Source organism: Kosakonia sp. CFBP8986 (assembly GCF_034044935.1).
Classification (GTDB): domain Bacteria; phylum Pseudomonadota; class Gammaproteobacteria; order Enterobacterales; family Enterobacteriaceae; genus Kosakonia; species Kosakonia cowanii.
Genome location: NZ_JAXCXB010000001.1, coordinates 286,366 through 401,708 on the forward strand (window position 1 = coordinate 286,366; position 115,343 = coordinate 401,708).

Sequence of the window (115,343 nt, forward strand, 5' to 3'; positions counted from 1 at the left end):
CATCTCGGTTTCATTGAACTGCGCGCCCTGAAAGCCGGTGCCTTTACACTGCGCCAGCGCCAGGCTGGCCTTGTCGAGGCAGCAGTCGCGCAATGAGGCATTTTGTAAATCGGCGCGCGCCAGCACCGCCTGAGTAAAGTTCGCGCCATCAAGCTTACAATCGCTTAAATTCGCGCACTCCAGCAGGGTGTGAGTAAAGTTTGCGCCGCTCAGATCGATGCCGGAGAAGTCGGCACCGGTTAAATCAAGCCCGCTAAAGTCGCCGCCCTGCGCCATAGTGCGTTCGGCGCGCTGGCGAATAATGAGCGCGATATCGCCGGTCAGTTTTATTGCCGGCGGCTGTTGCGCAGCAGACATTAGGTACATCTGATGCAGCGCTTCACGGCTTTGCGCCAGCTTCTTCTCGCTCATCTGCGAGGCGTTGCGCTCGAGCATATCATTCATACGGTGCATCGATTCCGGGCCACGCGGGCGATTTTCATCGCTTGCGGCATCAGGATATTTTGCTTCCATCTCCGCTTTACGTGCCTCGGCCTGCTGCTGCATTTCCGCCGCTTTACGCTCCATCGCTTCGATAAACTCAGGCAGCTCATCAAGTTTGGGCAATTCGGGCTCTTCAAACGCTTTCATCAGGTCGCTGACATCGCTACCCTGCGCTTCCAGCCGCGCCCGGTGCTGCTCACGCAGCTGTGTAGCACGCGCATTCTGGTTCTCGCGCATCGGGCTGTGATTTTGCTGTACCTCATTGTCGATCCACGGGCCGATGGCCTCTTCCGGCACCAAATCTTTTTCGCGGAAGGCAAACAGTGCCCCCTTCTCTTTATCGAGACGCTGAGTGAGAACTTTGCGGTAGTGATTAACGGAGCGTGTCGCTCCCGTTTTTTCCAGCGCCGGCATCAGGTGCAGCACATCGGCGGCATCATCTTCATTGATACGCTGGTTACCGTGCCAAATCAGTACCATCTGCTCAAGGTGGGGGAAGAACCAGACGGTGGTGGCACGCAGCGCGATCTCCTCAAACAGGATCTCCTCCCCGCGCTGGCGCTGAATAAAGCAGCGCGCCTGCCACGGCGGTAAAGTGCCTTCCTGCACCGGCTTTTGCGGATGCATGTTCCAGATGCGCCAGGCGGCCTGCGGCGGTAGAGAGTCGCGCTCCTCCCACCACTGATCGGGGCTGGCGGCATTGAACACCCGCCAGTCGATATCCGGGGCGAAACCGGGGAAATCATTCTGCAGCCAGCGGGCATCATAGTTTTTGCCCATGCGGCGGAAACGGCGCGGCCAGGTGAGATCCAGCGGCCCAAAGCTTGCCGGCTCGGGTTTCATGCGCGGCGAAACTACGCGTTGTTGCAGGGCTTCGATATTTGGCAGGCGACGGAACTGCGTGCCGTTATGGTTTTCCACCACCGCGCCGATGCCGTGCGGGTTCTCTTCATACCCTTCACCACCAAACGCGCGGCTCCAGTCGAGGCGCATCTGTTCAAACGGCTTAGGTGCGGTCGGCCTTGAGCCTGCCCAGTAACGATCGCCGGTAACGGCGAGGGTTTTGGTCAGCGTGTCGACTTCAATGCGAACCGCGCAGGCTGTTTTATCCTGATGATGCTGCGTATATGCGTAACCGGTAGCAAGAAACTCAGCGCGCGCTTTCGGCATTGCCATATCCAGCACGCCGCCGCTGGTTTGCAGCTCGCTGGCCGCCAGTTGCCAGAGTTCAACTTCAGGACGAAGCTTTGGCGCAGCACTCATATCAGCCAGCGCCATCACAGCAACGCCCAGATGGTTCTGGCCCTGCAAACGGAACGGACGGTTTAACACGCTTAGCCGCAGCGGTTTGATAATCTTCATATAACTTCCTTTGGAAGATTAAGAGTGGTGTTGGCGTCTGAGAAAAAGGGTTATTTCAGTACGCTCGGAAGAGTATGTTTATTTTGTGTGGGATCGCTGCGCAAATAAACGATCGGCACCGTTGCGCCAACATTGTATTGCGTCATTTCCATAGTTTTAACGACAGTTACAGTATTCTTCTTTCTGTATCGATTTTCTGATCCGTCTTCAAACTCATAATCCAGAGTCACGTTGACAATGCCATTGGGGGCCGGCGTACCAGGCACCGCTTTAGTGATTAATGCATCGGTATAAACGGGATCGCGGGCAATCCTTTTTTTATTCTCGCGTTTTTGAATGCCGGAACCTCAGAAAGAACATATACAACCTTCAGATCTTTTTATTTTGACATCTCGCTTAATGCTAAAATTATTTCTCAAATAAAAACATATAATTCTCGTCATCTTTGTACATTACTTTTATTTTTTTACCTGGTTGAAGTTGAGGTGCATAAAATGTGTCAATCTTTTCGCTTCCCTTCAAAAGATGGCCTTCAATATCTAATACGTACACAATTGTTGTGTTCCCAGAATCATCTGTACTTACTGGCCTGATATTGACAATTGTTGCAATAACAGGACGCCCTTCTTGCATCAACTTATCCCTCTTATTTGTCACATAAAAACCGTAAGCAATAATAAGAAAAATAATAAATAACCCAATAATTAATTCAAGCATAAATTTATCTCTCGTCTTCATGGGATAATCGTTAACACAGCAGGTAAATTACGTAGGGTGGCATAACTATTCTTTATAGCTGTAATAAACTCATAAAACCCTTCTTTTTTTGAAATATCAAATGCTGTTTGATTACACTGTAATCCTTTGATCGCTACAGAAGCATCCGTTACAGTTACATCTACCATTTTGAAAGTTGCGGATAATAACTTCGTACTACATATATCACTCCAAAAACTTTTCTCTTCTTTATGCGTATATTCGACAGAGGGAGAATCAAAAACGATGCTGGGCGCCTTGATAACAATTTTTCTTGATACTAATTTTGTATATTCCCCTTCAACATTAATCGACACATTGCCTTTTATATTTTCTACACTTCCGTCACTAGTGATGTTGAGCATCGCACCTTTGGCAATTGTCGTATGAAGACCGCTATCGAATTTCTCTGTTACCAATTGAGTTACATGGTGCAACTCAGTCCCTTCAACATCAGTACTACGATCGCCTTTTATCGTAACAATATCACCACCGCTGGTGATATTCAGCGTACGCCCATTCTTAATGGTTTCCGTCTGGCTGTTATTAAAGGTCGTAGTTTCTTCTTGATCGACCGTGGTCGTGCGCTTTGCCCGGTAATAAAACGACGCATCTCCGGTAACATCGTCCTTCTGCTCTTTCAGGATGGTGGTGGTACGATTGCCATCGACGTTAACTGTCTTGTCATTTTCGACAGAGACTTTCATGTCTTTCTCAGAGTGCAGTTCGACGGCTTCGCTGCCGGGGCGATCCTCGAAGAAGAGATAGCTGGCGTTGTCTTTGTTGCCATCCTTACTGCGCGTCATAAAGCCCATGCGCGTTGAATCATCGGGCAGTGACCATGGCGGCATGCTCGCTTCGTTGTAGACCCGCCCTGTCACAATCGGGCGGTCCGGGTCGCCGTTGATGAAGTCAATCACCACCTCATCACCCACGCGCGGAATTTGCACCCCGCCGAAGCCCTGGCCTGCCCACGCGCTCGACACGCGCACCCAGCAGGAGCTGGTGTCATCCCCTTTCGCCTGCCGGTCCCAGTGGAACTTCACCTTTATGCGGCCATATTTATCCGTCCAGATACTCTCGCCCTGCGGGCCGACCACCTTCGCCGTCTGCGGGCCGTGGGTTTTCGGCCACGCCGTCACCGGCGCCGGGCGGAACACCACCGAGGAGGGAATCACGGTGAAGTCGGTGCGGTGCACCGTCTCGCCGTCTGACCCGCTGGCGTAGCGGTTCTCCTCGAGGAAGTAGTTTGCCTCGGTGGTCAGGTACTCGCCGTTATCGCTGAAGAACGGCGCGTTATAGAGCGCAAAGGTGTGACCCGGCGCGATACCCATTGCCGTGGCGGTGGCCTGAATCTGCTGGTGCTCCACCTGCCAGCGCTCCTGGCGGATGCGGGCGTAATATTCGCCGTGACCGTGCTCGACAAAGCGGCCCGGCCAGTCATAGACGTCAATGCTCCCCGGCTGCGGCGAGGCCGGGTTCTGCCGGGCCTGGAACAGCCACGCGTTCGGTTTGCGGAAGTCGTAGTCATCAAGGCTGTAGATACCCGGCGTCACGCTGTCCTCCAGCGCCCACTGGCTGATGCCCTCTTCGCTGGTGCTGCCGCCGGACGGCGTCGGGTGGTAGGGAATGGTTTCGTACCCGCTGAAGGGCTGATGTTCGGTGGCGGCGTCCGTCAGCACCATCACGTGCCGGTCGGCTTCGTGACTGAAGTGGTAGGCAATGCCCTCAAGCTCCATCAGGCGGCTGATGAAGTCAAAACTGCTCTCCTGGTACTGCACGCAGTAGCCCCAGCTCCGGTAGCTGCCGGTCAGACGGTCCTCAAGGTTCACCTGGTATTCGCCAAGCAGCGTTTTCACAATCTGCGGCACCGTCTGCTCCTGGAAGATACGCAGGTTGCGGTCGCGCTTCATCGGCCACACGTCCGGCTCCACCGTCAGGCGGTAGACCGCATACCGCGTCCCGGACATCTCCGTGGCGCTCACCGCCACGCGGGTGATTTTGCCGTTGAAGTGGCGTGTGCCGCCGGCAATCCCCTGCGTCGGCACATTCACCGTCACCGGCTGGCCGAGCAGCTGGCTGCGGTCGATACGCGCGTCGGTGCCCAGCACCGTCAGGGAGAAGGCAAACGCTTCAGACAGCGCCTCGCGACCGGTGAGTTTCCAGAAAAGCAGGCCGTCTACCGGCAGCTTGACCGTGATCCTGTCTTGCATGGTGAAGTCCTCTGTGACATCTGATTTTAATGTAGGGTGAGCTGGCAGTGCAGCATTAGCGAGCGCGATGGAATTTCAGGCTTTGAATAATTTCCTGATATTGCTGTTGATAAGACTCACTGAATTCACCCGGGCAGGTACCCACATAGCTGACCATTTTCTGACCCGCTGCAGGATCCGCCAGCAAAATGATGGTTTGCCGCTGATAAATGATCCGGTTGTCATTGCTGAACTGATAAAACAACTCAACGGCAGGATTGCCATCAACGTCTAACATTTGGGTGGATTCGAGGTGAAAATCGGTGAGCGTCATCTCCAGCTCGCGGATCTTTCTGGCGGCGACGGTATGAACCTTATCATCGGCTTTGGCGCTGGCACGAGAGACAACAAACGTAAATTCACTGCCACCGTTATTACTGTGTGTTAATAAATTCATAGTTCTGTCTTTTTTATAGGTCGGACGAGACTAAGGTCGTGATGAAAAGAAGAAGCCGTTGCTCCCTGCAGCAAGGTGAAATGATACGCGCGGGATGATGCTCCCGCGCGTGACCGGGTCAGGGTGCCCGGGTAAACAACGATTACCGCGGCTGCGGATTGATAAGCCAGGTGCCCGGGTTAGCAATATCGACAGTCTGGCTACGAGTCTGGCCATTGCCTTCCAGCACCAGCTCGTAACGGCCCGGTTTAACTTTCAGAGAAGCAAAACCGTTGGTGGCCGGTGAAACAGACTGGCTTTCGCCGTTGAGCGTCAGCTTCTCTCCCTCGTTCATACGAACAAAGAGTTGTGCTATCGGTGCCTGCGAGGTCACCGGTGCGGCGCTCGGCGTTTCACTCTGGCTCTGTGCTGGCTGAGTCGTCGGCTGTGCAACTGGCTCGCTCTGGCGCGGCGGCTCGACAGGCGCGCTGTTCTGCTGCGGCTGCGAGTTATTCACTGTCTCCGTTGCGCCCTTTTCTGGCTCTGAGCTGCTGCTGAACAGCAGCGCGCCAGCGACAACACCGACAATTACACCTGCCGCGACCAGCGCAGGCAGTTTGTAGCGCTGCCAGCCAGCAACCTCAACTTTTTCCGGCGTCTCTTCAACCGGTACCAGCATGGTGCCAGGCTGCTTCACGTTCAGCACATCGTCGATCCCGGCGACCGGCATCTCAATCAGCGCGGCAAACTCATCTATCGACTGCGGACGATCTTCCATCTTCAGCGCCAGCGCGCGATCAACAGCCTGCAACAGTGCATGAGAGTAGCCCGGCAGCCCGCGCTGGGTCAGCGGGACATAGGTGTCCTGGATGCTGCGCACTACGCTGACCGGCGGCGGTGAGCCGATGATCATGGTATGCAGCACGGCACCCAGGGCGTAGATATCGGTCCACGGCCCCTGCTCGCTCTCGTTATCGTCGGTGTATTGCTCGATCGGCGCATAGCCCGGGCGCAGCATGGTTTCGGTTTCATCAGAAATCGAACCGATACTGCGGCGCGCGGAGCCGAAATCAAGCAACACCGGTAAGCCGTTTTCCTGAATCTGGATATTATCCAGTGAGATATCACGATGGAGATAACCCTCATCGTGAATGGTCTTGATTGCCCCCAGCAGCATCGGCAGCATGCGGCGGATCCAGGCTTCATTGATCAGTGCCGGATTCTTCTCACGCAGGCGCGACAGCGTCGTGCCGCTGTAGAACACCGTCCCCATGTAGGCGGTGTCGTTCTGCACCCAGAAACGCAGCACATGCAGCAGGTTCGGGTGGTTAAAACGGGCCAGTAAACGGGCTTCCTGGATAAAACTGTTCAAACCGGCGGTAAACGCTTTACTGAAGCGCTCGCTGCGCAGCACCAGCGTCATGTCGTCGTTACGCACTGCCAGCGAAGAGGGCATAAACTCTTTTATCGCGATGGTTCGCTCAAGCTGGTGATCCCAGGCGCGATAGACGATGCCGAACCCTCCACCACCGATCACTTCTTTAATTTCAAACTCATTGAAGCGATATCCCGGTGGCAACGCGTTCGGTACACTCCGGTTGTTATCGTGATCCGTCATATTGGAAAACTCTCTTGATAATGGCGTTACGCCGCAAACTGACAGTGAAACTCACCCTGCTCAAACGTGACACGTAAACGCTTATAATGCTCGTCTCGCGCGCTGGCGTCGAGTAATAGCTGGCTCATAAGCGGCAGCAAAGTGTTGGTAAGGATGGAGTCAACCATACGTCCGCCCGATTCCACTTCCGTACAGCGGGCGACGATCTGTTCAACCACGCTCTCATCCACTTCGGAAACGATGCCATGGTTCTCTTCGAGACGACGCTGAATACGCTTAAGCTGCAGACGCACGATCATCGCCAGCATCTCATCGCTCAACGGATAGTACGGCACCACCAGCAGACGGCCTAACAGCGCAGGCGGGAAGACCTGCAGCAGCGGCGCGCGCAGCGCGTCACGCAGCGCGTCCGGTTCCGGCATCAGCTCCGGGTCGGCGCACATACCGGTGATCAGATCGGTACCGACGTTGGAGGTGAGGATGATAATGGTGTTACGGAAATCGATATGGCGACCTTCGCCATCTTCCATCCACCCTTTATCGAACACCTGGAAGAAGATCTCATGCACATCGGGATGCGCTTTTTCAATCTCATCCAGCAGCACCACGCTGTAGGGACGACGGCGCACGGCTTCCGTTAACACGCCGCCTTCACCATAACCGACGTAGCCCGGAGGCGCGCCTTTCAGGGTGGAGACCGTATGCGCTTCCTGGAACTCGCTCATATTGATGGTGATGATGTTCTGCTCGCCGCCGTAGAGCGACTCTGCCAGCGCCAGCGCGGTTTCGGTTTTACCGACACCAGAGGGGCCGCAGAGCATAAACACGCCGACCGGCTTGTTCGGATCGTCAAGGCGCGCGCGCGATGTGCGAACACGTTTGGCAATCAGCTCCAGACCGTGACGCTGACCAATAACGCGTTCATTTAAGGTATCGGCCAGTTTCAGTACTGCATCGATCTCATCTTTCACCATCCGGCCCAGCGGAATGCCGGTCCAGTCAGAGACCACGGCGGCAACCACGTTGGCATCCACGGAGGTAAAGAGCAGCGGCTCGTCACCCTGCAACGCACGCAGCGCATTTTGCTGCTCAGTAAGGGTGGCGCGTAACTCAGCCAGCGTCTCTTCCGGCGCGGTATGCAGCTGCGCACGCTGGGCAATAATGCTGTCCACCAGCGCCTGCTCCTGCTCCCAACGCTGCGTGAGCTCCTCGCGCTGCGCGGCCAGTTTCTCCAGATCGGCCTGCAATTTCACCACGCGCTCGCTGTCGCCAACAGCGACTTTGGCTTCACGATTGGCGATCTCGATCTCCACGTCCAGCGCGTCGATGCGGTGCTGGCAATCTTCCAGTTGCGGCGGCGGTGAACTCTGGCTGACGGCAACGCGCGCACAGGCAGTATCAAGCAGGGCAACCGCTTTGTCCGGCAGCTGTCGCGCCGGAATATAACGATGCGACAGCTTCACGGCGGCAACTACGGCTTCATCCAGCAGCAGTACGCGGTGATGTTTCTCCAGCGCCGACACGGTGCTACGCAGCATCAGTACCGCTTTCTCTTCGTCTGGCTCGGCGACCTGTACGGTCTGGAAACGACGGGTCAGCGCCGGATCCTTCTCAATGTATTTTTTATACTCAGCCCAGGTCGTGGCACCGATGGTGCGCAGCTGTCCACGTGCCAGCGCCGGTTTCAGCAGGTTGGCGGCATCGCCAGTGCCCTGCTGGCCGCCTGCGCCAATCAGCGTGTGGATCTCATCGATAAAGAGAATGATCGGCGTCGGGCTGGACTGCACTTCGTTAATCAGCGCCTGCAGACGCGCTTCAAACTCCCCTTTCATCCCTGCGCCCGCTTGCAGCATGCCGATATCAAGCAGCCACAGCTGAACGTCAACCAGCGGCTCAGGCACGTCGCCACTGGCGATACGCAGCGCCAAGCCTTCGACCACGGCGGTTTTACCCACCCCGGCTTCACCGGTCAGCAACGGGTTATTCTGGCGACGGCGCATCAGGATATCGACCATCTGGCGGATCTCTTCGTCGCGCCCGACAACCGGATCGATCTTGCCATCACGCGCACGCGCGGTGAGATCCTGGCCATACTGAGCAAGCGTCCCCTGCTGAGTGGGTGCAGCAACACCGCTTTCATCATTCAGGGCGACCGTTGCCTGCTGCGTCTCTTTGCTGTTGGCACAAATGGTGTCGAAATTATCCAGCAGCGCATCGGCGCTGACGCGATCAAACTGTGGGGAGATGCCTTTCAGTACGTTGGCGAGGCTCCAGGTTTTCAGGATCCCCGCGAGCAGGTGACCGCCGCGAATGCGGGTGACGCCAAATTTCAGCGAACCGTAGACCCATGCGCGCTCAACCGCTGTATCAATATGCTCTGACAGGTCGGAAACGGAACTTGCGCCACGCGGCAGTTTATCCAGCGCCGCGACGATATCGCGCGTTAGCGCCTGCTCATCAAGTGAAAAGTGGCGGATAACCTGCTGCAGATCGCCATCCGACTGCTGCATCAACTGATGCAGCCAGTGAACCAGCTCCACATAAGGGTTACCCCGCAGTTTACAAAACGCAGTGGCGCTCTCCAGCGAGGTGAATAAGAGTGTGTCGAGTTTGCCGAATAAGACGGCGCGGCTGATTTCTGACATGGGTTCTTCCATTATTCATAATTAATTAGCACTTCATCCTTCGTGCTGTCTCGTCGATGGCGGCCCCATCTCCTTTGTCGCTTACGGGTGTAAGCGTCCGGGATACGCCGGCTTACCGTGCAACGCAACGCGAATGATTATGTGCAGACGTCAGACAGGGATGCAAAATCGAAGGATTACCCCTCCGGGCTAAATACCAAATCTCCACGCGCTTCTGGTCTCGGTTGCATACCAAGCCAGGCGCTATACCCCAGACGGCTGTCGCCGCCCAGCGCGGCGCCGACAACATCTTCGCTGCGCAGGATAATTTTCACCGCCCACTGATACTCAATGCCCAGATACTGGCGCACCCAGTCACGAAGCGCAGCGACATACTTCTCTCCCGGCAGAAAGCGCCGGTAGGTTTCAGCCGGTAGCGGGCCGATCTCAATGCGAAATTTATGGCACACATCGCGCACCGCCTCGCCAAGAAAGGTGGATTGCCCCAGACGCGGCGCGTGTCGCCCACCCTGCAGGCGTGCGCGTTCGCGCGGGCTGAGCGGCATCCACTGCGGAACGTTCTCCACAATGTTGACCGGCACATTGAAATAGCCGCGCAGGATCTTCGCCAGACCTTCAGGATCGCGACCGTTACGGGTTAAGTGCCCCGCCAGCGCGAAGCGGGAATGGGGGCTGAGCGTCCCCTTCTCCAGCTGTCCCGGCTGCCCCATGCCGATCAGCGATGCGATATAGTGCTCGAAGCGATTATTGTCTTTGCGATCGAGAGAGACCGTCGGTTGCGCATCCGCCCACGCACGATAAAAGAGCAGCGTCAGCCGATGATGGAACAGATCGGCAAAGGCGCTCATGCTCTCATCCTGATGGTGGTCGATACGCTCGCGCGCATACTCCGTCAAATGGATGGGCAGCGGGCCGTTAGGGCCAAAAAGACCAAAGCTGTAGATCGACACATCATAGAGCGGCGATGCTTCGCGCTTTTTCACCCCGGCGAGCGTTGCCGGCGCGAAACTGAGCGATGGCGTCTGCCCGACGCGCAGCGACTCAAAGCGCGGCAGCGGCGCGCGCCCCAGCGGGTAACGCTCACCGCCGCGCGCATCCACGCGACGCAGCAGAGTAAAGAGATCGTAACGCCACGGCGTTGCCATCACGTTCTGCCAGAAGGCATCCGGCAAGCTGTTCAGGCGGACGATCGCAGGCTTGAGCGCGGGCGTGTCGGTCATATCAGCGCCCTCTTGCCCATACGCGGCGGCCAGTAGCCTACTTCGCCGCGCTGCTGGCTCTTGAGGGTAAACTCCGTAAAGCTGTTCATGCCGACCAGTCGGGCAAAGACGCGCTCCAGCACGCTGCCGAAAAGCCACGGGCTGAAGCCGGAGAAGGCCTGCTCATCAACGGTAAGCGTAATGCCAACGCCACGGGCAAAGACAATCGGCCCCGGCTCCGGCACCCGGCGATGTACTGGCTCCAGCACACAGTGGCGCACGCCCTCAATCTGGCGTGCCACCGGCGCTTCCGCCAGCCGGGTATAGAGCCCGAGCAGCTGGCGCAGCGCCGCAGCGCCTTCTCCGTTTTCGCCATCCATCAGGCTGAGGTAGTTCATCTGCAGCTGGCTGATTAAACGCCAGGTACTGAGCCCTTCCGCCAGCGCCGGACGCGGCGGCGTCGGCCCTTTGCGCAGCTTGAGTGATTTCACCGGCAGCGAATCGGGCAGCACAAACTGCCCCATATCCTGCTGCAGCATCAACGGCAGATCGCGGCTGGTGCACAGCACTTCTGCGGTGATGTAACGTAAATCTTCTCGCCACGGCGCATGCTGCTCATCCACCAGCGAGGCGAAGACCTCAGAGCCGATATAGCCGGTGCGGGTGCCGTAGCGCTGGGCATGCTCAGAGAGCGCGCGCTGCTCGCGGCGCACCGAGAAGTAGGCACCGTAATTGCCTTCATCCTGGCTCCAGCTGCTCCAGAACGGCCGGAAGGTCTGCTCATCGCGCTGACCGTCGACGCTGGCGTGGATTTTGCCAACAGAGTAAATCTCATAATCCAGCGGACGAATGTTATCGACCACCAGATGGTATTCGTGCAGGCTTTCGCTCAGCTTCTGCCGCTCGGCGATCTTGGGAAACAGGTTGATGACCGGCGTGCAGTGCAGCGCCAGATGGCTCTTATCCACCACCCGCTCCAGCTGACCGTCCGCTTTATCAAGCAGAATAATGATATCGAAGGATTTGGCTTCGCCGCTGCTTTCCAGCATAGTGCGCAGCCCTTGCAGGCTGATAAAGAGAAAACGCGACGGGAAAGCAAAATACTCTTGTAGCAGCCGGTAACCGTCGAAATTTCGCAGGTCGTCAGGCAGCAGAGACTGGTTAGCCTCAAAGCCTTCCTGGCGCAGCGCATCATCCGCCAGCACATGGAGTGCCGCCTGCGGCGCGTTTGCCTGGCAGACCATGCCTACCTGATGCTCCATCAGCAGTTCGAGTAGTTGCAGCGCCTGCATGTCAGGCCCGCTCAGGAAGAGTTCCAGACGGTCAAAGTCGAGATGGCTGAGATTGACCGGGCCATCGCAGCTCAGGCGAATACGCAACGCGCTCTGCGCGCCGCGCTGGCTTAAACCGACCTGCGCGAGCGGTAAATCGGCAGGCACGCCGCCAAGTTCAACCTGGCTGATTTTCAGCGGCAGCAGCGTGACGTCGTGGGCGGTGGTGTAGCTACAGGTGACGCCATTCTTCTTCATCACCTGGCTATCCATCATGGTGCCGCGCGGCACCACAAACCCGTTGCTCAGATCGCCTTTGGCGCTGTCCGGCTGCAGTTCTGCAATCGCCATTGAGGGCGTCGGTGCCAGGTAGTTCGGCGCGACCATCTCCAGCAGACGCTGGGAGAAGCGCGGAAACTCGGCGTCCATTTTTAACTGTACGCGGGAGGTGAGAAAGGCAAAGCCTTCCATCAGGCGCTCGACATAGGGGTCGGACACATCCATCCCCCGCATGCCCAGACGTCCGGCCACTTTTGGGTAGCGTCCGGCAAACTCCTGGCCCATCTCACGCAGCCAGGCGAGTTCGCGGTTGTAGTACTCCAGTAATTTGCTTTCCATGAATTACCCCGCGTCTTTCAACTCGAAATGCCCGTTTTCAAGATCCACATCGGTGCGAAAAAGGAACTCCAGCGGATAAGGAACACACCACAAACGACCTTTGATCTCAATCGACAGAATATTGTGCAGATCCAGCGATTTGGTATCGGAGATGCAGCGCACCTGCAGGCCCTGCGGCAGGATGCGCGGCTCAAAGTGCAGGATCGCATCGGTGAGCTTGCGTTGAATATCATTCCATTCAATATCGGACATCCGCTGGCCCGCCAGCGGCGAAATACCGAAGTTGACCACCGAGCGGCGCACCTCATCGAAGCCGGAGAGATCCTGCTGCGCTTCGTTATTGATGGTATTAAACAGCCACTGCAGATCGCGCAGCACGTTGCGGCGCAGCGCCGAGTGGGTGATCAGATTGTTATTCGCCGGCTCCTGCGCTTTGTCCGGTGCGTCATCGGTCAGGCGATCGAGCAGCGAGGGCTGCATTTTGTCGCGCGCGCCGACGCTATCTTTGCCGCGACGCGAGCGCCAACCGCTGCGCAGCAGATCGCCCTCGTCATGTTGTGCGGAGTTACTCATTCGTCGCGTCCGCAGCGAAGGTCACTGTGGCGAGATCGAGCAGCGAATATTCGGCACCGTCATTGAGCCACACTTTTTGCCCCATCCCGAGGTAGTGCGCCGACTCGCCCGGCAGCTGCTGCCATTCGGTGACGCGACAGAGTTTGAAGCGATCTTCTGCGTTAGCATCCAGCGGATAGCGCGCCGGGATCTGGCACACCTGTTCGCTGCCATCGCGCAGGCGCACCAGCGTGTGGCGCCAGACTAAATCGGTGACGCTGGCGGGCGGCTGAAACTGCATCGCGGAGATGGCGCTAAATGGCAGCCAGAAGTAGCGACCATTCACAATCGCTTCGCATACCGGCCCAAAGCGGCTGTCGCCATCCATCAGCCAGTCGAACGCTACCGTCTGCCCATCCTGTGTGGCGAGCTGACCAGGGTTGGCGTCGGCCTTCTCCAGCGCCGCGTCACGCAGCGCGTCGGCATCACTGCCCTGCGGATCCAGTGCGCTAACCATCTCTGCGAGCCATGGATACTGCTCGACCGGCGCAACCGGACGCGCGCGCCCGGCCATCACTTCGGCACGCTGACGCTCGCCCTCGATCGCCTGCTCCAGCAGGGTGACGGTTGGCTGCGCCTGCGGCTTGAGCCCCTGCCAGCTTTTTAACTGCGCCTGCGCCCGTGTCCAGTTGCCATCCAGGCAGAGCAGCTGCGCGAACGCGGCGCGTAAATCGGCGTCGCCGGGCTGGCTGCGGATACGGCTCTCAAGCTGCGCGAGGCTATCCTGCAGGGATTCGCCCGCCAGTTGTTGAAATAGGGTGTTCATAGCTGCTCCTTAGTTGACGGTTTTGTAGGTCCCGACTGCGGGATCGCGCAACTGCGGATGCAGGGAATCAATCAGCAGAATATTGAGGCGGGTGCCCGGCTCGAACCACGGCGTCCAGACTTTACGCACTTCATCAAGCCGCGCTTTTAGGCGCGTGGCATCGCTGGCAACTTCGCGTGAAATCTCGACGGCGACGGTGCCGTTGGCCTGCCAGCCGTTGAGGCTGTTGACGTAAGGCAGGATCATCCAGCTTTGCGCCAGGCTGCCTTCGCTCACCACCATACGTTCGTTATTCACAGTGGTGATCAGCAGACGGTCGGCGTCCACTTTGTCGCTCAGGCCGCTCACCGGGAAACCGTGAACGAAGGTCATGGTAATTTTCTTTTCAGCGCCGTTGCTGACCTGCGTAACATCGCTGCGACCGTTCAGCCAGCCGCCCTTCTCGCATTTCCCATCCTCTTTAGCGGGGATGAAGAGTGCTGCCGCGCTGGCATCGCCCTGCCAGAAGGTGCGCAGATGGCAACCATCCTGCAGGGTGAACTCCTGCCACGGCGCGCGGTTGGCGGGTGGTGAGAGATCTTCAGGGCGGCCAACCGGCTGCTGAAGCGCAGTGGTCTGCGCTGGCGCTGCGCCGTTTGAGGTGACGACCGGCTGCCACTCTTTGGCTTTATCTGCGGTACCTTCGGCCAGCGTCGCGCCCTGCGCGTCGGTCAGTTTCCAGTGTACCTGGGTCAGCGCGCCGCACTGGTTTTCCAGCAGCGCGCCAAGACGGGGTAAGAAGTTGTTCAGCACGGAAGGCTTTTTCTCGCCGCCGGTGACAATGCGCAGCGGCAGCGTCTTGCCGCACCAGCTTTTGGGAGTGTTATCCTCAACATTGTCGATCCAGACATCCAGTTTTTGCGAAGGCGATTGCACGATGCGGTAGTTTTCTGCCTGCGCGCTGCCACATGCCGCAAGCAGGGCCAAACCCGGTAGCCAAAGTTTCATAAAAGTCCTTGTAAGCTGTATCAATCACGAAGAGGGAAAAACTGAGCGGCTTCAGAGATCGTATGCAAAAGCGTGGTCTCCTGAGGCGTACCCATCCACACCGCCACGGCGCTGTAGTTATCCTGCTGGGTTTGTGACCCGGCACCGTTTTTCAGCAGGATTTGATTCATTAATGTCAGCCACTCGTCGGGCGTATTGACCATATGCAGCGACTGCTGCATCTGCTCTTCGGTGACGCCGTGCCAGAAACCATCCGTACACAATAAGAAAGCGTCACCATCTTCAATCGGCACCACATCACTGTAGCTCGGCTCGCGCTCATCTTCGCCGAGGCCAAGCGCGAAATAGAGCAGGTTGCCGTTAATGCCTTCAACCTGATGTCCGGCGTCTTTCATCTGCTGGACCAGGCTGTGATCGGTGGTCACATGATAGAGCCAGCCGCGGCGGAAGAGATAGAGGCGGCTGTCTCCGGCGTGGGCCCAGTAAGCCAGTTCGTAATCGCGATCGATAAACAGGCTGACCATGGTGGTGCCCATGCGGTTGTAATCCCGTACCGCTTGCTGCTCTTTGCGGATTGCACGGTTCGCGCCGTTGATGTAGTTGCGAATGTACTGGGCATTGAGGTGCTCATCGCCGTCAAACTCGGTGATGATGGCATTGCGCGCCAGTTCGGCCGCCTTGTCACCGCCGGGCAAACCGGCGATGCCATCGCAGACGACAAAACAGGCGGCACGCTCGCCGATAGTTTCTCCGGTCTGATCCTGATTACTGGCACGCTCGCCTTGTCGTGATATTGAGGCGGTGCTGATATTCATTCTTCCGATCCGCTTTGTGAGTCTTTGTACTGGTTAACCTCCATGTCGTAAGCGTGGAGGAACGCTTCACCGAACAGGGTGTGGAAGTCATCGTCAATCTCACCGGCGGTTTGCGCATAGGTGCGCACAAAGTAGTCCCACATCGCGGCCTTGCGGTTGGAGAGCACGCCAAGACGTGAGGTCGCGCCGTCACGTTTTGCATCTTCTTCCAGCTGCTCAGGATTAAAGGATTGCAGCATCGCCGCGATAATCGCGCGGATACCGGAGATCATCCCCAACTGGTGCGCCTGCAGGTCGATCAGCGCATCGCGCACCGATTTTTTCGGCGGCATAAAGCCTGGCATGCGGTTACCGAACATCTGCATCAATACGGTTTTGCCCGATGGCAGCAGTTTGAACGGGTTGTTTGCATCGTCCAGCACCATCGTCATATCTGCTTTCACGCCGCGCTTTAAGATTGAACGCGAGGAGAGCAGCGCCACGGTGCCCTGCGAGAACATACTTAACATCTGGCCAAACTGGCGCATGTTCTCTTTATCAAACTGCGGAACGGGCTGCATATCGCCAAGCCCCATCCCTTCGAGCAGCGCTTCGAGCAGTTCGCCCTGTAGCACATCGCCGCTGTCGCCGGAGGTGCTGGCAGGTGCTGATTTCGCGCCGGGGCTCTGCACCGGATCGATACGCAGGCGCCCTTTCGGGGTCTGCGCCGCGCTGCGCTGTACCGCCTGCGGCGTCGGCAGCGTGATGCCGGCATAATCCTGTGGCTCCTGCACGCCTTCCTGCAGCGGCATCGGCTCCTCTTCGGCGAAGAGCGGCGTGCCGCTCAAATCGTCAGCGTGCAGATCGGTAATAATCGGTTGCGGCTCTGCCGGCGGTTCGCTGGCCTGCAGATCGGTAATGATCGGCGAAGAGGGCTCCTGCGGTTTTGCCGGGGCAATCTCATCAGCATGCGTCAGCGGCACGGCGCCGCTCAGCAGTCCAAGCGGGTCGTCGCTGCGTGCCTGTGGAGCACTGCCACTGCCACCAAACAGCGCCAGCGGATCGAGTTCGTCGCTCTCAGGTGCACTCTCTTTTGGTGCCTGTACCGGTTCAACCGGCGGGACTAAGGTCGATGGCGTGGCGTCATTAAAGATGCTGTCGTTTTTAAACAGCTGTTCGTCATTGAACAGATTGTCTGAATCGAGCGATTTTGGCGCGACCAGCGGTTCGTGGTTGCCCAATAATGAGAGCGGGTCTTCCGGGTTGCGCTCCGGCTCTTTCGGTTCAGCAAAAGGATTGAAGTTTTGCGGCTCGGCGGGTTTGGCACGGCTGCTGGAGATGCTGTCGGAGATTGAGAACTCCTGCATCAGGCTGTCCCAAATTTCCGTCGGCACGGAGGCTGGCGCGCCCTCTGCTGCGTTTTTCGGCGCAGCAGTCGGCGCAGGTGCAGGCTTCGCCGTCGGTGCAGGCGTTGGCTTCGGATACATCTCCTCGGCCATGCGGCTTACCGGCTGCGTGTCCTGAATAAGATCGCTCACTTCGATGCGGTATTCATCGATACCAAGAATGTCCCCATCCTGAAGCTCGACCTGACGGCCGCGCTCAAGGGGGATGTCGTTGAGCACAACGCGCGTAACGTTGCCGCGGTTGGTAACACGGCATTCACCCGTACCAGAGATATGAACAATGGCCTGCAGACGGGAAATAGAGCGGTCGTTATCCGGCAGCACCAGATTATTGTCGGTGCCGCGGCCAATGGTGCCGCCCGGAGGATAAAAGTCGCAGCGGCTTTGCGGCGGCTGATGACCGGGTTTATTGGTGATAATAGTGAATCGCATCGCGTATTCCTGCTGGAGTTATGTGCACTCAAACGGCGCCGTTTTGGGTAAAGCGGCTGCGTTTGAATACGGGCACCTGGAGGCGTTTATTCAGCCCACTGCGGGGAAGGCAGTTCGCCCTCCCCGCTATTGTGAAATGACTCAGACGCCGTCCAGGCTATGTGCCAGGGTTTCCAGACGATCGTTCATCGATTTTTTCAGGCACTCTGTATCTGCGTTACAGCTATTACGCTGGCTTAACCACGCTTTCTGCTGTGATTGCAGCTGCTTGTCGAGGTCCTTGTTACCCACTTTAACCGCTTCCTGGCGGAAAGAGCGGTAGGAGCGCGCGACGCTGTTGTCCAGTGACGCCAGCTCGCGATCGCTACAGATCGCTTTTTCCGGCGCAGAAGCCGCTTTAGCGCAGTCGAACGACGCTTTCGGCTTGCTGTTTTTATCTACCGGCGCGAGTAACAGGATGGTGCCATCCGTCCAGTTGAGCAGTACGCTTTTGTTCACCACTGCGAAACTGGCATCAGCGCCCGGATCGCCGTTAGAAAAGTTTCCTGATGCACAGGTAATGTTCTCAACCTGCGCTTTCGCTTTACCGTCTAAGCCCAGCTCATAGGTTTTAGCGGCGTCTTTCTCAGGAATAGATTGCGTTGCCGCAACCCAGGCGTTAAGCGTAGAACCGTTCTCTTTTATCGTCGGTGACTGGCAGTTTGACCCACCCGGCAGCGACGTAGAGATCCCCTTATCGGTCACGCTCAGAAAGCGTCCCACCAGGCGATCGTCATTGAACTGATAGTTCAGGGTACGTTCAGATTCCGTATTGATAAAAGCTTGCTTAACCTGCCACTCGCCCGTAACCGGCGACTTCGCCGCCAGCGCCAGTGACGGCAACAGGGTCGCGGCGGAGATTGCCGCCGCCAGCATCACAATTTTATGCGTCTTCATCGGTCAGTTATTCCCATAGTCGCCGTTTAAGTAAAGATTCACTTCAAAGTTGCGACGATTAATCAAGCCTTTCACCACTTTATGATTACTGGTAACGGCGCGTTTAATTTCCGTCATCGCGTCAGAGATCTGCCCGCGGTTGATAAAGCCAAACACATTTCTCAGTCGTCCCCCCGGGTTATAAGCGAAGGAGACCAGTGCATCAAACTCATACTGTTTGAGAGGCACAAAAATACCATTTCTGACACTGTTGACATACGGGGGTACCGTTGCACGCAGTAAGTTTGTCTCCTGCTCATCCGTCAGGCGCACCAGTTTGGCGTTATCTTTCGCAAACTGGCTCGCTTTGTCGTCCTTCAGCCCGGCGGCTTTACTGATCTTCTCTGCTGTAATGGCATCGATACCAATTTCCATCATTTTAGCTTTGATGGACTGCTCAGATCGCTCTTTCATATCGTAGCCCGGCCCAAGCGTAACGCCGCTTGCGCCGCCTGGCCAGTGCAGATAACAGCTTTTGTTCGCCCAGGCTTCACGATGAAAAATGAAGCTCATACCGCTGGCGGAAATATCCATTGCGCCAACCGCCTGACGCCCTGCGCTGCCAGAGATCGGCGGCTGCGGCGCGCGGGTTGTCACGGGTTTACCCAATGCAGCGAGCGTACGACGCCCGACAATACCGTCCACATGGAGATTCTGTTTAGCCTGGAACTGTTTGACAGCCATTTCCGTTTTTAAACCGAAAATACCATCATCACCGACGTTAAACCCTGCCTTACTCAGCAGTTGTTGTAACTCTTTGACATTCGTACCACGATCACCCTTGCGCAGAACACTCATTCGTTCATCCTCAAAATATTCTTTAATATTTATACGCATTCAAACGACACAGCTTTCAGCAAAGCTGCTGCGTTTGAGTAGCAATAGCTCTCTGTTGCAGGAAACACGCTATTTGATAAGAGGAAGTCAAAACTAAAGAGGAAATGTGTGGTGTTTATCAGAACGAAAACAGGGTGAGCCCTTGCGGGCTCACCGAAGCAATTACGCTTCTTTGTTTTCTTTGATGTTCCAGCCAGCGCTGGTTTCAGCACCTTTACCGCCGGAAGAGGACTGCTCCCAGTACTGCTGTTTCACTTTCGCAGCCTGGAATGCATAGGTCACACCTACGGTGTCGCCGTTGTCAGCACCGGTGTACTGAACGGAAGTCACCAGCACGTCTTCCAGAGTGATGCGAGCATATTCAACCTGCTGACCACCTGCTTTGCAGACAGAGAGTTCAACTTTGGTCAGATGCTTGCCGCTGGAGCAGTGCTTCAGGATAGCGGTAGTAGATTTGTCAATGAGTGCATTTACATGCAGGTCGTTGAAATTGACTTTACCGGCACCGCCGCCACCGCCAACACTCATGTTCCCTGGCTGTGAAGCACCCCAGGAGAAAGATGTGATATCAGTCCAGCCGGTGTGGTTAGAGTCTTTGGACTCGCCCGTAACTCCATCGACCTTCAGAAACATATCAATAGCCATAATATTTACTCTTCGTTAATGATAAATATTGCTTTCGAAAAAGCGCTTATATGGCAAATGGGTAAGCATGGGGCTGAATAAAACCGTCCATATTTTACCTCTGCCTCTTTACATTCCGAAAAAACGGGTGTTTCTTCAGAAATTCGTTTTCTCTTTTACAAGAGAAATAATTCGTGGGTGTTAATTAATTATGAAGATTATTCGTTAGGGAAATCCTGAACCCGAGTAAAATCCGCATAGTTAAATAGCACTACTCTTCTCAACCTGTCTGTCTCAGGACCTTGATTCCCCAATAAAATTCAATACAACCCCTGCAACCCAATGGGTGTTATTATTATGGAACGTGTTACGGGAATTGTTAAACTGCTTAATTCAGGTATTGACTTCCAAACTCGTTTTCAGGATCAAATGAGACCCACAGAATTTATCATAAATACCATTTGATTTTGTTCGGGCGCTTGCATAAACGATAACGAAGTAAACGTTAGAATAAGGCACGATTTACATACAGCTTACTCACAAAAATCACTTCAACTCCCAAAACCAAATCTCTTTGCAGTTAGTATGGCAACCACTATTGCAATCTATTTCGTTCTCAGCCACTGGTTCAAGCAAGTCGATATGACCGCCGCCATAACCCGAAATTCTGTGGAAGTAGATAACGCCTCTACGATTACGTAATTTCCTCCCCGCTTCGCGGGCATCACGGTAGACTTCAGCTTTGCCGAAAACATTATCTTTATAGAGTTGATCGGCCATAAGTTTAGCGCCCGGCTCTATTTTTTTACCTTTGTATGGGCCATCTTTAATGATCATCCGGCCAACAAAATCAATATTATTTTTCAACAGCGCCATGCTCATTCTGACAGCACACGTGTTTTCGAAATCGGGGTTATCGCGTTTCAACTTATGAAAGTCATAACCAATTTCTTGAAACAACGCTTCTGGAGAAAGATAGCCAGGTTTATGCTTTAAGGAAGAGTGATGATGGCGTTTAAGTTGTTCATATAATGGTCTCATTTTTTATTTCCCTTTTTGCACGGTGCTAATTCAGACATGGCATCAACAATTGTTTTCGATGCACGCTGCTTTGCTTTTTCTGCAGTAAGGTTTTCGAGATATGAGTAAAGATTTTCATGAATCGACGAAGGCAGAAGTCGATTATAACCGCACCAGACACTCCCCTCGGTGGTATCAAGCACTCCCAGAAGGTACATATCCGCTTTGATGCGTTCGCGTTCATTTGTTTTAGAAAACCAGGCATCGGCAAAACGCTTTGTGCTCATATTGACATCAAAGCCATTCAATAATGCCGGATCGCGCAGAAGGTTCGTTGTTGAATCTTCCGGTAACGCATCCGCCTGAGGATATTGATAAGTTCTGGTCTCAGCACCGGACAATGCGGAAAAAATGAGCAGGCTACCTGCAATAGCTATATTTGTTTTCATCACAAATCCCTCTGTTTCGAAAAGTATTGATTGACCGTAAGCGCAGCGCGCTTACGGTCTTACAGCCTTACGCCTCTTTGGTTTTCAGCGACGGCAGTTTTGAAACCAGACGCAGAGAAACGGTCAGACCTTCCAGCTGGTAGTGCGGACGCAGGAAGAACTTCGCTGCGTAGTAGCCTGGGTTGTCTTCGATCTCTTGCACCTGCACTTCTGCAGCAGCCAGCGGTTTACGCGCTTTGGTCTCCTGCGAGGAGTTTGCCGGGTCACCGTCGACGTAGTTCATCACCCAGTCGTTCAGCCAGCGCTCCATCTCATCACGCTCGCGGAAGGAGCCGATTTTGTCACGCACGATGCACTTCAGATAGTGCGCGAAACGGCAGCAGGCGAAGAGATACGGCAGACGGGAAGCCAGACGCGCGTTGGCGGTGGCATCAGCGTCGTGGTACTCCATCGGTTTTTGCAGCGACTGCGCGCCAATAAAGGCAGCAAAGTCGGAGTTTTTGCGATGGATCAGCGGCATAAAGCCGTTTTTCGCCAGTTCTGCTTCACGCCGATCGCTAATGGCGATCTCGGTCGGACACTTCATGTCCACGCCGCCGTCATCGCTCGGGAAGGTGTGGCAAGGCAGGTTTTCTACCGCACCGCCAGACTCAACGCCGCGGATAGAGGTGCACCAGCCATACTCTTTGAAGGAGCGGTTGATGTTGGTCGCCATTGCGTAAGCGGCATTCGACCAGGTGTAGTTGTTGTGGTTCGCGCCATCGGTCTCTTCTTCAAAATCGAAGCTGTCGACCGGGTTGGTACGAATACCGTACGGCAGACGCGCGAGGAAGCGCGGCATAACCAGGCCCAGGTAACGCGCATCTTCAGATTCACGCAGCGAACGCCATGCGGCGTACTCGGTGTTCTGGAAGATCTTCGTCAAATCGCGCGGGTTCGCCAGTTCCTGCCAGGACTCCATCTGCATCACGCTTGGTGCAGTACCGGTGATGAACGGGCAGTGTGAGGCCGCGCCAATGCGCGCCATTTCACCCAGCAGTTCGACATCCTGCGGGCTGTGGTCGAAGTAGTAGTCACCCACCAGGCAGCCGAACGGTTCGCCACCGAACTGGCCATACTCTTCTTCATAGATCTTTTTGAACAGCGGGCTCTGATCCCAGCCGACGCCTTTATAGCGTTTCAGGTTGCGACCCAGCTCCTGCTTGGAGATGCTCATAAAGCGGATCTTCAGCATCTCATCGGTTTCAGTGTTATTCACCAGGTGGCTCAGACCGCGCCAGGCGCTCTCCAGCTTCTGGAAATCTTCGTGGTGAATAATCTGATTGATCTGCTGTGACAGCTTCTCATCGATACCGGCAATCAGATTCTGGATGGTGCGATAGGTGTCGGATGAGAACGTAACGGTGTTTTCCAGCGCCTGCTGCGCCAGCGTTTTCACCGCGCTTTCAACCGCCGAGCGCGCCTGATCGGTTTTTGGACGAAACTCTTTATTGAGCAGAGAGCTGAACTCGTCCTGGCTAAAGGACTGGGCACCCTGCTGCAGTTCTTGTTGTTGAGAAGGATTGCTCATCAATTATTCCTCTTTACCTTGCGCACTCTCGTCACTGTTCGGCATCTGGCTGAGTGATTTCAGCAGGGTCGGATCCTGCAGCACTTTTGCAATCAGCTCTTCAGCGCCGTTTTTACCGTCCATATAGGTCAGCAGGTTAGAGAGCTGGGTACGCGCTTCCAGCAGCTTGTTCAACGGTTCGACTTTGCGGGCAACGGCGTCCGGCAGGAAGTCATCCATGCTTTCAAAGGTTAAATCCACGTTCAGACGGCCATCACCGGTCAGGGTGTTGTCTACGTTAAACGCGACGCGCGGTTTCAGCGCTTTCATGCGTTCATCGAAGTTGTCCACGTCGATCTCGAGGAATTTACGCTCTTCAATAGAAGGTAAGTTCTCCACCGGTTTCCCTACCAGATCCGCCATTACGCCCATCACAAACGGAAGCTGGATTTTGCGCTCCGCGCCGTAAACTTCCACGTCGTACTCGATCTGTACGCGCGGCGCACGGTTGCGGGCGATAAATTTCTGACCACTGTTACTCATTGCCATGATGTTCTCCATCGAATATACGCGGTGAAGGTTTGATGACAGGCAACACGCCTGCCGTCATAACGCGGTTTGCGTCACTCCTGACGCCCAAAAATATTTTGTAGCTGATTGACGCCGTCCGGCGCCAGATCGCGAATGATCTCCATAAAATCCAGCTCGATTAATCGCTGCACGCGGTCGATCATCAGCGGTGCGGGGTGGCTCGGCTCATGCTGAGCAAAGTACTGTTTTACCTTCTCCAGCATTAACTGTGCATCCGCACGCGTGGCGACCTGCGCGGTACGCCAGTCGGTCATCGCCGGTAGCGGAACGGCAGTCGCAGGTTGCGCAGCGCTCTGCGTTGGTTGCGGCTCAGATGTTGTCTCTACAGGTTCATCAGAGCGGGAAGCGCGGCTAACACCGGCAATCATACCCACGGTCTTGAGTAACTGTTCCATTTCCGGCACCCCGCTTTCGCCCAGTTGTTCCAGCAGCCATGTACGGATGGTTTGCAGACGCCCTTCGATTTGCCCAATAGCTTCAATGCCGGGCTGACCGCCACGCGTCAACTCATCAATCAGGCGCACCCGTCCACCGGGATAGCCTGCACACTCTGTTTTGCTGCCGTCGAGCAGCGACTGCGCATCACGCACGATAATCTCATCGCCGTTACTGCGCAGTAATACGGACTGGCGAAGCGTGGTGGTTAGCGATGATTTATCGCTTAATCCGGCCAGTGCGTTAATACGGTAGAAGGGATCAAACTCGCCGCCGTCAGTCAGCGATGGCCAGAGCTGGTCCCAGTACAGGGAGAGGGCCTGACCCAGCAACAGCAAACCATCCGCATACCCTTCAAGGCCGCGGCGGCGTGTCCAGGCGTGGGTCAACGCCATCATCACGCGGATATCTTTGGTGCGTGACAGCAAGCCGGTGGCCAGTTTTTCTACGCGCGTCCAGTCAGCCGGTTCAGCCGGAATAATGGTGCTGCCAAACTGCTGCTCGGCTTTGCCAAGGCTCGCCTGCTCCATCGCCTGAAAATCGGCGTCGTACTCAAGGTTTTCACCGCACGGCTGCTCCGTAGTAACCGGAGCCAGTAACGTTTCAATAGTCATCCGCAACCTGCTTATTCATCAAACATCGGTGGGTAAAGACCGTGACGACCGGGTCTTGCGCCGCCTGCCGGTTCAAACAGTAGCGTAAAAAGTTGACCGGTAAAGTTGCCGCTGTGCACATGCGTGTAGAGCGGATACCCATCGCTACGGTTGGTCCACCAGAAACTAATCTGACGCTGCGGATCAAAGCACTCGGCGGCCTGCTGCCAACCGATCGATGATTCGCCATCGCCTTCATAACCAATCACATCGAGAATTTCAGAGCGCGCTTCCGGCTCTGCCAGCTGCACCGGCGGGATAGCAAGCAGCGCCTGATCGAGCTGCTCCGGCGAATAGCCGTTGCGTACGGCGTGGAGCATGGTGCGACCCAGTTGCTGATACCAGTCACCCGCTTGTGCCAGGTGACGCGGCGACCACTCCAGCGGGTTGATCGCCATCAGCGCACAGAGCGGATACTGGCGGCCAACGCTATCGCGTCCGGGAAGCAGGCAGCCCATCTGAACCTGCTGTCCGCCCAGCATCGGCGGCACAACGAAGTTCCAGATTGGCGCATTGCTGAACTGCCGCTCACCGCCGCGCTGCTCCTCTTTTTGCCAGTTCATCAATCCCACCTGGAACCAGTGGGACCATTGACGCTGCAGAGCGTCTGGAAAGCGGCGCTGGAGAAAATCACCCGCACTGGGCAATTTCCCATACCAGCTAATTGCAGAAGTCGTAGTCATTAGGCGTTCCTTTGCGGATCAAGGACATGCGAATCGTGGAAGCTGGAACGGATTGCGGATACTGTTAGGCGCAAACTCCAGCGTGACCTGATGCCCGTCAACCGTGAATGTCGCCTGGCGGCTCAGGCTGCTGCTGCCAGGGCTCACGCGCGCTTTATCAAAAAAGCGGTTCAGCGCCCAGGCGCCGTTGGTCACCAGTGTTGCCGTTGTACCATTGGCCAGACCCAACTGCATGCGCACCTGGTTGGTGCCGCCTGTGCCCGGCCAGCTAACAATTTGTACTGCCTGCGGCCCGTGGCTGTAGCGCAGGATCTGTCCGTCCACATCCAGCGTCATATTGAGGATAGTGTTATCCATCCGCACTGTACGCACCGTGGTACGAAAAGAGGGTGTTGCACTGCCATTGGCAAAGAAGGCATCGCGAATCGACTGTGCCTGCTGGAACGGGACCAGCACCCCTTCGCTTCCCGGCAGCGTTTTACCATCGATGCCCGGCATAAAGCGCCATGTGGCCTGCGTGGTATCAACTTTATTGGTCAGGTTATCGCGAAAGAATACATCCATCAGACCGGTGCCAGGGGCAAACATACGCGCCAGATCGTCCGGCGTCACTTCAGCGCTGGCAGAACGCACCAGCGGGTAACGCCCGGCGATTGCCTGGCGACAGAAGCTGCCCACTTCAACGCTGATGCGTTTACGTACATTCTCCATATCACGACGTTGCGTATCGCTGCTCGCGCCGACCGCCATATTACTGAACATGGTTTGCAGACCGCCCGGCAAGCGCCCTGCGCTGGCCTGCAGGCGGCTGATTGCTTCACCACCCGGTGCTGGCATACCGCTGTTTGCGGCATCCTGCACCGCCGTCAGATAGCGATAGAGTTCATCAACCTGCTTGAGGAAATCATCAAAGACGATAGTTTTACCGCCCTTCTCCAGCGGCTGTGCCAGTTCGATGATCGGCGCAAAGTGCTCGGTCACGCGCTGTTCAGGCGTCTGGTTAGCGGCTGCGTTTCCCGCAGCGTTGTTTTCATGATTGCTGAAGAGCGACTCCAGCATCTGTGTGCCGCGATTGCTGCTTTCAGGCGTTTTCTCTTTATCCCCCGCAGCAGGCTCGTCGCGCACCAGCGTCAATTGCTGGCTGAGGTTAACCACCAGGCGGCGCAGCGGTGAGTTGTTGCTGGAGAGAACGCGCGCGGTGTTGATGCGCTGATTGAGATCGGCGCTGTTATTCAACTGAATATCGCTTAAGAAGCTGTCCCAGATGGTAATGAAGTCGCGAGCGTAGAGCTGGCGCACTGCATTATCCGTCTGCTGTTTGTCCTCAGGCTGCGTGGTTGAACCTAATACCCATGCGTCATCTTCATGCAGTGAGGCGGTCACCGGCGCAATCTGCGCATTGAAACTGTTCCAGTAACCGTCCGGCGTGTAGAGCCCCGGAATGCCATCGTTCACCGGCTTGCCGCTTTTACGCGAGAACACCAGTTCACTCTGCGGACCACCCAGCGTAGCCAGCGACACCGGCTTGAGGTTTTCATCACGCTCCAGCAGGCGTTTAAGGCGTCCATAGACACGCGTTGAGAGTGGCTGCTGGTTAATCAACGCCTGCTCGCGGCTGATGAGTGCGTCATCTTTTGCATAGGGTGAAGCGACAATCTGCTGCTCCAGCAACTGCGTCAGGTGCCACTCAAGCTGGCGGATCTGCGCTTTGGTCACGTTCTGCGGCAGGTTGCGCTCCAGATTGAGCATCACCCATGAGTGCAGGAATTTGCCATCGTAATGTTTCGGCTGGTAGAGCATCTGATACGCTTTCAGCGCTTCATAGCTGTACTCGACGTCACTGCCGTTGTCGTTACGCAGCCAGGTGGTGACGCGCATTGCTACTTCCGGCAGCAGCATCTGCTCCAGCGCTTTTCGGTAGAGCGCCTGCGAGGCATCCGACACATCGTTACCGCGATAGAGCCCCATCCGGCGGGTGATCGGCGGATGATTGATGTCGAACTCTTCACTCTGTGGCAGTTCGGCAAGGCCATTTAGCAGGGGCAGTAAGGCAAACAGATCCCCCTGCTGGCGGTTACGCAGCGCTTTAATCTCCTGATCGAGCGCCGGCACTTTCGCCTGGACTTCATCAAGGTAATCTTTGTTGTTGCCGTAGCTGGTGAACCAGAGCGCGCTGAGGATAACCAGCAAAGCCAGCAGTGCGGCATAACCAGACCAGATCACTGCACGGCTGCGCAGCTCCCACCAGCGGTTCTGCCCGGCGATCCCCGCCTCCTGGAAGATAACGTTTTGCAGCAGGTTCTTGATAAAGAAGCTCTGCCCTTTACCACCTGGCACCGGCTCATCTTTGCTGACGGAATCCCAGTTGTCGCCCGACTTGCCCTGAGGCAGAGAGAGCGAACGATTAAGCTCACCCATCACCCGATCGAATGGCAGACCTTCCTGCGTGCCGCTGGCGAAATAGATACCGCGCGGCGAGAACTCGGTCTCAAAGTTGGAGCGGGCAAAAATCGTATCCAGATAGTCAGACAGCAGCGGACGCAGCGCGGCAAACTCTTGCGGGAAGAGGAAACACTCGGCGCGCGCCTGCGGATCGCTTTCACGTAGCATCGTATCCGGCAGGCCCGCGTCCAGACGCTGTTGCAGCAGGGCAAACTCCTGAATGAAACTGCCCTGCATATCGAAATCGGCGAGCTTCGCTTTTTCCCACGGGAAGGTGAAGCCCCAAATCTGGTCGCGCTGCGCTTTATCAAAGCCAGAGAAATAGGCGCGGAACCCCTTAAGCAGGTCAGCTTTGGTTACCAGCACATAGACCGGGAAACGAATCCCCAGTTGCTCATGCAGTTCGGTAAGACGTTTACGCAGATTGAGCGCCTGCTCGCGCGAAGCTTCAGCAGACTGGGTCAGCAGGTCAGCGATACTTATGGTAATAATCACGCCGTTAATCGGCTGGCGACGGCGGTATTTCTGCAGCAGGCCGAGGAATTTATTCCACTCGCTGGCATCCTGAATCTGCTCGCTCTCCTGCGTGGTATAGCGTCCGGCGGTATCCAGCAGAACGGCTTCATTGGTGAACCACCAGTCGCAGTTGCGCGTGCCGCCAATACCGCGCAGTGCGGTTTTACCGAAGCGATCGGCGAGCGGGAATTGCAGGCCGGAGTTTACCAGCGCGGTGGTTTTACCAGAGCCTGGCGCGCCGATAATCACATACCACGGCAGCTGATAGAGGTACTGGGTGCTGAAGCGCTGGGTCCACAGTCCACGCTGGCCCGGCTGGTTAAAGTGCGCTTTTTTCAGTACCTGTGCCGCCTCTTCGAAACGGTCATTCAGCACCTGATCGTCGCTGGTCAGACGTTGACGCTCAGAGGGATCTTTCGCCTCTTCGCTTTTGAGGTTGTCCATCAGCTTGCGGTTGAGCCACGCATTATAGAGACGCGGCACAATGTGGCTGTGAACCCAAATCAGGTACATCACCGCAATGGCGATCATGCGGTTTTGCTCGGACTCCAGCGGTCGGGAGTCGACGACCGACAGCAGCGGCCCGATCATCCAGATAACCGCAGCCAGCCCGGTAACGCCAAGGAAACCCCACAAAATGCGGTTAGTCAGCAACGAAAGCAACATGTTCATCCATTAGTTTCCTTGCGGCAGTCCGTTCAGCTCGGCAGCCGTATTTTCCGGCGACACAAGCAAGGTAATTTCGACACGGCGGTTACGCGCGCGGTTTTCGGCCGAGTTGTTCGGCGCGATGGGATCCATCTCCCCTCGCCCTTCGGCTTTCACGCGCTCCGGCTGCGAAAGGTGTTTTTGCAGCAGCGACTGCACAGAGCGCGCGCGCTCCAGCGACAGTTCATAGTTGGAGGCGAAACGGGCGCTGCGAATCGGCACGTTATCACTGAAGCCGACCACCAGGATCTTACCGCTGACATTGTTCATTGCCTGCGCAACGCGGTCGATGACCGGCTCGTAGCTATCGCGCGCAACCGTGGAGGCAGAGGCAAACAGCCCGTCACCCTTCAGGGTCACGACGCTGCGATCGGCCTCATCACGTACCGCCACCAGTCCTGCCTTGATTTCAGGACGCAGGAACTCGCGCAGGTTGAGCACCGGCTGCACGTGCTGCACTGGCTGTTGAACGGAGACTTCCGGCAGCTGCGTCTGGTAGATCTTCGCCAGCACCGGATTGGTGTTGTCGCCCAGCCGCCAGTTGAGGACGATATAGAAGAGGCAGGCGAGGAAACCCGCCAGCCCGGCACACGCCCACAAAGGGATCACCGGACGCCACAATTTGCGCATCACCGGCTGATCTTCCGGATGCGGCGAGAGCGGCGGTGGGTAGTTGCCACGTACGCCGCGGATCATCTGCCATAAACGCTGCTTGATGGTTTCAAGCTGCGTGCGGCCGTTGTCCATCACGCGGTAGCGCCCTTCAAAACCCAGCAGCAGGCAGAAGTTTATCAACTCCAGCAGCGCGATATGCTCGCGCGGGTTTTGCGACAGACGCGCCAGCAGCTGGAAGAACTTCTCCCCGCCCCAGGTTTCGTTGTGAAACGTCACCAGCAGGCCGCTGCCGGACCACACGCCGCGGCTGCCCCACGGTGTGAGCGCGGCGGCTTCATCCAGCGCGGTGCAAAGACAGTAGCGTGCGCCCACGATGACTTCGTACGCCAGGCCGGATTGCTGGCAGCGTACTTCAAAACGGCGAATTTCATCTATCAGGTGCTGACGTAGCCCGCTCTGATCGTCATGAGAGACCGAATAGCGGATCTGCGGTATCGCATTGAGCAGCGGATTTGCGGCCGCCACCAACGGATTGTTACCACTTGCTCCTGCCAGGACGGCATCGCTGCCGGAGGCGTGTTGTTGCTGCATAGTGTGCGCTCGCTGTGTTATTCCGTCGGGCTACGGATGGCCCAAAATTCCATATCAAGACCGGGGAATTCGCCCGCCAGATGCAGTGCGAAAGCGCCCGATTTTTCCATTTCGTTCCAGAGCTCGCCGCCCTTTTCCAGTTCAAAATAGTTATAACCGGCGTGCCATGGAATTTGCGGCGGTGCAACAGGCATGCTGCGTAGCTTCATGCCAGGCAGCTGAAGCTGCACCAGATCGCGGATTTTGGTCACCGGCGCAACTTTCATCTGCGCCGGGAAGTGGGTTTGCAGAATTTCGCCCGGCACGCTGGCTTTCACCGCCAGCACAAAACCAAACTCGCGCGCCATCGTGGTAGTAGGCAGCGTGGCGATGTTCAGTCCATGAGTACGCTCGGTGAGCGGCAACTGGATGGCATGCTCTTCCATTACCAGCGACAACCCCTGGCGCAGCATCAGCTGCAGTTTACTGAAGCAGCCAGCGAGATCGTCATGGTCATAAATGGGGAGCGTCTCTTCCGGTGAACGCGCCGCGGTCCATGTGGTGAGCTCGGTGGCAAACGCCAGCCAGCTGCGCCATAACTCTTCCGGGTGGATCATCGGCAGCGATTTCAGGTGCGACATCTGCCCGACGTGATGGTTAATCAGTGCCAGAAGCGAGAACTCCACCATTTCAGAGGTGTTGAAACGCCCAGGCTGGCGCAGACGTTGACCAATCTGCTGGCTGCGCTGCATCAGCAGGCTCTGCAGATCGTTCATCACGGCGTAAAGTGAGGGGTTGTTGACCGCGTTTAACATCGGCGGAATATAGCGATTATCGATGCGAACCTGGTTGTCGTTGCGCTTTTCAAGCACATGCGCCACACCAATTGCCGTCCACTCTGCGCTGAGATCCTTCTCCAGCATCAGTTTCAGGCGCAGGCGCCCAAACTGCACCGCAGCGGGACCAACGGACATCGCGTTATCATCATCGACTTCGCTCTCCCAGGTGATGTAGCGCGCCAGCGAATCTTTCTCTTCGCTGAAAATCACTTCATCACGACCGCCGCGACGGGCTGGCAGCGCCAGCACGACACGTTCGTTAGTGAGATTATCCGGGATCACCAGCGGGGTTGGCGCCTGGCGAGCATCGTTGAAAGAGAAGAAGGTGCCGTCTGGCAATAAGCCGCTGGCGTAACTGACGGCAATGCATCCCTGGCGAAGCATCGCGTCGTCGAGTTCGATATCAAGGTAGCCCCAAAGATAGGGGCGCTGCAGTGTTCCCCACTCGCGAATATGGTGCTGAAGATAGCTTTCCGCGCGTTGAAAATGGTGAGGACGCAGAAACATACCTTCGGTCCAGACGACCTTTTCTGCTTTATTCATACTGTATTCCTGTCAGGATGGCGCTATTTGGAAATCACGCGTATTCCGTTAACGTCGAGAAAGATGTTGGCTTCCAGCGCATCTTCTGACGATTTCCAGAACTCATAGAAGTGAGACTCCCCCTGTACCGGAAGCGGCAGGGAGATTCGCCATTTTTTGCCGTCCAGCGCCTGATACTCCGCCATCACGCCGATGTAGCGCGCTTCAGGCGAACTGTTGCCAGTCAGCGTTTTTGACAGCTGACCGGGCATCAGGAAGAACTCATCACTGTTCAGCAAATTGCCGCCCAGTGCGCTATCGGCGTTGTTTTGCAGCGACCAGAAATCGGCGGACATAAATGTCGCGTCCGATTTCAACAGCAACACCCTGACTTTAAGGGGAGCGGACTCATTGATTTGCGGATGAGCCCTGAACTGAAGGTTATAGCTGGTAGGTACGCTGTGTGAAGACGATCCACAACCGCTGGCCAGGGTGGCCAGCACAAAGAAAAACACCAGGCTAATCTGGCGTACAACCGAATTATTATTCATAGCAGGTACTCATCACGGCTGGATTAATCGATGATCCAGGTCCCGGATTTAACGTTTTTGCAAGCTTTACCGCTGCCGTCGACCGTTACGCAGTTCGCTTTTTTACGCTGAACTTTGCGGCGATCGTTACGCAGCGTTTTTTCGTACAGATCGCTTTTAACGACCGCACGCATCGGCACGTAGCCAATCAGCTCTTCCTGACCTTCATCGGCCAGCGCCATCCAGAAGTGTTCAACCTGACCAAGCACAACGTAGGTTTTGCCTGCTTCGAGCTGGCGAATGACTTTGCCGCCGAAATCAGGTTTGCTCATTACAGAGGCCGGATAGAGTGCGCGGTAGTCTTGTTTAACCGGTTCGAACTCCTTCGGCGGCAGTACGGCATAACGGTGGGTCAGGGTTACGCCATTCACTTCACTGGTAACAATTGTGTCGTCGGTAGGTGCGGGTTTCTGATGTTTTACACAGCCAGAGACGCCAAATACAAAAAGAAGTGCCAATACGATTCGCATGTTCATAGGGTTTTGTTCCATTGCAAATATATTACTGTGTTGACGTGCATCGTTATGGATAGGGGAAATGAAATCGTTATGAATGACTCAGTTCCTTGTCCGTTAAACGACCTGATAATGAATTAAGGGCATAGCTACCGCACGAGCCTGTCCGCGAGGACCGCCGCAACAATATTACTTTTCATTGACTATCGTGACATGATTTTACAGATCGGATAATTCAATTCAATATCATTGCCGAGCCGTTGAAAAACTATTACTTAATTCTTTTGCAAATTAGGATAAATCTCAAGAAATAATTTCACTTAAGCAGAAAAACGGCAAAATTTTGTTCTGAGATGAATCACTCGCCGCCAATTATAATCCTAAAGTGATGAATAATAATAAAAATTTTATATGCTTAATCCGGTAGTATACAGACCAAAATATGAGATAGGACAATTCCTAAAAGTCAAAAAGAGCGAAGCAATACTACAATATTTGGTAGCTCATATTCCACATTGTCTGGCTAACCTTTGCGCTAAGAATGTTTATTTGGGACTTTTCTTCGCCGCAGCCTCTTTTTTTGCGAAATATATCGACTTTTACTCTTCGTATTCTGCAAAAAAGATAGTTACAGGCAAAACTATTACCGCAGTAAATCGCTTTTACAAGGTACCCACTGCACTTTATTTCATTCAGTGTGACTAAACTCTAATAAAGCACCCTTAACCGAATCCATTCAGCAAAAGGTCGCTGTTTAAAAATAAAGCAATCCGATGTGCGTTCTCTTAGATATCAGCCTTCCCTTCTGTACAGACGGATCTCGTCGCCACTGCCGTACGCTTCGAGCAGCCGAATCGCTCAGAGGCGAGAGGTAATTTCTCCGTATTGACACAAATTGCCGAGCACAGCACACGAATTGTCTGAGATTCGTCTATGGTTTTGGTCAAGGTTGAATGCAGCGGCCCGCTGCTTGCTCGCTAAGGAGACGTCAATGATAAAACCTGTTTTGCGCCAGCCGCGCACCCTCTTTCTGGTCATGCAACTTGCATTGGGTGGAACATTACTTGCCGCAAATGCCCCAACATTCGCTGCTGAAGCGCAAAACCCGCCGCAAACTCCCGACATTCTTCTCGGTCCGTTATTCAGTGATGTGCAAAGCGCCAAACTCTTTCCCGATCAAAAAACCTTTGCCGACGCAGTGCCCAAGAGTGATCCACTGATGATCCTTGCGGATTACCGCATGCAACGGAACCAGAGCAGCTTCGATCTGCGCCATTTCGTCGAGGTGAACTTCACGCTACCGGAAAAAGGTAAGCCCTACGTGCCGCCTGCCGGGCAAAACCTGCGTGAACATATCGACGGCTTATGGCCAGAACTGACGCGCACCACGGATAGCGCGGGCAAGTGGGACTCACTCTTACCGCTGCCTAAACCCTATGTCGTGCCCGGCGGGCGTTTTCGCGAAGTCTATTACTGGGACAGCTACTTCACCATGCTCGGCCTTGCCGAAAGCGGCCACTGGGACAAAATCGAAGATATGGTCGCCAACTTCGGCTATGAAATTGATACCTGGGGACATATTCCGAATGGTAACCGCAGCTACTACCTCAGCCGTTCTCAACCACCCTTCTTCTCATTGATGGTGGAGTTACTGGCGACACATGACGGTGATGAGGTGCTGAAAACCTGGCTGCCGCAAATGGAAAAAGAGTATCAGTACTGGATGGAGGGCGCTGATGCGCTGCAGCCGGGCGAAGCGAATAAGCGCGTGGTGAAGTTAAGCGATGGCAGCATTCTCAACCGCTACTGGGATGATTCCTCCACGCCGCGCCCGGAGTCGTGGCTGGCAGATGTTACCACAGCCAAAAACAATCCGAACCGCCCGGCGACAGAGATCTACCGTGATCTTCGCGCCGCTGCGGCTTCCGGCTGGGACTTTAGCTCCCGCTGGATGGACGATCCTGAGCAGCTTGGCACTATTCGCACCACCAGCATTGTGCCGGTCGACCTCAATGCCCTGATGTTTAAGATGGAGAAGATGCTCTCCCGCGCTTATCAGGTCTCTGGCGATAGCGCTAAAGCGAGCCAGTACGACGCGCTGGCTACCGCCCGGCAAAAAGCCATCGAAACCAATCTGTGGAACACAAAAGAGGGCTGGTACGCCGATTACGATCTGAAAACCAAAAAGGTACGTAATCAGCTGACAGCCGCAGCGCTCTATCCGCTGTTTGTTAACGCGGCGGCAAAAGATCGCGCCGACAAAGTGGCAGCGGTGACCGAAGCGCGGCTGTTAAAAGCGGGCGGCATCACCACGACTACTGTTAAAAGCGGTCAACAGTGGGATGCGCCGAACGGTTGGGCACCGCTGCAGTGGGTCGCCGCCGCCGGGTTGCAGAACTACGACCACCAAAAACTGGCGATGAGTGTCAGCTGGCGCTTCCTGACCAATGTTCAGCACACCTACGATCGCGAACAGAAGCTGGTGGAAAAATATGATGTCAGCTCCACCGGCACAGGCGGGGGCGGCGGTGAATATCCGTTGCAGGATGGCTTTGGCTGGAGTAATGGCGTGACGCTAAAAATGCTCGATCTCATCTGTCCAAAAGAAAAACCATGCGACAGCGTACCGCAGAAACAGCCTGCGGAAGAGGCCAAGCCTGCCGCTGAGCCGACGGCACAGAAAGTAGCGCAGTAGCGTATAAAAAAAGGCCGCATAAATATGCGGCCTTTTTTCAGAGAAGATCCGTTACCGGCGTACAAGGCGGAAGACCGCCAGCACCACAATCGCGCCGATCACCGCGACGATAAAACTGTGCATGTCAAAGCCCGTAATGTCGCCGCCATAACCGAACATTGTTGCCAGCCAACCACCGACTACTGCCCCGACAATCCCCAGAACACAGGTCAGAATGAAGCCGCCGCCGTCGCGTCCTGGCATAATGAATTTCGCGATTACGCCCGCAATCAGGCCAAATACGATCCACGCGAGAATACCCATATTCACTTTCTCCTTTCGTTTATGACGTGTAAATGAACACACCACCATGTAGTGCGTTGCGTACAGTATAGATGTCTTGCGCAAAAGCGCTGTCATCTCACAGATTTAATTCATTATTTAATGAAATAATTTCTACCATTTGTATTAAGTTCTGGCATAGATTGCCGATAAACCATCGACGTTGTGTCAGTATCGAGGAGCCATTCGGCGTGAGCAATTACAGTGAGCAGTTCCTGAAACAAAATCCTCTGGCCGTGCTGGGCGTCTTGCGCGACCTGCAAAAAACTCAGGTACCGGTTTGCATCAGCTGGGGTAGCGGCCAATTTATCAGCAAAATCCTCGAGGTTAACCCTGAGGCGCTGGTGATGGATTTTGGTAGCCAGGAGTATGAAAACAGCGCCGTTCAGCGTGCCGGTAAAGTGACTATTACCGCTGAAACCCATGGCGCAAAGGTTGAGTTCACGCTTAATGCGCTCACCACCGGCGATTATCAGGATCTGCCTGCGTTTATCACGCCGCTCCCGGAAACGCTGTGGTTTATTCAACGTCGGGAATATTTCCGTATTAGCGCCCCGCTCCACCCGGCTTACTTCTGCAAGGCGAAGTTACCCGATAAGAGCCAGTTGCGCTTTCGTCTGTTCGACCTCTCGCTCGGCGGCATGGGTGCACTGCTTGATGGCGACTTGCCGGAAAATGTCGAGCCAGGCATGCGCTTCTCGCAGGTTGAACTGGATATGGCATCGTGGGGGCAGTTCTACTTTGATGCGCAGTTGATTGCAGTGGGCGAGCGCAAAGTTGTGGATGGTAAAAATGACACCATCGCCACGCCAAGACTGAGCTTTCGTTTTTTAAATGTCAGCCCGGGCGTCGAGCGCGAACTCCAGCGCATTATCTTTGCGCTGGAGCGCGAAGCACGCGAACGCGCCAGCCGGGTGCGCTAATTACATCGCATCCATCGCTTTTTGTACTTTCCAGATATAACGCGGGGCTTGCGGCGCGGGGTGTTTTTCCGCTACGTGCTGCAAAAAGCCCTTCGGGCTTAACGAGTTAATCTCGTCAATCGCCTCCTGGCGGTCCGAAGAGAAGGTGCGCAGCAGCGCGCCCGCGCCATTCACATAAGAGACCACCAGCGCATACTGCATCACCAGCGGATCTTTGATCCCGGCAAGCGGCCCATGTTCAAGAATGCTCAGGTAGGCCGCGCCCATTGAGATATTGCGCTCCGGGTTTTTCAGCTCACGCGTCGAGGGTTGCCCGCTCCAGCCCATACGACGATAGACTTCGCGCCCCGCCGTTGACGCTTTCAGCTGCATCAAACCTACCGCATTCGATTTACTGACCAGCTCCGGATTGCCGCCTGACTCCACGGCAATCATAGCCGTAATCAGTTCCGGGCTGACGCCCCACGACGCGCCGGCTTTTTCGGTGATTGGCATCCACTGCATCGCGCGTTTGACCGGCACTTCCGGGTTCCAGTCGGGGTTACGATAATCCTGTTTTGTCGAGCTACAGCCCGCCAGCAGCACCACTAAAAAGGCAAACCATCTTAATTTCACGCCAGAAAATCCTTATATAAGCTGTACATCACGGCGGATGACAATGACCAGGGTTAGCGGCATGATAACTGTTTGTTTAGAGATGTCAGCAAGGAAATGCCATGTCCACTTTCCATTTAATTGCCCCCTCCGGGTACTGCATCAATCAGCGTGCTGCGGCGCTGGCCGTTGAACGGCTGACCCGCGAGGGCCATCAGGTCAATAACCAACAAGTGATTACGCGGCGTGAGGAACGTTTTGCCGGTAGTGAAGCTGAAAGGCTGGCGGACATCAATGACCTCGCCCGTCTGGCTGGGGAAAATCTGATTGTTATGCCAGTGCGCGGTGGCTACGGCGCAAGCCGGCTGCTGGCCGATATTGACTGGCAGGCTCTGGTCAAACGCCAGCAGCAGCAACCGCTGGTGATTTGTGGTCACAGCGACTTTACTGCGATTCAGTGCGGCCTGCTGGCGGCGGGCGGCACCATCACCTTTAGCGGCCCGATGCTGGCGGGCAACTTTGGTGCTGAACCGCTTAATGCCTTTACGCAGGAGCACTTCTGGCGGGCAATACGCAATAAATCCTTTACCGTTGAGTGGGACGGCGACGGGCCGCAATGCCATGTTGAAGGAAGATTATGGGGCGGAAACCTGGCGATGCTGACCTCGCTTATTGGCACCCCCTGGCTGCCAACAGTGCCCGGCGGCATTCTGGTGGTTGAAGATATCAATGAGCACCCCTACCGCGTTGAGCGCATGCTGTTACAGCTGCTCTATAGTGGAATCCTCGCGCAGCAGCGCGCGCTGATCCTCGGCAGTTTCTCCCATGCGCAACCCAACGATTACGATGCGGGCTACACTTTAGAGAAGATGGTGGCCTGGTTACGTTCACGGGTGGCAATCCCGGTGATCGCCGGGCTGGACTTCGGACACGAAGCGAAAACCGTCACGTTGCCGCTGGGTGCGCACGCCATATTGCAACACGCTGAAAAATCAACGCTGACCCTCACAGGCCATCCCACAATCTCGGCGTAAAAAAAGCCCTTAATGCCCTTATTAAATTGCTTTATCTGCCGTTATTATAATGTGCCGTAATAAATCCCGGTCCGTGCCGGGATCTCACCGAGAAGAGAAGGAGATGCATACCATTGGACGCTGGGGCGATAATTAGTCTGTTTATTCTGGGTTCTGTACTGGTAACCTGCAGTATTTTATTGAGTTCGTTCTCATCCCGCCTTGGTATTCCGATTCTGGTCATTTTTCTGGCGATTGGTATGTTGGCAGGCGTTGACGGCATCGGTGGCATTCCCTTCGACAACTACCCGCTGGCCTATATGGTCAGTAACCTGGCACTGGCGATCATTCTGCTCGACGGCGGTATGCGCACGCGCGCCAGCTCTTTTCGCGTTGCGCTCGGCCCCGCGCTCTCGCTGGCAACTATCGGGGTGCTGATCACTTCAGGTCTGACCGGCATGATGGCGGCCTGGCTCTTCAAGCTCAACATTATGGAAGGCTTCCTGATTGGCGCGATAGTCGGCTCAACCGATGCGGCGGCGGTCTTCTCGCTGCTCGGCGGTAAAGGGCTGAACGAGCGTGTCGGCTCAACGCTTGAGATTGAGTCCGGCAGCAACGATCCGATGGCGGTGTTTCTGACCATCACGCTGATTGAGATGATCCAGAGCCACCACGCCAATATTGATTTCACCTTCTTCCTGCATATTCTGCGCGAATTTGGCCTCGGCATACTGCTTGGTGGCGCGGGCGGCTACCTGCTGCAACAGATGATCAACCGCATTGCCCTACCGCCTGGGCTCTATCCTTTATTAGCGCTGAGCGGCGGGATTCTGATCTTCTCTGTTACCACAGCGCTGCACGGCAGCGGGATCCTGGCCGTCTATTTATGTGGGTTTGTGCTGGGCAATCGCCCGATTCGTAATCGCTTTGGCATCCTGCAAAACTTTGATGGTCTCGCCTGGCTGGCGCAAATTGCGATGTTCCTCGTGCTCGGCCTGTTGGTGACACCGTCTGATTTAATGCCGATTGCACTCTCTGCGCTGATCCTCTCGGCGTGGATGATCTTTATTGCCCGCCCGCTCTCGGTGTTCGCCAGCCTGCTGCCGTTTCGCGGTTTTAACCTGCGCGAGCGCATCTTTATCAGTTGGGTGGGGCTGCGCGGCGCGGTGCCGATTATTCTTGCCACCTTCCCGATGATGGCCGGGCTGGACAACGCCCGCCTCTTCTTTAATGTCGCCTTCTTCGTGGTGTTGATTTCGCTGCTGTTCCAGGGAACGTCTCTGGGCTGGGCGGCAAAAAAAGCGAAAGTGGTGGTACCGCCGGTGGGCTGGCCGGTTTCGCGCGTCGGGCTGGATATTCACCCGGATAATCCCTTCGAGCAGTTCGTCTACCAACTGAGTGCCGATAAGTGGTGCGTTGGCGCGGCGCTGCGCGACCTGCACATGCCGGAAGAGACGCGCATTGCGGCGCTGTTCCGCGATAACAGCCTGCTTCATCCAACCGGCAGCACCCGGTTACGTGAAGGCGATGTGCTCTGCGTGATTGGCCGCGAAAAAGATCTGCCAGCCCTCGGGAAACTCTTCAGTGAGTCGCCGCCGGTGTCGCTGGATCAGCGCTTCTTTGGTGACTTCATCCTTGAAGCGAATGCCAAGTTTGCCGACATAGCGATGATTTATGGTCTTGATGAGGGGCTTGAGCATCGCGATAACCAGCAAACGCTCGGTGAGATTGTGCAACAACTGCTGGGTGCCGCTCCGGTGGTGGGCGATCAGGTTGAGTTTGCCGGCATGATCTGGACAGTGGCAGAGAAGAGCGAGAATTCGGTATCAAAAGTGGGTGTAAAAGTGGTGGAGAGCGAGGCGGAGTAAGCGCCTCGCGAGAAGTTACATTGTCACAACAGGCACGCGCGGCGCCAGGGCGCACATCAATTCATACCCGACCGTATTGGCCGCCGCGGCTACATCATCAATCTTGATCTCCCTGCCCCACAGCTCCACCGGCGCGCCGATACTGGCGTGCGGGCACGGCGTGAGATCGACCGTCAGCATATCCATCGACACCACACCAACCACCGTGGTGCGAATGCCATCCACCAGTACCGGTGTGCCGGTGGGAGCCTGGCGCGGATAGCCATCTGCATAACCACACGCCACCACGCCGATACGCTGCTCCGTCTGCGCACGGTAACGGCAGCCGTAGCCAACGGCGTCGCCGCTCTTCAGCGTCTGTACAGCAATAATCTCACTGCTCAGCGTCATAACCGGGCGAATACCGCTGTTTGCCACATCCTGCCATCTGCCTGATGGCGAGGCACCGTAGAGAATAATGCCGGGGCGAACCCAGTCAAAATGCGCTTCCGGATGCCATAACGTCGCGGCAGAGTTGGCGAGCGATCGCGGTAACGGCAGCCCTTCTGCCGCCTGCTCAATGCGCCGCATCGGTTGCGAAATGCCGTCCGGACGCTCCGCTTCGGCAAAATGCGACATCAGCGTGATATTGCCGACGCTGGCAAAGCTGCTCAGCTGCTGCCAGACGCTGTGCACGCGCTCCGGCAGGAAACCGAGACGGTTCATACCGCTGTTGATTTTGAGGTAGATATCAAGCGGTGCCTGCAGCTTCGCATTTTTCAGCAGATTAAGCTGCCAGTTACTGTGGATCCCACTGGTGAGACGGTACTTGTCATAAAGCGCCAGCTCCTCCGCATCAAAAAAACCCTCCAGCATTAAGAGAGGCCCTTTCCAGCCGCGCTCGCGCAGCAGGATCGCCTCCTCAAGGTTGAGCATCGCAAAGCCATCAGTTTTATTGAGCGCTGACCAGATGCGCTCCAGACCGTGGCCGTAGGCATTAGCCTTCACCACCGACCAGACTTTGGCATCGGGTGCCGCGCGGCGCACTATTTGCAAATTATTGGCTAACGCCTGTAAATCAAGGGTCGCCAGAACCGGACGAGACATGTCTATTCCTTACGCCTGTCAGCTGTGTACGCCATGGAGATGCTGGGCACGCGCAGGCGTGAACCCTGGAAGATAACGCGCCACGCTCAGATCGTCAGCGGCGATAGCCGGTGTGTTGCCGGTCATCAGATCGCTGAGCAACTGCCCGGAGCCGCAGGCCATTGTCCAGCCGAGCGTGCCGTGACCAGTATTGAGCCACAGGTTTTTAAACGGCGTGCGGCCAACCACCGGCGTGCCGTCCGGCGTCATTGGACGTAAGCCGGTCCAGAAGGTGGCCTCCTCAACATGGCCGCCGCGCGGGAAGAGATCGCGCACCACCATCTCCAGCGTTTCGCGCCGCGGTTGTAACAGCTCAGTATTAAATCCAACGATCTCTGCCATGCCGCCGACGCGAATGCGCTGATCGAAGCGGGTAATGGCGATTTTATAGGTCTCATCAAGAATGGTGGAAACCGGGGCGCCATCCTCCTGCGCCACCGGGATGGTCAGCGAGTAGCCCTTGAGTGGGTAAACCGGGATATCGACAATCCCTTTCAGCAGGCCAGTGGACCAGGAGCCGAATGCCATCACGTAAGCATCTGCTTTCACGACCTCTTCGCCACACTTCACGCCGTAGATTTTCTCACCTTCGTAGAGCAGACGATCGACGGGGGTGTTGAAGCGGAACACCACCCCAGCCGCTTCGGCCATCTGCGCCAGCCGTTGCGTGAAGAGCTGGCAATCGCCGGTTTCATCGTTTGGCAGCCGCAGACCGCCGGTCAGCTTGTGCGCGACTTCATCCAGCGCCGGTTCCACTTCGGCCAGGCGCGCCGATTCCAGCAACTGATACGGCACGCCCGCTTCCTGCAACACGGCGATATCACGGGTGGCGTTCTCATACTGTTCGGCGGTGCGGAAGAGTTGCAGCGTCCCGCCCTGGCGGCCTTCATACTGGATCCCGGTGGTTTCCCGCAGCAGTTTCAGACAATCGCGGCTATATTCAGCCAGACGTACCATGCGCCCTTTGTTTTCCATATAGTGCCGGGTGTCGCAGTTGCGCAGCATTTGCCACATCCACTTTAACTGCGAGGAGGAGCCGTCGAGCTTGATAGCGAGCGGCGCATGGCGCTCAAACATCCATTTGATCGCTTTTAGCGGCACGCCGGGCGCAGCCCACGGTGCGGCATAGCCCGGCGAGATCTGCCCGGCGTTGGCGGCGCTGGTCTCCAGTGCAGGCCCCGGCTGGCGATCGATTACGGTGACATCATGTCCGGCCTGGCGTAAATACCAGGCGCTGGTAACGCCAACAACGCCGCTGCCCAATACAACAACTCGCATATCCCTTCTCCCGTGAGTAAAGCACAATCATCTGATTACAAATTGATAACTCAGATGAAAATATTATTCAACATATGGCTTTTTTATGGTGACGTTCCTCACAACATCGCCGCCAGCTAAGGGCTGCGGATATTCAGCATCTCCTGCTGCGCACCCTATCGCCGCAGCATAATATTTTGCCGCTATGGCTTTTTACACGGTGAGCGAGCGGGAATATCGTGAAGATTTGGTGAGGGCTGGCGTACACTTTTAAATCAGTGTTCTATGCTTGAAATGAGACGCTCCATACAGAGAGTGTCGAGAACAATGAGGGCGCGCTAATGGCTACGATTGACTCAATGAATAAGGATTCTATTCGTCTGAGCGATGGACCCGACTGGACATTCGAGCTGCTGGATGATTACCTGGCAGAGATTGACCGGGTGGCGAAACTCTACCGGCTGGATACCTATCCGCATCAAATCGAAGTGATCACCTCAGAACAGATGATGGATGCCTACTCAAGCGTCGGCATGCCTATCAATTATCCCCACTGGTCGTTCGGCAAAAAGTTTATTGAAACCGAACGGCTCTATAAGCATGGTCAGCAAGGCCTGGCCTACGAGATTGTTATTAACTCCAATCCCTGCATCGCTTACCTGATGGAGGAGAACACCATCACTATGCAGGCGCTGGTGATGGCGCATGCCTGTTACGGACATAACTCGTTTTTCAAAAATAACTACCTCTTCCGCAGCTGGACCGATGCCAGTTCGATTGTCGATTACCTGATCTTCGCGCGTAAATACATCACCGATTGCGAAGAGCGCTACGGCGTAGTCGAAGTGGAAAAGCTGCTCGACTCCTGTCACGCACTGATGAATTACGGCGTCGACCGCTATAAGCGTCCGCAGAAAATCTCCTTGCAGGAGGAGAAAGCGCGGCAAAAAAGCCGGGAAGAGTATCTGCAAAGCCAGGTAAATATGTTGTGGCGCACCCTGCCAAAACGCGATGAGGAGGTGGCCGTCGCTCAGGCGCGCCGTTACCCGGCGGAGCCGCAGGAGAACTTGCTCTACTTTATGGAGAAGAATGCGCCGCTGCTGGAGCCGTGGCAGCGTGAGATCCTGCGCATTGTGCGCAAAGTGAGCCAATATTTTTATCCGCAGAAGCAGACGCAGGTGATGAACGAAGGCTGGGCGACGTTCTGGCACTACACCATCCTTAATCATCTGTATGATGAAGGGAAAGTGACCGACCGCTTTATGCTGGAGTTTCTGCACAGCCACACCAATGTGGTGTTCCAGCCGCCTTACAACAGCCCGTGGTACAGCGGCATTAACCCTTACGCCCTCGGCTTTGCCATGTTCCAGGATATCAAGCGCATCTGCCAGTCACCGACGGAAGAGGATCGCTACTGGTTCCCGGATATTGCCGGTTCCGACTGGCTGGAGACGCTCCATTTCGCCATGCGTGATTTTAAAGATGAGAGCTTTATCAGCCAGTTTATGTCGCCGAAGATCATGCGTGATTTCCGCTTCTTCACCGTGCTGGATGACGATCGCAATAACTACCTGGAAATAGCCGCGATCCACAACGAAGAGGGCTACCGCGAGATCCGCGCGAAGCTCTCATCGCAGTACAACCTGAGCAACCTTGAACCGAATATTCAGGTCTGGAACGTCGATCTGCGCGGCGATCGCTCGCTGACGTTGCGCTATATTCCGCACAACCGCGCCCCGCTCGATAAAGGACGTCGCGAAGTGCTGAAACATGTGCATCGCTTATGGGGATTTGACGTTCTGCTGGAGCAGCAAAACGAAGATGGCAGCGTGGAGCTGCTGGAGCGCTGTCCGCCGCGAAGCAACGTGCTGTGACATAAAAAACCCCTCATCATGAGGGGTTTTTTGTCACTAGCGGCTTTGTAGCGCGAGATCGCCAGGCATGGTTTTCTGCATCTTGTGCCAGATCTCCCCGCTGTCATGACCGTAGCGACGAACCAGTTCATAAACCTTGTCGTGCTCGGCATGCTCGCAGATCTCTGCCAGCCGATGATAAAAACCGAGCGCGAGGCTACGTGCCTCCGGGCTGGAGAAGTAGTGGCGACCAATGCGGGTATAAAGCCCTTTCATGCCGTTCAGGATCAGACCATAGATCGGGTTGCCGGAAGCAAACGCCAGCCCGCGAAAAATGTTGTAATCCAAATTAGCAAACGCATCGGCGTGATCTTCGACTTCACGCGCGGTGGCGAGCACCTTTAACGCATCTTCAGGATGCTGGCGAAACGCAGTGCGAATGAAAATCGTGGAAATGTTGGTACGCACGGACAGCAAGTTATCGATCAACTGCGGTACGCTTTCGTGATCCAGACGTGCCAGCGTTTCCAAAATATTCAGACCGGAGGTTTCCCAGAAATTGTTCACTTTTGTCGGTTTGCCATGCTGGATAGTGAGCCAGCCATCCCGGGCAAGTCGCTGCAGCACTTCACGCAGTGTGGTACGAGTGACGCCAATCAGTTCAGAGAGCTCGCGTTCAGCAGGAAGAATCGACCCCGGAGGAAAGCGACTATTCCAGATACTTTCGATGATGTACTCTTCCGCGAAACCCGCCGGGCTCTGCGCCTTAATGACCATATAAGATTTCCATAACACAGCTAAGCAATGAGCACTCATCATACCAAAGCATGCAGTGGGCAGGTAGCGTAGGGTAGGAAGAAAAAAGGCGATCAACGTTTTATTTTGACGAATTTACTACATGAATATTTCGTGCAAATATGCCTTAAATCCAAATAATTAACTGAAGATCGGCCAAAATGGCGTAGGCGATGTTTCACTTTTTGCTGACTAAACATTCCATTACGCATTATTTTGCCCCCGCTAGTGGCCTTGAGATTGATTTCGTTTACACTGCGGTCTCTACGCATCTCCAGGGAAATGATTATGTTGCGATATTTAAATAAGTGCTCACACGGGCGCGGCGCCTGGCTGCTGATGGCGTTAACCGCCTTTGCGCTTGAGATGACGGCGCTGTGGTTCCAGCATGTCATGTTGCTCAAACCGTGCGTGTTATGCATTTACGAGCGCTGCGCCCTCTTTGGCGTGATGGGTGCCGGTATTGTCGGTGCCATTGCGCCAAAAACCCCTCTTCGCTTTGCTGCTCTTGCCATCTGGATCTACAGCGCCATTCGCGGTATCCAGCTGGCGTGGGAACACACGCAGATCCAGCTTCACCCCTCCCCTTTTATGACCTGCGATTTTGCCGCACGCTTCCCGAGCTGGCTGCCGCTGGATAAATGGCTGCCGCAGGTGTTTGTTGCCTCCGGCGACTGTGCGCAGCGTCAGTGGGAGTTCCTGAAGATGGATATGCCGCAGTGGCTATTAGGCATTTTTGTCGCCTATCTGGTGGTGGCGCTGCTGGTGCTGATTGCGCAGTTCTTTAAACCGAAAAAACGCGATCTGTTTGGCCGTTAAAAAAAACGCTCCTTCGGGAGCGTTTTTTTTATTGATGAAAGCAGCGATGAGAAGCAGAGCCTTAATCAGCCCAATCCGGTTTATTCAGGATGTGTTCTTGCCAGTCGCGCACTTCGGACTCTTTCACTGCAATGTGACGAACGGATATCCGCTCAGCGTGCATCGCTGCTTTTGACCCGGTACGCAGCGGGTGCCAGACCGGCAAATTTTTCCCCTCAGCCAGCAAGCGGTACGCACAGCTTGGCGGCAACCATTCGAAGGTCGGCAGATTCTCACGGGTCAGCTTGATGCAGTCCGGTTCATATTCGAAACGGCGCTCGTAGTTACGGCACTGGCAGGTTTTGATATTTAACTGGCGGCAGGCGACGTTGGTGAAGTAGATCTCGTCAGTGTCTTCATCCATCAGTTTGTGCAGGCAGCACTGCCCGCAGCCGTCACAGAGCGATTCCCACTCTGCGTCCGTCATTTGGTCGAGAGTTTTGCTTTGCCAGAAAGGAGTGTCGCTCATGATAAAATCCGCCGTTGGTAACCAGGGTGCACCTTATAACCACTCTGGCAGAGGGATGCAAGTTTTGCCGCCCGAATGAGCGGCAAAAGCATTAAAGCACGCGGGTCGAGAGAGTGTGTTCGTTGAGGCGCAGCTCGAGTTCATCACCGCTGCTGAGCGGCCCGACGCCTTCCGGTGTACCGGTAAGGATCACGTCCCCCGCTTTCAGGGTGAAGAATTTACTCATATAGGCAATCAGCGGCACGATTTTATGAATCATGTCGGAAGTGCTGCCCTGCTGGCGAATCTCGCCGTTAATTTTCAGCTCCAGCGCGCTGTTCTGCGGATCGCCCTCAAACTGAGCGGCGGGGATAAAACCCGAGATGGGGCAGGCATTATCAAACCCTTTCGCCTTTTCCCACGGCTGCCCTGCTTTCTTCAGTTTGCTTTGCAGGTCGCGCGCGGTCAGATCCAGCGCCACGCCGTAGCCCGCTATCGCTTGTTGAACATGATCTTCGGTGGCATGGCGCAGCGTTGCACCAATTAGCACCGCCAGTTCAATTTCATGATGCACCGAGCCAAGCTCAGTCGGCAGCACCAGCGGCTGGCGAAGGTCGCACAATGCGGATTCAGGTTTAATAAACAGCACCGGCTCTTCCGGCGTCGCGCTGCCCATCTCCTTTATATGCTTCGCATAGTTACTGCCGACACACACCACTTTACTCACCGGGTAATCCAGCAGAGCACCCTGCCAGTTATGATGTTGATACATGTTTTGCCTCTCCGGTAACACGTTGAACATGAGCGAAAAATGACTATCCGCGCCGCCCGGCGGTTTGTCAAATCGCAAAATAAGAGGGAGTGAATGCGTAAAAAAAAGACGGCGGAATAATCCGCCGCCTTTAGAGAGGGTTATTGCTTACTATTCGCCGCAAGGTGGGCTTTAAGTAAATTTTCCGGCGGCGGGGGAAGCTGTAAATAATACCCCTGCTCGCCGAGCGCGGTTTTTACTTTTTCCAGATCCGCGCCGGCTAATTTTTTACTGCCGTCGAGGGGTAAAATCATCGCTAACTGCGGTTGGCCGAAACTTTGCATTAATGTTTCTGGCACACGAGAAAAATCGTCTCTTTTCTCAACATACAGATAGGTCTGTTCACGTCTGGCACTTCGATAGATCACACAAAACATACTTTTACTCGGAATTAGGAGGTGGTTACTTGCCTGAATATAACAGGGACTATAACATGCCCGGTAGTATTCAGAATATCACCCCGATTTCGGGTGTTTAGAGCAAAATGAGTAAGGTCAGGATGTCAAACACGCCCATCGAGCTTAAAGGCAGTAGTTTTACCTTATCCGTGGTTCATTTGCATGATGCAAAACCCGAAGTTATTCGTCAGGCGTTAGAAGACAAAATCGCTCAGGCTCCTGCATTTTTGCAGCATGCTCCCGTGGTGGTGAATGTCTCAGCACTGGTAGGTCCGATTGACTGGCCGCAACTGCAGAAAAGTATTGCTGCCACTGGCCTGCATGTTGTGGGTATTAGCGGTTGCAAAGACGCTGCACTGAAAGCGGAAATAGAACGTGCTGGCTTTCCTATCCTGTCGGAAGGCAAAGAGAAAGCGCAACCGCGCCCGGAGCCCGTAGCTGAACCGGTATCCGTCGCCACGCCGGCTATTAAAACACGGCTGATTGATACCCCGGTGCGCTCTGGACAGCGCATCTATGCGCAGAACTGCGACCTGATTGTCACCAGCCACGTGAGCGCAGGCGCGGAGTTGATTGCCGATGGCAATATTCACGTCTACGGCATGATGCGCGGCCGCGCGCTGGCGGGTGCAAGCGGTGATGATGAAGCACAAATATTTTGTACCCACCTGACCCCGGAACTGGTCTCCATTGCGGGTGAGTACTGGCTGAGTGACCAAATCCCGGCCGAATTTTATGGCAAAGCGGCGCGTCTGCAACTGGCAGGTAACGCTTTGACAATTCAACCCTTAGATTAAGCCCTTTTAACAAGGAACTCCTATGGCACGCATTATTGTTGTTACTTCGGGTAAAGGGGGCGTTGGCAAGACCACCTCCAGCGCGGCCATCGCTACTGGTTTAGCCCAGAAGGGCAAGAAAACGGTCGTTATCGACTTCGATATTGGCCTTCGTAACCTTGACCTGATCATGGGCTGCGAGCGCCGCGTTGTGTACGATTTCGTTAACGTTATCCAGGGCGACGCAACGCTGAACCAGGCGTTGATTAAAGATAAGCGCACTGAAAATCTTTATATTCTCCCGGCATCGCAGACGCGCGATAAAGACGCCCTCACCTATGAAGGCGTTGATAAAGTATTAGAAGATCTGAAAAAAATGGACTTCGACTTTATCGTCTGCGACTCACCGGCTGGCATCGAAACCGGCGCGCTGATGGCGCTCTACTTCGCCGATGAAGCCATTATCACCACCAACCCCGAAGTATCGTCCGTGCGTGACTCTGACCGTATTCTGGGGATTCTGGCTTCCAAATCACGTCGTGCGGAGAGAGGTGAAGAGCCAATTAAAGAGCATCTGCTGCTCACCCGCTACAACCCAGGCCGCGTTAACCGTGGCGACATGTTGAGCATGGAAGATGTGCTGGAAATTCTGCGCATCAAACTGATTGGCGTGATCCCGGAAGATCAGTCTGTACTGCGGGCCTCCAACCAGGGCGAGCCAGTTATTCTGGATGCCAATGCTGACGCCGGTAAAGCGTATGCCGATGCCGTGGAACGTCTGCTGGGAGAAGAACGTCCTTTCCGCTTCATTGAAGAAGAGAAGAAAGGTTTCCTCAAACGCCTGTTCGGAGGATAAGTTATGGCATTACTCGACTTTTTTCTCTCCAGAAAAAAGAATACCGCCAGCATCGCTAAAGAACGCCTGCAGATTATTGTTGCAGAGCGCCGCCGCAGCGACGCTGAACCCCACTATTTGCCGCAGCTGAAGCGCGATATTCTGGAAGTCATCTGCAAATATGTGCAGATCGATCCGGAGATGGTCACCGTACAGCTGGAGCAGAAAGGGGACGATATTTCTATTCTGGAGTTGAACGTCACGTTGCCAGAAGCGGAAGAGACGAAATAGTCTTCGCAATAAGGGCAATAAAAAAAGGCAGAAGAGATTCTGCCTTTTTATTTATTCGCTCAAATATACTGTAATTATTTACAGTCTTATTGCGGATACTCTGCTAATAACGCGTTCAGACGATCGGCCATCAATTCACCGCGCCAGCCGCTGATTAATTCCGGCAGGCTATTTTGCGTCTTTAATTTCCAGTGCCAGTTTAATAACTGATTAATCTGCCGACGCGAAGCCAGGAGCTCAACGCTAATATTTTCGCTTTCACTGATCGTCTGCACCTGCGCTTTAATCGCTTTAAACGCTTTGCGATAGCCGGGCATATCCATCAGATTACGCAGCGGTTCAGGGAGTGCCTCTTCCGGCAACTCCTGCGCCTGCGCGACCAGTGCCACAAGGGTTTTACCGTGAAAACGGATTTCGCTGCCCGAGAGACCAAGACTATCCAGCTCGCCGAGGCTGCCCGGCATATAGCGCGCCACTGCCCAGAGATGCTCTTCGCGCACCACAAAGTTCACCGCCATGTCGCGCTCGCGCGCCTTGCGCAGACGCCAGGATGCCAGCAACTGTAAACAGGCCAGCTGGCGCGGGCGCAGCTGCCAGGCGTTAGTGATTTCACGCCATGCCTCGTCCGGTGCCAGCACTTCCTGGCGGCGCTGCATCATTAAGCGACACTCATCAAGCGCGGCAGCCAGCCTGCCCGCCTGCTCGGTTTCTGCCAGCAGTTTCCCGGCGATAGGCAGCAGATACCAGACATCTGCCGCTGCATAGTCACACTGACGTTCGGTCAGCGGACGCGCCAGCCAGTCGGTGCGGGATTCGCTTTTATCAATCACCGTCCCGGTAAACTCCTCCACCATCGAGGCAAAGCCCCATGACATCGGACGGCCGCAGAATGCCGCGAGGATCTGCGTATCAATCATCGGCTGTGGCTGTACACCAAACGTATTGAGGAACACTTCCAGATCTTCGCTTCCCGCGTGCAGATACTTGGTGATTGCCGTATTGGTGAGCAGGTCGCGAAACGGCGTCCAGTCGGTAATGGTCAGCGGATCGATAAGCGTGACACGCTCGCCGTCATACATCTGCAGCAGACCCAGTTGCGGGTAGTAAGTGCGGGTGCGGACAAATTCCGTATCGAGGGCAATGGCTGGAAACGCACTGGCAGCTTCACATATGGCTGCCAGCGCATCGTTCGTCGTTATCATCTGGTAATTCAAATCATTTTCTCTTCAGTTTGCGCCCATAAAAAACGCCGGCTTTAACCGGCGTTCGGGAGGCTAACGGATAGCTCAGGCGTTATTGTCCACTTTGGCACGCGCTTCGTCACGTAATTCTCGTCGCAAAATCTTTCCGACGTTCGATTTCGGCAGCTCCGTGCGGAACTCAACCTGCTTCGGCACCTTGTAGCCGGTAAGCTGTCGGCGGCAGAAAGCGATCAGCGCCTCTTCCGTCACGGAAGCCTCTTTTTTCACTACAAATAGCTTCACCGCTTCGCCGCTGTTCGCCGAAGGCACGCCAACGGCAGCCACTTCAAGCACTCCGGGGTGCTGCATCACCACATCTTCGATCTCGTTCGGATAGACGTTGAAACCGGAGACCAGAATCATATCTTTTTTGCGATCGACAATACGCAGGAAGCCCTCGTCATCCATCACCGCAATATCGCCGGTGTGCAGCCAGCCATCACGCAGGATCTCATCCGTTGAATCAGGGCGCTGCCAGTAGCCAAGCATCACCTGCGGCCCTTTAATGCAAAGCTCGCCCGGTTCGCCCGGGGCGACTTCATTATTGTCATCATCCACCAGCTTGGCTTCGGTCGACGGCACCGGCAGGCCAATGCTGCCGCTGTGGTAGTCAATATCGTGCGGGTTGACGCTCACCAGCGGTGAACATTCGGTCAGGCCATACCCTTCCAGCAGATACTGCCCGGTCAGTTTGACCCAACGATCCGCCACTGCCTGCTGCACCGGCATCCCGCCGCCGGCAGAGAGGTGCAGTGAGGAGAAATCGAGCTTTTTGAACTCATCATTATTGAGCAGCGCATTAAACAGCGTGTTCACGCCAGTCATAGCGGTGAAAGGATACTTGCCCAGCTCTTTCACCAGCCCTGGAATATCGCGCGGGTTGGTGATCAGCAGGTTCTGCCCGCCCAGTTCGATAAACAGCAGGCAGTTCATGGTCAAGGCAAAGATGTGATAGAGCGGAAGCGCGGTGACCACCAGCTCTTTACCCCGATGCAGCAGCGGCCCGTAAGTCGCGTTCACCTGTTCGAGGTTAGCCAGCATATTACGGTGGGTCAGCATCGCCCCTTTTGCCACGCCGGTAGTGCCACCGGTATATTGCAGAAACGCCAGATCCTCGCACACCAGTTCCGGTTTGACATACTGCATGCGGTAGCCGTTTTGCAGCGCGCGGCGAAACGAGATAGCGTCCGGCAGATGATATTTCGGCACCAGCCGTTTGATATATTTAACGACAAAGTTGACCACCGTCCCTTTTGCCGTCGAAAGCTGATCGCCCATGCGGGTCAGGATGACGTGGCGTACCTGGGTTTTGTCGACAATCTTCTCCAGCGTGTGGGCAAAGTTGGAGACAATGACGATTGCCGCCGCGCCGCTGTCGTTAAGCTGATGCTCCAGCTCGCGGGGCGTGTAGAGCGGGTTAACGTTTACCACAATCATCCCGGCACGCAAAATCCCGAACAGCGCAACGGGGTATTGCAGCAGGTTCGGCATCATCAGCGCCACGCGATCGCCCTTTTGCAGGCCAAGCCCCTCCTGAAGGTAGGCGGCAAATGCCCGGCTGCGCTCCTCCAGTTTACGGAAGGTCATCACCTCGCCCATGTTGATAAACGCCGGCTGGTCGGCATAACGGGCTGCTGAGTGTTCAAATAATTCAACCAGGGATTGATAACGGTCAGGGTTGATCTCCGCAGGCACATCGGCGGGATAACGATTTAACCAAACCTTTTTCAATGCATCACCTCTAAAATGAGTGTTTGTTGTCATCGCAGCCCCAGTTAATAAACAAGAAATTAACATTATATTAACTCAGCGTACCAGTTTGAAAATTAACCGGACGGAAGGTTGCGAAGCGCGTCACTAATTATTTTTGTCATCTAATACAGAAAACAAAAACAGCGGCCAGGCCGCTGTTTATTTTTCCTGCCAAAACAAGAAATTACTCTGTTACGACCGTTTGTACACGAGCGGGTTCAGGCGGATACCAGCCCCATGGACCGTAGCCTGTGCGCCAGGGATAGGCCCCCGGGCCGGAGAACCAGGGGTCGAGCGGCTGCGGCGGCATCATGATTTGCTGCTGCAAGCGCCAGCGCTTGTAGCCGTTCACCTGCATCACCATATAGGTGTAGGAGGCGCTGCCAACTTTACCCGCTTCGGTGCCGGTAATCGGCCCGACCACGGTGACCAGCTGGTTACGGAAATCGACCGGGTCAACAAAGCCGTTGATGTCGGCATAGATTCGCCCGACAGAGGGCTCGCCCAGCACCGGGCGCGCACCTTCGTCCAGCGGGACAGAGGCGATCTCCAGCCGGGTTTTGCCCTGCTGATTGATCACATTGATCACTTTCCCGCCGAAACGCCCCTCCTGACCGACATAGAGCGTTGGCGCATTCATCACCCGCACTAAATCTTGCTGCGGTGTCGGGCTGGTGCCCTTGATCGCATCAGGCACCGTCACGCACCCACTCAACGCCACCGTTACCAGCCCTGCCAGTAACAGCTGCATAAACCCTTTTTGACCCGCCATCATGCGACCCCTTAACTCAGTTAGTACTACTGAGATTCATTCCCGGCCAGGAAGTTTCTTCCACGCCACTTCGTTACGCAAATAAACCGGTTCCGCCTGTTCAACGGCAACCCATTTTTGCGCAGCAAAAAGCTGGCGGGCGATGGGCAACATATCTTCCGCCGTGGGCAGCAACATCTCGCCGTCGGTCAGCGTAACAGGACTATTCGCTGCTAATTCAGGCCATGCGCCCCAGCCGGTGCCAACCATCGCCCAGCTGCCATCAAGCTGCTGCAGACGATCGCTTACCGCCTCAGGCTTCAGCACCGCTTCGGTCTCTTCACCGTGCCAGATGCCATCGGCATCGCGCTGATACTCAGCCCAGTAGACTTCGCCCATGCGGGCATCAATGGCGGCCAGCACACGGGTTGCGCCGGTTTTGCGCCAGGCTCCCTGCGCCATCGTCGCCAGCGTCGAAACGCCAATCATCGGCAGCTCTGCGCCGAGCGCCAGACCCTGTGCAATACCAATACCGATACGCACGCCGGTGAAGCTGCCCGGCCCGCGGCCGAAAGCCAGCGCGTCAAGATCGGTAAGCTTGACCTCAGCGTCGGCAAGGGCAGCTCTGACCAGCGGCAGAATGCGTTGTGTATGTTCACGAGGGCAAAGTTCGAAGTGAGCGAAGGTCGTACCGTCATTCCACAGGGCGACAGAACAGGCTTCTGTGGCGGTATCAATAGCCAGAATTCGCATGGGTATAGCAGTCCAGATTCAACAAAATGGCGCGCATCTTACCACACTTCGCGGAAAATTACTCCGCTGCAGGCCGGGCAAGAAACTCCACCGCGCGGCGGATATCGCGCGTGCGCGGTGCCGGCGGCAGGCTGGCGAGAAACACCGCGCCGTAGGGCCGCATCACCAGACGGTTATCGCAAATCACCAGCACGCCGCGATCGTCAATATCACGGATCAAGCGACCGACGCCCTGCTTGAGCGTAATGACCGCATCCGGGAGCTGCACTTCCTCAAAGGGATCGCCACCGCGCAGACGGCAATCTTCCATCCGCGCTTTCAGCAGCGGATCGTCCGGCGAGGTAAACGGCAGCTTATCGATGATTACCAGCGAAAGCGTATCGCCGCGCACATCGACGCCCTCCCAGAAGCTGCTGGTCGCCACCAGCAGTGCGTTACCCGCTTCAACAAACTGTTGCAGCAGTTGCCCTTTACTGGTTTCACCCTGCAACAGCACCGGCAGGCTAAGTGTGGCACGGAACTGTTCTGCGAGATCGCGCATCATGGCGTGCGAGGTACAGAGCATAAAGCAGCGACCGTTGTTGGCCTCAATCATTGGCCTTAACATCGCTGCCAGCTGGCGCGCAGAGCCGGGCTGATTAGCCTGTGGCAGATTGCGCGGCACGCAGAGCAGCGCCTGGCGCGGGTAATCGAAGGGGCTCGGCAACAGCAGCGACTCGGCTTCCTCGATGCCTAACCGCGCGGTGAAGTGATGCAGATCGTCGTTAACCGACAAGGTCGCGGAGGTAAAGATCCAGCTCCCCTTCTTCTCTTTCATCACTTCCTGAAATTTATCGGCGACGGTCAGCGGCGTCAGCGCCAGCGTAAAGTTGCGCGAGGTGCACTCATACCAGTAGCTGAAGCCGGGCTGGTTGAACTCCTTCAGCCGCTTGAGGCGGGCGCGGTAAACCGTGGCGCGCTCAAAGGCGGCGTCCAGCACCGCTGAGCGCCCGAGGGAGAGTTTCGCCACGTCGTAACAGAGTTCAAGGGCGTCATCGAGCAGCAGCAGCGCACGCTGTATCCGCGCATCGGCCAGCAGTTCGCGCAGGTTCCCGCGATAGCCCGGCTCGCCGAGCTGCAGGCGGAAATCCTGCGCGCTTTGCGCCAGCCGGTCGGCGCACTTCTGCAACTGCGCGGTATCACGTAAATCGGTGCGGTAGGCAATGGTGAAATCTTTGGCCAGATCGAGCAGCTGGCGGCTGGAGAGCGACTGGCCAAAATATTGGCTGGCGATATCGGGCAACTGGTGCGCTTCGTCGAAGATCATCACCTCGGCCTCCGGGATTAGCTCACCAAAACCGCTCTCTTTCACCACCATGTCGGCGAGAAAAAGGTGGTGGTTGACGACGACAACGTCGGCTTCCATCGCTTTTTTACGCGCCTTCACCACGAAGCACTCTTTGTACATCGGGCAGTCGCTGCCCAGACAGTTATCGTTGGTGCTGGTGACCAGCGGCCAGGCGGCGGAATCCTCAGCCACGCTGACGCAGGTGCTGATATCGCCATCTTTGGTCTGGTTAGACCAGGAGCGCAGCAGAATGACATCGCTCAGCGTCTGCACCGGCAGATCGCCACCGGCAATCGCTTGCTGTTCGAGACGCTCGATACAGAGGTAGTTTGAACGGCCTTTGAGCAACGCCGTGCGGCCGGTGTACTCCAGCGCTTTTGAGACGGTGGGCAGATCGCGGCTGTAGAGTTGATCCTGCAGGGCTTTCGAACCGGTGGAGATGATCACTTTCTTCCCGGCGCGCAATGCGGGCGCAAGGTAGGCGTAGGTTTTACCGGTTCCGGTTCCCGCCTCAACCACCAGCGGCTGCGTTTTTTCAATCGCTTCGGTCACGGCGTAAGCCATCTGGCGCTGCGGTTCGCGCGGTTTAAATCCCGGTATCGCTTTGGCAAGCTGGCCGTCTGTTGCAAAATCGTCCGTCACACTACCCCCTGGTTAAATCGCCAGTGATTATGTCAGGGTGAGCGGATTTACGCCAGCCAGGTTTTTGTGGCACTCTTCCCGGCGAATCTATGTAACCAGGAAGGAAAAGGTGATGACAATTGTGCGTATTGACGCGGAAGCCCGCTGGTCTGATGTGGTGATCCATAACCAGACGCTTTATTACACTGGCGTGCCGGAAAACCTCGATGCCGACGCCTTTGAGCAGACGGCCAACACGCTGGCGCAGATTGACGCGGTGCTCGAAAAACAGGGCAGCGATAAGTCACGGATCCTCGACGCCACTATTTTTCTTGCCGATAGCGATGATTTTGCAGCGATGAATAAGGCCTGGGATGCGTGGGTCGTGGCGGGCCATGCACCGGTGCGCTGCACCGTGCAGGCGAAGCTGATGAATCCGCGTTATAAAGTTGAGATTAAGATTATCGCGGCGGTCTAATTACTCCTCCTCGTCCTCCTCATCTTCAAAGCGCGCCACAATCCGCTCGCCGGTATGGCTGGCGCGCAGCTCTTGCGCCACCAGGGTAATGGCCTCGCCGCTGCTCATGCCGCCGGCCATAAGTTCCTGAATACGTTCGACTGCTTTCTGCTGCTGTTCGTGACTGAGGGCGGGTAATCCTGCAAACATGGTCAACTCCTGATAAATTATCGGCGCTAATTATTCCACGCGTCTGTGCACTACGCCAGCGAAGACGCTCAAGAGCCAGGAATCATGAAACAGTTAACGCCTGCCCAACTCACTCTCCCGTGGCGCCGCGACGCTGCGGAATTCTATTTCGCACCGCTCAGCGCGCAGCCGTGGGCGATGCTGCTCCATTCGGGGCATGCCGATCATCCCCATAACCGTTTTGATATTTTAGTCGCCGATCCACTCACGACACTGACAACGCAGGGCGATTTCACTTATCAGGATGGACGCGCGTCGCAAGGCGATCCGCTTGAACTCTTACAGCAGGCGCTGGATGCGTGCGGTCTGCATGCTGAACCCGCGAATGACCTCCCTTTCCAGGGCGGTGCGCTGGGCCTGTTTGGTTATGATTTAGGCCGCCGTTTTGAAAAGCTGCCCTCACTGGCCGCGCAGGATATTGCCGTCGCGGATATGGCGGTTGGCCTCTATGACTGGGCGCTGATTGTTGACCACAAATTGCAGCGCGTAACGTTGTTGAGTCACGGGGATATCAATGCGCGCCTGGCCTGGCTTGAGGCCCAGAGCGCACCGCCACAGGCTGAGTTTCGCTTAACCGCTGCCTGGCAGGCCAATATGAGCCGCGCGGAGTACGGCGAGAAGTTCCGCCAGGTGCAGGCGTGGCTGCACAGCGGCGACTGCTATCAGGTCAACCTCGCGCAACGTTTTCAGGCACGCTATAGCGGCGATGAGTGGCAGGCGTTTGTGCGTCTGAATGATGAGAACCGCGCACCGTTCAGCGCCTTCCTGCGTCTGCCGCAGGGGGCGATCCTCAGCCTGTCACCGGAGCGATTTATTCGCCTGACCGGCGATGAGATTGAGACCCGCCCGATTAAAGGCACCCTGCCGCGTCTTGCGGATGAACAAGCGGATGCTGAGCAGGCCGCCCGTCTTGCCGCCTCGCCGAAAGATCGCGCCGAGAATGTGATGATTGTCGATCTGATGCGCAACGATATTGGTCGCGTGGCGGTGCCGGGTTCGGTGCAGGTGCCGGAACTGTTCGTGGTGGAACCCTTCCCGGCGGTGCATCACCTGGTGAGCACCGTGACGGCGAAACTGCCGCCCGGACGACACGCAAGCGATCTGCTCCGCGCGGCGTTTCCCGGCGGATCGATTACCGGTGCGCCGAAAGTGCGGGCGATGGCGATTATCGATGAGCTGGAGCCACACCGCCGCAATGCCTGGTGCGGCAGCATCGGCTACCTCAGCCTCTGCGGCAATATGGACACCAGCATTACCATCCGTACCGTCACCGCCTGTGACGGGCAGCTTTACTGCTCGGCAGGCGGCGGGATTGTCGCCGACAGCGATGAAGATGCGGAATATCAGGAAACCTTTGATAAAGTTAACCGTATCCTGCGGCAACTTGAGAGGTAATTCGTGGAGCAACCGGTGTTAACTCTGGATAACTTTTTATCACGCTTTCAGCTGATGCGCCCGCAGCTTAATGCCGCCACCCTGAATGCGCGCCAGGCGGCGGTGCTGGTGCCGATTGTGCGGCGTGAAGAGCCGGGCCTGCTGCTGACGCAGCGCTCAGCCATGCTGCGTAAACATGCCGGCCAGGTCGCCTTTCCCGGCGGCGCGGTCGACAGCACCGACGCCTCGCTTATCGCCGCCGCGCTGCGTGAAGCGCAGGAAGAGGTAGCGATCCCGCCGGAATCGGTTGAGGTGATTGGCGTCCTGCCGCCGGTGGATAGCGTGACCGGCTTTCAGGTTACGCCGGTGGTCGGCATTATTCCGCCGGATCTCCCCTGGCGTGCCAGTGAAGATGAAGTGGCGGCGGTGTTTGAAATGCCGCTTGCCGAGGCGTTGCGGCTTGGGCGTTATCACCCGCTGGATGTGCATCGTCACGGTAATGCCCACCGGGTGTGGTTATCCTGGTATGAGCATTATTTTGTCTGGGGCATGACGGCGGGGATCATCCGCTCGCTGGCGCTGCAAATCGGCTTGAGGCCATAAGCGCTATACTTAGTTTTGCGCACTTTGTGACGGCGAACTCGCTATTAGTTTAATAGAGGCCAGCGATTAGTTTAATTCATGTGAATAGTTAACCTGCTGGCACCCTTCCCTCTTACACTATGCGCAGTTATTACATCGTTACTGGAAACCCAGTAACCCTGTCAGGAGTGTAAATGTGATTAGTCTATTCGACATGTTCAAAGTGGGAATTGGTCCCTCCTCTTCCCACACTGTTGGCCCGATGAAGGCCGGGAAGCAGTTCGTCGATGATCTGGTCGAAAAAGGATTGCTGGAAAACACTACCCGCGTTGTGGTGGATGTTTACGGCTCACTCTCCCTTACCGGGAAAGGACACCATACCGATATCGCCATTATTATGGGTCTGGCGGGCAACGAGCCGGCCACTGTCGATATTGATGCAATCCCGGGGTTTATCCGCGATGTGGAAAACCGTGGGCGCTTGCTGCTGGCGCAGGGTCGCCATGAAGTCGACTTCCCGCAGAATGATGGTATGCGTTTTCACAGCGATAACCTGTCGCTGCACGAAAACGGCATGCGCATTACCGCCCTGAACGGCGATGACGCCATTTACAGCAAAACTTACTACTCCATCGGCGGCGGCTTTATCGTTGATGAAGAGCATTTTGGTAAAGAGACGCTCGACTCTGTCGCGGTGCCCTACCCGTTCAACTCTGCGACGCAGATGCTTGAGTACTGCAAGCAGACCGGGCTTTCTCTCTCCGGGATGGTGATGCAGAACGAGCTGGCGCTGCACTCGAAAAAAGAGATTGAAGAGTACTTTGCTAACGTCTGGACGACCATGCGCGCCTGTATCGATCGCGGCATGAACACCGAAGGCGTGTTGCCGGGTCCGCTGCGCGTGCCGCGTCGCGCCTCTGCGCTGCGCCGCCTGCTGGTCTCCAGCGATAAGCTCTCCAACGATCCGATGATCGTCGTGGACTGGGTCAACATGTTTGCCCTCGCGGTTAACGAAGAGAATGCGGCGGGCGGTCGCGTTGTGACGGCTCCGACCAACGGCGCCTGCGGTATCGTGCCGGCGGTGCTGGCCTATTACGACCACTTTATTGAGTCCGTCAGCCCGGATATCTATATTCGCTACTTCCTCGCTGCCGGGGCGATTGGTGCGCTCTATAAAATGAACGCCTCCATTTCCGGTGCGGAAGTGGGCTGCCAGGGCGAAGTGGGCGTTGCCTGCTCTATGGCGGCGGCAGGTCTTGCTGAGCTGCTGGGCGCAAGCCCGGAGCAGGTTTGCGTTGCCGCAGAGATTGGTATGGAGCACAACCTCGGTCTGACCTGCGATCCGGTCGCTGGCCAGGTGCAGGTTCCCTGCATTGAGCGTAATGCCATTGCCTCGGTGAAGGCGATTAACGCCGCGCGGATGGCGATGCGCCGCACCAGCGCACCGCGCGTCTCGCTCGACAAGGTTATCGAAACCATGTACGAGACCGGGAAAGATATGAATGCCAAATACCGCGAAACCTCGCGCGGGGGTCTGGCCATCAAAGTGCAGTGTGACTAAACTTACCGCTCTCAGCGCCGTTCAACCGAACGGCGTTTTTTTTACCCGCTACGCCACAGATCAAGAATATTCCCCGCCGTTTGTGCATAAGCTGAGCAATTTCCCGCTACACTTCAACTGTGCTGGCATGGCAATCAGGCCAGGGATATTACAGGCGATCGGCGCATGCAAACGGCTCAGCGGATCATTAAAAGCTATCGACAGCGGCGCGCCACGGTCTGCGTGCTGGCGGGCATTGTCGCGCTGATATTGACCCTCGCTTTTCGCTTTGTTTCCGAGCGTAACCTCAACCAGCAACGCGTTGCCTCTTTTACCCATCATGCAGTGGTGAACTTTGATCGCTTGCTGCTGCCGCTGGAATCGACCCGCGAGATGGTTTCGCCGCTGGTCGGCAAACCCTGTGACGGGGTGCACCTGCAACTGCGCAAAATCGCCGCAAGCCTGCAGACGGTTCGCTCCATTACGCTGGTGCACGATGGCATACTTTACTGCTCGAGCATTTTTGGCGATCGTCACGTTCCTGTTCACCAGCTCCAGCCGAGCCTGCCGGCGAAAACCACGCTGCAGGTCCTCTCAACGGATAAATCTCTGCTGAAAGATCGCCCGGTGCTGATCGTCTGGTTCCCCACCGCCGCAGACGGGCAAAGTGGCGTGATGGAAGTGGTGAATATTGAACTGCTCAGCCGCTTAATGCTGGAGCCGCAGCCGCCGCTCATCACCCGCGTTGCGCTCTCTGTTGCCGGGCGGCATCTGGTGCAGGGAAAAGGTCTGCTGGAGGCCCTACCACTGGCCGACGATGAGAAACGCTATCAGCGCACCTCGCAATTCTTCCCGCTTTCGGTGAGCGTAAGCGGCCCGGGTGCTACAAGGCTGGCGCTGCAACATCTGCCTTCACAGCTACCGCTGGCGCTGATGATTGCGCTATTAACCAGCGTGATTACCTGGTTTACCACCGCCAGCCGCATGAGCTTCGCCCGCGAGATTAACCTTGGCTTAACCGGTCGCGAATTCGCCCTCTTCTGCCAGCCGGTGCTGCATGCCCAGAGCCTGAAGTGCGTCGGCGTGGAGATCCTGCTGCGCTGGCACAATCCGCGCCAGGGTGCGATTTCGCCGGAGGTGTTTATTCCTATCGCCGAGGCGCAGCATCTAATCGCCCCGCTGACCCGCTATGTACTGATTGAGGTGCAGGCGCACCGCCATCTCTTTCCGGCCGACGCCCATTTTCATATCGGCATTAATGCCGCCCCCAGCCATCTGCGCGATGGCGAGTTACTGAAAGATCTGCACCGGTTATGGTTTGTTCACCATCCAGTTCAGCAGTTGATCATTGAATTGACCGAGCGCGATGCGCTGCAGGATGTTGATTCGCGCATGATGCGCGAGCTGCATCATAACGGTGTAAAGATTGCGATTGATGATTTCGGCACCGGCAATAGCGCCCTGAGCTGGCTGGAGAAGCTGCAACCGGACATTCTGAAAATCGACAAATCCTATACCGCGGCGATCGGCACCGATGCGGTGAACTCCAAGGTGACCGACATTATTATCGCGCTTGCACAGCGGCTGGATATTGAACTGGTGGCAGAGGGGGTAGAAACCCCGCAGCAGGCGCAATATTTGCGTCAGCAGGGGGTGCAGTCACTACAGGGGTATCTGTTTGCACAGCCGATGCCCATTGAGGATTTCCCGGCGTGGTTAGCCGGGAATGCGACGCCAGCCGCGCATGACGATCGGCTGGCTCCGCTGATGACGATTGAGGATCACTCCTCTTCGTCGTGAGCCGGTTGCTCTTTAACAATACGCACCAGATCGACCCGGTAGTCGTTCGCTTCCATCACGGTGATATGTAGCGGCGCAATGGCAAAGGTTTCACCCACTGGCGGGATCTGCCCACGCGCGGCAATGACAAGGCCCGCAACGGTGGCGATATCTTCCTCTTCATTGACGAAGTTATCGAGATCCAGCGTGTGCTGCAGCGCATGCAGGTCGGTAGTGCCTTTCACCAGCCAGCCGTCGCCGTCGGCAATGATTTCCGGTGTTTCATCCGCATCGGGGAATTCACCGGCAATCGCCTCCAGCACGTCGAGCGGTGTTACCAGCCCCTGAACCACACCAAACTCATTGGTGACAATCACGAAGCTACCGCGCGCACGGCGTAATACCGCCAGCAGCTTGATCGGATCGAGGGTTTCCGGCACCACAATTGCCGGCGATTCAGTTGCGATAGCGGCAACATCGACGCCCTCTTCCAGCGACACCAGCAGCTCTTTGGCGCGCACAATACCGATCACTTCATCCAGTTCGCCACGGCAGACCGGGAAGAGGCTGTGCGGGGAAGAGAGTAGCTGTTGACGGATCTGGTCAACGCTCAGATTGGCATCCACCCAGCTGATATCCCCGCGCGGCGTCATAATGCTGCGCAGCGAACGGGACGCCAGCGTCAGGACGCCGTTGATCATATAGCGCTCCTCTTCCGCAAACGCGCCTTCCGGCACCGTTACCGAGGCATCGCTGTCCGTCTCGGTTTGCGTCGTATTCTGACGACGACCGCCCATCAGTCGCACAATCGCATCCGCAGTGCGCGCACGCAGCGGCAGGCGCGACTGGTTGCGCAGAAAGTTACGGCGCGCAACCTGGTTAAAGAACTCAATGATTATTGAGAAGCCAATCGCGGCGTAGAGGTAGCCTTTCGGAATATGGAAGCCAAAGCCCTCTGCGACCAGGCTCAGACCAATCATCAGCAGGAAGCTAAGACAGAGCACCACGACCGTCGGATGCTGGTTCACAAAGTTGGTCAGCGGCTTCGAGGCCAGCAGCATTACCGCCATAGCGATTACCACCGCCGCCATCATCACCGGCAGGTGATTAACCATACCGACAGCAGTAATTACCGCATCGAGGGAGAAGACCGCATCGAGAATCACAATCTGCGTCACCACCACCCAGAAACTGGCGTAGCCTTTACCGTGTCCGCCATCGTGATCGCGGTTTTCCAGCCGTTCATGAAGCTCCGTAGTGGCCTTAAACAGTAAGAAAATACCGCCGAACAGCATGATTAAATCACGGCCGGAGAAGGTAAGGTTCCACACAGAGAAGAGCGGCTGGGTGAGCGTCACCATCCATGAGATCAGCGACAGCAGGCCAAGTCGCATCACCAGCGCCAGTGACAGACCGATTAAACGCGCTTTATCGCGCTGCTTCGGCGGCAGTTTATCGGCAAGAATGGCAATAAAGACCAGGTTATCAATACCCAGCACGATTTCCAGCACAACCAGCGTCAACAAACCGATCCAAATCTGCGGATCCATTAAGAATTCCATGACAGGCTCCTGTTCAGGAAAACAGTATACGGCGCGCGAAAATGCGCAGGCGTGATGACATTGACTCTATTTGAAAGGGGGGAATGCGTGGCGCGGGACGGCCATAAAGTGAACTGACGTCGGTGACGATCCATACGATGGGCTACTGCCCTTTACTCCTGGTAACTTAAACGGAGGTTAAACATAGCAAAGAGCCTGGGTAGCTGGCAAAGATTTACCAGACTTTGCAAAATGTATGGATATTTTGCGCCACAAAATTTCATTTTTATGAAAGCTAAATTACGGATCTTCATCACATAAATTATTTTTTCACTCTCTAAAATAATTCGCGAAAGTTCCTAAACTTCTCTTTGAGTTTATCTCTGAATCGATTCGCTTTTTTGGTGCCGATTCACAATACATCCATCGCGTGGATGTTAACGACAAGAATAAGGAGGTAGCAAGTGACTATTGCTATTGTTATAGGCACACATGGTTGGGCGGCAGAACAACTGCTTAAAACCGCCGAGATGCTGCTCGGCGAGCAGGAGAATGTCGGATGGATCGATTTTGTTCCCGGCGAGAACGCGGAGACGTTAATCGAAAAGTATCAGGCGCAGCTGGCAAAGCTGGATACTAATCAGGGCGTGCTGTTTCTCGTTGATACATGGGGTGGCAGCCCGTTTAATGCCGCCAGCCGCATTGTCGTCGATAAAGAGCATTATGAAGTGATCGCCGGCGTCAACATTCCGATGCTGGTCGAAACCCTGATGGCGCGTGATGACAACCCAACCTTCGATGAGCTGGTAGCACTGGCCGTCGAGACCGGACGCGAAGGCGTGAAGGCGCTGAAAGCACAGCCGGTGGAAAAACCTGCTCCCGCTGCGGTTCAACAGACGGCAGCACCGAAAGCCGCTACCCCTGCTAAACCGATGGGGCCGAACGACTACATGGTCATCGGTCTGGCGCGTATTGATGACCGCTTAATTCACGGCCAGGTCGCCACCCGCTGGACCAAAGAGACCAACGTCACCCGGATTATTGTCGTCAGTGATGAGGTTGCCGCCGATAACGTGCGCAAAACGCTGCTGACGCAGGTCGCACCGCCGGGGGTAACGGCTCACGTTGTCGACGTCGCAAAAATGATCCGCGTCTATAACAACCCGAAATATGCCGGTGAACGCGTAATGCTGCTCTTCACCAACCCTACCGATGTCGAGCGCATCGTCGAGGGCGGCGTAAAACTTACCTCGGTCAATATTGGCGGTATGGCCTATCGTCAGGGTAAAACCCAGGTAAATAACGCTGTTTCCGTCGATGAGAAAGATATTGAGGCGTTTCGCAAACTCAACGATCGCGGCATTGAGCTGGAAGTCCGTAAAGTTTCAAACGATCCGAAACTGAAAATGATGGATTTGATCAGCAAAGTGGCGAAGTAACCGCGACGACCTGATTGACTCAGTTTTCACACTTACGTCTGATTTAGCTATAGGAGAAGTACAATGGAGATTACCACTCTTCAGATTGTGCTGGTGTTCGTCGTCGCATGTATTGCCGGTATGGAGTCGATACTTGACGAGTTCCAGTTCCACCGTCCGTTGGTGGCATGTACGTTAGTCGGTATCGTTCTTGGTGATATGAAAACCGGTATCATTATCGGCGGTACGCTTGAGATGATCGCGCTTGGCTGGATGAACATCGGTGCGGCAGTCGCGCCGGATGCCGCGCTGGCGTCGATTATTTCCACCATTCTGGTCATTGGCGGCCACCAGAGCATCGGTGCCGGTATCGCGCTGGCGATCCCGCTGGCAGCAGCAGGTCAGGTACTGACCATTATTGTGCGTACCATTACCGTTGGTTTCCAGCACGCGGCAGATAAAGCCGCAGATAACGGTAACCTTACCGCGCTGTCCTGGATCCATGTCTCCTCCCTGTTCCTGCAAGCGATGCGTATCGCCATCCCGGCGGTGATTGTGGCTATCTCTGTCGGTACCAGCGAAGTGCAGAACATGCTCAACGCTATTCCGGAAGTGGTGACCAGCGGTCTGAATATCGCCGGTGGCATGATCGTGGTGGTCGGTTATGCGATGGTCATCAATATGATGCGCGCAGGCTATCTGATGCCGTTCTTCTACCTCGGCTTCGTAACCGCGGCATTTACTAACTTCAACCTTGTTTCGCTGGGTGTGATCGGTGCCGTTATGGCCATTCTCTACATTCAGCTTAGCCCGAAATATAACCGCACTGCAGGCGGCGCTGCACCAGCGGCTGGTGCCAACGATCTTGATAACGAACTGGATTAACAGGTGAACGACATGGTTGATATGACGAAAACTCCGACTGAGAAAAAGCTCACCCAGAGTGATATTCGCAGCGTGTTCCTGCGTTCTAACCTCTTCCAGGGCTCGTGGAACTTCGAACGTATGCAGGCACTCGGCTTCTGCTTCTCGATGGTACCGGCGATTAAACGCCTCTATCCGGAAAATAACGAAGCCCGTCGCCAGGCGATTAAGCGTCACCTGGAGTTCTTTAACACCCATCCTTACGTTGCCGCGCCGGTGCTTGGCGTGACGTTGGCAATGGAAGAGCAGCGCGCGAACGGCGCAGAGATTGATGATGGTGCCATTAACGGTATCAAAGTGGGTCTGATGGGGCCGCTGGCAGGCGTTGGCGACCCGATCTTCTGGGGTACCGTGCGTCCAGTCTTTGCGGCACTGGGTGCCGGGATCGCCATGAGCGGCAGCCTGCTCGGCCCGCTGCTCTTCTTCTTCCTCTTTAATATTGTGCGTCTTGCCACCCGTTATTACGGCGTTGCGTACGGCTATCGCAAAGGGATCGATATCGTTAAAGATATGGGCGGCGGCTTCCTGCAGAAACTGACTGAGGGGGCGTCAATTCTCGGCCTGTTTGTGATGGGGGCGCTGGTCAACAAATGGACGCACGTCAATATTCCGCTGGTGGTATCGGAAATTACCGACCAGACCGGGAAAACCACGGTGACCACGGTGCAGACCATCCTCGACCAGCTGATGCCGGGTCTGGTGCCGCTGCTGCTGACCTTCGCCTGTATGTGGCTGCTGCGTAAAAAAGTGAACCCACTGTGGATCATTGTCGGCTTCTTCGTAATTGGGATTGTCGGCTACGCTATCGGCCTGCTGGGCCTTTAAGCGACGTTGTCATAACCGGGGGCGTAATTGCTCCCGGTTTTTTTATTTAAGGAGATGAGATGTCGATTACGGATAGCGTGCTGCTGCTGTTTGTCGCCGCCCTGCTGGCTTTTGCGCTCTATGACGAGGTGGTGATGCCCCGTCGCAAAGGCGAAACGTTGCTCACCGTTCCGCTGCTGCGCAGAAGCCGTACCGATGGCGCCATTTTTGTTGGCCTGCTGGTTATTCTGATTTATAACAACAGCGTTAACGGTGGTTCATCATTAACCATGTGGTTATTATTTGCGCTGGCGCTGCTGGGTATTTACCTTTTTTGGATCCGTGCCCCAAAAGCCATCTTTAAATCACAGGGTTTCTTCTTTGCTAATGCCTGGATTGAATATAACCGTATTAAAGAGATGAATTTATCGGAGGATGGCGTACTGGTAATGCAATTAGAGCAGCGGCGGTTACTAATCCGTGTACGAAATATAGACGACCTCGAGAAGATCTACAGAGTAATGGTTAAAACTCAATAAGTTAAACAATACTCACCTCATTTCACCCTGCACAAAAAAGAGGCTTTAATATAGCCTCTGCTATATTTCTCATAAGAAATTACCTATGTTTATTAACGTTATTTTCACGTCACAAGCTAAATGACAATCGTTATCGGCGGGCAGCACCATCAATATTCTTCTGCTGTTGTTTTATATTCTAAAAATATGGTAAGGTGCGTCCGTCGTTGGGGAGTAGCCGATTTCCGCCCTGCGGAAATGTACGTGTCAACATACTCGTTGCAAAACGTGGCACGTACGGACTGAATATTTTCAGTCAGGCGAGACCATTGACACACCAACTGCTGTTTACTGGGGGCAGTGGTGTGTTATATGGAACTCCCGGTCAGGACGCACAGATGAACTTATCCGCCACCCTGCTTCTCGCCTTCGGTATGTCGATGGATGCCTTCGCCGCCTCTATCGGTAAAGGTGCGACGCTCCGCAATCCTAAATTTTCCGACGCCCTGCGTACCGGCCTTATCTTCGGCGCAATTGAAACCTTAACCCCATTACTGGGCTGGGGTCTCGGCATGCTCGCCTCACAATTTGTGCTTGAGTGGAATCACTGGATCGCGTTCGTGCTGCTGGCGTTTCTTGGCAGCAGGATGGTGCTGGAAGGCGTGCGCGGTAACGATGATTGCGACGCGGAAATGCCGCACCGCCACGGTTTCTGGTTGCTGGTTACCACCGCGATTGCTACCAGCCTGGATGCAATGGCGGTTGGCGTCGGGCTCGCATTCCTGCAGGTCAATATCCTCACTACCTCGCTGGCCATCGGCTGCGCCACTCTCATCATGTCAACTATAGGCATGATGGTAGGCCGGTTTATCGGCCCGCTACTCGGCAAACGCGCCGAGATCCTCGGCGGCGTCGTGCTCATTGGTATCGGCGTGCAGATCCTTTATAGCCACTTTGCTGGCTAGCTTTCCCGACGTAAGCAATGGATGGTGAAATCCGTCTGGCAGCGAAACGTTTTAGTCGCTGCCAGCTGTTGCCACACTTCCGGCTTTGCCCGCCATGCAAATGGCGTCATTTGCAGGAGCGCAACCGCCTCTTCACCGGTCAGTTCCATTTCATAAGCGAGTGACTGTTCGGAAAGAATCGTAAACCCTTCAATCTCACCGCTGTTTGGCGCGTGCAGCTGCACCTCATCATAAATAAGCCCCTTCAGCTCCATTAAATGGCGCGGCCCGGGTGCTGCGGTGATCACCACGCCCTGCGGTTTCATCACGCGGGCCAGCTCCTGCGCTTTACAGGGTGCATAAATGCGCACCAGCCCATCAATGCTGTTATCGTCAAAAGGCAAGCGGTGGCTGGAGGCTACGCAGAACATCGCCTGAGGATAGCGTTTTGCCGCTGCGCGAATCGCCGCTTTCGAGACATCAAGGCCTACGGTTTGCGCACTGCGCGCGCGGCCTACCCCGGCAAATGCCTGCGTGTAGTACCCTTCCCCGCAGCCGATATCGAGCAGCGCCGTCGCTTCTGCCGGCAAAGTCTCTTCAAATAAGCTGCAGATGGTGTCCCGCAGCGGCTGATAGTGTCCAGCGTCGAGAAAAGCACGGCGTGCCTGCATCATTTCGGCGTTATCACCGGGATCGCGCGAGCGTTTATGCTGAACGGGCAATAAATTGACGTAACCCTCTTTGGCGATATCGAACTGATGCCGCTGCGGACAGATAAATGCGCGCTCGTGGCGGCTTAACGGTGCGTGGCAAAGGGGGCAGCTGAATGGCATAAACACTCCGGGGAGACTTTTTCAAAGGGCGAAGTGTACCGTCAAATGTTGCGGCAGGGAAAATAAAAAGCCCCGCACAATGGCGAGGCTTGATGACTGACATTGATACGCGAAACGCGTTTCAAGCTCAGAGGTGTCGAAATCAGATAGCAGTTACGTTAACTGCAGCCGGGCCTTTCTGACCGTCCTGAATTTCAAACTCAACGTTCTGGCCTTCAGCCAGAGTTTTGAAGCCGTTACCCTGGATAGCAGAGAAATGTACGAATACATCTTTGCTGCCGTCAGCCGGAGTAATGAAACCAAAACCTTTAGACTCGTTGAACCACTTAACTTGACCTTTAATCTTTGCCATTTGCAAAATTCCTTAATGTATATACTTCGCCCGCAGGCATTGACTGAGAAAACTGAGACATTACTGCTTGAGGCACTAATATAAGGTTCGGCAGAGAAGCTGTATTCAACGAAACGTTTTACTCAGGACTTCTTTACTGAAAATGCCACACATAAACAGAACTGTACCTCGATTGACCCACAACGTGTTATCACATAATACGTAAACTATGGCAAGCCATTTTTAGATATGTCTCGATCCACCGCACAAATTCTAAGGGTATCGAAACAACCACTGTTCATTTATTCACTTCAATGACCGTTATAGCAGCCGCTGCAGCAGCAGGTTTACCCGATAAACGTAGACTATTTCTTTCGATTCATCAAGCAGTTCCATGCAGCTTAAGGGGGGCTGAACCCCTCATGCGTTTCGCTTATATACTAAGAACTTTCTGCGAATAGTTATGCTGTTTATTCGATTAGGAAGATTCTTAAATGATTAATGATCTGGGAAGAAACTATTGCTCAGGTTAACTATGAATAATTACTGAGCGAATAAGCACAGGCGTGCACCAAAATAATGAAATTATGATGACACTGCATCATTTGAAGGCAATAAAAACGTTTCGCGTAAATCAGAACCGCACAATTTTAATACGGCTTACTTTTTATGGCGTTCGGCTTAAATTACCGCAGGGATAAATATTGACCAATTTTCAGGATCCTGAAGTTAGCATTTTCCTGTTCCGCTTCGCTTAAAGCGCGCTGCAACTCCTGCACCGGCTCATCCAGTGATTCATCAGCCAGTTCAAATACGCCCCAGTGGATGGGAAAAGCCAGCGGTGAACCTAATTGCTGCCACAGCGACACCGCACTTTGTGGATCCATATGATTTATCGACATGAACCAGCGCGGTGCATAAGCACCAACGGGCAGTGCGAGCGCATCAATTTTTCCAACACGCTGCGGGATCTGCAGAAGTTCTGTGCTGTAGCCAGTGTCACCTGGAAACCAGAAACGCAGTTCGCGCGACTCAATAACCCAGCCGCACCATAATGAGCGGTTACGATCCCACGGTGTGCGCATGCTCCAGTGCTGAGCGGGAACGGCGGTTAAATGCAAGTCATCAAGCGAGGCTTGCTGCCACCAGTCCAGCTCAGTGACAAAACGCGCGCCAAAGCGGCGAAGCGTGTCACCCAATCCGAGAGGGACAAAAAGCTTTACCTCAGGAAACCGGCGAAGCAGTGCGCGGATTGTCCAGCGGTCCAGATGATCGTAATGGTTGTGAGAGATAAGAATGGCATCCAGAGCGGGGAGATCGTCAATGGATAATGCAGGCGGCGTGCGCCGCTGAGGCCCGGCGAAACGCAGCGGGGAGGCGCGTCGGGAAAAAACTGGGTCGGTGAGCAGATATTTCCCCTGCATACGCAGAAGCACAGAGGCATGCCCAAGCCACCAAAGGCCATCGTCACCCGGCGCAATCTCGGCTTTTTGCCACCAGCCCTGAATAAAAGCGTCATATCCCGCAGCAGGTGGCCGGGGAAGCCCGGCGGCTTTGCGTTCCTGACGCCAGCGTTTTACATCGCCGGGTTGATGCGCCACGGCCGTCGGGTTACAAAAACCGTCGGGCGTATGATGGGAGAGCGCGGGATTATACCAGGGGTTTTTCCAGGCCATCTCTCCCCTCCTTTCAGGTTATCGTTCAGCCACCAGCCGGATAAACTCCTCATCTTCACCCTTAGCCTTATTTTTTTCGACTTCGGGGAGAGCAGCTTTTTCCGGCTCATTCGCTTCACAAAGACGGCGCAGCAGCGCATTTTGCCGTTTTTGCTGATCGAGCAGCGCTTCCAGCAGTTCAATCTGCTCGTTCGTACGTGAACTGGCACGATTGATAAAGAACCACAGCACCAGACCGATAACCAGAACCACCACAGAAACCAGCATAGACGCAAAATTTAACGCGCCAGAATTTAAGATTTCGTTCATTTCACACCCTCAAAGTAGACGCGGCATTTTACCACTGGCACTCAGGAAGGAAATCTTTCACTGCAGAAATGCGCTTACCAGGGGATGAATTTATTGATGACACAGATGCCGCTGAAAAATTGTACATCCTGATCGCACATCACATTGATCATTTGAGTCCATAGCAGCAGGCAGACCACCACCACGGCAATCAGCAACAGCCATCTAAATTTTCTCACTCCACTCTCCGAAACATTTCAAGGTGTAACCACACTAGCATGGCTTCCTTAAACAGCGGGTAACTGTACCCCCTTTCGGTATTTTTAGGAATGCGTGACTTGTTTCAATCAATAAAAGACGTAGCCTTAATGACAGACTTAATCGATGTGCAAGGAGCAAACATGCGTACACTTATTCGAGGCGTCATCGTTGTCGCGCTGCTGTGGACTGGACTCTTACTGAGCGGTTATGGCGTGCTAATTCACAGCAACGAAAATGCAGCAGGCCTTGGCTTACAGTGCAAATACGTGACCGCGCGTGGAACCAGCACGGCGCAATATGTTCATTCAGACAACGGATTTTTTGGCCTTGCCAACTGCCCACTGATGCGTAAAAGCGATAACGTCATTGATAACGGCTGATTTTTTCCATGAAAAAGCCGCCCCACGGGGCGGCTTTTTTAACAATTATCAGAACGGATAATCGTTATAACCCATCTGTTCAGATATTTTACGCGCTGCCTGGTGCAGCATTGCCACGTATTCATGCAGGCGCTCTTCGGAGAAACGCAGGGTCGGGAAAGAGATACTCAGACCGGCGATAACCACGCCAAAACGGTCAAACACCGGTACACCGATGCAGCGTAACCCCTCTTCCTGCTCTTCGTTATCTTCGCCGTAGCCCTGCTGGCGCACGATATCCAGCATCGGCAGCAGATCTTCGGTGCTGGTAATGGTGCGATCGGTGCTGCGCTTATATTCAACGCCTTCCAGAATCTGTTTCACTTCATCGCGATCGCGCCAGGCCAGCAGCACTTTACCAATTGCGGTGCTATAGAGCGGATTGCGACGGCCGATACGCGAATACATGCGCAGGTTATACATCGAATCGATTTTGTGAATATATACGATGCTGTCTTCATCGAGAGCACCCAGATGGATGGTCTCTTTCGTCAGGCGAGAGAGTTCACGCATCTGGATATCCGCGCTGCGGATTAAATCAACGTTTTGCAGTGCACGCGCGCCAAGTTCAAATAACTTCAGCGTCAGGGAGTATTTCTCTGACTCCCCTTCCTGTGCCACGTAGCCTAACGATTTCATGGTCTGCAAAAAGCGATAAACGGTGCTTTTTGACATCATGACGCGCTGTGAAAGCTCGGTAATGCCGATTTCACGCTCTTCGCCCAAAGCCTGCAGAATGCCAAAGACCTTCAGTACAGAAGAGACAGAATCTGGCTGCTTGTCCAAATCCGCGATTGCCATTAATTACCTCATCGCCTGTGTTTTATAAAAATCAGAATAGGTTTTTATTATAAATTCGTCGACCATCGGCCGCAATGCGCGAATGCCTGGTTCGTTACAAATCTGCGACATTACGCCTGAAAGACGCTGATGCCGCGTTCGGAGAAATAATTACGCGATAATCTGCTGGATTAACTGCGTACAACCCATACCATTCCTGCCGGTGAGCGCTGATGGCAAACAATAAAAAAGCGCGTCAATGGACGCGCTTTTATGAGTTGTTATGACGTTATTTGAGGTAGGCGCCTGAGCGCAACGCTTCAATACGTTTATCCAGCGGCGGGTGCGTCATAAAGAGTTCGCTCAGCGACTTTGACTTACCGTTAATGCAAAATGCCATCATGCTGCTCGCTTCCTGTGGTTCATAGCTGGTTTTCAGCCTTTGCAGCGCAGCGATCATCTTCTCGCGTCCTACCAGTCGGGCTGAACCCGCATCGGCATGGAATTCACGGTAGCGCGAGAACCACATGGTGATGACGCTCGCCAGAATACCAAATACCAGTTCGAGCACGGTCGCGACGGCAAAGTAGACCAGCGGGTTACCGTTGCTCTCTTCGCCCTCATCACGGTCTCCGCCCATGAAGCCAGCGGCAATCTGGGCAATAATGCGCGAGATAAAGATAACGAAGGTGTTCACAATGCCCTGAATCAGCGTCATGGTCACCATGTCACCGTTGGCAATATGGCTGATTTCATGGGCGATGACCGCTTCGGCCTCATCGCGGCTCATGTTTTGCAGCAGGCCGGTACTGACGGCGACCAGGGAAGCATCACGGCGCGCACCGGTGGCGAAAGCGTTAATATCCGGCGCGTGATAAATCGCCACCTGCGGCATCGCAATGCCTGCCTGGCGAGACTGCTGCGCAACGGTATCCATCAGCCAGCGCTGCATATCGTTGGCTGGTTGCTCAATGACTTCACCACCTACAGATTTCAGCGCCATCCATTTCGACATCAACAGCGAAATGAACGAGCCGCCAAAACCGAACAGCAGCGCCATAATCATTAACCCCTGAACGCTGCTCGACTGAATGCCCGTCAGGCTAAGCACAAGGCCGAACACCAACATGACAGCCAGGTTAGTCAACAGGAAGAGCGCGATTCGCATCATAATTTTCTTTTAACCTCGATTTAACAAAACGCACTATGCGGTTATCCACATCGTATGGGCGTGCGGGCTATTTTCAAGCAACAATGCTGCGTAAGTCACGAGAAAAACACAACTTTACACTTTGTAGCAGGATGCTTACGAGGACGGGAGGTTGTTAAAAAAACAGGCACAATTTCTTGTGCCTGTAGGGAGGAGTTACTTAGCAGACGCGGTTGATTCCGCGGGCTGATCTTTTTCAAGATGTGCGAGATCGAGAGCAATGTGCACCGTTTCATCAAGATAGGGATCCGGCTCCTGATAATCCTTCGGCAGATCGTCCAGTTTCTTCAGCGGCGGCTTGCCTTCACGCTTGAAGCGATCGTTGAGGCGCGAGAGACGAATAGCATCATCCTCGGCATTCTCTTTTTCACGCTGCGCCAGGTTCAGCGACACCATATCGCGTTTTGCTTTAAGAGCTTCAAAACGCGCGATGTCCTTATTGATGTACTGGAACTCAGGATCTTTCGCGATACGCTCATCATGTTTTTTCAGCAGCTCAGGACCGAAAGGTTTCAAATCGCCGGCGCGCACAAAGGTGGCAGCATTGATGCTGTCCCACGGCAGTGCGTTATCCTCGAATTTTTCCCCGGTTTCCGTGACCTGCGTGCCTGTTGGCATGATGATATCCGGCGTTACGCCTTTACGCTGCGTACTGCCGCCGTTCACACGATAGAATTTCTGGATGGTGTACTGCACCGAACCCAACGCTGGCCATTCCGGGCGCAGCATCTGATCGTAGATACGGTTAAGGGAGCGGTACTGCTGCACGGTGCCCTTCCCGAAAGTTGGTTCGCCGACAATCAGCGCACGACCATAATCCTGCATTGCTGCCGCAAAAATCTCCGATGCCGAGGCGCTGAAGCGGTCAACCAGCACCACCAGCGGCCCTTTGTAGTAAACCACGCCATCGGTATCGCTATCTTCACGCACTTTGCCGTTGTTATCGCGCACCTGCACCACCGGGCCGGACGGGATAAAGAGGCCGGAGAGCGACACCGCTTCCGTCAGCGCCCCGCCGCCGTTAGCGCGCAGATCGATAATCACGCTCTTGACGTTCTGTTTTTCCAGCTTTTGCAGCTGCACTTTCACGTCATCGGTCAGCCCGACGTAGAAGCCAGGAATATCCAGCACGCCAACTTTTTCTTTACCGACGGTTTTAACGGACATTTTCACTGCGCGATCTTCAAGGCGGATACGCTCACGCGTCAGCGTAACAATGCGCGTTTTGGTCCCCTTGCCGGCAGGCAGGATCTCAAGGCGCACTTTGCTGCCTTTCGGCCCTTTAATCAGCGCAACAACATCATCAAGACGCCAGCCGATAACATCAACCATATTCTGCCCGGTCTGACCAACGCCAACGATGCGATCGCCAACGCTAATCGCTTTGCTCTTCGCCGCCGGACCACCGGCAACCATCGAGTTGATCACCGTATAGTCATCATCGCCCTGCAGCACAGCACCGATCCCCTCAAGCGAGAGGCTCATTTCGGTGTTGAACTGCTCGGTATTGCGCGGCGACAGGTAGTTGGTGTGCGGGTCGATTTCACGCGCAAAGGCGGTCATCGCCAGCGAGAAGACATCTTCGCTGTTGGTTTGTGCCAGACGGCGAATGGCGAACTTATAGCGACGAGAGAGCGTCTCGCGGATCTCTTTCTCATCTTTACCGGTGAGCTTGAGGCTCAGTTCGTCATATTTAACCTTGCTGTCCCACAGCGCATTCAGCTCGGCCTCATCTTTTGGCCACGGTGCTTTGCTGCGATCGAGGTTAAAGGAGTCGTTACTGGTGAAGTCCATCGGCCGCTCCAGCACCTTAAGAGCGTACTGATAGCGCTCGAAACGGCGCTGCTGCGCTTTATTGTAGAGGTCGTAAAAGACGTCCAGCTTGCCGCTGCGCAGCTCATCGCCAATCTCGTTTTTCTTCTGCGAGAACTGCTCAACGTCGCTGGCAAGCAGGACGTTGTGGCTGTAATCAAGCAGATTAAGATAGCGGGTGAAAATCTTCGCAGAGAAGGCGTTGTCCAGATCGAACTGGCGATAGTGGGAGCGAGTAAAACGCGAAGTGACGCGCTCGCTCACCGTCGCGTGCTGCGTCTCTTCTTTTAACACCGGGATTTGATCGGCCCGGGTAATATCTTCCACAGCCAGGGCGTGGCCTGTTACGAATAACAGGCCTGCCAATGCTGTGCGCTTAAACAAAGTGTTCATGCCAGGCCAGGCCTCCGTTTCAGAACAAGAGATGTTCTGCGCGTACAATCATCGACATACCCGAGCTAAGCTGTACGCGAACGCCGTCTTTAGTGATTTCAAGCACGGTTGCGCTCATCGCGTTATTGCCCGCTTTCACTTTCAGGTCCTGACCCACGCTCAGCACGGAGATATCAGAAACTGGCGTATGGCGCTCTTCCTGCTGCGGTGCGCGTTCGCGCTGCGGTTTAGCCGCCGGCTTATCGGCGCGAGGCTTGCGTTGTTCTGCGCCCTCTTTACGGCGCGGAGCCGGACGAGGTTTGCGCTCACGACGCGGTGCGTCTTCCTGACCAGCAGCAGCGGCAGCTTCACGTTTTTTGGCTTGTTGCTCAGCGCGTTGCGCCTGAACACGCGCTTTCGCTTCTTCAAGCTGCTTGCGGGCATGCTCAACGTGTTGCTCATCCAGCACGCCACAGGCGTTGCCGTCCAGATCGACACGCGTCGCGCCAGCTTTGATACCGTACAGGTAGCGCCAGCTCGAAGTATAAAGACGTAAAGCGGAACGAAGCTGGGTTTTACTGAGATTCATCTCACCCTCAACACGCGCCACTAAATCCTGAAAGATACCGATTTTCAGGGGGCGTGCCTCGCCTTCAGCACTGAAACAGTGAGGGAAACGTTCGGCCAAAAAAGCGATCACTTCTTTACTGCTATTCAACTTAGGTTGATTTTCCATGAAATTTCCTGATTACAACGGACGTTGCCAACAAGCGCAGGCATGAACAGGCGTCATTATAATGACGCTAACAGTAAATGCTACGTTATCCGTTGATTATCCTGCGACAGTCGCAAAGAATTTTTGATAATCGGTTGCCGCAAGGCACTGTTCCAGATGAGAAACCAGCTCGCGCAGGCCCTTTTCATCCTCTTCGCTAAAGCGAGAAAATTCGACGCTGTCGATGTCCAGTACGCCAATGATCTGACCACTTACTGTGATCGGAAGCACAATTTCAGAGTTGCTGGCCGCATCACAGGCGATATGCCCGTCAAATTGATGAACGTCTTCAACCCGCTGCACACGGTTTTGCGCGACCGCGCTACCACAGACACCGCGCCCGACAGGAATGCGGACGCAGGCGATTTTGCCCTGGAACGGCCCTAACACCAGCGTGTCGCCTTCCAGTAAATAAAAACCGGCCCAGTTGACCCCATCCAGACGTTCAAACAGCAGCGCGCTGGTATTAGACAACGTCGCTAAAAAACTGGTTTCACCTGCCATTAATGCCTGAAAATCGCGGTTTAAGTCCGCGTAAAACTCTGCTTTGTTCATTATCCAACCACTTTGGTGTCTTACTGAGTAAACGGCTAAGCCTAATAAAATAAGCATTAAATGCATTGATGCTCAAGATGTTCTCATCATGAGTTAATATAGATGCATCTAATCCTTTTCTGATCCGGCCGATGGCACTAAAGATACAACACATTTCGCTTAACAAAAAAATTGCGATCCATCATGTCGGCGAAGCTTTGCCACGGGCACATTATCAGCGCTGCCCGCAATGCGATACGCTTTTTGCGTTACCGGTTATGAAATCGCACCAAAGTGCATTTTGTCCCTGCTGCGATGCCAAGATCCGCGATGGACGTGACTGGTCATTAACCCGTCTCGCCGCCATGGCGGTGACGATGCTAATGCTGATGCCTTTTGCCTGGGGCGAACCGCTGCTCCACTTTTACCTGCTGGGTGTACGTATCGACGCCAACCTGTTGCAGGGGATCTGGCAAATGACCGCCCAGGGCGATGCGCTTACCGGGGCGATGGTGCTCTTCTGTACCGTTGGCGCGCCGCTGGTGCTGGTCAGTGCAATCGCCTATTTATGGTTCGGCAACCGCCTCGGGATGAATCTGCGCCCGGTGTTGCTGATGCTTGAGCGCCTGAAAGAGTGGGTGATGCTCGATATCTACCTGGTCGGGATTGGCGTCGCCTCGATCAAAGTACAGGATTACGCTTACCTGCAACCGGGCGTCGGGCTTGTCGCTTTTGTGGCGTTAACCATTCTCAGCGTAATGACACTTATCCATCTGAACGTTGAGCAGCTGTGGGAGCGTTTTTATCCGCAGCGTCCGGCTAAGCGCCCCGACCCGCAGCTGCGCGCCTGCCTCGGCTGCCACTTTACCGGCTTGCCTGACGCACGCGGCAGATGCCCGCGTTGCCATATTCCGCTGCGTTATCGCCGTCGACACAGTCTGCAGAAGTGCTGGGCGGCGCTGATTGCCTCGATGATTTTTCTGTTGCCCGCTAACCTGCTGCCGATCTCAGTGGTCTACCTCAACGGTTCACGGCAGGCCGATACCATCATGTCGGGCATTATTTCGCTCGGTAATAGCAATATCGCCGTGGCGGGCATCGTCTTTATCGCCAGTATTCTGGTGCCGTTTACCAAGGTGATCGTACTGTTTACCTTGCTGGTCAGTATCCATTTCAAATTTGAACAGGGGCTACGCACTCGCATCCTTCTTCTGCGCTTTGTGACCTGGATTGGGCGGTGGTCGATGCTCGATCTGTTTGTCATCTCGCTGACAATGTCACTGATCAATCGCGACCAACTGCTCGCGTTTACCATGGGACCCGCTGCGTTTTATTTCGGCGCGGCGGTTATTTTGACTATTCTTGCTGTGGAATGGCTGGACAGCCGCTTACTTTGGGATGCACATGAGTCAGGAAAACCACGCTTCGCCGACTGAAGCGCGCATTAAAACAAAACGACGCATTTCACCGTTCTGGTTGCTGCCGGTGATCGCTTTGCTGATCGCCGGCTGGCTGGTCTGGAGTAGCTATGAAGATCGCGCCAACACCATCACCATCGACTTTATGTCCGCTGACGGCATCGTCGCCGGGCGCACGCCCATCCGCTATCAGGGGGTGGAAGTCGGCACAGTGCAGGATATTAGCCTGAGCGACGATCTGAAGAAGATTCAGGTACGCGCCAGCATTAAAGCCGATATGAAAGATGCGCTACGCAACGAGACGCAGTTCTGGCTGGTGACGCCGAAAGCATCGCTGGCGGGCGTCTCGGGGCTGGATGCGCTGGTCGGCGGTAACTACATCGGTATGATGCCAGGCAAAGGTGAACCGCAGGAGCATTTCACCGCCCTCGACACGCAGCCGAAATACCGCCTCAATAATGGCGACTTGATGATTCATCTGCACGCGCCTGATCTCGGCTCACTCAACAGCGGATCGCTGGTCTATTTCCGCAAGATCCCCGTTGGCCGCGTGTATGACTACGCCATCAACAAAAATAAACAGGGCGTCACGGTAGATGTGTTGATTGAGCGCCGCTTTACCAATCTGGTGAAAAAAGGCAGCCGCTTCTGGAATATCTCGGGTGTGAAAGCGGACGTCGGTCTGAGCGGTGCGAAAGTGGAGCTGGAGAGCCTGGCCGCGCTGGTCAACGGCGCTATTGCCTTCGACTCGCCGGATAACTCCGAACCGGCAGCAGCCGATGATGAATTTGGCTTATACAAAGATTTGGCCCACAGCCAGCGCGGCGTGATCATCAAGCTCGATCTGCCGAGCGGCCAGGGGCTGAAAGCTGGCTCAACCCCGCTGATGTATCAGGGGCTGGAAGTGGGTGAACTGACGGATATCACCCTCAATCCTGGCGGCAAAGTGACCGGTGAGCTGACCGTCGATCCGGGTGTGGTCAATCTGCTGCGTGATAATACGCGCATTGAGATGCGCAATCCAAAAGTCTCCCTGAGCAATACCAATCTCAGCTCGCTGCTGACCGGCAGCACGCTGGAGCTTATTCCCGGCGAAGGCCAGCCGCGCGATCAGTTCGTTGTGCTGCCCGCGGATAAAAACCTGCTGCAGGAGCCGGGCGTCATCACCCTGACGCTCACCGCGCCGGAGAGTTATGGCATCGATGCCGGGCAACCGCTGGTGCTGCACGGTGTGCAGGTCGGCCAGGTGCTGGAGCGTAAGCTGACCAATAAAGGTGTCTCCTTCGCCGTAGCTATCGATCCGCAATATCGCGATCTGGTGCATGGTGACAGCAAGTTTGTAGTCAACAGCCGTGTGGATGTGAAACTGGGGCTGGATGGCGTTGAGTTCCTCGCCGCCAGCGCCAGTGAGTGGATCAGCGGCGGCATCCGCATTCTTCCGGGCGATAAAGGGGAGATGAAACCCACCTACCCGCTCTTCGCCAACCTTGATAAAGCGCTGGAGAACAGCCTTAGCGATCTGCCCACCACCACTCTGACGCTGACGGCAGATACGCTGCCGGATGTGCAGGCGGGTTCGGTCGTGCTCTATCGTAAATTTGAAGTGGGTGAAGTGATCACCGTGCGTCCGCGCGCCAATGCGTTTGATATCGATCTGCATATCAAACCGGAATATCGCAATCTGCTTACCGCCGACAGTGTCTTCTGGGCGGAGGGCGGCGCGAAGGTGCAGCTTAACGGCAGCGGATTAACCGTGCAGGCTTCACCGCTTTCGCGTGCGATCAAGGGTGCCATTAGCTTCGACAACCGCAGTGGCGCCGGTGCCCGCTTGCGTAAAGGTGACAAACGTATCCTTTACGCTTCAGAAACCGAAGCGCGCGCCGTCGGCGGCCAGATCACTCTGCATGCTTTCGACGCCGGCAAGCTGGCGGAAGGGATGCCGATTCGCTACCTCGGCATTGATATCGGCCAGGTGCAGGAGCTTCGCCTGCTGACAGATAAAAACGAAGTTCAGGCCAGCGCCGTGCTCTACCCGGAATATGTGCGCAACTTCGCCCGCGCCGGATCGCGCTTCTCGGTGATCACGCCGCAGATCTCCGCGGGTGGTGTTGAGCATCTCGACACTATCCTGCAGCCCTATATCAACGTTGAGCCGGGGCACGGCGATGCGCGCCGCGATTTTGAGCTCGCTGAAGCGACAATTACTGATTCCCGTTACCTTGATGGGTTGAACATTGTGGTTGAAGCGCCGGAAGTGGGTTCGATGAATATCGGCACCCCGGTGCTGTTCCGCGGTATTGAAGTGGGAACGGTGACCGGCCTTGCGCTGGGTACCCTCTCCGACCGTGTGATGATCGCTATGCGCGTCAGCAAGCGTTACCAGCATCTGGTACGCAACAACTCGGTCTTCTGGTTAGCCTCCGGTTATACGCTGGACTTTGGCCTGACCGGCGGGGTGGTGAAAACCGGTACCTTTAACCAGTTTATTCGCGGCGGGATCGCCTTCGCGACGCCACCGGAAACGCCGCTGGCACCGAAAGCGCAGCCGGGCAAACACTTCCTGCTGCTGGAGAGCGAACCAAAAGAGTGGCGGCAGTGGGGAACTGCGCTACCACGTTAAGCTGAGTGCTCCGGCGTGCCCGCGCCGGAGCCTTTATGCTACACTGCGCGCCTCTTTTTTTCCTTCTGGGGCGCCCCGTGGCTCAAAACGCTGTTTACCTTCCTGAAGAATTTCTCGCCCAGATGCGCCTGGCGATGCCTGAGCATCTCGATTTTGATGAGTTTATTGCCGCCTGCCAGCGCCCGCTGCGCCGCAGTATTCGCGTCAATACGCTGAAAATTTCCATTGATGACTTCCTCTCGCTGGTCGCGCCCTATGGCTGGCAGTTAACGCCGGTGCCGTGGTGCGCGGAGGGCTTCTGGATCGAGCGCGACGAGGAGGAGAGCGTGCCTTTAGGCAGCACGGCGGAGCATCTGAGCGGCCTGTTCTACATCCAGGAAGCAAGCTCAATGCTGCCGGTTGCCGCGCTGTTTGCCGGGGAAACGATGCCGCTGCGCGTGATGGATGTTGCTGCCGCACCAGGTTCGAAAACCACGCAGATTGCCGCACGCATGGGGAATCAGGGCGCCATCCTTGCGAATGAGTTCTCTGCCAGCCGGGTAAAAGTGCTGCATGCCAATATCAGCCGTTGTGGCATCCAGAATGTGGCGTTAACCCATTTCGACGGCCGCGTGTTTGGCGCTGCGTTACCCGAGATGTTTGACGCCATTCTGCTGGATGCCCCCTGCTCCGGCGAAGGGGTGGTGCGTAAAGATGCCGATGCGCTGAAAAACTGGTCCCACGCCAGCAATCTGGAGATTGCCGCCACCCAGCGCGAGCTTATCGACAGCGCCTTTCATGCCCTGCGCCCCGGCGGCGTGCTGGTCTACTCCACCTGCACGCTTAACCGCGACGAAAACGAAGCCGTCTGCCACTGGTTAGCGCAGCAATACCCTGATGCCGTTGAGTTCGAACCGCTCGGCAAGCTGTTCGAGGGCGCAGAGCAGGCGCTGACGGCAGAGGGCTTTCTGCATGTCTTTCCGCAAATTTTTGACTGCGAAGGGTTCTTCGTCGCCCGCCTGCGTAAAACCGCAGCGGTAGAGCGCTTGCCGGCCCCGACCTACAAAGTTGGTCAATTTCCGTTTGCGCCGCTGAAAGCGCGCGAAAGTGCTGTCGTCACCGCCGCAGCGGCTGAGGTCGGCTTACGCTGGGGTGATTCTCTGCGTCTGTGGCAGCGTGATAAAGAGATCTGGTTATTCCCTGCCGCCATTGAAGATCTGATCGGAAAAGTCCGCTTTTCCCGCCTCGGCATGCGCCTCGCAGAGACCCATAACAAGGGCCATCGCTGGCAGCATGAGGCGGTGATCGCCCTGGCAGGTGATAACAATCCGCTGGCCTTTGAGCTGACGACAGAGGAAGCGGAAGCGTGGTATCGCGGCCGCGATATTTACCCGCAGGCCTTGCCAGCCGGGGATGAAGCGATTGTGACCTTCCAGGGGCAGGCGCTGGGGCTTGCGAAAAAAGTGGGGTCACGGCTGAAAAACAGCTACCCGCGCGAGCTGGTGCGAGACGGTCAGCTTTTCGCCGGCAAGGCGTGACGCAGCGCATAAAAAACGCATTTTTTGACTGGCGACTTTCCGGCTGTTGTACCAGGCTGAAATGTGGGCGGCTTTACTGGTCGTACCACATTTTAACGATCGACGGAGAGCATTATGACGAAAACCAGCGTGCGCATTGGCGCATTCGAAATCGATGATGCCGAGTTGCAGGGAGAGAGTCAGGGTGAACGCAAACTGCATATTCCATGCAGTTCAGACCCCGATTTATGTATGCAGCTTGATGCCTGGGACGCGGAAACCAGCATTCCTGCGATCCTTAACGGCGAGCATTCGGTCCTTTATCGCGAACATTACGACGAGCAATCTGATACCTGGATCATGCGTCTTGCCTGATCTGATGTGAACCCGTCCGTGAGACGGGTTATTTACCTGCCTGATTTCCCCTGCCCCCATTCATCCCCTACACTTATCGTTACGTTGTACAGAACCGAGGATGGAATGTTCGCGCTGGTCTTATTTGTTTGCTACCTGGACGGTGGATGTGACGACATCGTGGTTGATGTCTTTAATAGTGAGCAACAGTGCCTGGCTGCGATGGACGATCAGCGTATGCGTCACGGCGGTTGTTTTCCCGTAGAAGATTTTATTGATGGCTTCTGGCACCCGGCGCGCGACTATAGCGATTTTTAACTACTGCAGTTGAACCAGCGTTAACTCACCGCCGAACACCGCGCCGGTGTCGATATAGTGCTGGTTATGGGCATCGAAGCGCGCTTTCAGCGGCGTATGCCCGAACCAGAAGTCGTCCGCGCCTGCAATGCGCTCCCCTTTCCCGCACAGAAGCTGGTTGAGCCGCTCCCGCCGCCACAGCACCGACTCGCTATCCACCTCTTTTTGCCAGCTATACTCACTCGCCGGGTAATCAGCGTGGGCAATAACATTCAGCCCGTCGGATGTCTGAAGCTCAAGGATATAGGGTAACTGCGCACATTTGTGCAGAGCATTAAGCGCCTGAAGTTGCTCCTCTTCATTAAGCTTTGCAAACCAGCCGCCGCCGTTCATCTGCCACAGCGCGCGGTTGTTTTCCCGCAGGGCGTCAATGGCCATCTGTTCATGGTTCCCACGCACGGTGATAAACCAGCGCTGATTAAGCAGTGCCAGGCACTGCAAACTCTGCGGGCCGCGATCAATCAGGTCGCCGACGCAGATCAGCAGATCCTCATAAGGGTCGAAGTGACGCTCCCGCAGCGCCTGCATTAAGCGTTGATAGCAGCCGTGCAGATCGCCGACCAGCCAGATATGTCGCCACTCTTCGCCGTCGATACGTTGATACATAATCTACCCCTCTTTTCAGTATAGAAAACAGGCGATCAACGTTCTCTGAGCGGTTAAGTTTTTGAGATGGACGTTGCGAAAAAGGCATGAACTTGTCACTCATTTGCCGGAGAAACAGGAGCTGCACTCTGCGATTCATTGATGGCAAAAATAGCTAGACGCCCACATAGCGGGTTATGTTATGGTTTGCAGCGAATATGATGTTTTCGGGAAACTCTCGCTAAAAACGCCATATTCCAGAGAGATAAAAAAAGACCGAATACGATTCCTGTTCATGGTCTAAGGGTTATTTTAGTTTACATATCATAACCTTACCCGCACTTTAAGCTCATTTTTAACTTCCCAACACTTACCATTAGATACTTTTGTGATCAAATACTTGTTACTTTATTCGTGGGCTCGACGTGGAATTTTAGTGGTGGAACTCCTTCAGTAAATTACCCTCCATCCAGGCGGGCATAATCACTATCAATTAGCTTTGACGATCGGTAGATGTGAATACCGCATGGCGTCGCGCGGCGAAAACATTTTGCGCTTCATCTGCCAGGCCTGCAGGATCGCCTGCCCGGTAAAGTACAGTTAGAGTAATTTTTCATAACATTTACTGAAATTATTGTTATTTAATTCCAATAGTTACCGATACTATTGAAGCCATATTATGAATACTGCAATGTAAAAAGATGCCTTAGAACGTCCGCCAGGAGCGAGAAGCGGACATTTGATACGTGACTAAATGATATTTTTGTCATCTCAAACAAGAAAACCTAATCAGGCTGCTGTCACACAGGCCAAAAGGGGGCCAGAGTTATCGATTCAGGTTTGCAAATGTTGCTAAACCCTAATGATCTTATCGAAAGTCTTTTTTCCTCTATCAAAGCAATGTGTTTGCTATGGCCGTCAGTGTCGAGTTAATAAGAAGGGTTCAGTTCATTTTCGGGAAGAATTGTTATTAAGCCAGGCTTCCAGCGCAGCCGGTGGCAGTGGGCGGGAGAAATAGAATCCCTGAGCCTCGTCGCATCCGTATTTAATTAGCAGCTCCATTGTGGCTGCATCTTCGACACCTTCGGCAACCACCACATAATCCAGATCTTTCAGCATACGAATAATACTACTGGCTATGGTGCGGCTGCCTGAATCCTTAGTTATACCGCCGATCAGTGATTTATCAAGTTTGATTATATCGGCAGGCATACGGCGCAGATAACTAATATTGCTGTAACCTGCGCCAAAATCATCCAGCAGGATCCTGAATCCCAGTTCACGTAACTCGGCCATATTGGTCAGAGCCTCGGTATTCTCGGTGACGATTTCGTTTTCCAGACATTCCAGTCCGAGCAGATGTGCGGGCAGGCCCGCACACTGCATTTTTTTTGACAGAGTTGCGGCAAAACCTATGCGTGAAAGGTCGCTTACACTAACGTTAACCGATACGGGCAGAAATGAGAAATTATCAGACCAGACTGTCAACTGGCGGACGGCTTCGTCCACCACCCAGTCTGTCAGACGGTTCATCAGGCCCGAGAAATGTGCAACGGGCAGGAAATCCGCCGGAGAAAGTTCGCCTCTTTCAGGATGACGCCAGCGGATCAGCGCCTCCAGACTGACTGTCTGACCAGCGATCAGTGATATTTTGGGCTGATACACCAGATACAATCCGCCGTTGTTGCTGCGCAGTGCGGCATCCAGATCATTCATGAGGATGAAGTCACTGTTAAGTCGGGCGTCGCTGAGTTCATCAAACTCCTGCGCATCCACGTTCTTGTTGATGGCATCATGCAGTGCACTGACTGCACGCCTCAGGCTCTCCTGAGGTGACAATGATGCCGGCGCAAAACAGACTTCACCTGTATGTATGGTCAGGTTCATGGCCATCCCGTTTCTGGGATGGACGTTGAAGTCGCGCATCATGCTCGCGACATATTTTGCAGAAAAGCGGTCACTGGCCGGTGCCAGAATAGCGTAGCGTCCCACGGCCACAGTATAGATTATATCAGCAGGGTGCAGCGACAGTCTCTCCCGGATCAATAAGCCCGTATCACGCAGCATCGCCTCCACCGGCGCCATGCCCAGAGCACGCGCCAGCTCATAGGCTCGGGGTATATCAATACAGTCAACTAAAGTCAGTCTAAACAGGCTATGAGTATCCTGACGGAGTGTATCCAGGCGGCGTATCAGCTGCTGACGGTTTGGAAGGCCTGTCGCGGCATCTGTAAAACCCGCCGAATGCCAGACCTCCAGAAATGCCATCACCAGCCGGGCAAGCATTTTCAGCCTGGTGATTTTTCTGCGGGAAAATGGATGAGGTACCGTGTCTGTCACGCACAACGTGCCGAGAATGATTCCCTCCCGGTTAACCAGGGGCGCACCGGCATAAAAACGGATCCCCGGAGGTGCCACCACCAGAGGGTGTTTTGCAAAACGGGGATCCTGTAGCGTATCGTGCACGACCATCACTTTTCCACTGTCGACCACATAACTGCAGAAAGCATCTTCGCGGGTGGTCTGGCAAAGATGAAAGTTGTGAGCTGCCCGGATAACCTGATGGCTTTCATCAACAACGGAAATAAAGCTACCGGCGATGCCCAGTGAATCGCTGGTAAGACGGACAAATTCCTTGAGCACCGAATCCCTGTTTTCATCGGGTGTTTTGAGTGCGTTCATGGCTTTCTGCCGTTTTTCTTCATTGTCCCTGAGATTTATAAGCATAAAACCACTCCGGTGAAGCAGGTGACGGGGCGATGTCGGGTGAAAAATAATACGTTTTAACCAGACCTTAATATAAAGGCTCAGCTTATGCCTAATTCGGAAACAAACAGAGTGCATGTGCACAGCGCTGTTATGGTCTGCGCCGGTCATGGCTTTGCTGCGCTTACCGATTTTCATACACGTCCAGCCTGAAAGCAGGCTTTCAATGAAGGGGCGACATCCCGAACTGCACTCTCAATACCTTCTGAAATCTCCTGAATGCTCAAGATTAGCTTATCTGCATCATGCATGAGAGCATAACTTATAGGGGGAGTCGCCTGCGTGCCTTTAAGGCCGTGCAGAACATCTTTATACGCCAATGTTTCCAAAAAATACGGTCTCGCCTTATGAACCATGCCCGCATGCCGGAATTCAATGGCAGGCATAGCCCGCTGGAACGTGTCTAAGGAAGCAGCAGAACGCAGCCCTTTTTGTGAAAAAATCTGTCTGAGCAAATGTTTACGAGTCCTGTGCACCGGGTTAAGTTTAATAACCTCGGTTATCGGCATTTTTTCCTGAATGCATTACCTTTAATTGTGATAGTCACCGTAGACTATTGTTTGCTTTTGTTAATGAAGAACATTCTGTGACAATAAGACGCGTTGCTCAATGGAGGCACAGGTAATGACACCCATAGTCGAGGAACTCAATCACGGCCGGTCGGGCCGGTCACCGACGTTACAGCATCCCTGACCAGGGCCGCCTGGTTTCAGCCTCATGGCAAGCTGCTCACGCTCATGCTGTTGTTGGTGCAGTTTCTGGCTGACCTTCACTCGGGTTCCCGGGTGCGCCGGCAGATAATCAACCGCTATTTTTCCCGTTCCGGGCTTCATGCTTTGGCGCTTTTTAAAGGGTATCTGGGACGGAGCGGTCAGATAGCGCGGTCATGATGTGCGCTTTGAGCGAAAAGCAGACGTCCGAAATTTTTAAGTGGGCAGATTAATTAATCCGCTTCCCAGTTTCGTCAATGACCTTCTCGCCATCCTCTTTGGTAAACGCTCCTTTCTGACCTTCCGGTAGAATATCCAGCACTATTTCTGAAGGGCGGCAAAGACGAGTGCCAAGCGGGGTCACTACTATCGGCCGGTTGATCAGGATCGGATTCTGAAGCATCAAATCGATTAACTGCTCATCAGAAAATTTTTCTTCTTCAAGCCCTAATTGTTCATAAGGTTCTACGTTCTTACGCAGCAATACGTGTACCGGCATACCCATAGCTGAAATGAGTTTTTTAAGCTCATCACGTGCCGGTGGAGTATCGAGATAATAAACGATGGTGGGTTCGATGCCGCTGTTACGGATCATCTCCAGTGTGTTGCGTGAGGTGCCACAGGCCGGGTTGTGATAGATAGTAATGTTGCTCATATCAGTTTCTCACTACAAAGTGACAGATAGTCGCCACGCCAGCATCGCCAGAGTGATAAAGAGCACGGGCAGAGTCATGATAATGCCGGTGCGGAAGTAATATCCCCAGGTAATCGTTATATTTTTCTGGGCAAGCACATGCAGCCAGAGTAGGGTAGCCAGACTGCCAATCGGGGTGATTTTGGGGCCTAAATCGCAGCCAATCACATTGGCATAAATCATTGCCTCTTTAACGACGCCAGTCGCCGTACTCCCGTCAATCGACAGCGCGCCAATCAGCACAGTCGGCATATTGTTCATCACCGATGAAAGGAACGCGGTCAGGAAGCCGGTGCCGAACGTTGCTGCCCATAACCCCTTTTCTGCCAGCAGGTTCAGCACGCCAGACAGATACTCCGTGAGCCCTGCGTTGCGAAGGCCATAGACCACCAGGTACATGCCCAGCGAAAAAATAACGATCTGCCATGGCGCACCGCGCAGGACTTTTCCCGTGTTGATGGCATGACCTCTTTTCGCCACTATAAACAGCACTGCTGCGCCAGCAGCCGCTATCGCACTGACCGGGATCTCCAGAGGCTCCAGAACAAAGAAACCGACAAGCAGCAATAACAGGACAATCCAGCCCGCCCTGAACGTTGCCGGATCTTTTATCACACTGGCAGGCTTCTTCAGCAGCGAAACGTCATACGTCGCAGGAATGTCTCTGCGGAAGAAGAGATGCAGCATGACCAGCGTGGCCGCAATCGCTGCCACATCTACGGGGATCATAACGGAGGCATACTGCGTAAAGCTCAGACCGAAGAAGTCCGCTGAGACGATATTCACCAGGTTAGAAACAATGAGCGGCAGGCTGGCCGTATCTGCTATAAATCCTGCGGCCATCACAAAGGCCAGCGTTGTGCCCTTGCTGAATCCCATTGCAAGCAGCATCGCAATCACAATTGGCGTCAGGATCAGCGCGGCACCGTCATTGGCGAACAAAGCAGCAACAGCGGCACCGAGCAACACTATCCAGGTAAACAACAGGCGGCCACGACCGTTACCCCAGCGTGAGACGTGCAGTGCGGCCCACTGGAAGAAGCCGCACTCGTCGAGCAGCAGGCTGATGATTATGACCGCAATAAATGCCGCTGTCGCGTTCCAGATGATATTCCAGACAACGGGAATATCAGCGATATGGATGACACCGGTTACCAGCGCCAGCACAGCCCCGATACTCGCGCTCCATCCAATACTCAGGCCTCTGGGCTGCCAGATCACCAGTATCAGCGTCAGTAAAAATATACTCCCTGCCAAAAGCATCTCAGACTCCGTTATATATGATTACATAAATGTGTTCTTCTTCCTCAGCAGGAGGTGCAGGTTGATTTATCCAGCCATTTACGCAAATCCTCCCGCATACACTGCCAGGATGTCGTGATTGTCTCAGCTGCCCATGCCGGTAGGTGGGGTGACAGACGATAGTGGATCCATTTGCCTTCACGACGGTCCAGTACCAGTCCGGCCTCGCGAAGAATAGCCATATGTCGCGAGATTTTGGGCTGCGATTCGGAAATGGCCGCGCAGATATCGCAGACGCACAGTTCTCCTGACTCCCGGAGAAGCATGACGATGGCGAGCCGTGTTTCATCCGACAGGATTTTGAAAAGCTGAACAGGCTGTAGCATTTTTCACTCCGTTCCCTTCAGAATACACATATGTTAAATCATATGTGTTACTTTTGAAATCATCTTCTCTCCGGAGGAGAAAAATGGAACCATTTCCTGCCCGGAATGATGTGATAGCCACATCGCTGAACGCCTTCACATGCAGGAGTCGCCCCGGACTCTGATCCTGTCTGGCTCAATAAGAGATCGTTCCTGCAGCCACTTTGCCGCGAAAGAAGCTGGTCGACTGCTGACGGCGATGGACGCGGAGGTAAAACTCTTTAACTCCTCCGGTTTACCCATGCCGGATGATACGCCGGACACGCATTCTGAAGTCACCGAGCTTCGCGGTGTGGTCAGATGGTGTGACGGGATGGAGTTCTCCGGAACGGCACGGGGTTATGGCGCAGATTAACTGGATACCCTTGAGTGAAGGCGTAGTTCGTCCTTCGCAGGGCAAAACACTTGCGGTAATGAAGGTCTGCGGCGTTTCAAAGTCCTTAAATGCAGTGAACTGTATGCGCATTCCGGGCGCACCGGTCAACTGGGATCAATAAAAAAGGCCGTCTAAGCGACCTGTTTACTCTACATAAGTTTTATTTTTACTTTATACCCCTCAAGACCGGACATGGTCTCACTCGGGATAAACTCGATCTCAGCAACTTCTTTGCCTGTTTTTTTCCGTAGCTCAGTGATTTTTTTAGTAATAAGAGCAGAAATTTCTTGCTCAGCTTTACGCTCCAGTTCTTCAGGTTTCATATATACTCCTTTTTCACACCCAACCTTTTATAAATCATAGGTTATCTTCCATGAGTGCGCTCAGGAATAATCCCTCACACCACTGGTAAATCGGGAGTTGGTTGCAATGCCCACACTGCCGATGCCGCAGCCTCGTTCGCAGGATATCTGGTGTCAAGCCACAACCGACGCTTGCCAGATTTTTCCTGGCATTATCACAGACACACAGTGAATGCCTGTTGTAATGCCGTAATAGTCTTTCCTCTGCCATTAATAAAAATTTTGAATTAGTCATCCGCTTACGCTTTTTGTAAATGGTTTGTAGACCATACTTAGCTAGGCATTTTTAATGATGCGCAACCCGACCCAGGGAATGGCTTATGCATGAGCCCATACCTTCAGAGAGAATTGAAGGAACTGAGAACAAGAACCAATGCCGTACCTCAAGTTTGCCTTCGTTCAGAAGGCTTTTTTATTTGAGAAATTAGCAAGCTCAAGCTATTTCAAAAGTTTGTTTGCAGCTTCGACGATTTCACGTGATGTAACCTCTCTGTCAGAGGCCACACAAAACTCAGTATGATCGCCAGTCAGCGAATGAACTCCCGCATACCTAATCTTAAGGTGAGCTTCCTCACCATTCGGGTATTCACGGAGTATTGTGGTAGTGCCATCTACGACCCTGACAACCACCACCGGCTGCCGATTGAAGAACACCAGAACATTTTTCATTGGCATCCCTAATGTTGAGAGAAGGCCACAATAAGTGGCCTCTGATTAGTATCAGCTTGAAGCCAGAATCGTGATTCGCAGGAGCCACCCGGGCGATTCATGTTTTCTGATCCATCAATGGCCGCTGCCTTTCTGGTGTAGGCAAGGCGGCGGTGAATGGAGTCTACAGAGTTTTAACGTTTTCACATGACAAAGGGCAAGATGATGGTGGTTATGCTGCTACCTTTGATTTCCATTACCGATTCAACTGTTTCAGCAGTTTTAACCACTGCAAGTCGTGCATGTTTCTCCGCTACAGAGGCAGCCTTTCGGTTGTTGCTATCTGCCCGTTTTACTTTTTGGCATTATCACCCGCTGTGTTTAGACGCTGTAGCTCGAATTCACGAATCCCTACGAAGTTGTTGTTGGCCTACGCACAAAAATTAATGCAGTGCGGATTTAGTAATGTCGCTTCTGGCACTAAGCGGCTCTTAAGATAGGAGCCTCTGTCATGGGGTGTCGGGATTCGGAGGTTCAAATCCTCTCGTGCCGACCAAAATTCCCCAATTAAACCAGCCTCTTAGAGCTGTTTTTTTATGTTTAAAATTTGTCAAAGGTAAAATTAAGGTAAAACCCCTGACAAATTACATCACCGGACAGTCGTCAAACTCCCCTGTTCTGGCGTCATTGATGATGTAGGTGATCACCCCTTTGAAAACCAGCCGGCCTTCAAAGTCATCACTCGTCATTGGATAGGTGATTTCCGGTCTGTCCAGTTCTTCCAGCCTCGGGCAAGGATGAAGCCGCAGCCGCAGCATGCGCATCTGCTCATCCAGGTGACACATCACAATGGATCCATCGACCGGTGTGGCCGACATATCCAGAATCAACAAAGCACCTTTCTTTATCGCCTCACGCCTGGACTCTGTGCCGGCACGCAGGAAGTAAGTTGCGGAAGGTACACGGATCAGCTCGTGGTCGAGCGATATCTTTTCATCCAGGTAGTCAGCTGCTGGCGAAGGGAATCCCATCACAGGCCTCCGTTCGGGTTGTACATCATGAAGGTGCGGAGTTCTCCCTCTTGCTGAGAGATATCTTTGAACGTGCTGACGTGGCCCTCGATCCACTGGTTAGCCTCGCGCGGTGTCCAGTCCCAGTTAAACGTGAGCAAAACCTTCACAAAATCTGCCGTGGTAACCGTGCGTCGCCCGCTGGGCTCCATAAATATGGCCTGCCTGAATGCTGTCTCGATATCGTCTCTTCTGGGCATGATGTGCACCTACTCAATACTGTTTTTATATACAGTATTTTGAATTTCAGAGCTTATCAAGACGAAGCGGCAAGAAGATTTGTCAACGGCTTGAACAGCCGAATATTTTTCTTAAGTTAAATCATCTTTCGACTAAAGTTAATGCAGTCCCGTAGCCTGCACCAGACATGCACGGAATGTAACTGCCCCGTCGCCGGGGCTTTTTTATTCAAGAGCCCTGCGCGAGGGAAGATACGAGTGCCTTAAGCTCTGCCACTTCTCCCTTCAAATCGGAAATCTCGGCCTCATGTAGCTTCGCCAGCTCTATCAGGTAGGGTGTGATCCCCGCATAGTTGACCGCGCGTAAATCATCAATCGGATTGTTTTCGAGGTCGTGGGCGCCGAAATCATTTTTTGAGACGGCTTCAGGCGCCACCAGCTCAAGCTCCTGGGCAAGGATCCCCGCCTCTTCGGTATAAAGCGGTTCGGCGACTTCATAGAGGTTGTATCTCTTCTTGAAGGTATACCCGGTGACTGCACTGATTACCTCACGCGCATTGGTGATCGGCTTTATATCCTTCTTGATCCTGACATCGGATGTGCTCTGCCACAGCTGCCCCGTAGCGGTTCCGTTTGTCTGGAAAGCGTAGTTAGCGCCCCCTGCTTTTACTGTCACAGCGCCGGTAGTATTCAGCGTGACGCTATTTACTCCGATGTTGCTCGCCAGAATAAAGTGCTGGGCACCACTCGCTCCGAATCCCAGATAAGCCAGTGGATTTTCAGACGCATCCCTGAAACGTATATAGCCAAGCCCACTCGGAGCGGTGCGTATTACCAGTGGCTGCTCCGCCCCTGCTTTTGTCTCGATAGTGCCAAGAGAAGCTGTTCCACCGGTGATGGTCACCGCGTCAGAGCTAAGGCTGGTGAATGTCCCGGATCCACCAGTTATATTTACCGCGTCAGAACTCTGGGTAGCCATACTTCCCAGCCCCAGACTGGTGCGTGCTCCTGCTGCCGTCTTTGCGCCGGTACCGCCCTGAGCAAGTGTGATCGCTGTTGTCAGTCCGTTCAGACTGGTTATGTCGGCGTTAGCGCCCTTCTTCGCCAGCGACTTCTGGCCGGGAACGGTGACAGGCTGACCGTTAATGGTGATGGTCACATCTCCGCTGCCGTTCATCACATCCGCAAAACCACCCATGTACCGCTGGTACATGCTGAACGTCTCGGCGATATCCTGTGCCAGGCCATCCACGCTCAGACTGTCGCTCAGCAGGATGGCAAATTTTGTACCGGCAGGGACTGATGCCGCAGGTGACACGGTCAGGCTGGTCGCGCTGTCTACTGAGGAGATTTGAAAGGCCTGCGCCGGGCTGGTCAGTGCCAGCACCGTGCAGCCGGCACGAATGAGGGAGCCTGCTGCGGTGAAATTCGTGCCGGTGCCGGTCAGCGTATTGCCGCTAACTGCAATAGAGCCAGTTGTGTAAATCATGTTTTCTCCGGGCATGGCGCCAGAATACGGCGCGCGTATAAACGATCGATAAAGTCGATCAATCAGGAAATATTGATCTGTTTAATCTATTTAGCGCCTGACCAGGCGGCCAATAGAATGGATTCACATCCATACGGTTCAGGGAATAAAGATGAAAATGATTAACGCTGCGGCGGTTGTGCTGGTTTCGTTAATGGCATCAGGTTGCGCCAGCAACACGCCCCCGCGGTGCTATAACGAGGCTGTGGTGATGAAAAACCGGGTGTCGGTTCCGGTATTCGGCATAAGAAAACCGGTCAGCACCACCGAATATCTCTCCGGCGGCAGCTTCGGTTATCAGTGGATTGAGCGGAGTGCTTTTACAGACACCTCGGCCTGCGACAGGCTGCCGGTGACTGAGTGACAGTATCAGGTGATGCCCAGCGCATTTTTGTAGTACTGGTCATAGAACCGGGTGTCGATATACCCGACACCGCCGCATGCCCACCCTCTCATCCTCCTTCCTTCATCGGGGTTGCTGATATAGGTGCTCTGGAATACTTTCCCGACCTGCACTTTATATGCAGCCCCGTCTTTTCCCGCTGATGCACACATGAAATTGCTGTATCCCGTCGGATATGCCGGGTCCTGAGGCACGAAAATATGTGACGTGACACTCGATGACACCGCCAGCGGCGTGGCGCTGGTGATATCCCCGTTAGTCAGTGGAATGACCTGTAGCGGGAGGCAGTTGCTGTGCCAGACCATCTGTCCGTCCCGGTAGAGAAAGAAGCCATAATCCGGGATATTCGCGAGAATATTCGAAAAAACATACACCCGGCACCCGGTCTGGTTACTTGCCGCAGTGGGAAACTGCAGCGCGTGATACCCACTGGCCGTGACGGGCTTCCACCAGCACAAATCCATCGCCTCACCAGTGTGACGGTGAAAACACATTACCGGGTTACCGGCCGGAACCTGCGTCTGCACGGTCCGCGCGCCGGCCGGCACATCTATAATCTGGCGCAGGCACAGCGGCACATAATTCGGGGCCAGCTTGACCGTCCTGACCCCGTTTATGTACTGGAACAGCTGGAAGCCGAAGTAGTCACTCTGCGTACCCGCTACCGGGCTGCCGTACACAATAAGGGTGACGGCATTATTGACGTTCCACGATACGGTTAATCCTCTGACACTGACGCTGTAGGTTGCGCCCGTTAACTGCCCTCCCATAAAATCATTCACAATGGCGTATGTCAGCGACACACCGGAAAGGGAGTAGGTCTTACTCCCTGTGCCGGTAATGGTGATGACATCCAGTACGTAGCTTGCCGCCATAGAGTTGATGGCATCAAAGCTGGTCCCTGCAATAAACATCTGCATTATAAGCGTTGCCCCATAACGGCTGCCGGCCGGTTTTGCGCATCGTAAGAGATGATGCGGTTATTCGTTATCTGCATGCGTCCCTGGCCTGATACCGCACCGTTGACCTCAAACGTCCCGTCCGCCTTCATGATGGTCCCGGTCTGCCCGGCCACGTAATTTGCTGAATACCAGGAGCCCACGCGAGCGAGGGTGATCGACGCGTAATTGATGAAGGCCTCGTTGATGAATGTCTGCCCGTTCTGCACCAGGAACGGCAGGCTCACCGTCCCGCCCGCCTGTGTCATCACGGCGAAACGGTCGGCCAGAAAGAGCACCTGCGACTGCATACCCGACTGAGTATTCTGTACCCCGATCCCCATCCCTGCGGCGTACTGGCGCCCGTTCGCATCCACCCCCACCTTGATGCTGTACATCGCATTGAGGTTACCGCTGATATCTGCGACTGCCTGAGATGCCTGCGTTATCGCCGCACTTTGCCCGTTGACTGTCACTGAAAGCGTATTGATTTTTGTCGCCGAGACCTGCGAGAAGTCAGCCATGGTTTTCGCAAAGTCGGTGGTGTTTGCCGTGCCAGCGCCGGAACTGGCATCCAACGACCTGAGCGACTCCGCGACAGCCTGGCTGGCATCCGCCATCACGTTATCAACACGCTCAATCCCGGCCTTGTTGTCGCCGTACTGCACGCTGAGCCGTGTGCGATCGTTAACCTGCGCCAGCGTGGTCGTAATCAGCGCAATGGAGTTGCTCTGTATTCCCCCTCTGATGTCACTGCCGTCTATGCCCGCGATCTCTGCCGAAATCTCCTCAAAGCGCGAGGCACTGGACGAGTCCAGATCTGTCACGGTCTGCGTCAGCTCTGTCACTCTGGCCTTATTCTCTTCCGTCTGCGCGGTAAGCTGATCGACAGCTGTAGCCCGTGCCTCGGTTTCGTTTGCCAGCGCCTGGCGCACTTCGGTGATGCCGGCGGCGTTCTGGTCCGTCTTTGCCTCCAGGCGGATCACATCCGTAATGCGCGCTTCTGTTTCGGTGGCGATAACTTCGCGCAGCTGCTCAAATTTCGCGGAGTTAGCGCCCTGCTGGGCAGACTGGCGGACAACAACATCCGCGATCGCCAGGGCATTACCGATAATGGCTTCTGCTGTCTGGCGGTTTGCGCCTGCCGCCTCAGCCAGGCCGTCGGCGTTTTGCCTCACTGCCTCTGCCAGTTCCGCAACTTTGGCACTGCTGTCCACGGCGTTCTCAATGAGGTCTTTGAACAGGTCGGTGTCCTTGATCTGCTCAAGCACTGCCTCTGTAATGTCCGTCACATCGGAGCTGGACTGGCCGCGTACCCAGTCGGTATACCCGGATTCGTTACCGGTCCGGTCCACCAGTTGCGCGCGGTACCAGAAAATCTGTCCGGCCTTAAGCCCCATCTGCTGATATCTGCGCAGCGGATAAGGCACGTCGGCCAGCAGCATGGCATCGTCAGCACTACCGGTCAGGCTGTACTGGATCTCCGTTTTCAGCGTATCAGCCGTGTTCGCCGGGAAGCCCCAGTTCAGTTCGATACCAAACACCACGTTTTCGGAGGCGGTAAAGCCCAGCGGTTTCGGCGGATTGCCCACTTTCCCGGTGAGCGTAACCTCAGCTGATGTCGCCCATATGGACGAGACATCGCTGGCGTTCACCGCCCGCACCCGCACCAGATAACGCCCTGCGTAGATACCCGGCACCTCGAATCCCTGAGAGGAGGTGCGGGGCACGCTCACCCAGTTGCCGCTGTCGCGTCGCCACTCGGCTTCGTAGGCGATTGCCCCTTTAACAGAATCCCAGGCAACACGCATGGTGGTGATCGCTATGTTCTGGCTGACCGTCGAATAGCTGTCGATGACGATGTTTTCCGGCGGTGCCTGCACGCCGGGCGGAATGACGCTGACCGGCCTTTCATCGAGCCGCGCGCCGGTATCGACCGCAGCATAAATATCCGGGCTGTACGTCGCTCCGGTGACCTCGAAAGTGCCGTCATCGTTGTTACGGGTGCTGGTTACACGAAAGAGCGCGATAAACAGATCGTCAGCATCCACACCCCAGCAGCTCTCCGCCTCAGGTGTTTCGCTGTAGGCCGTGGTGACCGTGACAACATTGCCCTTCACTGCCTGCACGGTCCGGGCCTGCGCGACACCCGAGGGCAGGTTGAGGAAAAGCCGGTTACCGGCCCTGACATCTGCGGCACGGTCGAGCGTGATATTACGACCGCTTACCGCGCTGACCCTGCCGCCAATCACCCTGCCGGCCAGCTCGTTCGCGGCCACGCCGATCACTTCCCCGACAGGGGGAACATCCATACCCGTGCTGAAGGTCACCACCTCACCGATGCCATTCGTGAGCAGCGCCCAGCGCCCGCGCCGGTTTGCCTCTGACTGCCGGGTGCAGCCGATGGCCGTCAGTTCGAGCTGGCTGTAATCGAAGCGCATCGCCAGATTGTTGTCATAAACCACTTCCGGTGTGTCTTTGTAGTGATTCGCCGGATCGGACCAGTTCACCAGCGCGGCGGTGTTGCGGGTGGTTTCGCTCGGATCGGCAAGGGTAAACTTGCCGTCGACCACACTGGCGTGGTTGTAGATGTGCCAGATATCGCGGGGCATATCGGCCAGCACATACAGCTTGTTGTCGCCCCAGTAGGTCATACCACGGAAAATGCCGGCCAGGTCGCGCAGCACCGTCCAGGCGTCATTGCGCTCCTGGATGTAGACATTACACCGGAAGCGCGGCTCCTTACCGTTGCCGCCCTTGCCATCCGGTACCGGCTGATCGCAGTACTGCGCGATGCGGTACAGCTCCCATTTATCAATCTGGGTCGCATCAATCCTCTGACCAAGCCCGAACCGCTCATTCAGCACGATGTCGTAATAAATCCACGCCGGGTTATCGGTCCACGCCCATTTAAACCCGCCTTCCCAGGTGCCTGAGTAGGTTCGCGTGTCAGGGTCGTAAGTATCAGGCACGCGTATAATGCGCCCCTTCGGATTGCACACAACCTGCGGAATGCCGTTCGGGAACTGCTTCGCATCGAATTCAATGTAGAGCAGCGCCGTGTTGGGGTAACGCAGCTTCGCATCGATGATCTCGGTGACCGCCTCAACGCGCATACTGTCCACAACATTCACTGTCGTTGAATCCGGTGTAATCCTGCGCACGCGCAGCTGCCAGCCGGTGGTGGCTTTTGGCAGGTCAATACGGTGACTGCGCTCATAGAGGGTGGTGGTCTTGTCATCGACAGCGCCCTTAACCACGGGCGCGTATGCACCACCGTCGACCGACAGCTCGATCGCGTACTCAACGCGCGTACCCACTTTATCGCCGTTATCTTTCTGGTTTAACAGTGTGGGCCAGCCCAGGCGGATCCGCAGTGCTGAAAGCTGGGTATTGGAGACAGAGCGGACATATGGCACGGCCTGCTTAAGCTCATAGGCGACCTGCAGCTCGTTCTCAACGCCGGGAAAGCCCTGAATGTAGGTCTGATCCTGGGTGCCGGAACGAAACTCGTATTTTACGTTGTTGAAGTTGTAACTGCCGTCGGCATTCTGCAGCGGGGTATACGATGACGCGTCGCCGAGATAAATGCTGCGCCCGTCCAGGCCGCCGGCAAATTCACCTTCGCCGAGCGCGACAAGGATTTTGGCTCTGGCTATGGACTGAATACTGTCCGGAGCTTCCACCGGGGTGCGGGTCTTGGTGCTACCGCCCTTCCGCCCTTTAATCGCTGTGTTCGTCATATCGCGCCCATAAAAAAACCGCCCGCAGGCGGCATAAAGTAATCACGTACCGGCTTACTGTTGATCTTCCGCGTAAATGCCGGCTGAAATGACAGCGCCCCCGATCTCCCGCTGGCCGTAAAGCAGGGGGACCGGGTTGCCGCTGGCGGTAGTGTTGACCGGGCCGCCGAATGCATAGCTTGGCTTGTTGTCCGGATCCTGACGCATCCTCATCCCTGCCACCTGCGGCGACAGCAGCTGAACCACGCCCCCCAGCGCCATCGATGCGCCAACCAGCGCAACATTCAGCGCGACCCCTTTACCAATAAGCCCCGCCCCGGCAGGGCCAAGGGCGATACCCCCGGCAATCAGGGCAACCCCGAGCACAGCCTGGAAGATGCCGGCACGCTTGCTGCCGCGGATCACCGGAATGATGCGCAGCTCATCGCCGGGGCCGAGAAGCGAAAACTCTTCCTGGCTGATGTTGCGGCGATCGCGGAAGATGACGAAATCCAGGCCTCTGGCGCGCGCCTCACGGAGATAATCCTCAAAGCCGTCCACAGTGCTGGACAGCGCCCTGAAAACCTCGCTGGCAGAAGACAGCGCCCGGCGGTGCGTGCGTCCGAAGCGCTGCGCCATCGACCCGCTCAGTTTGATAACGGTTCGTTTTTCCATTACATCAGATCCTTGTACCGTAAAACTTTAATGGTGCGATCACGGTAATAGCCGCCATACGGAATGCGCTGACTAAGCTGCCCGTACAGGTGGTGCAGCAGCATGTTGCCCTCCAGCAGGACACCGGCATGATTTGGCACGCTGGACTGCACCTGCATGATGACCATATCACCGGGCTGCAGGGGACCGTCGAACTCCCTGAATCCGCAGTCGTGCCAGTTATCCATATAGAGGTTTTCGCCCTCCTCCCACCAGTGGTGATCAACGCTGTAGTCGGGCAGGTCGATATTGTGCTCGATGCGAAAATAGTCCCGGATAAGGGACCAGCAGTCAGCATGCCCGAGCACAAACTGACGCCCGGTCAGCGGGCGATTGCCGCGCGGCATGATGGTGCGGATATCGCCTTCAGGCCATGAAGCGATCACCCACGGCACTTCGGTCGCGTCGCACATCAGCATGTCGAGTTCACTCGGCTGCGTCGTGGCGCCGTCGCCGGGGTGGCTGTGCACCACGGCAACCACTGTGCCCTGCTCTTCGGCTGCCGCGTAATCCTCCGGTGACAGTTCAAACTGCTCCTCCGGGGAGGTGGCCAGATTCCGGCAGGCGATATACTTCTCAACCCGTCCCTTCTGGATCACCACACCGCAGCATTCAGCCGGGAACGCCTGCGCCGCATGCGCGAGAATCGCGCTGATTGTCTTGTCCCGCATGTTACCCCCTCAGAAGTGACGCACCCGGAAAGCCGCCGTAGTCGAGTTCATTGTTGGCGCCGAACCGGGGTTTACACCCGGTCGACAACAGGCCTGAGCACACGTCCTTCGAAGGATCATCCACCCGGTTGCCGTCCTTATCGAACCAGCCATTCTGCCCGGCATAGGTGCAGCCGTTGCCGGTTTTGTACCACCCGCGCATGCACCAGGTGCACATGGGCTGGATCTGCCGCGTGGGGATAAGCTGTCCCCGCAGGTCTGCCGGGCTGGACAGTTCAAACTCCACGGTTTCATCATCCGAACTGGATTTACGGTCAATGTAATAGACCTGTTTGCGCTCCTCATTCGGATTAGCGCCGGGATTGCCGCCGGCAAAATTGCGGGCATCAAGGTAATGAGCGAAGGTCTCGTGGATAATCACTTTTGCCTTTGCCATTCCCTGAAAGCGACGACAGAGCGCGCCTATCGTGCCGGAGATATTTGCCACGGTCAGTGTCGGGCGGGCGCTCTGCCCGTCGCTGCTGACGGACAGGCCGGTCAGTTCAAATGGCCACGCACCGTACTCCAGCCCCTGCCACCATACCGATTTCGGCTGGAGCTTCGACGCATCGCCGCTCGCAGCAATGATATCGGCCTCTGTGTGAGGGAGGGTTTCGTTATGAAAACGCAGAATGCCGGCGCCGAACGCCTCGCCGTCAACCTCGATAAGGCGGACACGGCTGCCCGGCTCCAGTTTCTGGACATCAGATGAAATGCTCATGGATGGTATGCCTGAATGAATGTGGTGCTGAGGGTGTAAAGATCTGCGCCGTGGGTGGCTATCTGAATAGATTCAGATCGCCATAACCCTGCGGGCTCCAGGGGCGGCTTCCAGATGAAGGACTTCCAGCCAGCATGCCGCTTCAGAAACGCCTTTATGGCCCCGACATAGGCCTCATCGCCGGTAAAACTCACGCTCCATTGCGATGTGACCGGGTTGATGCCATCCCCGGCCACCTGTGCATAATTATCCCCGAACTGCGCTTTGCGGGTGCGGAAACTGGTATCAGCCTGCGCCGCCACCTTCGGGCACCAGGAGAAGGTCTCAACTGCCATATCACGCTCCTTTTAAAAGCCGCCATAATGGGGATCCGGGCATGCTGGCCTGCTCATTAATCACCGTCACGATTGCATCCTTGAGTTGCCTGCCGGCAGTTGCGGCTGCTCCCTGCCCTGCCGTGGACTGCGCACCGCCATTGATGTTGATATCGCCAAACGACACGGACGGGCCACCGCCGGAAAACTGAGGCGCGCCGACTGCGCGAACGCCGAGCGAACCATCCGCCGCGCGCGTGAGCGGCATAATTGCCTCCGGACCTGCTTCGCCAAACACCCCGGCCCCTTTCGCAAAGGCAAAGAGCTGTGGGGTCTGGTAGACACCACCGCTGTAGGCACTGAGGGAGGGTGAGTCGTAGACGCCACCTTTGGCGTTGAAGGTGAAGTTTGACGCAGCGCTCTGTATGGCCGTCCCGCTGCTGGCCGTTGCGGCAGATGAAGCACCAAAGCTGAAGAGCGAGCCGAGAGAACTCGCGGCATTCGCGACCATCATATTAACGAGAACGGTCTCGATAATTTTCAGCACGTTCATGCCCCAGTCTTTCCAGCTGTCAAGATTGCCGTTGAGCATGTCGGTAATGGTGGTCACCGCACCGCCCATGGCCTGCTTCATCCCGTCAGCAGCCATCGCGGAATAGTCCGTTGCCTCGTCAACCCAGTTCGCATAGCCCTCAGACATGCCTGTCAACCAGTCACTGCGTTGCGCATCGGAAGCGGTGTAATACCCCTCCTGGTCGCGCAGCCGCTCTTCCAGATAGCGTTTGTTAAGTGCCAGCCCCTGCTGGTAGAAGGTTTCGTCAATGTCCCCGGCCTGCCGCTGCCGGAGCAAATCGGTATTCTTCTGCTCAAACTCCTTACGGATATTAAACTGCTCCTGCATCCGCTCACGGAACCGGGTGCCCTGACCGTAACCAATGAGCTGCGCATCATTCGCCGCCCTGGCGCTGGCGTTGCTGTCAGCCAGATTCGCCTCGTAATTACGCAGCTGCTCACGCAGTTTTACCTGATCGATTAAGGCAGCGTTGCGCATCAGTTCAGCCTTCTGCGCCTTGTCCAGCGTGGACAGTTCGCCTTCAACCACCTGGTATTTCACCCTGGCAAGCTCGGTACTCTGGCCCTGCAGGGCGATCTGCTCCTTCTGTTGCTTGATCATCCTTTTATAAGCATCAGCGGCCTTTTCTTCGTCCGTCTTTGGCCCTTTGGGCTGCTTTTTGTTGGCCTCGTTATTGCGCCATTCTTCAAGTCCGTTATTGATGTACTCAAGCCGGTTGGTCTGGAATTGCGGATCAGCCGTCAGGCCGAGTTCATCAGCAGCATAGCCAAGCCGTGCGCGCTCTTTTGCCTCGCCTTTCAGGCGGGACAAGGCGAGCTCGCGCCGGCTTTTTTCAAGCGCCTCCGTCTGTGCCTGCGAGGCTTCAGCCTGAGGTACGCGAAGGGGTGCCAGAGTCATTCCCTGCCTGGCCATCAGTAACTGATTGCCGAGCCCGAGCAACTGGTTAAATTTTTCATGCTGCCCGTTCATCATCAGCAGAGACTGGTAGGCAGAATTTTGATTAGCCGCTTCCTCTCTAATCAGCGAGACCCGACGGTACTGAAGTCCCTCGAGAGTTTGTTGAATGGAGGCTGCTTTCTCCTGCATTTGAGAAAGTCTTTCCTGTTCAACCGACAACTGCTCAGTTGCAGTCGACAGATCATCAGTTACAGTCTTCAGAGATGTAAGGTGGTTGATCATGAAACCACCTTTCGTAGTCGGGCCGGGGTTGTTGATTAGATACTGCGATCCGGCAATCTGCTCTTTCAGACTTTCAATTTTGCTTTTTTGCTCATCGATAAGTCTGTTCTGTTCATCAAGAGCTTTTTTGGCTTTTTCACTGTTGTCGGAAGCTTCCGGCAAAGACATCGCCCTGGTCTTTTTGCTTATCTCATCTATCGTTCTGCCGTATTCCTGAGCAGAACGGCGAGCCTGTTCCTGATTCTGATACGCCGCATACCATGCTCCTGCGCCAAGCATCACCAGACCTGGAATACCGCCGATAACTCCCAGAGCACTACTCATGAGCCGCGATCCGACAGCGGTGACACTGTTTAGATTACTTTGGGTTGAGACACGGTTGGCCAGGTTCCTGTCACGCGCGGCCTCTGCCTGTGCCAGTCGTCGTTCAGCAACTGCCTGTACGTCCGCATTTTTAGCAGCTGCAAGACCTGCCTGAGCACGCTCAAGCGCTGCTCTTGCCCTGACTTTCTCTGTTGCTGTACCTCCGGCAAGAGCCGTCGTGAGCCTGGACTGTGCTGCTGTTACCTTTGCCTCTGCAGCTGCTATTTTTTCCTGTTGCGCAGCCTGAACATCAGCGCCCTTTGCTCTCTGCAAAGCTTGCTGTGCACGATAGACGTCAGCTCTGGAAGCCGCCACGGCTGACTGGGCTGCTCTGTCTTGCGCTACTGCGAGAGCAACTTCTGATTTCGCAGCAGAGATCAAAGCACCTGTCGCACTCGTGGCGCTGGTAACGATTCCGCTGAGATACTTAGCCAGGCCAACACCCACCAGCGCGCCTGCTACGGTAGTGATAACTGACATATTGTCGGCCACATCACTCAGAGCACCGCTCACCGCGGATGAAGTAAAGGAGTCCAGTGTCTGGGCTACACCATCAAGGCCACCGGACAGCGCATCCGTGGCACCCGTTGCTGCGTTAACTCCTCCGACCCACCCCATGAATGAGTTAGTGACTTTTTGCAATGAGCCTGAAACAGTCTGCGGCATCGTTGCAAACTCACCCTGTAACGCTCCAAGCTGGCTCATTAATGCTGGCACCACTTTATCGATTGTGAGCTTGCCCTGGTCGGCCATACTCTTGAGGTCTTTGCGCGCTACGCCCATGCCTGTGGCAAGGGCACGGATGACACGATCACCCGATTCGTTTACCGCATTAAACTCTTCGCCACGCAAAACGCCCTGAGCCAGTGCCTGGCTAAACTGCGTAATGACAGAGCTTGATTCCTGCGTGCTGGCACCGGAAAGCTTGAGCCCTGTTGAAACGGCTTCGGTGATTTTGAGCACTTCTTCCGAGCTATAGCCGTATTCGCGCATCGATGCAGCTGCGCGGGCGAAGAGGTTGGCATTATCAGAGAACGCTGTACCCGTGCGCTGACTGATTTCCATAAGCTGACGTTGTGAAGTCGCAAAATCATCAGCCGAAGCAGAAGCCTGTTGAAGACGAGCATTTACTGAGTTCCATTCGTCTGCAATCTGTACCAGCTTGCCGGTAGCAAAAGCCGCAGTTGCCGCAGCTGCGGCTTTACCTGCTGAGGCAAAACCATTAGTGAGATCAGATAACGCCCTTTCACTTTCTTTAGCAGCAGCCGCCGCCTGGCGGCCTCCCGCCTGCATTGTTCTGTAATAGTCGGAGCCCATGCGAGAGGCGCGGGTGATCTCACTCTGGAATGAGCTGGAGTCAGCAGAAATTTTTATAATAAGTTCGCGAAGCGTTGCCATTACCATTCTCCGGACGAAAAAAAACCGCCGGAGCGGTTCATTGTTCTTCTGGACCAGCATTTCGCATGGCCGTTTTTAAATATTCTTCATCAGATTTGATATTGAAAAAGTTACTTCGTAGCCTCGGTAAGTGCATCCTCAAGCCCGGCAAACGGATCCTTGTCTGTTTGTTGCTCCTCTCCCCCCCACTGCAGAATGGCATCACTCAGCGGCACTTTTGCACCCTGCGAACCATATACGGCAGACACAATCTGCGCCGCCTGAATATCCCCGCGGATATCGCCGACCGGGCTTATCCTGTCGTATTCAATCCACATCAGCATTTCACTGGCCGTCATGCTCTGCCTGAGTTCTGAAAGCGTGCGCCCCATACGGAGCGCAAGCGACATCAGGAATTTAACGCCGGGGGTGGCGACTTTTCCCGGGCATCATCCCCGGATGCGATCAGATCAAGCGCCTGTTTAAGCAGACGGGAATGCACGGGGCCATAGATGGCACGCACTTCATCTTCATCGTCCCGGGTAAAAACCTGCTGCTTGTCCTCGTCGCAGAGCACATCGAGAAAAAGTGCGACATCAGCGCGCAAGTTGCGGTTCGCGCGCTCCGACACCGAAAGCTCTTCAGCCTTGATGTCAGTTCCGGCGATCTCCTGCCAGCGCAGCCAGGCTTCACCGGATGGCTCGCGCAGAACAACATTCACACCGCCCCATTCGGGCACGGTGACGGTTTTATGACGAAACCCGGAGTGTTTCGCCAGGGCAAGCTCTTTAATGGACATGATTTTCCTTACGAACCGGGTTCGATGTTTTCAGGTTTGCCTTTCAGGCGCAGGGAAAAGGTGGCCGCGACCACGCCGTTGGTACCGGATGACCAAGTGTGCTGACGCACTTCAGCCAGAAAACGGAAGCCTTTACCGGACGGGAAGATAACCTGAAAGGCATACGTGGTGTCGTTGTCATATGCGTCACGCAGTGCATCCTGAGCCGCATTTTTGAAGAAGTTACCGGACAGAGAAATCTCCGACGGAGCCGGCAGGCCGTTGATGTTCTCCTGTTCGGTCGAGCACAGGGTGGTGACGTCGATGTCCTGTTTCTGGCCACCGGTGAACTGGACCTCTTTGAGCGTGCAGCTCAGATCAAGATAGGTGGCACTTGCCATCGTATCTTTCGTTGCTGGCAGCGAAGAGATCAGGATCTTCGTTAACTGCGATTTTTCATAAAGTGCGGACATAGTGTCTCCGGATATAAAAAAACCGCCTCGCGGCGGCCTGGGGGTTAAGTGGGTAGGGATTACTGAAGAACGTGGACTTCTGCCGTTGCACGGCGCAGGCCTGTTTCGGGCTCGTAACCGCCGGTTTTGCTCATGCGGGTGAATCCCAGCGGCGTCAGCGCAGCGATCGCCTCTTCGCGCAGCGCGCGGGCCTCATCCACCGAGGACGCGTATACGTCAACCTGGAGAGATGTGTTTTCCTCCGCCGGACCGCAGAAAGTGTCGCCATAGGTCTGAACCACCTGCGTGAATGTGATCCACGGCGGCGCAACTGCTGGTTCACCCTGGCCGTTAAGCGGCACGACGCCGGGGTAAACCTGTCCGTCGGCCAGCGCGCCGATCAGCGAGTAAACGTCGGCCTCGGTCATTTTGAAAGCACCCTGTCGATCGCCGCATTGGCTTCGGCGAACGCGGCGTTTACCGCATCATCTTCACGCGCCTCATAGGCAGGCCTGACGAACGGCACGGGCGGCATGGTCGAGGTACCCATTTCGATAAAGCGCCAGTAGTAGGCATTACGCGGGTCGCTGGCTTTCATCGTCTTGTCGCTGGCGCCGGTGCGCGGGTTGGTACCGCGTATATGAACACCGGAAGATATCGCCCCGTTGCGCTCACGCTGCGTCAGCACGACGATATTCTTTTTGAGTTTCCCCGTTTTCACCGGTGCGCGGCTTACCGCTTCATCTTTGAAAATGGTTGCCCCGGCACGCGTGGCATCGCGCATCACCTTGCGGTTTTCTGCTTTGCTGAGCGTGGCGAGATCCTCCGACAAATCGAGCAGGCCGGAGAAATCGAGGCTGGTACCTATCATGGTTTTACCCCCTGTTTGCAGAGAATTTCGAGCTGAGAGCACCCGGCATCCGGGATGGGCGGCCCCGTCACTTCCAGCGTCAGCCCTTTAAAGGCACCACTTTTAACACTCAGACGTGATGCGGCTGAAATGTCACTGCGATACCGGACCCATACCCGGACAGTCGCTTCGGCTTTTTCAGCGCCGGCAGAGATGATTTCCCGGCCACTGATGCCTTTCACCTCGGCCCAGACAGTCTTTCCCTCCTGCCATTCCGGTTTAACATCACCGGAGGGGGTGCGGACGGGAACGGAATTCATTACGATAATTTGGTCGCGCAAGCGCCCAGCGTGCATAACGCCTCCGGTCAGAGAATGGTGGGGCAGCGAAGATCGTAGATAAGCATTGTGACCGAGAACGGCAGTTCCCCCTGTTGTAGCTTCTCTTCCTCTTCACCGCCGCGGTTGCGGTCGAGCCAGCCCAGCAGCATAAGCAGCGCTGTCTGTGCGCGTCGCAGCGGCTCGCCCTCAATGAGAGCGCCATTACCGGCAACGATTCGCTCCCGGCTGCCCTGGACATAAGCAAGAATGGCGGCGCTACCGGCCTGAATTTTCAGCTTGAGATCGTCATCACCGGCATCAGCATCTATGCGCAGGTGATCCTTTGCCTGTTCGAGAGTCACGAGCTCAATCACGTTTTATCCCTCCCGTCACGCCCGCGCTTGGTGGCAAGTGTCCAGCCTTTCGAGCCTGTTTCGCCGGGTTTATCCTGCGTCGGTTCGTCGCAGTGCCAGAGCGAACCGCCCCATGTCACCGTATCGCCGGGCAGATAGTCCTGACCGGATTTGAAAACGCCCTGGTAAATCATGACCGGAACGTCAAACGATTTTGTTTCGCTGCCGCCGCTCGCGCGATTAACCGTCAGGGTGAAACGCCGCTGATCTGAACGTTCAATGTCAACGCCCGCCACGCCATCCACCACACATTCCCAGCCGCGCATGCCATGCGTTTTTTCATAGGCGCGCCACAGCCCGCCGTTGTGGGTAGCGTAAGATCCGCGCGGGTAACTTTTCCCCTCATCAATAAAGGGAAGCAGTTCCAGCGCCAGCGCGTCGCGACCGTCCTCGCCATCTCTGGCCGGTTCGGGTACAGGTAGAGCTGCAACGGCTTCGCTGACCAGTGCTTTGACATCAGGCAAAACCGGCATGGATTCCGTAACAAGCGCCTGCAGCATAGGCTGCACATCGTCAGCCGTGAGGCTCCTGCCGTCCTGCGGTATCGGGATTGCCGCTACGGCGTCATCCACTGCCGCTTTCACGGCCTGATGCAGCATGTCAGGATCGTAATCCTTGCCGTCGCGGGGCACGGGCATCGCGCTGACCGCCCGATCCACCATCTGCTGCAGCAGAGGCCCAACATCCTCAGGTGTCAGGCTTTTGCCATCCTGGGGTACCGGGATTGCCGCTACGGCGTCATCCACTGCCGCTTTCACGGCATGATGCAGCATGTCAGGATCGTAATCCTTGCCATCGCGGGGGACGGGCATCGCGCTGACCGCCCGATCCACCATCTGCTGCAGCATGGGCGCCACGTCGTCTGGTGTCAGACTTTTACCGTCCTGCGCAGGTGGTATGGCGGCTACCGCATTGCTGACCATAGAAGCGATATCCGGCAGCTGCGGCAGTTCTGGCTCAGGCAGCTGAGAGACGGCGTCCCTTACCATCGCCGACAGATCCGGCGGTTCTGCGCTTTTGATATCTGCGATGAGTTCTTCGAGGTGGGTGAGTTTTACGTCGAAGGCCTGGCGCTGCTCCTCGAGGCTTTTACGGAATCCTTCCCGCATGCCATCAAGAACAAGCCCGAACTCCTCGCCCAGCACTTTGATGAGAGTTAATTCACGTTCATTCATTTGGTAAGCAATCCTCTGAGCATGGCTTTTGCCGCCGCCTGCTCTGCGTCAGACAATGCCTTTGCTTCATCACTGACTGGCTGCGGCGATGCGCTCTTTTTGCCGAACGGATCGTCAGAGGCATCGCGGCGCGCCAGCGCACCCAGGCTGAAATTCTGCTGCTGCAGATACAGCTCATCACCGCCCGTCACCGGCGGCAGGTTTTCACTGCGCCGCGCCTCATTCGGCGTGAGGATTGTGTTTTTGACACCTTCACCCAGCGTTTTGATACGGCGTTCACTGTCCATACGCAGCAGCGCGCTGACGTCAAACTCGGTACCGGCATCGTCTTCCAGTTCGAACGCCTCATCGAGAAGCAGCTCGATCGACTCAATCAGCGTCTGGAGACACTGCGAATAATACTGCTGCTCCAGCGCCTCGATGTTGTCGTAGGAAGGAAGATCGCCGACGCCGGCTTTATAGGCCGGGACGTGAAACGTTGAGCAGACAATTTTTTCTGACATCTGCAACTGCTCAACGACCTTCGCATCGTCAGCAGACATAGAAATGGGATTGTATTTTGCGCCGTTACTCAGCAGCCCCGTTTTGCCTGCGTTTTCGCCTGTATAGCCCGTGTCCCAGTTCGCTTTCAGTTTCCGGGCGTTTTCATCAGTGATAGTACCGGGCACTTCAATGACCCCGCTCGGCTTACTGCCGTTGCGGAAAAAGTGCGCTGAGTTTTCCTGAATATGGTGACCCTGCATCGCAGCCAGGCCAGCCGCATAAATCGGTGAGAGCCCGATTAGCGGATGAAACAGGCAGTTGAAGCGATCGTGGATCACCTCGCGGGCGGGGACCGTTACAGAAGCATCGATGCCCGTCATGTTGTCGGGGTTAATCTGGTAGAAAACAGACCCGTCATCCGCCACCAGCGGCGTCACTTTGTTCCAGTCCAGGATGCGCAGTTCGGTTATATCCCCGCGGGTGTTCCGGATCTTCAGGACAACCGTATTCCCGTGGCAAAGCTTCGAATTGAGCCAGCACTCGAAAAACTGCATCCGGTTCTGAAACGCATTCGGACGTCTGTAAATCCTCGCGGGGGTGCCGTTATTGTTTTCTTTCCAGATGCCGTTTGAGTCCCGGCGCATCAGCCGCAGAGGCATCTTTGAGATATCGCTCGCGATCAGCGATATACAGGAAAACACGGCGTGAAAGGAAAGCACTGTCGTCGGTTTAATTTCCAGATTACGCTGCCAGGCACCCGAAAAAGGCTCACTGATAAGGGACATCCAGCCGCCGCGACTTGCTGGCTGCTGAAGTGCTTTTTCTCTTCTCCGGAAAGGATTCCACATCAGCCGTTCCCCGTATTATTTTTCTTTTTCCCGCCACCCGCGCGCTTTGCGCCGGTGTACTCAGCCATGCCCAGCAGCACCAGCACTCTCGCGCATGCATCGTCCACGTTCTTTTCGTCACCGGGTCGTGAGTCATGTGTGCGTTGCAGATACCTGATTTTTGCCATGCAATATGGCGGGGTTTTTCCCCGCCCTCCTGAGTGGATTAGCTGCCCTGGCCGGTACCGTAGTTCACACCGGAAATGACAGCCACCGCAGCGGTACGGCGACGCTTCCAGTTGATCCAGCGCTCTGCACGGATGGCCACGCTGTTGGTCTGCCACATCGAGACCAGTTCAACACCTGTTGGCGTTACGCTGTCATGGGTCGGGGCAGATTCCATTTCCAGCGAGGCTTCGCTCGACATATCGACTGCCACCCCGCCTTCATCTGCCAGGTAAACATCGGGTGCGTTCACCAGCACCAGCTGGTTGCCGACGTACTGGGAGACGATCGCCGGGAGCCCCTCGAAAACACCGCCGAACATATTCATTTCCGGATATTCTTTCTGCCCCAGCGCATTCTTACGTTTGGAAAGCGCAAGCGCTGTTGAGCTGGACATCAGCCATACCGCACCGGTTGGCTGCAGGTTGGCGTTAATGAACACCTGAAATGCTGCAGTACTGTCATCATCCGGAATGCCGGTGCTGGGAATAGTCGGCGCGCCATTGGTGATAGAACCCGGCGAGACGCCGTTAACTTCGCCTTTAGTGGGGTTGACGAAATCCGCATCTAGGCGGGCGATGACCGCTTCAGCCAGGGAGTTACGTACCAGTACATCTGCTTTAGGGTTAGAAAAACGCAAAAGCTCTTCGGTCAGAACCGAAATTGCAGCTACTTTGGAGAAACCAAACGTGATGGTTTCGAAGTTGAAATTGGTCAGCGGTTTGGGCTTACCCTGTCCAACCCAGTCCGCAGAGCCACCAGAGGTCTGCACGGGCACACGAATGTTAAAAGGGACTTCGCGCAGCGACGGGATATTACCGGTACCGAATTTACCAATGATGGTCTGCGGTCGCAGGAACTCCACAAAGTCATTGGCAAAATCCTGATATTCAACCAGCGCGCCGGCCCACTGCGGATCGGTAGTTGTGCCTGCGCTGACAGCGGCCTTAAGAACGTGGTGAAGTTTGATATCTTCCGGATATTTGTTTTTGGCGATCTGCAGCGCTTCCGTTCGCGCGCCTTTGGCAGCTGCCAGAGCCTTAGTAAAGCGGGCAAAGGCGATACCTTTTTCCAGCTTCGGCTCAACACGAATGATACCCGGCGCGGTCACCGTACTGACATCACCGCCGGCGGCTTTGCTGACCGGCTTTGCTGTCTGGGCGATGCTGGATTCCATATCGCGCAGTCGCTTCAGGTGCGCATCGACGGATTTGATTTCGGAAGAAGTGTTGTCATAGGCCTCCTCTTCTTCAGCATCCAGCGTGCGTCCGTCTTCAGCGGCCTTAGTCATTACGTCAGAGAGAGACGCCGCCAGCGCCGCACGCTTCGCTTCAAAGCTTTTGATTTGTTCTGCGATATTCATCGAACTGTTTCCTTTTTTGGTATTGGTTTTGGGTGCTGTAGCGCCAGCGGGCTGGGTCGATTTCACCACCGGTTTCTCATTGCCGGACGCGGCGAGTAACTGGCGGTCATAAGATTTCACGGTATTGATGGAGCATTCGGCGTTTGCCGGAATGGTCACAGCTGAAACTTCAAGAAGATCCCAGGACAGAAAGCGGATCCCGCCCTCGTCCAGGAACGAATATTCAATGGGGCGGAAGCCGATGGAGAGCCCGCGTACCAGCCCGGCCTTGATGGATGCCCAGGCCTCATCGAGCCGGGCAACCAGCTGGGAGGGCATATCCGCAGTTGGCTTCACCAGTTTTGCGGTGATCTGCAGCCCTTCTTTCACCATTTTCGGGGTACAGGTACCAATGGGCTGGGACCGGTCGTGCTGCCAGAGAAACGGCGTGTCGCTGCGAAACTTCGCGCCCTCCGGCTCCATAATGTCCCCGTCACGATCCGGCGATGGCGTGGAGGCGATGCCGGTAATGATCCGCTCATCCTCGTTTACCGCTTTCACCGTCATGAGGGTGCATGCGCGCTTAAGCGTCATTTTGCTGCCTCCTGAAACGAAAAAACCCGCCGGAGCGGGTTGTTGACTGACATAGCTGTCATATGAAATGCACCTGATAATCCTGCTTCTTCGCCTCAGGGTTCAGCGCCATAAGCGAAACGGCATTAAACAACGCCATGAGCGGGTCAATCTTGCCCTTGCCGCTGGCCTGCTTGGTAATGAGGATCGCATTGCCTTTTGGCTCGACGCGGGCATTGCCCACGCACCAGGCCATCATGGGCTGCCCGGCATGCACCAGCACACCTTCGGCAAGCTTGCGTTCGGTCGTTTTTATCGCACCGCCGAGGCGCCAGCCCTGACTGACGCCCACCACGGCATCAGCGGGAATCTCCGCCTCGATAAGTGCGTCGAGGATCTGCCCCACACCGGAGGGGTCAATGCCAATCTTGTCGAGCAGCTCGGCGGTGTGGATGCGGCTGACGTACTCCGCCACCTCTTCCGTGTCCTGCCCGACACGCTTCACAATGGTCAGGTCACCGGCTTTCACAAAGTCGTTAAACCGTGATTCCTCGCTTTTACGGCGCCGGATTGCTATTTCATGTGCCCAGGCATGACACCAGCAGAGCCATTCCCGCGTCTCGGCATCGCGCCCGACGGCACTGAACCCGAGCAGGTCATCAAGCCCGCCGCCGTCAATGCCGACCGCGATCACCTCCGCGCGCTGCAGCAAATCGTTAAAGCTCACACGCCTCGCCTGCTGCTCCCAGAAATCGACGCCCGCCCAGCGGTCGCTGCGCAGGTTGAGGCCGATTTCGATGTTGAGGTGTTTCGCCAGAAACTGCTGCAGCGTGCCATCAGTTTTCGCCTGGTTCTTTCGCAGGTTATCGGCTATCCACTCCGGACTGACGGAAAGGCCGATGTTCGGGTTGGTGATATAGAAGTTTTCAGGCTGAAGATAAGCCTTGGTCTGGATCATGCTGTCCGGGAATTCGTAGAGGATCCCCAGCGTTTTCGGATCGCTGATTTTGCCGTCGCGCACATCGCGCCAGTAATCGAGACGCTCCTTAAACACGCCCGCCGGCGGGTCATCGCTCTGCGTGGTGAGGTAAATCACCCAGCCTTCATTACGCGATACCTGGCCGCCGAGTGCCTCCATAAACATCGCCTCTGCGTTAGCGCGCTTGCCGAAAAGCCACAGTTCGTCGACGAGAATGCGGCCTGACTTCTTCCCGGAGACCGTATCGGTATCAGCGGCGACCACTTTCAGCGTGTTTCGCGTGACCCGGTGGGTGATGGTGCGGATGTGATCCTGAATCTGGAACATATCTGACAGTTCTTCATCCGCGCGGATCATGCCGGCGGCGGGTTTGAAACTGTTGTCGGCCACCTCTTTTGTCGGCGCAAGAATGAGATGCTCCTCGTCCTCACGCCAGCAGAGAATGAGCGCGGTCAGCATAATGCCGGCGGCAATCGTCGACTTGGTGTTCTTCTTCGATATCAGCAGACCGTATTCACGGATGAGCTGGTTACCGGTCTCGGCGTCGTACCCGCCGAAGATGACTTTCACAAAGTCGAACACCCACGCCTCGGAACACTCACCGAATGTGGGCTTGCCGGGGAGGTCTGAAACACGGAGTTCGCGGAATATGCTCAGCGCCTGTTCAGCCTGGTCAGCGAATATGGGCGGCGGAATGATGGACTCGCCGTCGATGAGGCGGTTTTCCCAGTCGGTGCAGGCCGTGGACCACTGCGCCATGGATTACCCCTCTTTGTTGTTCACCACCAGCTTTGGCGGTGCCATGGATCCGAACTTGCTCGCGCCTGCGGCCACTTTTGCCGCAGCATTGCGCGCCTCTTTTTTGCCCGTCTCCCCTTTTTTGGGGTGAACGTAGGGCAGCATGGCCTTTGCCGCATCCTTCCGGGTGTCAATATCCTCAGTGGAGTCGTTCATCACTGCCATCAGAAATTTGAGCGGATCGTCATACTGATCAGCTGCCAGCGGCACTTCCGGCGGGGCAATTTTTTCCGGGGTGTTTACCGCTGGGGTATAAACATTTTTCCGGTACCCCGGCACCTCATCCACGGTGACGGTTTCTTGCTTTTTACGGGCAATAAAAGCGGTGACTTCCGGGTCTTTTGCAAGCTGCGACCCCTTTGACCGCGCGGATTTCTCCGAGTAGCCCGCCTTTACTGCCGCATCTTTCTGAGACATGCCGGACATCAGCGCCACCGCGAATTTTCGCTTCTGCGCTGTTAACATGTTTATACCCTCCAGAAGGGGATTTTTTCTCTGCGTGAGGGAGGGGGCGGTGTACAGGGTGATCGGCCTTTTTTTTGAGCCCTCCCCCCCGGTAATGAGAATCATTATCATTACAAATGAAATAGTTACAAATGCAACTAATTACCCAGTTAAATGATAATCATTTTCATTTAAATCAAAATATGACTGTTCCCTGTCCGTCAGCCCCTTCAGGCACGGCATGTTTCAGGGCTTCATCATCCGGACCGGCCGTAGCGGCTTCGCGCGCAGACTTCCCGGCGTGGCATTCCTTACAGAGCGTCCAGAGGTTGCGCTCTGTGTTGTCGCCGCCGAACTGTAGCGCGATGCGGTGGTCAAGCTCGCTGTCATGCAGATCAACCGCGCGTGCGCACATACAGCAATGCCCTCCGTCGCGTACCCACAGCCGCCGCTTAAGCCCCA

At 55.2% G+C, this 115,343-nt stretch carries 106 protein-coding genes, 4 pseudogenes and 1 riboswitch (2 of these 111 only partly in view); of the genes and pseudogenes, 27 read left to right on the forward strand and 83 right to left on the reverse strand.

Annotated elements, in window-relative coordinates; translation table 11 throughout:
* From SOM48_RS01280 to SOM48_RS01410, 27 genes and pseudogenes are all read right to left on the reverse strand, one after another.
* Positions 1 to 1,845: the 5' portion of a DUF2169 domain-containing protein gene (locus SOM48_RS01280; RefSeq protein WP_320511273.1), read on the reverse strand. Its footprint begins 696 nt before the window's first position; 1,845 of the gene's 2,541 nt are visible here — the first part of the coding sequence; its start codon is at positions 1,843 to 1,845; its stop codon lies off the left edge, out of view.
* Positions 1,846 to 2,253: 408 nt separating this feature from the next.
* Positions 2,254 to 2,583 carry a hypothetical protein gene (locus SOM48_RS01285; RefSeq protein WP_270222492.1) on the reverse strand — a complete coding sequence of 110 codons (330 nt, stop codon included), beginning with the start codon at positions 2,581 to 2,583 and terminating at the stop codon, positions 2,254 to 2,256.
* Entirely contained in the window at positions 2,580 to 4,814 is a 2,235-nt protein-coding gene (locus tag SOM48_RS01290) for a type VI secretion system Vgr family protein (protein ID WP_320511274.1), read from the reverse strand. The genes SOM48_RS01285 and SOM48_RS01290 overlap by 4 nt, the downstream gene beginning before the upstream one ends.
* Positions 4,815 to 4,869: 55 nt before the next feature.
* A pseudogene (locus SOM48_RS01295) lies at positions 4,870 to 5,253 on the reverse strand (DcrB-related protein); the annotation flags it as partial.
* A 139-nt stretch (positions 5,254 to 5,392) separates the two neighbouring features.
* A complete protein-coding gene (locus SOM48_RS01300; protein WP_054803663.1) occupies positions 5,393 to 6,847 on the reverse strand; it encodes a serine/threonine protein kinase in 1,455 nt (484 codons plus the stop codon).
* A 26-nt stretch (positions 6,848 to 6,873) separates the two neighbouring features.
* A complete protein-coding gene (gene tssH, locus SOM48_RS01305; protein ID WP_320511275.1) occupies positions 6,874 to 9,492 on the reverse strand; it encodes a type VI secretion system ATPase TssH in 2,619 nt (872 codons plus the stop codon).
* A 176-nt stretch (positions 9,493 to 9,668) separates the two neighbouring features.
* On the reverse strand, positions 9,669 to 10,712 hold the full coding sequence (tssG, locus tag SOM48_RS01310) for a type VI secretion system baseplate subunit TssG (RefSeq protein ID WP_054803661.1): 1,044 nt from the start codon (positions 10,710 to 10,712) through the stop codon (positions 9,669 to 9,671).
* Positions 10,709 to 12,580: a type VI secretion system baseplate subunit TssF gene (tssF, locus tag SOM48_RS01315; RefSeq protein WP_023480090.1), complete on the reverse strand. Its 1,872-nt coding sequence runs from the start codon at positions 12,578 to 12,580 to the stop codon at positions 10,709 to 10,711. The genes tssG and tssF overlap by 4 nt, the downstream gene beginning before the upstream one ends.
* A 3-nt stretch (positions 12,581 to 12,583) precedes the next feature.
* Positions 12,584 to 13,153: a type VI secretion system baseplate subunit TssE gene (tssE, locus tag SOM48_RS01320; protein ID WP_128482770.1), complete on the reverse strand. Its 570-nt coding sequence runs from the start codon at positions 13,151 to 13,153 to the stop codon at positions 12,584 to 12,586.
* A complete protein-coding gene (locus SOM48_RS01325) occupies positions 13,146 to 13,958 on the reverse strand; it encodes a type VI secretion system accessory protein TagJ (RefSeq protein ID WP_320511276.1) in 813 nt (270 codons plus the stop codon). The genes tssE and SOM48_RS01325 overlap by 8 nt, the downstream gene beginning before the upstream one ends.
* Before the next feature lie 9 nt (positions 13,959 to 13,967).
* A complete protein-coding gene (locus SOM48_RS01330; protein ID WP_054803659.1) occupies positions 13,968 to 14,945 on the reverse strand; it encodes a hypothetical protein in 978 nt (325 codons plus the stop codon).
* A 20-nt stretch (positions 14,946 to 14,965) separates the two neighbouring features.
* Positions 14,966 to 15,760 (reverse strand): PP2C family protein-serine/threonine phosphatase, encoded by a 795-nt coding sequence (locus SOM48_RS01335; RefSeq protein ID WP_023480106.1) that lies wholly within the window; start codon positions 15,758 to 15,760, stop codon positions 14,966 to 14,968.
* Positions 15,757 to 17,577, reverse strand: coding sequence for a type VI secretion system-associated FHA domain protein TagH (gene tagH / locus SOM48_RS01340; RefSeq protein WP_313276384.1), 1,821 nt, complete (start codon positions 17,575 to 17,577; stop codon positions 15,757 to 15,759). The genes SOM48_RS01335 and tagH overlap by 4 nt, the downstream gene beginning before the upstream one ends.
* 141 nt (positions 17,578 to 17,718) lie before the next feature.
* Positions 17,719 to 18,513: a lysozyme inhibitor LprI family protein gene (locus SOM48_RS01345; protein WP_139568585.1), complete on the reverse strand. Its 795-nt coding sequence runs from the start codon at positions 18,511 to 18,513 to the stop codon at positions 17,719 to 17,721.
* Between the two features lie 3 nt (positions 18,514 to 18,516).
* Positions 18,517 to 19,389, reverse strand: coding sequence for a peptidoglycan-binding protein (locus tag SOM48_RS01350; protein WP_232045424.1), 873 nt, complete (start codon positions 19,387 to 19,389; stop codon positions 18,517 to 18,519).
* Between the two features lie 162 nt (positions 19,390 to 19,551).
* A complete protein-coding gene (locus SOM48_RS01355) occupies positions 19,552 to 20,034 on the reverse strand; it encodes an Hcp family type VI secretion system effector (RefSeq protein ID WP_023480099.1) in 483 nt (160 codons plus the stop codon).
* 525 nt (positions 20,035 to 20,559) lie between these two features.
* Positions 20,560 to 21,054, reverse strand: coding sequence for a T6SS effector amidase Tae4 family protein (locus tag SOM48_RS01360; RefSeq protein ID WP_054803658.1), 495 nt, complete (start codon positions 21,052 to 21,054; stop codon positions 20,560 to 20,562).
* Positions 21,051 to 21,482 (reverse strand): Rap1a/Tai family immunity protein, encoded by a 432-nt coding sequence (locus SOM48_RS01365; protein WP_054803657.1) that lies wholly within the window; start codon positions 21,480 to 21,482, stop codon positions 21,051 to 21,053. The genes SOM48_RS01360 and SOM48_RS01365 overlap by 4 nt, the downstream gene beginning before the upstream one ends.
* A 67-nt stretch (positions 21,483 to 21,549) precedes the next feature.
* Complete coding sequence (gene tssC, locus SOM48_RS01370; protein WP_023480123.1) at positions 21,550 to 23,052, reverse strand: type VI secretion system contractile sheath large subunit; 1,503 nt, start codon at positions 23,050 to 23,052, stop codon at positions 21,550 to 21,552.
* 3 nt (positions 23,053 to 23,055) lie between these two features.
* On the reverse strand, positions 23,056 to 23,580 hold the full coding sequence (tssB, locus tag SOM48_RS01375) for a type VI secretion system contractile sheath small subunit (RefSeq protein WP_023480163.1): 525 nt from the start codon (positions 23,578 to 23,580) through the stop codon (positions 23,056 to 23,058).
* A 74-nt stretch (positions 23,581 to 23,654) separates the two neighbouring features.
* A complete protein-coding gene (gene tssA, locus SOM48_RS01380; protein ID WP_320511277.1) occupies positions 23,655 to 24,671 on the reverse strand; it encodes a type VI secretion system protein TssA in 1,017 nt (338 codons plus the stop codon).
* Positions 24,672 to 24,682: 11 nt separating this feature from the next.
* Entirely contained in the window at positions 24,683 to 25,393 is a 711-nt protein-coding gene (gene tagF / locus SOM48_RS01385; RefSeq protein WP_023480097.1) for a type VI secretion system-associated protein TagF, read from the reverse strand.
* 18 nt (positions 25,394 to 25,411) lie between these two features.
* On the reverse strand, positions 25,412 to 29,023 hold the full coding sequence (gene tssM / locus SOM48_RS01390) for a type VI secretion system membrane subunit TssM (protein WP_320511278.1): 3,612 nt from the start codon (positions 29,021 to 29,023) through the stop codon (positions 25,412 to 25,414).
* Between the two features lie 3 nt (positions 29,024 to 29,026).
* The gene (locus SOM48_RS01395; protein ID WP_076769996.1) at positions 29,027 to 30,265 is read right to left on the reverse strand and encodes a DotU family type VI secretion system protein; all 1,239 of its coding nucleotides are present in this window, start codon (positions 30,263 to 30,265) and stop codon (positions 29,027 to 29,029) included.
* A gap of 17 nt (positions 30,266 to 30,282) precedes the next feature.
* Positions 30,283 to 31,626 (reverse strand): type VI secretion system baseplate subunit TssK, encoded by a 1,344-nt coding sequence (tssK, locus tag SOM48_RS01400; RefSeq protein ID WP_042711792.1) that lies wholly within the window; start codon positions 31,624 to 31,626, stop codon positions 30,283 to 30,285.
* 23 nt (positions 31,627 to 31,649) lie between these two features.
* Positions 31,650 to 32,156, reverse strand: a complete 507-nt coding sequence (tssJ, locus tag SOM48_RS01405; RefSeq protein WP_023480035.1) for a type VI secretion system lipoprotein TssJ — start codon at positions 32,154 to 32,156, stop codon at positions 31,650 to 31,652.
* A gap of 23 nt (positions 32,157 to 32,179) precedes the next feature.
* Positions 32,180 to 32,671 (reverse strand): hypothetical protein, encoded by a 492-nt coding sequence (locus tag SOM48_RS01410; protein ID WP_076769997.1) that lies wholly within the window; start codon positions 32,669 to 32,671, stop codon positions 32,180 to 32,182.
* 970 nt (positions 32,672 to 33,641) lie between these two features.
* Between SOM48_RS01410 and SOM48_RS01415 the strand changes: the two genes are divergently transcribed.
* The gene (locus SOM48_RS01415) at positions 33,642 to 35,345 is read left to right on the forward strand and encodes an alpha,alpha-trehalase (protein WP_320511279.1); all 1,704 of its coding nucleotides are present in this window, start codon (positions 33,642 to 33,644) and stop codon (positions 35,343 to 35,345) included.
* Positions 35,346 to 35,396: 51 nt separating this feature from the next.
* Here SOM48_RS01415 and SOM48_RS01420 read toward each other — a convergent pair whose 3' ends face one another.
* Positions 35,397 to 35,648, reverse strand: coding sequence for a GlsB/YeaQ/YmgE family stress response membrane protein (locus SOM48_RS01420; RefSeq protein ID WP_023480073.1), 252 nt, complete (start codon positions 35,646 to 35,648; stop codon positions 35,397 to 35,399).
* 209 nt (positions 35,649 to 35,857) lie between these two features.
* Between SOM48_RS01420 and ycgR the strand changes: the two genes are divergently transcribed.
* A complete protein-coding gene (gene ycgR / locus SOM48_RS01425; RefSeq protein ID WP_023480096.1) occupies positions 35,858 to 36,589 on the forward strand; it encodes a flagellar brake protein YcgR in 732 nt (243 codons plus the stop codon).
* Here the strand turns inward: ycgR and emtA are convergent, their stop codons facing one another.
* Positions 36,590 to 37,204 (reverse strand): membrane-bound lytic murein transglycosylase EmtA, encoded by a 615-nt coding sequence (gene emtA / locus SOM48_RS01430; protein WP_128482762.1) that lies wholly within the window; start codon positions 37,202 to 37,204, stop codon positions 36,590 to 36,592.
* Positions 37,205 to 37,305: 101 nt separating this feature from the next.
* Between emtA and ldcA the strand changes: the two genes are divergently transcribed.
* Together ldcA and SOM48_RS01440 are read left to right on the forward strand one after the other, a co-directional pair.
* The gene (gene ldcA, locus SOM48_RS01435) at positions 37,306 to 38,217 is read left to right on the forward strand and encodes a muramoyltetrapeptide carboxypeptidase (protein ID WP_128482761.1); all 912 of its coding nucleotides are present in this window, start codon (positions 37,306 to 37,308) and stop codon (positions 38,215 to 38,217) included.
* A 113-nt stretch (positions 38,218 to 38,330) separates the two neighbouring features.
* On the forward strand, positions 38,331 to 40,064 hold the full coding sequence (locus tag SOM48_RS01440) for a potassium/proton antiporter (protein WP_139568577.1): 1,734 nt from the start codon (positions 38,331 to 38,333) through the stop codon (positions 40,062 to 40,064).
* A gap of 15 nt (positions 40,065 to 40,079) precedes the next feature.
* On the opposite strand, the gene dadX is transcribed toward SOM48_RS01440, so the two are convergent.
* On the reverse strand, positions 40,080 to 41,150 hold the full coding sequence (dadX, locus tag SOM48_RS01445) for a catabolic alanine racemase DadX (RefSeq protein ID WP_320511280.1): 1,071 nt from the start codon (positions 41,148 to 41,150) through the stop codon (positions 40,080 to 40,082).
* Between the two features lie 18 nt (positions 41,151 to 41,168).
* Positions 41,169 to 42,467 (reverse strand): D-amino acid dehydrogenase, encoded by a 1,299-nt coding sequence (locus tag SOM48_RS01450; protein WP_320511281.1) that lies wholly within the window; start codon positions 42,465 to 42,467, stop codon positions 41,169 to 41,171.
* 320 nt (positions 42,468 to 42,787) lie between these two features.
* Here SOM48_RS01450 and SOM48_RS01455 point away from each other — a divergent pair, with 320 nt between their 5' ends.
* A complete protein-coding gene (locus SOM48_RS01455; RefSeq protein WP_320511282.1) occupies positions 42,788 to 44,320 on the forward strand; it encodes a SpoVR family protein in 1,533 nt (510 codons plus the stop codon).
* Positions 44,321 to 44,356: 36 nt separating this feature from the next.
* On the opposite strand, the gene fadR is transcribed toward SOM48_RS01455, so the two are convergent.
* Positions 44,357 to 45,076 (reverse strand): fatty acid metabolism transcriptional regulator FadR, encoded by a 720-nt coding sequence (gene fadR / locus SOM48_RS01460; protein ID WP_076770003.1) that lies wholly within the window; start codon positions 45,074 to 45,076, stop codon positions 44,357 to 44,359.
* Positions 45,077 to 45,382: 306 nt separating this feature from the next.
* Here fadR and dsbB point away from each other — a divergent pair, with 306 nt between their 5' ends.
* Positions 45,383 to 45,913 (forward strand): disulfide bond formation protein DsbB, encoded by a 531-nt coding sequence (dsbB, locus tag SOM48_RS01465; RefSeq protein WP_094419656.1) that lies wholly within the window; start codon positions 45,383 to 45,385, stop codon positions 45,911 to 45,913.
* A gap of 61 nt (positions 45,914 to 45,974) precedes the next feature.
* On the opposite strand, the gene SOM48_RS01470 is transcribed toward dsbB, so the two are convergent.
* From SOM48_RS01470 to SOM48_RS01480, 3 genes are all read right to left on the reverse strand, one after another.
* Positions 45,975 to 46,421, reverse strand: coding sequence for a YcgN family cysteine cluster protein (locus SOM48_RS01470; RefSeq protein WP_054803650.1), 447 nt, complete (start codon positions 46,419 to 46,421; stop codon positions 45,975 to 45,977).
* A gap of 91 nt (positions 46,422 to 46,512) precedes the next feature.
* On the reverse strand, positions 46,513 to 47,172 hold the full coding sequence (locus SOM48_RS01475) for a fumarylacetoacetate hydrolase family protein (protein WP_128482758.1): 660 nt from the start codon (positions 47,170 to 47,172) through the stop codon (positions 46,513 to 46,515).
* Positions 47,173 to 47,312: 140 nt separating this feature from the next.
* Entirely contained in the window at positions 47,313 to 47,588 is a 276-nt protein-coding gene (locus tag SOM48_RS01480; RefSeq protein ID WP_313276403.1) for a YcgL domain-containing protein, read from the reverse strand.
* Between the two features lie 122 nt (positions 47,589 to 47,710).
* Here SOM48_RS01480 and minC point away from each other — a divergent pair, with 122 nt between their 5' ends.
* From minC to minE, 3 genes are read left to right on the forward strand one after another with little or no spacing between them, the layout of a single operon-like run.
* A complete protein-coding gene (minC, locus tag SOM48_RS01485; protein ID WP_054803648.1) occupies positions 47,711 to 48,406 on the forward strand; it encodes a septum site-determining protein MinC in 696 nt (231 codons plus the stop codon).
* Positions 48,407 to 48,428: 22 nt separating this feature from the next.
* Positions 48,429 to 49,241, forward strand: a complete 813-nt coding sequence (gene minD, locus SOM48_RS01490; protein ID WP_042712035.1) for a septum site-determining protein MinD — start codon at positions 48,429 to 48,431, stop codon at positions 49,239 to 49,241.
* A gap of 3 nt (positions 49,242 to 49,244) precedes the next feature.
* A complete protein-coding gene (gene minE / locus SOM48_RS01495) occupies positions 49,245 to 49,511 on the forward strand; it encodes a cell division topological specificity factor MinE (protein WP_004384978.1) in 267 nt (88 codons plus the stop codon).
* 86 nt (positions 49,512 to 49,597) lie between these two features.
* Here minE and rnd read toward each other — a convergent pair whose 3' ends face one another.
* From rnd to SOM48_RS01520, 5 genes are all read right to left on the reverse strand, one after another.
* Positions 49,598 to 50,725, reverse strand: a complete 1,128-nt coding sequence (gene rnd, locus SOM48_RS01500; protein WP_094192962.1) for a ribonuclease D — start codon at positions 50,723 to 50,725, stop codon at positions 49,598 to 49,600.
* Positions 50,726 to 50,797: 72 nt separating this feature from the next.
* Positions 50,798 to 52,483, reverse strand: a complete 1,686-nt coding sequence (gene fadD, locus SOM48_RS01505) for a long-chain-fatty-acid--CoA ligase FadD (protein WP_320511283.1) — start codon at positions 52,481 to 52,483, stop codon at positions 50,798 to 50,800.
* Between the two features lie 205 nt (positions 52,484 to 52,688).
* Complete coding sequence (locus SOM48_RS01510) at positions 52,689 to 53,276, reverse strand: Slp family lipoprotein (protein WP_023480101.1); 588 nt, start codon at positions 53,274 to 53,276, stop codon at positions 52,689 to 52,691.
* A 36-nt stretch (positions 53,277 to 53,312) separates the two neighbouring features.
* Entirely contained in the window at positions 53,313 to 54,008 is a 696-nt protein-coding gene (gene tsaB, locus SOM48_RS01515; RefSeq protein WP_139566851.1) for a tRNA (adenosine(37)-N6)-threonylcarbamoyltransferase complex dimerization subunit type 1 TsaB, read from the reverse strand.
* Positions 54,009 to 54,066: 58 nt separating this feature from the next.
* Entirely contained in the window at positions 54,067 to 55,977 is a 1,911-nt protein-coding gene (locus tag SOM48_RS01520; protein WP_320511284.1) for a DNA repair helicase YoaA, read from the reverse strand.
* 112 nt (positions 55,978 to 56,089) lie between these two features.
* Between SOM48_RS01520 and SOM48_RS01525 the strand changes: the two genes are divergently transcribed.
* Positions 56,090 to 56,434 carry a RidA family protein gene (locus SOM48_RS01525; protein WP_023480033.1) on the forward strand — a complete coding sequence of 115 codons (345 nt, stop codon included), beginning with the start codon at positions 56,090 to 56,092 and terminating at the stop codon, positions 56,432 to 56,434.
* Here the strand turns inward: SOM48_RS01525 and SOM48_RS01530 are convergent, their stop codons facing one another.
* Entirely contained in the window at positions 56,435 to 56,623 is a 189-nt protein-coding gene (locus SOM48_RS01530) for a YoaH family protein (protein ID WP_023480153.1), read from the reverse strand. It abuts the gene before it with no gap.
* A gap of 84 nt (positions 56,624 to 56,707) precedes the next feature.
* Here SOM48_RS01530 and pabB point away from each other — a divergent pair, with 84 nt between their 5' ends.
* From pabB to SOM48_RS01550, 4 genes are all read left to right on the forward strand, one after another.
* Positions 56,708 to 58,057 carry an aminodeoxychorismate synthase component 1 gene (gene pabB / locus SOM48_RS01535; protein WP_320511285.1) on the forward strand — a complete coding sequence of 450 codons (1,350 nt, stop codon included), beginning with the start codon at positions 56,708 to 56,710 and terminating at the stop codon, positions 58,055 to 58,057.
* 3 nt (positions 58,058 to 58,060) lie between these two features.
* A complete protein-coding gene (locus SOM48_RS01540) occupies positions 58,061 to 58,639 on the forward strand; it encodes a CoA pyrophosphatase (protein ID WP_139566853.1) in 579 nt (192 codons plus the stop codon).
* Positions 58,640 to 58,814: 175 nt separating this feature from the next.
* Positions 58,815 to 60,179, forward strand: a complete 1,365-nt coding sequence (gene sdaA / locus SOM48_RS01545; protein WP_312200490.1) for an L-serine ammonia-lyase — start codon at positions 58,815 to 58,817, stop codon at positions 60,177 to 60,179.
* 165 nt (positions 60,180 to 60,344) lie between these two features.
* Positions 60,345 to 61,958: an EAL domain-containing protein gene (locus SOM48_RS01550; RefSeq protein ID WP_128482752.1), complete on the forward strand. Its 1,614-nt coding sequence runs from the start codon at positions 60,345 to 60,347 to the stop codon at positions 61,956 to 61,958.
* Here SOM48_RS01550 and yoaE read toward each other — a convergent pair.
* On the reverse strand, positions 61,940 to 63,499 hold the full coding sequence (gene yoaE, locus SOM48_RS01555) for a CNNM family cation transport protein YoaE (protein ID WP_320511286.1): 1,560 nt from the start codon (positions 63,497 to 63,499) through the stop codon (positions 61,940 to 61,942). The genes SOM48_RS01550 and yoaE overlap by 19 nt on opposite strands.
* Before the next feature lie 443 nt (positions 63,500 to 63,942).
* Here yoaE and manX point away from each other — a divergent pair, with 443 nt between their 5' ends.
* The 5 genes from manX (at position 63,943) to mntP (ending at position 68,107) form a co-directional block, all read left to right on the forward strand.
* Positions 63,943 to 64,917: a PTS mannose transporter subunit IIAB gene (gene manX, locus SOM48_RS01560; RefSeq protein ID WP_054803642.1), complete on the forward strand. Its 975-nt coding sequence runs from the start codon at positions 63,943 to 63,945 to the stop codon at positions 64,915 to 64,917.
* A gap of 63 nt (positions 64,918 to 64,980) precedes the next feature.
* On the forward strand, positions 64,981 to 65,781 hold the full coding sequence (locus SOM48_RS01565; protein ID WP_054803641.1) for a PTS mannose/fructose/sorbose transporter subunit IIC: 801 nt from the start codon (positions 64,981 to 64,983) through the stop codon (positions 65,779 to 65,781).
* A gap of 12 nt (positions 65,782 to 65,793) precedes the next feature.
* Positions 65,794 to 66,645, forward strand: a complete 852-nt coding sequence (locus SOM48_RS01570) for a PTS mannose transporter subunit IID (protein ID WP_023480044.1) — start codon at positions 65,794 to 65,796, stop codon at positions 66,643 to 66,645.
* A gap of 59 nt (positions 66,646 to 66,704) precedes the next feature.
* Positions 66,705 to 67,163, forward strand: a complete 459-nt coding sequence (locus SOM48_RS01575) for a DUF986 family protein (RefSeq protein ID WP_094419644.1) — start codon at positions 66,705 to 66,707, stop codon at positions 67,161 to 67,163.
* Positions 67,164 to 67,359: 196 nt separating this feature from the next.
* Positions 67,360 to 67,534, forward strand: a riboswitch (yybP-ykoY riboswitch).
* Positions 67,535 to 67,540: 6 nt separating this feature from the next.
* Positions 67,541 to 68,107, forward strand: coding sequence for a manganese efflux pump MntP (mntP, locus tag SOM48_RS01580; protein ID WP_320511287.1), 567 nt, complete (start codon positions 67,541 to 67,543; stop codon positions 68,105 to 68,107).
* Here mntP and rlmA read toward each other — a convergent pair.
* The 6 genes and pseudogenes from rlmA to mgrB all read right to left on the reverse strand — a co-directional run bounded on the left by rlmA (position 68,104) and on the right by mgrB (position 71,453).
* Entirely contained in the window at positions 68,104 to 68,919 is an 816-nt protein-coding gene (gene rlmA / locus SOM48_RS01585; RefSeq protein WP_320511288.1) for a 23S rRNA (guanine(745)-N(1))-methyltransferase, read from the reverse strand. The two genes, mntP and rlmA, sit on opposite strands and share 4 nt — an antisense overlap.
* 142 nt (positions 68,920 to 69,061) lie before the next feature.
* Positions 69,062 to 69,271: a transcription antiterminator/RNA stability regulator CspE gene (gene cspE / locus SOM48_RS01590; RefSeq protein WP_001062678.1), complete on the reverse strand. Its 210-nt coding sequence runs from the start codon at positions 69,269 to 69,271 to the stop codon at positions 69,062 to 69,064.
* A 12-nt stretch (positions 69,272 to 69,283) separates the two neighbouring features.
* Positions 69,284 to 69,424, reverse strand: a pseudogene (locus SOM48_RS01595) (DUF2627 domain-containing protein).
* A gap of 512 nt (positions 69,425 to 69,936) precedes the next feature.
* Positions 69,937 to 70,926, reverse strand: coding sequence for an MBL fold metallo-hydrolase (locus SOM48_RS01600; protein WP_320511289.1), 990 nt, complete (start codon positions 70,924 to 70,926; stop codon positions 69,937 to 69,939).
* Between the two features lie 18 nt (positions 70,927 to 70,944).
* Positions 70,945 to 71,235, reverse strand: coding sequence for a YebO family protein (locus tag SOM48_RS01605; RefSeq protein ID WP_076770019.1), 291 nt, complete (start codon positions 71,233 to 71,235; stop codon positions 70,945 to 70,947).
* Between the two features lie 74 nt (positions 71,236 to 71,309).
* On the reverse strand, positions 71,310 to 71,453 hold the full coding sequence (mgrB, locus tag SOM48_RS01610) for a PhoP/PhoQ regulatory lipoprotein MgrB (RefSeq protein WP_023480134.1): 144 nt from the start codon (positions 71,451 to 71,453) through the stop codon (positions 71,310 to 71,312).
* A gap of 162 nt (positions 71,454 to 71,615) precedes the next feature.
* Between mgrB and SOM48_RS01615 the strand changes: the two genes are divergently transcribed.
* On the forward strand, positions 71,616 to 71,855 hold the full coding sequence (locus SOM48_RS01615) for a YobH family protein (RefSeq protein WP_054803640.1): 240 nt from the start codon (positions 71,616 to 71,618) through the stop codon (positions 71,853 to 71,855).
* Between the two features lie 48 nt (positions 71,856 to 71,903).
* Here the strand turns inward: SOM48_RS01615 and kdgR are convergent, their stop codons facing one another.
* From kdgR to SOM48_RS01640, 5 genes are all read right to left on the reverse strand, one after another.
* Positions 71,904 to 72,695 carry a DNA-binding transcriptional regulator KdgR gene (gene kdgR / locus SOM48_RS01620; RefSeq protein WP_139566862.1) on the reverse strand — a complete coding sequence of 264 codons (792 nt, stop codon included), beginning with the start codon at positions 72,693 to 72,695 and terminating at the stop codon, positions 71,904 to 71,906.
* Between the two features lie 268 nt (positions 72,696 to 72,963).
* Entirely contained in the window at positions 72,964 to 73,845 is an 882-nt protein-coding gene (gene htpX, locus SOM48_RS01625) for a protease HtpX (RefSeq protein WP_054803639.1), read from the reverse strand.
* 195 nt (positions 73,846 to 74,040) lie between these two features.
* Positions 74,041 to 76,089 carry a carboxy terminal-processing peptidase gene (gene prc / locus SOM48_RS01630; RefSeq protein WP_320511290.1) on the reverse strand — a complete coding sequence of 683 codons (2,049 nt, stop codon included), beginning with the start codon at positions 76,087 to 76,089 and terminating at the stop codon, positions 74,041 to 74,043.
* A 19-nt stretch (positions 76,090 to 76,108) separates the two neighbouring features.
* The gene (gene proQ, locus SOM48_RS01635) at positions 76,109 to 76,804 is read right to left on the reverse strand and encodes an RNA chaperone ProQ (RefSeq protein ID WP_023480122.1); all 696 of its coding nucleotides are present in this window, start codon (positions 76,802 to 76,804) and stop codon (positions 76,109 to 76,111) included.
* 96 nt (positions 76,805 to 76,900) lie between these two features.
* Positions 76,901 to 77,398 carry a GAF domain-containing protein gene (locus SOM48_RS01640; RefSeq protein ID WP_054803637.1) on the reverse strand — a complete coding sequence of 166 codons (498 nt, stop codon included), beginning with the start codon at positions 77,396 to 77,398 and terminating at the stop codon, positions 76,901 to 76,903.
* A 131-nt stretch (positions 77,399 to 77,529) separates the two neighbouring features.
* Between SOM48_RS01640 and yebS the strand changes: the two genes are divergently transcribed.
* The 5 genes from yebS to SOM48_RS01665 all read left to right on the forward strand — a co-directional run bounded on the left by yebS (position 77,530) and on the right by SOM48_RS01665 (position 83,583).
* Entirely contained in the window at positions 77,530 to 78,813 is a 1,284-nt protein-coding gene (gene yebS / locus SOM48_RS01645) for a membrane integrity lipid transport subunit YebS (protein ID WP_076770021.1), read from the forward strand.
* A complete protein-coding gene (locus SOM48_RS01650) occupies positions 78,782 to 81,415 on the forward strand; it encodes a PqiB family protein (RefSeq protein WP_164896937.1) in 2,634 nt (877 codons plus the stop codon). The genes yebS and SOM48_RS01650 overlap by 32 nt, the downstream gene beginning before the upstream one ends.
* A 77-nt stretch (positions 81,416 to 81,492) precedes the next feature.
* Positions 81,493 to 82,932, forward strand: coding sequence for a 16S rRNA (cytosine(1407)-C(5))-methyltransferase RsmF (gene rsmF / locus SOM48_RS01655; protein ID WP_320511291.1), 1,440 nt, complete (start codon positions 81,493 to 81,495; stop codon positions 82,930 to 82,932).
* Between the two features lie 114 nt (positions 82,933 to 83,046).
* Positions 83,047 to 83,286 carry a YebV family protein gene (locus SOM48_RS01660; protein ID WP_023480127.1) on the forward strand — a complete coding sequence of 80 codons (240 nt, stop codon included), beginning with the start codon at positions 83,047 to 83,049 and terminating at the stop codon, positions 83,284 to 83,286.
* 105 nt (positions 83,287 to 83,391) lie between these two features.
* Positions 83,392 to 83,583, forward strand: coding sequence for a YdfD/YebW family protein (locus tag SOM48_RS01665; RefSeq protein ID WP_023480173.1), 192 nt, complete (start codon positions 83,392 to 83,394; stop codon positions 83,581 to 83,583).
* Here the strand turns inward: SOM48_RS01665 and pphA are convergent, their stop codons facing one another.
* From pphA to SOM48_RS01695, 6 genes are all read right to left on the reverse strand, one after another.
* Complete coding sequence (pphA, locus tag SOM48_RS01670) at positions 83,584 to 84,228, reverse strand: protein-serine/threonine phosphatase (protein ID WP_320511292.1); 645 nt, start codon at positions 84,226 to 84,228, stop codon at positions 83,584 to 83,586.
* A 927-nt stretch (positions 84,229 to 85,155) separates the two neighbouring features.
* Positions 85,156 to 86,934: a sensor domain-containing phosphodiesterase gene (locus tag SOM48_RS01675; RefSeq protein WP_320511457.1), complete on the reverse strand. Its 1,779-nt coding sequence runs from the start codon at positions 86,932 to 86,934 to the stop codon at positions 85,156 to 85,158.
* A gap of 173 nt (positions 86,935 to 87,107) precedes the next feature.
* Positions 87,108 to 87,482 carry a hypothetical protein gene (locus SOM48_RS01680; protein WP_076770024.1) on the reverse strand — a complete coding sequence of 125 codons (375 nt, stop codon included), beginning with the start codon at positions 87,480 to 87,482 and terminating at the stop codon, positions 87,108 to 87,110.
* A 430-nt stretch (positions 87,483 to 87,912) separates the two neighbouring features.
* On the reverse strand, positions 87,913 to 88,338 hold the full coding sequence (gene arsC / locus SOM48_RS01685) for a glutaredoxin-dependent arsenate reductase (protein ID WP_038886220.1): 426 nt from the start codon (positions 88,336 to 88,338) through the stop codon (positions 87,913 to 87,915).
* 12 nt (positions 88,339 to 88,350) lie between these two features.
* Positions 88,351 to 89,640: an arsenic transporter gene (locus SOM48_RS01690; protein ID WP_320511293.1), complete on the reverse strand. Its 1,290-nt coding sequence runs from the start codon at positions 89,638 to 89,640 to the stop codon at positions 88,351 to 88,353.
* 44 nt (positions 89,641 to 89,684) lie between these two features.
* The gene (locus SOM48_RS01695) at positions 89,685 to 90,005 is read right to left on the reverse strand and encodes a transcriptional regulator (RefSeq protein WP_320511294.1); all 321 of its coding nucleotides are present in this window, start codon (positions 90,003 to 90,005) and stop codon (positions 89,685 to 89,687) included.
* A 121-nt stretch (positions 90,006 to 90,126) separates the two neighbouring features.
* On the opposite strand from SOM48_RS01695, the pseudogene SOM48_RS01700 reads away from it, so the two are divergent.
* Positions 90,127 to 90,517: pseudogene (locus tag SOM48_RS01700) on the forward strand (NADPH-dependent FMN reductase); the annotation flags it as partial.
* 52 nt (positions 90,518 to 90,569) lie between these two features.
* On the opposite strand, the gene SOM48_RS01705 reads toward SOM48_RS01700, so the two are convergent.
* The 4 genes from SOM48_RS01705 to SOM48_RS01725 form a co-directional block, all read right to left on the reverse strand.
* Positions 90,570 to 90,743, reverse strand: a complete 174-nt coding sequence (locus tag SOM48_RS01705; protein ID WP_076770027.1) for a GnsA/GnsB family addiction module toxin — start codon at positions 90,741 to 90,743, stop codon at positions 90,570 to 90,572.
* A gap of 1,331 nt (positions 90,744 to 92,074) precedes the next feature.
* Entirely contained in the window at positions 92,075 to 92,461 is a 387-nt protein-coding gene (locus SOM48_RS01715; protein ID WP_320511295.1) for a HumD family translesion DNA polymerase, read from the reverse strand.
* Positions 92,461 to 92,700 carry a DNA polymerase V gene (locus SOM48_RS01720; protein WP_320511296.1) on the reverse strand — a complete coding sequence of 80 codons (240 nt, stop codon included), beginning with the start codon at positions 92,698 to 92,700 and terminating at the stop codon, positions 92,461 to 92,463. The genes SOM48_RS01715 and SOM48_RS01720 overlap by 1 nt, the downstream gene beginning before the upstream one ends.
* 208 nt (positions 92,701 to 92,908) lie before the next feature.
* Positions 92,909 to 94,168: a tail fiber domain-containing protein gene (locus SOM48_RS01725; RefSeq protein WP_320511297.1), complete on the reverse strand. Its 1,260-nt coding sequence runs from the start codon at positions 94,166 to 94,168 to the stop codon at positions 92,909 to 92,911.
* Positions 94,169 to 94,319: 151 nt separating this feature from the next.
* Between SOM48_RS01725 and cor the strand changes: the two genes are divergently transcribed.
* Positions 94,320 to 94,571, forward strand: a complete 252-nt coding sequence (gene cor / locus SOM48_RS01730; RefSeq protein WP_320511298.1) for a phage exclusion lipoprotein Cor — start codon at positions 94,320 to 94,322, stop codon at positions 94,569 to 94,571.
* Positions 94,572 to 94,576: 5 nt separating this feature from the next.
* Here cor and SOM48_RS01735 read toward each other — a convergent pair whose 3' ends face one another.
* The 20 genes and pseudogenes from SOM48_RS01735 to SOM48_RS01830 all read right to left on the reverse strand — a co-directional run.
* Entirely contained in the window at positions 94,577 to 95,530 is a 954-nt protein-coding gene (locus tag SOM48_RS01735; protein WP_320511299.1) for a hypothetical protein, read from the reverse strand.
* Complete coding sequence (locus SOM48_RS01740) at positions 95,530 to 99,291, reverse strand: TipJ family phage tail tip protein (protein ID WP_320511300.1); 3,762 nt, start codon at positions 99,289 to 99,291, stop codon at positions 95,530 to 95,532. The genes SOM48_RS01735 and SOM48_RS01740 overlap by 1 nt, the downstream gene beginning before the upstream one ends.
* 54 nt (positions 99,292 to 99,345) lie before the next feature.
* Positions 99,346 to 99,945, reverse strand: coding sequence for a tail assembly protein (locus tag SOM48_RS01745; RefSeq protein WP_232045280.1), 600 nt, complete (start codon positions 99,943 to 99,945; stop codon positions 99,346 to 99,348).
* Positions 99,945 to 100,655 (reverse strand): C40 family peptidase, encoded by a 711-nt coding sequence (locus SOM48_RS01750; protein ID WP_320511301.1) that lies wholly within the window; start codon positions 100,653 to 100,655, stop codon positions 99,945 to 99,947. Before SOM48_RS01750 ends, SOM48_RS01745 begins: the two co-directional genes overlap by 1 nt.
* A 1-nt stretch (position 100,656) precedes the next feature.
* Positions 100,657 to 101,415 carry a phage minor tail protein L gene (locus SOM48_RS01755; protein WP_320511302.1) on the reverse strand — a complete coding sequence of 253 codons (759 nt, stop codon included), beginning with the start codon at positions 101,413 to 101,415 and terminating at the stop codon, positions 100,657 to 100,659.
* A complete protein-coding gene (locus tag SOM48_RS01760) occupies positions 101,412 to 101,750 on the reverse strand; it encodes a phage tail protein (RefSeq protein WP_320511303.1) in 339 nt (112 codons plus the stop codon). Before SOM48_RS01760 ends, SOM48_RS01755 begins: the two co-directional genes overlap by 4 nt.
* 1 nt (position 101,751) lies before the next feature.
* Positions 101,752 to 105,243: a phage tail tape measure protein gene (locus SOM48_RS01765; protein WP_320511304.1), complete on the reverse strand. Its 3,492-nt coding sequence runs from the start codon at positions 105,241 to 105,243 to the stop codon at positions 101,752 to 101,754.
* A 110-nt stretch (positions 105,244 to 105,353) separates the two neighbouring features.
* Entirely contained in the window at positions 105,354 to 105,632 is a 279-nt protein-coding gene (locus tag SOM48_RS01770; RefSeq protein WP_128482553.1) for a phage tail assembly protein T, read from the reverse strand.
* Positions 105,632 to 106,021, reverse strand: a complete 390-nt coding sequence (locus tag SOM48_RS01775; RefSeq protein ID WP_320511305.1) for a phage tail assembly chaperone — start codon at positions 106,019 to 106,021, stop codon at positions 105,632 to 105,634. The genes SOM48_RS01770 and SOM48_RS01775 overlap by 1 nt, the downstream gene beginning before the upstream one ends.
* 32 nt (positions 106,022 to 106,053) lie before the next feature.
* Positions 106,054 to 106,473: pseudogene (locus SOM48_RS01780) on the reverse strand (phage tail tube protein); the annotation flags it as partial.
* Between the two features lie 59 nt (positions 106,474 to 106,532).
* A complete protein-coding gene (gp17, locus tag SOM48_RS01785) occupies positions 106,533 to 106,880 on the reverse strand; it encodes a tail completion protein gp17 (RefSeq protein ID WP_320511306.1) in 348 nt (115 codons plus the stop codon).
* Positions 106,877 to 107,323, reverse strand: coding sequence for an HK97-gp10 family putative phage morphogenesis protein (locus SOM48_RS01790; RefSeq protein ID WP_320511307.1), 447 nt, complete (start codon positions 107,321 to 107,323; stop codon positions 106,877 to 106,879). Before SOM48_RS01790 ends, gp17 begins: the two co-directional genes overlap by 4 nt.
* Positions 107,320 to 107,658 (reverse strand): phage head closure protein, encoded by a 339-nt coding sequence (locus tag SOM48_RS01795; protein ID WP_320511308.1) that lies wholly within the window; start codon positions 107,656 to 107,658, stop codon positions 107,320 to 107,322. Before SOM48_RS01795 ends, SOM48_RS01790 begins: the two co-directional genes overlap by 4 nt.
* A gap of 11 nt (positions 107,659 to 107,669) precedes the next feature.
* Positions 107,670 to 107,996 carry a head-tail connector protein gene (locus SOM48_RS01800; protein WP_124967998.1) on the reverse strand — a complete coding sequence of 109 codons (327 nt, stop codon included), beginning with the start codon at positions 107,994 to 107,996 and terminating at the stop codon, positions 107,670 to 107,672.
* On the reverse strand, positions 107,993 to 109,210 hold the full coding sequence (locus SOM48_RS01805; protein WP_320511309.1) for a phage gp6-like head-tail connector protein: 1,218 nt from the start codon (positions 109,208 to 109,210) through the stop codon (positions 107,993 to 107,995). Before SOM48_RS01805 ends, SOM48_RS01800 begins: the two co-directional genes overlap by 4 nt.
* Positions 109,207 to 110,541, reverse strand: coding sequence for a phage portal protein (locus SOM48_RS01810; RefSeq protein ID WP_320511310.1), 1,335 nt, complete (start codon positions 110,539 to 110,541; stop codon positions 109,207 to 109,209). The genes SOM48_RS01805 and SOM48_RS01810 overlap by 4 nt, the downstream gene beginning before the upstream one ends.
* Before the next feature lie 205 nt (positions 110,542 to 110,746).
* A complete protein-coding gene (locus SOM48_RS01815; RefSeq protein ID WP_320511311.1) occupies positions 110,747 to 112,681 on the reverse strand; it encodes a phage major capsid protein in 1,935 nt (644 codons plus the stop codon).
* A gap of 58 nt (positions 112,682 to 112,739) precedes the next feature.
* The gene (locus tag SOM48_RS01820) at positions 112,740 to 114,398 is read right to left on the reverse strand and encodes a terminase large subunit (protein ID WP_320511312.1); all 1,659 of its coding nucleotides are present in this window, start codon (positions 114,396 to 114,398) and stop codon (positions 112,740 to 112,742) included.
* Positions 114,399 to 114,401: 3 nt separating this feature from the next.
* On the reverse strand, positions 114,402 to 114,902 hold the full coding sequence (locus SOM48_RS01825; RefSeq protein ID WP_320511458.1) for a terminase small subunit: 501 nt from the start codon (positions 114,900 to 114,902) through the stop codon (positions 114,402 to 114,404).
* 175 nt (positions 114,903 to 115,077) lie between these two features.
* Positions 115,078 to 115,343: the 3' portion of an HNH endonuclease gene (locus tag SOM48_RS01830; RefSeq protein ID WP_320511313.1), read on the reverse strand. 103 nt of this gene lie beyond the right edge of the window; 266 of the gene's 369 nt are visible here — the last part of the coding sequence; its start codon lies beyond the right edge, outside the window; its stop codon occupies positions 115,078 to 115,080.

Coding starts and splice junctions, on each gene's coding strand:
- minE (WP_004384978.1), top strand. CDS start 49,245: ATGGCATTACTCGACTTTTTTCTCTCCAGAAAAAAGAATACCGCCAGC.
- minD (WP_042712035.1), top strand. CDS start 48,429: ATGGCACGCATTATTGTTGTTACTTCGGGTAAAGGGGGCGTTGGCAAG.
- prc (WP_320511290.1), bottom strand. CDS start 76,089: ATGAACACTTTGTTTAAGCGCACAGCATTGGCAGGCCTGTTATTCGTA.
- SOM48_RS01345 (WP_139568585.1), bottom strand. CDS start 18,513: ATGAAGACGCATAAAATTGTGATGCTGGCGGCGGCAATCTCCGCCGCG.
- mntP (WP_320511287.1), top strand. CDS start 67,541: ATGAACTTATCCGCCACCCTGCTTCTCGCCTTCGGTATGTCGATGGAT.
- SOM48_RS01510 (WP_023480101.1), bottom strand. CDS start 53,276: ATGGCGGGTCAAAAAGGGTTTATGCAGCTGTTACTGGCAGGGCTGGTA.
- arsC (WP_038886220.1), bottom strand. CDS start 88,338: ATGAGCAACATTACTATCTATCACAACCCGGCCTGTGGCACCTCACGC.
- yoaE (WP_320511286.1), bottom strand. CDS start 63,499: ATGGAATTCTTAATGGATCCGCAGATTTGGATCGGTTTGTTGACGCTG.
- SOM48_RS01820 (WP_320511312.1), bottom strand. CDS start 114,398: ATGGCGCAGTGGTCCACGGCCTGCACCGACTGGGAAAACCGCCTCATC.
- SOM48_RS01660 (WP_023480127.1), top strand. CDS start 83,047: ATGACGAAAACCAGCGTGCGCATTGGCGCATTCGAAATCGATGATGCC.
- SOM48_RS01745 (WP_232045280.1), bottom strand. CDS start 99,945: ATGGAAAAACGAACCGTTATCAAACTGAGCGGGTCGATGGCGCAGCGC.
- dadX (WP_320511280.1), bottom strand. CDS start 41,150: ATGTCTCGTCCGGTTCTGGCGACCCTTGATTTACAGGCGTTAGCCAAT.
- proQ (WP_023480122.1), bottom strand. CDS start 76,804: ATGGAAAATCAACCTAAGTTGAATAGCAGTAAAGAAGTGATCGCTTTT.
- tssG (WP_054803661.1), bottom strand. CDS start 10,712: ATGACCGACACGCCCGCGCTCAAGCCTGCGATCGTCCGCCTGAACAGC.
- SOM48_RS01565 (WP_054803641.1), top strand. CDS start 64,981: ATGGAGATTACCACTCTTCAGATTGTGCTGGTGTTCGTCGTCGCATGT.
- kdgR (WP_139566862.1), bottom strand. CDS start 72,695: ATGGCAATCGCGGATTTGGACAAGCAGCCAGATTCTGTCTCTTCTGTA.
- tssH (WP_320511275.1), bottom strand. CDS start 9,492: ATGTCAGAAATCAGCCGCGCCGTCTTATTCGGCAAACTCGACACACTC.
- SOM48_RS01470 (WP_054803650.1), bottom strand. CDS start 46,421: ATGAGCGACACTCCTTTCTGGCAAAGCAAAACTCTCGACCAAATGACG.
- minC (WP_054803648.1), top strand. CDS start 47,711: ATGTCAAACACGCCCATCGAGCTTAAAGGCAGTAGTTTTACCTTATCC.
- SOM48_RS01355 (WP_023480099.1), bottom strand. CDS start 20,034: ATGGCTATTGATATGTTTCTGAAGGTCGATGGAGTTACGGGCGAGTCC.
- SOM48_RS01755 (WP_320511302.1), bottom strand. CDS start 101,415: ATGAGCATTTCATCTGATGTCCAGAAACTGGAGCCGGGCAGCCGTGTC.
- SOM48_RS01285 (WP_270222492.1), bottom strand. CDS start 2,583: ATGAAGACGAGAGATAAATTTATGCTTGAATTAATTATTGGGTTATTT.
- tssA (WP_320511277.1), bottom strand. CDS start 24,671: ATGACTATTGAAACGTTACTGGCTCCGGTTACTACGGAGCAGCCGTGC.
- SOM48_RS01715 (WP_320511295.1), bottom strand. CDS start 92,461: ATGGGATTCCCTTCGCCAGCAGCTGACTACCTGGATGAAAAGATATCG.
- SOM48_RS01740 (WP_320511300.1), bottom strand. CDS start 99,291: ATGACGAACACAGCGATTAAAGGGCGGAAGGGCGGTAGCACCAAGACC.
- SOM48_RS01330 (WP_054803659.1), bottom strand. CDS start 14,945: ATGAAACTTTGGCTACCGGGTTTGGCCCTGCTTGCGGCATGTGGCAGC.
- SOM48_RS01420 (WP_023480073.1), bottom strand. CDS start 35,648: ATGGGTATTCTCGCGTGGATCGTATTTGGCCTGATTGCGGGCGTAATC.
- SOM48_RS01605 (WP_076770019.1), bottom strand. CDS start 71,235: ATGAACGAAATCTTAAATTCTGGCGCGTTAAATTTTGCGTCTATGCTG.
- ldcA (WP_128482761.1), top strand. CDS start 37,306: ATGTCCACTTTCCATTTAATTGCCCCCTCCGGGTACTGCATCAATCAG.
- SOM48_RS01600 (WP_320511289.1), bottom strand. CDS start 70,926: ATGGCCTGGAAAAACCCCTGGTATAATCCCGCGCTCTCCCATCATACG.
- pphA (WP_320511292.1), bottom strand. CDS start 84,228: ATGTATCAACGTATCGACGGCGAAGAGTGGCGACATATCTGGCTGGTC.
- tssK (WP_042711792.1), bottom strand. CDS start 31,626: ATGAATAAAGCAGAAAAGGTCGTCTGGACCGAAGGTATGTTTCTGCGT.
- SOM48_RS01395 (WP_076769996.1), bottom strand. CDS start 30,265: ATGCAGCAACAACACGCCTCCGGCAGCGATGCCGTCCTGGCAGGAGCA.
- tssJ (WP_023480035.1), bottom strand. CDS start 32,156: ATGAATAATAATTCGGTTGTACGCCAGATTAGCCTGGTGTTTTTCTTT.
- tssF (WP_023480090.1), bottom strand. CDS start 12,580: ATGGAAAGCAAATTACTGGAGTACTACAACCGCGAACTCGCCTGGCTG.
- SOM48_RS01705 (WP_076770027.1), bottom strand. CDS start 90,743: ATGAAACCTGAAGAACTGGAGCGTAAAGCTGAGCAAGAAATTTCTGCT.
- SOM48_RS01790 (WP_320511307.1), bottom strand. CDS start 107,323: ATGATAGGTACCAGCCTCGATTTCTCCGGCCTGCTCGATTTGTCGGAG.
- gp17 (WP_320511306.1), bottom strand. CDS start 106,880: ATGACCGAGGCCGACGTTTACTCGCTGATCGGCGCGCTGGCCGACGGA.
- tagH (WP_313276384.1), bottom strand. CDS start 17,577: ATGCGATTCACTATTATCACCAATAAACCCGGTCATCAGCCGCCGCAA.
- SOM48_RS01805 (WP_320511309.1), bottom strand. CDS start 109,210: ATGAATGAACGTGAATTAACTCTCATCAAAGTGCTGGGCGAGGAGTTC.
- SOM48_RS01325 (WP_320511276.1), bottom strand. CDS start 13,958: ATGAACACCCTATTTCAACAACTGGCGGGCGAATCCCTGCAGGATAGC.
- SOM48_RS01825 (WP_320511458.1), bottom strand. CDS start 114,902: ATGTTAACAGCGCAGAAGCGAAAATTCGCGGTGGCGCTGATGTCCGGC.
- SOM48_RS01690 (WP_320511293.1), bottom strand. CDS start 89,640: ATGCTTTTGGCAGGGAGTATATTTTTACTGACGCTGATACTGGTGATC.
- tssE (WP_128482770.1), bottom strand. CDS start 13,153: ATGAGTAACTCCGCACAACATGACGAGGGCGATCTGCTGCGCAGCGGT.
- SOM48_RS01720 (WP_320511296.1), bottom strand. CDS start 92,700: ATGCCCAGAAGAGACGATATCGAGACAGCATTCAGGCAGGCCATATTT.
- SOM48_RS01415 (WP_320511279.1), top strand. CDS start 33,642: ATGATAAAACCTGTTTTGCGCCAGCCGCGCACCCTCTTTCTGGTCATG.
- SOM48_RS01300 (WP_054803663.1), bottom strand. CDS start 6,847: ATGACGGATCACGATAACAACCGGAGTGTACCGAACGCGTTGCCACCG.
- SOM48_RS01615 (WP_054803640.1), top strand. CDS start 71,616: ATGCGTACACTTATTCGAGGCGTCATCGTTGTCGCGCTGCTGTGGACT.
- SOM48_RS01735 (WP_320511299.1), bottom strand. CDS start 95,530: ATGCAGATGTTTATTGCAGGGACCAGCTTTGATGCCATCAACTCTATG.
- SOM48_RS01665 (WP_023480173.1), top strand. CDS start 83,392: ATGTTCGCGCTGGTCTTATTTGTTTGCTACCTGGACGGTGGATGTGAC.
- SOM48_RS01475 (WP_128482758.1), bottom strand. CDS start 47,172: ATGTATCAACATCATAACTGGCAGGGTGCTCTGCTGGATTACCCGGTG.
- SOM48_RS01725 (WP_320511297.1), bottom strand. CDS start 94,168: ATGATTTACACAACTGGCTCTATTGCAGTTAGCGGCAATACGCTGACC.
- tssC (WP_023480123.1), bottom strand. CDS start 23,052: ATGAGCAATCCTTCTCAACAACAAGAACTGCAGCAGGGTGCCCAGTCC.
- htpX (WP_054803639.1), bottom strand. CDS start 73,845: ATGATGCGAATCGCGCTCTTCCTGTTGACTAACCTGGCTGTCATGTTG.
- yebS (WP_076770021.1), top strand. CDS start 77,530: ATGGCACTAAAGATACAACACATTTCGCTTAACAAAAAAATTGCGATC.
- SOM48_RS01525 (WP_023480033.1), top strand. CDS start 56,090: ATGACAATTGTGCGTATTGACGCGGAAGCCCGCTGGTCTGATGTGGTG.
- tssM (WP_320511278.1), bottom strand. CDS start 29,023: ATGAACATGTTGCTTTCGTTGCTGACTAACCGCATTTTGTGGGGTTTC.
- SOM48_RS01350 (WP_232045424.1), bottom strand. CDS start 19,389: ATGCGTATAAATATTAAAGAATATTTTGAGGATGAACGAATGAGTGTT.
- SOM48_RS01365 (WP_054803657.1), bottom strand. CDS start 21,482: ATGAAAACAAATATAGCTATTGCAGGTAGCCTGCTCATTTTTTCCGCA.
- SOM48_RS01750 (WP_320511301.1), bottom strand. CDS start 100,655: ATGCGGGACAAGACAATCAGCGCGATTCTCGCGCATGCGGCGCAGGCG.
- SOM48_RS01360 (WP_054803658.1), bottom strand. CDS start 21,054: ATGAGACCATTATATGAACAACTTAAACGCCATCATCACTCTTCCTTA.
- SOM48_RS01640 (WP_054803637.1), bottom strand. CDS start 77,398: ATGAACAAAGCAGAGTTTTACGCGGACTTAAACCGCGATTTTCAGGCA.
- SOM48_RS01695 (WP_320511294.1), bottom strand. CDS start 90,005: ATGCTACAGCCTGTTCAGCTTTTCAAAATCCTGTCGGATGAAACACGG.
- SOM48_RS01770 (WP_128482553.1), bottom strand. CDS start 105,632: ATGTCGCTTGCGCTCCGTATGGGGCGCACGCTTTCAGAACTCAGGCAG.
- SOM48_RS01760 (WP_320511303.1), bottom strand. CDS start 101,750: ATGGCAGTTGAGACCTTCTCCTGGTGCCCGAAGGTGGCGGCGCAGGCT.
- SOM48_RS01450 (WP_320511281.1), bottom strand. CDS start 42,467: ATGCGAGTTGTTGTATTGGGCAGCGGCGTTGTTGGCGTTACCAGCGCC.
- SOM48_RS01335 (WP_023480106.1), bottom strand. CDS start 15,760: ATGAATATCAGCACCGCCTCAATATCACGACAAGGCGAGCGTGCCAGT.
- SOM48_RS01530 (WP_023480153.1), bottom strand. CDS start 56,623: ATGTTTGCAGGATTACCCGCCCTCAGTCACGAACAGCAGCAGAAAGCA.
- pabB (WP_320511285.1), top strand. CDS start 56,708: ATGAAACAGTTAACGCCTGCCCAACTCACTCTCCCGTGGCGCCGCGAC.
- tssB (WP_023480163.1), bottom strand. CDS start 23,580: ATGGCAATGAGTAACAGTGGTCAGAAATTTATCGCCCGCAACCGTGCG.
- SOM48_RS01810 (WP_320511310.1), bottom strand. CDS start 110,541: ATGTGGAATCCTTTCCGGAGAAGAGAAAAAGCACTTCAGCAGCCAGCA.
- SOM48_RS01550 (WP_128482752.1), top strand. CDS start 60,345: ATGCAAACGGCTCAGCGGATCATTAAAAGCTATCGACAGCGGCGCGCC.
- cspE (WP_001062678.1), bottom strand. CDS start 69,271: ATGGCAAAGATTAAAGGTCAAGTTAAGTGGTTCAACGAGTCTAAAGGT.
- SOM48_RS01680 (WP_076770024.1), bottom strand. CDS start 87,482: ATGCCGATAACCGAGGTTATTAAACTTAACCCGGTGCACAGGACTCGT.
- cor (WP_320511298.1), top strand. CDS start 94,320: ATGAAAATGATTAACGCTGCGGCGGTTGTGCTGGTTTCGTTAATGGCA.
- tagF (WP_023480097.1), bottom strand. CDS start 25,393: ATGACTACGACTTCTGCAATTAGCTGGTATGGGAAATTGCCCAGTGCG.
- SOM48_RS01775 (WP_320511305.1), bottom strand. CDS start 106,021: ATGTCCATTAAAGAGCTTGCCCTGGCGAAACACTCCGGGTTTCGTCAT.
- SOM48_RS01480 (WP_313276403.1), bottom strand. CDS start 47,588: ATGTTTTGTGTGATCTATCGAAGTGCCAGACGTGAACAGACCTATCTG.
- SOM48_RS01290 (WP_320511274.1), bottom strand. CDS start 4,814: ATGCAAGACAGGATCACGGTCAAGCTGCCGGTAGACGGCCTGCTTTTC.
- fadR (WP_076770003.1), bottom strand. CDS start 45,076: ATGGTCATTAAGGCGCAGAGCCCGGCGGGTTTCGCGGAAGAGTACATC.
- dsbB (WP_094419656.1), top strand. CDS start 45,383: ATGTTGCGATATTTAAATAAGTGCTCACACGGGCGCGGCGCCTGGCTG.
- SOM48_RS01575 (WP_094419644.1), top strand. CDS start 66,705: ATGTCGATTACGGATAGCGTGCTGCTGCTGTTTGTCGCCGCCCTGCTG.
- SOM48_RS01675 (WP_320511457.1), bottom strand. CDS start 86,934: ATGCTTATAAATCTCAGGGACAATGAAGAAAAACGGCAGAAAGCCATG.
- SOM48_RS01570 (WP_023480044.1), top strand. CDS start 65,794: ATGGTTGATATGACGAAAACTCCGACTGAGAAAAAGCTCACCCAGAGT.
- SOM48_RS01795 (WP_320511308.1), bottom strand. CDS start 107,658: ATGCACGCTGGGCGCTTGCGCGACCAAATTATCGTAATGAATTCCGTT.
- SOM48_RS01815 (WP_320511311.1), bottom strand. CDS start 112,681: ATGACGCTTAAGCGCGCATGCACCCTCATGACGGTGAAAGCGGTAAAC.
- SOM48_RS01765 (WP_320511304.1), bottom strand. CDS start 105,243: ATGGCAACGCTTCGCGAACTTATTATAAAAATTTCTGCTGACTCCAGC.
- SOM48_RS01650 (WP_164896937.1), top strand. CDS start 78,782: ATGAGTCAGGAAAACCACGCTTCGCCGACTGAAGCGCGCATTAAAACA.
- rlmA (WP_320511288.1), bottom strand. CDS start 68,919: ATGCCATTCAGCTGCCCCCTTTGCCACGCACCGTTAAGCCGCCACGAG.
- SOM48_RS01455 (WP_320511282.1), top strand. CDS start 42,788: ATGGCTACGATTGACTCAATGAATAAGGATTCTATTCGTCTGAGCGAT.
- tsaB (WP_139566851.1), bottom strand. CDS start 54,008: ATGCGAATTCTGGCTATTGATACCGCCACAGAAGCCTGTTCTGTCGCC.
- SOM48_RS01410 (WP_076769997.1), bottom strand. CDS start 32,671: ATGAACATGCGAATCGTATTGGCACTTCTTTTTGTATTTGGCGTCTCT.